Raw genomic sequence first — 103163 nt, 5'->3', positions numbered from 1 at the left:
ATCTGAAGGGGACTCCGGGCCCCGCAAAAACAACCCGTCCATCCGCTCGTGGGGGGGGTTGTTTCTTTTCCCCTCCTCCTTTCCCTCTCCTCCTGTGGTTTCGCCCCGGGCGGCGCACGACGGTCCGGATCAAGTCGCCGACCGCACAAGGGATAACGTACGTCGACATGGGCACGACTGCTGCAGTTGAGCGCCCCGCGCCCAGGGGCTCCTCGAAGGCCCGTCGGCGGCGGGTCGTGGGTTTGGGCACACTCGTGGCGCTCCTGGTGACCGCCACGGTGCTGTCGCTGGCCGTCGGCGCACGCGCGTTGAGTCCCACCGACGTGTGGCACGGGCTGTTCGCGGCCCCGGAGTCCGACCAGCGGCTCACCGAGATCCGGCTCATCGTGCAGACCGTGCGGGTGCCCCGGACGGTTCTCGGGGTCGTGGCGGGCATCGCCCTGGGGGTCGGCGGGGCGTTGATCCAGGGATACACGCGCAACCCGATCGCCGACACGGGCCTGCTGGGCGTGAACTCCGGAGCCTCGTTCGCCGTCGTGGTGGCGATCTCCGTGTTCGGGCTCGGCAACCCGTTCCAGTACGTCTGGTTCGCCTTCCTGGGGGCGGGGATCGCCGGTGTCGTCGTGTTCGGGCTGGCGAGCATCGGCCGGGGCGCCGGCAACCCGCTGACGCTCGCCCTGGCCGGACAAGGCGTCACGGTGTTCCTGGCGGCGATGACCACGGCGGTCGCGCTCTCGGACCAGCAGGCCCTGAACGCCCTGCGGTTCTGGAACTCGGGCTCCCTGAACGGGGTCGGATTCGACGTCATCTGGCCGGTCACCGCCTTCATCGCCGCCGGTCTCGTGCTGGCCCTGACCACGCTGCCTTCCCTCAACCTGCTGAACCTGGGCGATGACGTGGCGCGGGGACTGGGTGTGAACATCGCGCTGAGCCGGACCGTCGGCATCGCCGCCATCACCCTGCTGGCGGGCGCGGCGACGGCCGCCTGCGGGCCCATCGCGTTCCTCGGGCTCATGGTGGCCCATGTGGCCCGGTATCTGACCGGGCCGGACTACCGCTGGCTGGTGCCGTTCGCCGGTCTGCTCGGGGCCGTCGTCCTGCTGGTCTGCGACATCGTGGGCCGACTGGTGGTGCGGCCGGGTGAGTTGGACGCGGGCGTCCTCGTGGCGCTCCTCGGCGCCCCGTTCTTCGCGGTTCTGGTGTGGCGCGGAAAGTTCAGGAAAGCATGAACGTGACAGATGTGAAGCCGTCGGTGCTGCCGGGCGTGCGGCTCGGCCGGGTGTCGTTCCTCTGGCGGCCCTGGATCCTGTGCGTGACGTTGCTGCTGGCGACGGCGACGTTCCTGGTGTTCTGTCTGTCCGTCGGCGTCGGGGACTTCCCCATCAGCCTGTCGCGGGTGATCGCGACGATCCTCGGGCGGGGCGAGCAGGTCGACCAGTTCGTGATCATGGACCTGCGGATGCCGCGTGCCCTGGCCGGGCTCGTCGTGGGCATCGCGCTGGGCGTGTCCGGGGCGATCACGCAGTCCATCGCCCGCAATCCCCTGGCCAGCCCGGACGTTCTCGGCATCACCACGGGCGCCAGCGCGGTCGCGGTGTTCCTGGTGACCGTGTCGGGTGGCACCGCCGCCGCGATCGTCAGCTCCGTGGGCCTGTCCGCGGCGGCGCTCGCGGGCGGGCTCGGCACGGGCCTGCTGGTGTACTTCCTGGCCTGGCGGCGCGGGGTCGACGGCTTCCGGCTCATCCTCATCGGCATCTCCGTGAGCGCCGTGATGGAGGCGATCACGACCTGGCTGCTCGTCACCGCCGACATCCGGGACGTGGCCAAGGCCCAGGCGTGGCTGGTCGGTTCGCTGGAGGACCGCGCGTGGGGCGAGGTCTGGATCGCGCTGTGGTGCTCGCTCGTCCTCCTCGTCGTGGTGTCCTTCGTCGCGTTCCAGTTCAAGCCGATGCACTTCGGCGACGAGGTCGCCGCCGGCCTGGGCGTCCGGTACGCGGCGGTACGGGCGGTCCTGCTGCTGTGCGCCGTACTGCTGGCCGGTGTGGCGGTGAGCGCGGCGGGCCCGGTCCCCTTCGTCGCGCTGGTGGCGCCGCAGGTGGCGATGCGTCTGGCGAGGTGCCCGACACCGCCGATGGTGGCCTCGGGCCTCGTGGGCGCGTTGCTGCTGATCGGCTCGGACCTGGTCGCGCGCACGGCACTGCCGGTCTCGCTCCCGGTCGGTGTGGTCACCGCCGCGATCGGCGGCCCCTTCCTCGTCTATCTGCTGGTGCGGGCGAACCTCAGATAGGTGTACAAGAGTCAGGCATACCTAAGTAAGGGGGGCTTGTGGTCGCACAGTCCATCAACCGGACGAAGGCCGGGATCGGTGACACCTCGCGGCTGGCAGCCAAGGGTGTCACGGTCGGGTACGGCGGCCGGGTCGTCATCGATGAACTCGACGTGGCGATACCGCCAGGGGTGGTCACCACGATCATCGGCCCCAACGGCTGCGGCAAGTCGACCCTGTTGAAGACGCTGTCGCGGCTGCTCAAGCCGACCGGGGGAACCGTCGTCCTGGACGGCGAGGACATCGGCCGGCTCCGGACCCGGGACGTGGCGAAGAAGCTCGGCCTGCTGCCGCAGGCGCCGGTCGCGCCCGAGGGGCTGACGGTGGCCGACCTGGTCGCCAGGGGCCGCCATCCGCACCAGAGCTGGCTGCGGCAGTGGTCCTCGGACGACGCCGAGGTGGTGGAACGCGCGCTCGCGATGACGGGCGTGTCCGATCTGGCGGACCGCCCGGTCGACGCGCTGTCCGGCGGGCAGCGCCAGCGCGTCTGGATCTCGATGACGCTGGCTCAGGGCACCGATCTGCTGCTGCTGGACGAGCCGACGACCTATCTGGATCTGGCGCACGCGATCGACGTCCTGGATCTGGTGGACGACCTGCACGAGTCGGGCTGCACCGTCGTCATGGTGCTGCACGACCTCAACCTGGCCACGCGCTACAGCGACAACCTCGTGGTGATGAAGGACGGGTCGATCCTGGCGCAGGGCCACCCGCGCGACGTGATCACCGCCGAGCTGCTGCACGAGGCGTTCGGGCTGCGCGCGCAGGTCATCGACGACCCGGTGGGGGACCGGCCGCTCATCGTGCCGATCGGTCGCACGCACGTCCAGTTGGACACATCCTGATAAACGCGGAGAAGTAAGGCTAGGCTAACCTCACTCGGTCACGGTAAGGTTTGCCTGCCCTTAGGCGAGGGTGCAGTGAACTAGCGCGAAAGCAAGGGGTTTTGGATGCTCCTCCATCGAACGACGCTCAGAAGGCCCTTGCGGCGCATGGCGGCGATACTCACCGCCGCCACCCTCGGCGTCGGTCTCCTCGCGGGATGCGGTTCCGACTCGGCGGACAAGACGGACCAGCAGAACGACGGCACGCAGGCCGCGGCCGCCGGCGCCTTCCCGGTGACCGTGGAGCACGCCTTCGGATCCACGACGGTCGACAAGGCGCCCAAGCGGGTCGTCTCCGTCGGCTACACCGACGACCAGACCATCCTGGCGTTCGGCATCAAGCCCGTCGGCATGGTCGACCAGTACCCGAACCCCCCGGGCAAGAGTCCTGACATCAACACCCAGTGGCCCTGGGTGAAGGACAAGTGGGGCGACACCAAGCCCGAGGTCGTCATGAAGAACGGCGACACCGGCCCCAACTACGAGAAGATCGCCGCCCTGCGCCCGGACCTGATCGTCGCGGTCTACTCCGAGATCGACAAGGCCGCCTACGACAAGCTGTCCAGGATCGCCCCGACGGTGGCGCGCACCAAGGCCGAGAAGGAGCCCTTCAGCGCCCCCTGGCAGGACAACGCGCTCCACATCGCCAAGGCCCTCGGCAAGGCCGAGGAGGGCGAGAAGATGGTCCAGGACATCCAGGGCCAGCTCGACTCGGCCAAGAAGGCCCACCCCGAACTCGGGAAGGAAACCGCCGTCGCGCTGTCCTGGTACAAGGACTCGGTGGCGCCGTTCACCTCCACCGACGTGCGCGGACGACTCGTCACGGGCATCGGCTACAAGTACCAGACCGAGATCGACAAGATCGCGGGCGGCAGCTTCTACACCACGCTCTCTCCCGAGCGCGTCGACCTCGTCGACGTCGACCACATCTTCGTCATCAACGACAAGGCCGATACCGAGGCGCTGAAGAAGTTCAAGCTCTTCGCCAACCTGGACGCCGTGAAGAAGGGCAACGTGTCGTACCTGCTCGACAGTGAGGGACCCGCGGTCGGCGCGGCCATCTCCCAGGGCACCCTGCTGTCCATGCCGTACGCGATCGACGAGCTCGTCAAGTCGGTCGATCAGTAAGTGAGCACCACCGAAACGCATGCCGCCCCGGCGACCCTGCGCACGACGACCGGCCGCGAAGCCACCCGATGGGTCACGGCGCACTGCCGTGAGATGCCCTGGCTGACGGCCGCCACCGTGCTCACCACGGTCGCGGGGGCGGCGCTCCAGGTGCTCCCGGTGCTCCTGCTCGGCCGCGTGGTCGACGGGGTCGTCGGGGGTGAGGAACGATCGATCCTGGTCACGATCGGGGTGTTGATCGGTGCCGCCGCGCTGCTCGGCGCGGCGGCCACCGCGGTCTCGACCTACCTGATCGGGCGGCTGGGCGCGGATCTGCTCGCCCGGCTGCGCGAATGCGCCGTCCGGGCGGTGCTCGGGATGCCGAGCGCCCGGATCGAGCAGGTCGGCCGGGGAGACGTGCTCTCCCGGGTCGGTGACGACGTGGCCGTGCTGTCCAAGGGCATCCGCACGGCCGTGCCCACCGTGTTCTCGGCGGGCGTGCTGGTCGTCATCGCCACCCTCGGCATGTTCGGTCTTGACTGGCGGCTCGGCCTGGCCGGTGCCGGCGCACTGCCCGCGTACGCGCTGGCCCTGCGCTGGTATCTGCCCCGGTCCGCACCGCTCTACCGGAAACAGCGAGTGGCCCAGGCCGACCGGGCGCAGGCGTTCATCAGCGGTCTCAACGGCATCGACACGGTCCGGGCGTACCGACTCGAGAGCGCCTTCCGCGAGAAGGTCACCAGCGAGTCGTGGCGGGTGCGCGACCTCGGCATCGAGGTGTTCCGGTTCTTCGGCCGGTTCGTCGGCCGGGAGAACCGCGCCGAGTTCATCGGTCTCGTCCTGATCCTCGTCGTGGGGTACGCCCTGCTGGAGGCCGACGCCGCCAGCCTGGGCGAGGTGTCGGCGGCTCCGCTGCTGTTCCACCGGCTGTTCACCCCGCTGGGCGCCATCATGTTCACCTTCGACGAGGCGCAGAAGTCGGGCGCGAGCCTGACCCGTCTGGTCGGGGTGCTGGGGGAGGCGGCCGAGGAGCGCCTGGTGGGCGACGAGTCCGTCCCGGCGGCACAGGCCGGTTCGTACCCGGTGGCGGTGCGGGGGCTGACGTTCCGTTACCCCGGCTCGGAGGATCCGGTGCTGCGGGGTGTCGACCTGACCATTCCCGCCGGTGGTTCGCTCGCCCTGGTGGGGGCGACGGGCGCGGGCAAGACGACCCTGGCCGCGCTGATCGCCGGCATAGGGACCCCGGAAGCCGGGTCCGTGCGGGTCGGGCAGACCGATCTCGCCGACCTGGACGAGGCCGGAGCGCGGGCCCTGGTGAGCATCCTGACGCAGGAGACCCATGTGTTCTCCGGTCCGCTCGCCGAGGACCTGCGGCTGGCCGCGCCGGAGGCGACCGACGCCGAACTGACGGCCGCCCTGCGCACGGTCGGCGCCGACGGCTGGGTCGACGCGCTGCCCGAGGGGCTGAACACCCCGGTCGGCGAGGGCGGTGAGCGCCTGGACGTCACCAAGGTCGCCCAGATCGCCCTGGCCCGGCTGGTGCTGGGCCGGGCGCCGGTGGTGGTGCTCGACGAGTCGACCGCGGAGGCCGGCAGCGAGGGTGCCGCCGAGCTGGAGCGGGCCGTACTGGCCGCCTGCGCGGGCCGGACGACGCTGTTCGTGGCGCACCGGCTGACCCAGGCCATGGCCGCCGACCGGATCGCCGTGCTGGACGCGGGACGCGTCGTGGAACAGGGCACGCACGAGGAGCTGGTGGCTCTGGGCGGCCGGTACGCACGACTGTGGCGGGCCTGGCGAGAGGGTAGTTAGGCAACCCTTATTTAGGTTAGCCTAACTCCACATTCTGGAAGGGACGCTGAGTCTTCGATGATGGAACCGCGTGCTCGTGTCGCACTGCTTTCCCCCACTCGCCTGGCGGAAGTCCGCCGGCGCACAGGTGACTACCCGGACAGGACCATCGCCGAAGCGTGCGCCATCGGTCTGTCGTACTGGGCGACGGGGCAGAGCCCCGACGGTATCGACCTCGCGCCCGGCACGCTCTTCGCCGACGTCCTCGGATGGGTCGACAACGGCGGGACGGCACCCGGTGGTTGGGACGTGAGCCCGGACGGCCGGAGCATCACCGTTCCGGACGGCGTCGCGCCGGCCGACGCGCAGCTCGCGCTGGACGACCTGGCCGACTTCCCGGACCGGCCCCTCGGCACCATCGGCCCGTCCAGTGTGGCCGCCCGGCTGCGGACCCTGGCCGAGTGGAACGACAACGAGGCCGACCGGGTCCGCCCGACCATCGTCGAGATGTTCCGGGAGCAGGCGCTGGCCAGACCGGACGCCGTCGCCGTCGTCGACGAGCACCGTTCGCTGACCTACCGTCAGGCAGCCGAGCTCTCCAGCCAGCTGGCCCACCACCTCATCGCACGCGGACTGCGCCACGAACAGGTCGTCGGTATCTCCCTGGCCCGCTCCGCCGACATGGTGATCGGGCTGCTCGCCGCGCTCCAGGCCGGATGCGCGTTCGTGCCGCTCGACCCGCAGTGGCCCGCCGCGCGCCGGGCCGTCGTCATCGCGGACGCCCGGGTCGTCCTGCAGCTCAACGCCTCGGGCGAGCACGACCCGGCCGAACCTGAGGCCGTGGCCGTCGACCTCGGCGACTGGAAATACGCCTCCTGCCCCGCCGAGGGCACCGGCGTCACCGTCCTCGGCGACGCCCTGGCCTATGTCATCTTCACGTCCGGTTCCACCGGGCGGCCCAAGGGCGCGATGATCCGGCACGAGGCGATCAGCGAGCGCCTGCTGTGGCAGGTCAACGAGATCCTCGGCTTCGGCCATGACGACGCGTCGCTCTTCAAAGCTCCGCTGTCCTTCGACATATCCATCAACGAGATCTTCCTGCCCCTGGTCTCCGGCGGCAGGCTGGTGGTCCTGCGCACCGGCGGCGAGCGAGACCCGCACCATCTGCTGAGCGTCATCGCCGAGCAGCGCGTCACCTTCACGTACCTGGTGTCGTCCATGCTGGACGTGCTGCTGGAGATGACCGGCGACACCGGCCGCCTGGACAGCCTGCGCCACGTGTGGTGCGGCGGCGAGGTGCTCACCCCCGAGTTGTACGAGCGGTTCCGCACCAAGCTCGACATCCCCATGTACCACGGCTACGGCCCCGCCGAGACGACCATCGGCGTCTCGCACGTCATCTACCGGGGCGCCGCGGAACGCCTGTCGACGTCCATCGGCAAGGCCAACCCCAACACCCAGCTGTACGTCCTGGACGAGGAGCTGCGCCCGGTCCCCGTCGGCGTCGGCGGCGAACTCTACGTGGGCGGCTTCCTCCTGGGCCGCGGATACGTGGGCGCCCCCGGCCTGACCGCCTCCCGGTTCGTGGCCAACCCCTTCGCCGACGACGGCTCCCGCCTCTACCGGACCGGAGACCTCGCGCGCTTCGCCCCGGACGGATCCCTGGACTTCCTCGGCCGCGCCGACAACCAGATCAAGATCCGCGGCATGCGGCTGGAGATAGAGGACGTCGAGGCCGGCCTCGCCGAACACCCCCGGGTCCGGCACACCTGCGTCGTCGCGAAGAAGAACTCGGCCGGCGGCACCTACCTCGTCGGCTACGTCATCCCGGCCACCGGCGGCGAGGACCTGCGGGCGGACGAGGTCAAGGCGTGGGCCGGCGAGCACATGGTCGAGTACATGGTGCCGACCCACCTCGTCGTGATGGACGAGTTCCCGCTCACCGCCAACGGCAAGCTCGACCGCAACGCCCTGCCCGAGCCCACGATCGACACCGGCTCCCTCGTGAGGCCCACCACCGACGACGAGCGCGCCGTGTGCGCCGCGGTCGCGCAGGTGCTGCGGCTCGACGAGGTCGGCGTCGACCAGGACTTCTTCCAGCTCGGCGGAGACAGCATCCTGGCCATCTCCCTGCTGAGCGCCCTGCGCGACGAGGGCCTCCACGTCACGGCACGGCAGATCTTCACCCACAGCACCGTGGGCGCACTGGCGGCGGTCGCGAGCCGTGAGGACGTCTCCACCACGGACCACGCCGACGTCGCCACCGGAACCGTCGTGGGATCGCCCATCGTGCAGTGGCTCGGCGAGACCACGGACGCCGTCGACGGCTTCGTCCAGTCCGTCGTGCTCAACACCCCGGCGGACCTGACCGCCGACGCCCTCGACGCGACCCTCTCGGCCCTCGTCCGGCACCACGACATGCTGCGCGCCAAGCTGGTGCGCGGCGACGACTGGAGCTTCGACATCCCGGAGGCGGACGGGGCGTCTGTGACCTGGCAGGAGAGCGATCTGCCGGTCGAGGAGTGCGTCGCCCTCGCCACCGAGGGGCTGGACCCGGACGGCGGCGCGATGCTGCGTGCCGTCTGGCGCCGCGCGGAACGGCAACTGGTCCTGGTCGCCCACCACGTGGTGATCGACGGCGTGTCCTGGCGCGTCCTGATGGAGGACCTGGCCACCGCCTGGCGGCAGTTCACCTCGGACACGCCGATCGAGCTGCCCCCGGTGGGCACGTCGTTCCGGCGCTGGACCCAGCTGCTGGAACGGGCCGCGTTCGACGCGGACTCCTCTTACTACTGGCGCCCCCTGCCAGGGGAGGACCAACTGATCGGCAGGCGCGCCCTGTCCGAGGCCGACACCGTCGCGCACGAGCGGCTGCGGACCGTCTCGGTCGGCCCCGAGATCACGGCCGCCCTGCTCGGCGACATCCCCGCGAAGTTCCACGCGGGCGTCAACGACGTCCTGCTGACCGCGCTCTCCGTCGCCCTCGCCCGCTGGCGCCGCGACCTCGGCCAGGACCAGACGTTCGCCCACATCGAACTCGAAGGCCACGGCCGCGAAGGACAGTTCGTGGCGGACTCCGCCGGCTTCGAGCCGGAACTGTCCCGGACCGTCGGCTGGTTCACCACCCTCTTCCCGGTGACCGTCGACCCCGGCACGGCGGCCGACCTCACCAGCCCCGCGTATCTGAGCGCCGCCCTCAAGGCGGTCAAGGAAGACCTCGCCCGGGTGCCGGACAACGGCGTCTCCTACGGCGCCCTGCGCTACCTCACCGGCAGCGAGTTCGACGCCCCCGCTCCGCAGGTCCTCTTCAACTACCTGGGCCGCTTCGCCGCGGGCGCCCCCGGCGACTGGCAGCTCGCGGGCACCACCGGCCAGCTGGGCGAGAAGCGCGACCCGGAGATGCGCCTGCCGCGCGCCCTGGAGTTCAACGCGATCGCCGAACCCGCCGCCTCCACCGGCGACTACGAGCTGGTCACCACCATCTCCTGGCCCGACGGGATGTTCACCGACGCGGACATCACCGCCATCGGCGACTACTTCCGGGTGGCCCTGGCCTCCCTCGCCGCACTCGACGAGGGCGGCCACTCGCCCAGTGACTTCGCCCTGGTGCCGCTCACCCAGACCGACGTCGACGCCCTGGACGGCCCGGCGCTGCGCGACGTCCTGCCGCTGACCCCGCTGCAGGAGGGCCTGTATTTCCACTCGGTCTTCGACGACGACTCGGCGGGCGCCTACGTCGAGCAGCAACTCCTCACCCTCGACGGCGAGGTGGACGCCGACCGGCTCGCGACAGCGGCCTCCCGCCTGCTCACCCTCTTCCCGAACCTGGCCGCCCGGTTCACCGCCCTCGCCGACGGCCGCGTGGTCTCCGTGCTGGAGAGCGGCATCGAGGCCCCCTTCACCACACTCGACCGTCCTGGCATCACCGACGAGGAGATACGCGACCTCGCCGAGCGGGACCGCCGCGCCGGCTTCGACCTGGCCACCGGCCCGCTGATGCGGTACACACTCGTCCGCGCAGGATCCGGCCGGAACGTCCTGGTCCAGACCGTGCACCACATCATCGCCGACGGCTGGTCCGTGCCGCCGATGCTCCGCGCACTGCTGGCCGAGTACCACGCCCCGGGGACCGTCTACCCGATCGGCGGCTTCGCCGACTACGTGCACTGGCTCGCCGGACGCGACGACGACGAGAGCGACCGCGTCTGGCGCGCCGAACTCGCCGACCTGCCCGGCCCCTCACTGGTCGCCGAGGACCACACCCCCTCCGACCGCTTCGCCGACACCGCCGTGGAGCCCGAGGGCGACCTCGACGCCGCCGTCCGCGAGGCCGGCGTGCCGCTGAGCGTGGCCGTGCACAGCGCCTGGGCCGTGACGCTCGGCGGCATCCTGCACGGCAGCGACGTGGTGTTCGGCTCCACCGTCTCCGGCCGCGACGCCGATGTCCCCGGCATCGGGGACATGGTGGGCCTGTTCATCAACACCATCCCCGTACGCGCCCGTTGGGCCGATGACACCACCTCCGCCGACCTGCTCGCCTCGGTCCGGGAGCACCAGAGCGCGGTCCTGCCGCACCAGCACGTCTCCCTGGCGAGGATCGGCCGCCAGGCCGGCGCCGGCTCCCTGTTCGACACCCTCGTGGTCTTCGACGTGGCCACCGATGTCACCGCCCTGCGACGACCCGACGACACCCTGGTCGTCTCCGACCTCGTCAACGAGGGCGCCCCGCACTACCCGCTCACGCTGGTGGTCGAGCGCGCCCTCGACGGACGACCGCGCTTCAACCTGATCTACGACGGTGAACTGCTGCGGGAGACCACCGCGCAGTCGATCCTGCACACGTTCACCCACACCCTCACCGGCCTGCTGACCCGGCCGGACGCCTTGGTCGACGACCTGGCACCCGAGAGCGGGCGACGTCCCGCACCGATCACCCCGACGACGCTGGGCGGCCTGTTCGACGCCGCCGCGCGCCGCGAACCCGCCGCCACCGCCGTCACCCAGTGCGGCCTCGACGGCGGCACCCGTTCCCTGACCTACGGCGAACTGGCCGACACCAAGAACGAACTGGCCTCCGCCCTGCGCGCGGCCGGGGTCGGGCCGGGCAAACGGGTCGCCGTGGCCGTTCCGCGCTCCCTGGAGCAGGTCGTCGCCCTGGTCGCCATCGTCAGCGCGGGCGGCGCCTACGTCCCGCTGGACCTCGCCTACCCGGACGACCGGCTGGAGTACATCCTCGCCGACGCCGCACCCCAGGTCGTCCTGGTGGACCGCGAGCAGCGCGACCGCTTCACGGAGCTGCTGGCCAGGGCGGATGTGCCGGCCCGGGTGCTCGTGCAGGGTGACGAACTGCCGGTGGGGGACCCCACCGAGCCCGAGGTGAGCTGGCACAACCCCGCGTACGTCATCTACACCTCCGGATCGACCGGCAGGCCCAAGGGCGTGGCCGTCCCGCACTCCAGCGTGGTCACGCTCCTCGCCAACACCCAGCCCGACATGGACTTCGGCCCGCAGGACGTGTGGGTCCAGTTCCACTCCTTCTCCTTCGACTTCGCGGTCTGGGAGCTGTGGGGCGCGCTGGCGTACGGCGGTGAGCTGCTGGTGCCCGAGTACGGCCTGACGCGCTCCCCGGTCGACTTCCACCGGCTCGTCCGCGAGCGCGGGGTGACCGTGCTCAACCAGACCCCGTCGGCGTTCTACCAGTTCATCGAGGCCGACCGGCTCGCCGGCGAGCCGCTGCCCGCGCTGCGCCGGATCATCTTCGGCGGCGAGGCGCTGGACCTCGGGCGGCTGCGCGGCTGGGTCGAGCGGCACGGCACGGGCACGCCCGAGCTGGTCAACATGTACGGCATCACCGAGACGACCGTCCACGTCACCCACCGGGTGCTCACCGACGAGGACTTCGGCCCCGGCGACGAGGTCAGCCCGATCGGCGGCCCGATCCCCGGCCTCGTCACCCACCTCCTCGACGACCGGCTCCGCCCGGTGCCGCCCGGCAAGGTCGGTGCCATCTACGTCGCCGGCGACCAGGTGTCGCTCGGCTACCTCGGCAGGCCCGGCCTCACCGCCGGCCGCTTCGTGGCGAACCCGTTCGCGGACGACGGCTCCCGCATGTACCACACGGGCGACCTCGCCGTCCGCACCCTCGACGGCGAGCTGCAGTTCACCGGCCGCGCCGACGACCAGGTACAGCTCAAGGGCTTCCGCATCGAGCTGGGCGAGGTCGAGTCCGCCGTACGGGAACTCGACGGCGTGGTGGATGTGGCCGTCACGGTGGCGGAGAGCGGCGATCACCTGGTCGCGCACGTCGTGGGGCAGGTGCCGGGTGACTTCGCCGAGTTGCTGTCCACGAAGCTTCCCGTGCACATGGTCCCGGGCCGGGTCCTCACGATCGACGCCCTACCGCTCACGGTCAACGGCAAGCTGGATCGAAAGACCCTGACTGAACGTACCTTCGGGGGCGCGGGGAACCGCGCGACCAGCCACAACGCACCCGCAGACAAGAACTCAGCTGTCACCGCACTCATCGAGATCTTCACCCAGACGCTGCCCGGCTCGGACATAGACGCCGACACCGACTTCTTCCACGCCGGAGGCGACAGCATCGTCGCCATCACGGTCGTGAACAGGGCCCGGACACTCGGCCTTGCGATCTCGCCCCGGGACGTCTTCCTGCTCAAGACCCCCCGCGCACTCGCCGACCACCTGGCGACGAGCACACCGCGAGTCACCGCGCACACCCCCGCCCGTCGCGAGGACGGCCCCCTGACACCGACGCCGATCATCCTGCGTCAGCGCGAACTGGGCGGCTCACTCGCCCGGTTCGCCCAGGCCAGGGCCGTCGTCGCCCCCGAGGGCACCGGATTCGCCGACGCCCGGCGCGCCGCGAACGCCGTAGTGGCCGCACACCCGGTACTGCGGCTGCGGCTGCGTACCGAGCACGGCGTATGGACCCTTCGCACCGAACCCGCCCACGAGGCCACCGTCGTACGGCCGGACACCACCGACGCGACAGCCGTCGCGAACGAGGCCGCCGAACAGCTCGACCCCGAGTCCGGGGACGTGGTGGCGTTCGCGTGGCTGGAGGCGAGCCGGACCTTCGTGGTCACCGTGCACCACCTCGCCGTCGACTCGGTGTCCTGGCTGATCCTGCTGGACGACCTGGCCGCAGCCCTCCGCGGGGAGCCCCTGGCCCCGCCGACCACGTCGTACGCCGAGTACGCCGACGCACTCACACTCCACTCCACCCACGCACTCGACGACCTCGGTCACTGGACCACCACGCTCCAGGCGCCCGAACTGCTGCCCACGGTCGGCGGACTGCGCGAGACCACGGTCGTGCTGGCACGCGACGTGAGCGACCGCCTGACCCGCACCGCACCCGCCGCACTCGGCGTCGGGCTGACCGAGCTGCTGTGCGGTGCGCTGCGCACGGCGCTGACCCGCGTCCAGCCGTCGCCCACCGATCTCGCGATCGAGCTGGAGCGGCACGGCCGGGTCCCGGTCCTCGAACAGCACGACTACACCCGTACGGTCGGCTGGTTCACCGCCATCGCGCCCGTACGGCTCACCGCGCACACCGACCCGGTCGCCGCGGCCCGCGAGGTCGCCGAACGCCAGCCGGACGAGCGCGCCCACGTCGCCTACGGGCAGCTCAGGTACCTCGATCCGCAGACGGCCCCGCTGCTCACCGCCCGCCCGCAGGTGCTGTTCAACTATCTCGGCCGGGGCAGTGAGTCCCAGGCGCTGCACCTCACCGGCGGCGACCAGGGCAGCCCGTACGCCGTCGAGGTCAACGCCTGGACCGATGAGGCGACCGGCAGTCTGCTCGCCGAGTTCACCCTCGCCGAGGGCATACCCGACGAGATCACCGAGCACTGGCGCGGCGCGCTGGAGCGCATCGCGGACGCCGCCTCGACGGCCGAGCGCACCGCACCGGTCACCCCGCTCCAGCGCGGCCTGTTCTTCCAGGCCCAGATGGCGGGCACGGCCGGACACTACGTCGCGCAGAGCTGGTTCACCTTCGACCGGCGCCTGGACACCGACGCGCTGGCCGAGGCGATGGCGTATGTGATCGCCCGGCACCCGGTCGTGGGCGCCGGCTTCGGCACGGACGACGACGGGAATCCTGTCCAGGTCCTCAAGGCCGGCCGGCGGGTCGATGTCCGTACGGTCGCCCTGTCGACGGACGCGGAGGTCGACGCCCTGCGCGCCCGGGACCGCGACACGGGATTCGACCCGGGCGAGCCGCCGCTGATCCGGCTGACCGTCGTACGGCTGCCCGACGACCGCGACGGCCTGCTGTTCAGCTACCACCTGCTGCTGTGGGACGGCTGGTCCCGCGAGATCGTCCTGCGGGACCTGTTCGACGCCTACCGTGCCGTCCTCGCGGGCGAGCCGCTCGACCCGACGCCGGCCACGCCGAGCTTCGAGGAGTACGCCCGGGCGCTCGACGCCAGGGACCCCGCCGTATCGGAACGCTTCTGGGCGGAGCACCTGACGGGTCTTTCCGGCCCGACGCTGCTCGCCGGACCGGCGCCGGCGCTCTCGGACGAGCTGCCGAGCGCGCTCGTGCACACGCTGTCCGCCGAGCGGTCGGAGCTGCTGCGGGACGCGGCCAGGGTGCACGGCGTCACGCTGAACTCGGTACTGACCGGCGCGTTCGGCCTCCTGCTCGGCGCGCACACCGGCCGCGGCGACGCGGTGTTCGGCGTGACCGTCTCCGGCCGCGACGGCGAGGGACTGGACGGCATCGTCGGTGTGCTGCTCAACACCGTGCCCACGTGGACGCGGGCCAGGCCGGACGAGTCGGTCCGGGAGTACCTGTCGGCCGTACAGGCCGCACGGGTCGAGGCGATGGAGCACGAGCACCTGGGGCTCGGCGAGATCCAGCGGGCCAGCGGGCACGACACCCTGTTCGACAACCTGTTCGTGCTGCAGAACTTCCTGGACATGGACGCGTTCGCCGAGATGAACGCCCGGCACGGCATCACCTCGGTGAAGGCCGACGACTCCACGCACTACCCGTTCACCTGGGTCGTCACCCCCGGCGACCGGCTCACGGTCAAGCTGGAGTACCGCGACGGCGACGAGGGCAACGCCCGCCGCCTGCTCGACGACTACCTGAGCGTGCTCGAAGACCTGGCCCGGTCGACCGGGCCGGTGGGCGCGCTGCGAGGGCTCGGTCCGGAACCCGTGCGGGACGAGCGTACGGACGTCGGCACGGACACCGTCGTCGACCGGTTCGACCAGGCCGCGGACCGTGACCCGCAGCGGGTGGCGCTCGTCGCCCACGGCGCGACGATGACGTTCGCCGAGCTCCGGGACCGCAGCCGCGCGGTCGCGGGAGTGCTCGCGGCGCGCGGTATCGGGCCCGAGACGACCGTGGGTCTCGCGATCCCGCGCTCCCTCGACTGGATCGCGGCGCTGTTCGCCGTCCTGCGGGTCGGCGCCGCGTACGTACCGCTGGAGCTGGACCACCCGGACGAGCGGATCGCCGCGATCGTCGACGACGCCCGCCCGGACGTGATCCTCACCGTGAGCGCCGTCTCGCCCCGGCTGTCCGGCGACCTCATCGAACTGGACCGGCCCCTTCCCGAGGCCGAGCCGTACGTGACGTTCGCGCCGGACGACCCGGACCGGCTGCGGCACCCCGCGTACACGATCTACACCTCCGGGTCGACCGGAAAGCCCAAGGGCGTGGTGACCGAGTACGCCGGGCTCACCAACATGCTGATCAACCATCAGCGCCGGATCTTCGAGCCGGTACTGGCGGAGCACGGCCACCGGATCTTCCGGATCGCGCACACCGTGTCGTTCGCGTTCGACATGTCGTGGGAGGAACTGCTGTGGCTCGCCGACGGCCATGAAGTGCACATCTGCGACGAGGAGTTGCGCCGTGATGCGCCCGCGCTGGTGGAGTACTGCCTGGAGCACGGGATCGACGTCGTCAACGTGACCCCGACCTACGCGCAGCAGCTGGTGGCCGAGGGCCTGCTGGACAACCCGGACCGCCGGCCGGCGCTGGTGCTGCTGGGCGGCGAGGCCGTCACCCCGACGCTGTGGCAGCGGCTCGCCGAGACCGAGGGCACGGTCGGCTACAACCTGTACGGACCCACCGAGTACACCATCAACACCCTGGGCGTCGGCACCTTCGAGTGCGAGGACCCGGTGGTGGGTATCGCCATCGACAACACGGACGTGTACGTCCTGGACCCGTGGCTGCGGCCGCTGCCCGACGGGGTGCCCGGAGAGCTGTACGTGTCGGGCATCGGCATCGCGCGCGGCTATCTCGGGCAGCCCGCCCAGAGCGCGCACCGCTTCGTCGCCTGCCCGTTCGGCGAGCCCGGGGAGCGCATGTACCGCACCGGGGACCTGGTGGTCCGCCGGCCCGACGGCAACCTGATGTATCTGGGCCGCACCGACCAGCAGGTCAAGATCCGGGGCCACCGGGTGGAACTCGGCGAGGTCGAGGCCGTGTTCGCCGCGCACCCGGCGGTCCGGTTCGCCGCCGCCGTCGCCCAGCCCGACCCGCAGGTCGACGGCGCCTACCGGCTGGCCGCGTATCTCGTGCTGGACGGCGCCGACCTGGCGGCGGTCGCCGCCGACGTGGGCGCCGGACTGCCGGACTTCCTGCGCCCGACGCACTACGCCCAGGTCGACAGCATCCCGCTGACGGTCAACGGGAAGGCTGACACCAAGGCGCTGCCCGAGGCCAAACCGCTCGGCGCGCTGACCACGGTGGGGGAGCGGGGCCCGCGGACCGAGACCGAGACCGTGGTGTGCGAGTACTTCGCCGAGGCACTGGACCTGGACGACGACGAGGTGAGCGCGGTGAGCGACTTCGTGTCCCTCGGAGGACACTCCATGCTGGCGGTACGGCTGATCGGCCTGCTCCGCCGCGAGTACGGTCCAGTGATCACCATCCGAGACCTGTTCACCCTGCGAACCCCCGAAGCGATTGCCCGCCACCTCGATGACAACTGACACGCAGCGGCCCCGCCCCGGGGCCGCCATCCTCCGCACGGCCCTGCGCCGCAACCTCGGCGCCATGGCCTGGGGCACCGTCCTCATGGGCCTGTACCAGGCCGGCGAGACGGCCTTCCCCATCGCGCTCGGCATGATCGTCGAGCACACGATGCGGGACGGCCGGAGCCTCGGCGCGCTCGCCCTGTCGATCGCCGCGCTGGCCGTGATCATCACGACCGTGTCGCTGTCGTGGCGGTTCGGCATGCGGATCCTGCAGAAGGCCAACACGACCGAGGCACACCGCTGGCGGGTGAAGGTCGCGGCCTGCGGCCTGCAACCGGTGGCCAGGGACGTCGACCTCAAGTCCGGCGAGGTGCTGACCATCGCCACCGAGGACGCCGACCAGACCGCCGACATCATCGAAGTGGTGCCGCTGCTGATCAGCTCGCTGGTCGCGGTGCTGGTCGCGGCGGTCGCGCTGGGCCTCGCCGACATCCGGCTCGGCCTGCTGGTGATCGTGGGCACCGTCGCGATCCTGTCGATCCTCAGCGTGATGTCCCGCCGGATCGGCAGCAGCACCCAGGAACAGCAGGCCCGGGTGGCGCGGGCCGGAGCGAAGGTCGCCGACCTGATCACCGGCCTGCGCCCGCTGCACGGATTCGGCGGCAACCACGCGGCGTTCGGTTCCTACCGGAAGGTCAGCACCGAGGCGAGGCACCAGGCGGTCACCGTCGCCAAGGTGAACGGCGTGTACGCGGGCACCGCGCTGGCCCTCAACGCGGTCCTGGCCGGAGCCGTGACCCTGACGGCGGGCTGGCTCGCGTTCGACGGCCGGATCACCATCGGGGAACTCGTCATGGCCGTGGGCCTGGCGCAGTTCATCATGGAACCGCTCCGGCTGTTCTCGGAGATGCCCAAGTATGTGATGATCGCGCGGGCGTCGGCCGAGCGGATGGCGCTGGTGCTGTCGGCGCCGCCGGTCACGACCCCGGGGTCCGGGCGACCGGCCCCGGGCGCGGACCTGGAGATCGACTCGGTCCGCCATGGGTCCCTGAACAAGGTGCGTTTCCAGGTGGCGGCCGGCGAGTTCGTCGCCATCGCCGCCTACCAGCCGCGCGCCGCGGCCGACCTGGCGGCCGTCCTGGCCGTGAACGTCCCGCCCGGCACCTACGAGGGAGTCGTCCGGATCGGCGGGCAGGAGCTGGCGGACCTGTCGGTCGAGGCGGTCCGCGAGCACCTCCTCGTGAACCCGTACGACGGGGAGATCTTCGCGGGCACCCTGCGCACCAACATCGACCCCTCGGGCACCAGCCGCTCGGTCCCCGAGGCCGTCGAGGCGTCCATGCTGACCGACGTCGTCGCCCTGCACCGCGAAGGCCTCGACTACGCCGTCCGCGACCGGGGCGCGAACCTCTCCGGAGGCCAGCGCCAGCGCCTGTCCCTGGCCCGCGCGCTGGCGGCCGACACGGACGTCCTCGTCCTGCACGACCCGACGACGGCGGTCGACGCGGTCACCGAGCAACTCGTCGCCCGCAACGTGGCGAAGCTACGCCGAGGCCGCACCACGGTGGTGATCACCAGCAGCCCGGCGTTCCTGGACGCCGCCGACCGGGTGCTGGTCCTGGACGACGGCGTCATCACCGGCGAGGGCACCCATCGCAACCTCCTGGCCACGGACGAGGACTACTGTCTGGCGGTGGCCCGGTGACCCGCTGCAGCGGACGGCCGTCGCGGCCGACCGGGTCTCCGTGATCGCTTCTTGAGTACTTTTCGGCCATGCTCGCGGCGTGCGGAGCGCTGCTGTCCCGTGACGTTCCGTTGTCCCAGGTGGCAGTCACTTCGGTGGTGCGTATCGCGGAGGAGCCGGTCGGCGGCAAAAGTACAGACGGCGTAAGGGGTATGTGAAGCACTTGCGTGCAAACGGGTCCGTAACCCACACCGCAGTAGTTTAACCCTCACCGACCTTCGGTAGGCAGTGGCGCGATCTCGTTCCCGCCGGGTCTCTGTTACCGGCGGTACTTACGTGCGCGCTGAGCTCTCCGCCCGGCGGGCGAGAGGGGTTTCCCTGTGGGACACATGGACCACTTCAGCGCCGGATGGGTCACCCCCGTCCTCTCCTACGTCATGGCCTGTGTCGGCTCGGCGCTCGGCCTGCGGTGCACGGTCAGGGCCCTGGAGGCCGACGGCGCCTCGAAACGGAACTGGCTGGTGCTGGCCTCGTTCGCGATCGGCTCCGGCATCTGGACCATGCACTTCGTCGCGATGATGGGCTTCAGTGTCGAGGGCACCCCCATCCGCTACGACGTTCCGCTCACCGTGCTCAGCCTCGTCATGGCCATCGCCGTCGTCAGCGCCGGCGTCTTCACCGCCGGGTACGGGCGTTCGCGCATCACGTCGGTGGCGCTCGGCGGGCTCGGCACCGGACTGGGCGTCGCCGCCATGCACTACGCCGGCATGGCCGCGCTCAACCTGCACGGCAGCGTCGACTACGACCCGCTCCTCGTCTTCGCCTCCGTCGTGATCGCCGTCGTCGCCGCGACCGCCGCCCTCACCCTCACCCTCATCGTGCGCGGCCCCGCCCTCGCAGCCGTCGCCGCGCTCGTCATGGGGCTCGCGGTCAGCAGCATGCACTACACCGCCATGTACGCCGTCGACGTCAGCCTCGCGCCCAGCAGCGCGGAGCTGCCCGGGGCCACGGCCACCGAGTTCCTCTTCCCGCTCGCCGTCGTGCTCGGCTCGTTCCTCTTCCTCGCCTCCGCGTACGTCGCGCTCTCCCCGACCGGCAAGCGCGCCGAGTCCGTCGCCGCCGAACTGTTGCGTGAGGTCGAGCTCTCCACCGCGACCGCCGACACGCCCGCCCCCACCACCACTGCGACCACGACCGTCTGAGCCGTACGTCCGCAGAGCCGCACAGCACACACCCTCGAAGAGGTAATCCATGCCTGTCACCCGTGCAACGGAACGGCTGCGCCCCAGATCGGTCCGGGCCAAGATCGTCGCCCTGCTCATGCTGCCCATCGTGTCCCTCATGGCCCTGTGGGGCTTCGCCGCGGTGACCACGGCCTCCAGCATCGGCGACACCGAGCGGGTCAAGGACGTCAACGCCGAACTCCTCGCTCCGGTCGACAGGTTCGTCACCGCGTTGCAGGCCGAGCGGACCGCCGTCACCCGCCACGCCGCCGCGCCGGACTCGGCCGGTCTCGACACGATCGAGGAGGCCCGGAAGGCCACCGACGAGGCCGCCACCGCCTTCCGTAACGGCGCCGACGCCGCCGCCGCGGACGCCGAGCTCCTGGACGCGGGCCTGCCCGCCCGCATCGACCGCCTGGAAGCCGACACGCGCGGACTCACAGCGCTGCGCGCACGGACCGACACGAAGGGCGCCGCCCAGACGGCCTTCACGGGCTACTCGACCATCATCGAGGACGCCTTCGCCGTCACCGGCGCGCTCACCGGCGAGAACGGCACCCACGCCGCATCCGAGGCCCGGGTCGTCCTCGAACTCGCCCGCGCCCGCGAGGCGGTGGCCCAGGAGCAGTCCCTCCTCGCCGCGGGGAGCGGGGCAGGTAAGCTCACCAAGGAGCAGTACACGCTGTTCGTCGGGGCCGTCGCCACCCAGCGGGAGCTGCTGAAGCCCGCGGTCGCCGACCTGAAGCCGGCGCACCGGGCCGCGTACAACGCGGTACTGGACAGCGGGAGTTACGACGGGCTCGCGGCCGGTGAGGATCGGGTGCGCAGCGCCGGACCCGGCGCCCCGGTCGTCTCCGCGGGCTTCTTGAAGGGCTGGGACTCGGGCGCCGACGCCGTGCTCAAGGACCTCGCCGGGGCCCAGTCGGACGCCGGCACGGGCGCCACGGCCAAGGCGGACCCGTTCGGCTGGGACACGCTCGGCGCCTCCGGCATCGCCGTCATCCTCGGTCTGGTGGGTGTGCTGCTGTCGCTGCTGGTGTCCGTGGGCGTCGGCCGCGGACTCATCGTCGAACTGCTCGACCTGCGCAACTCCGCCCTGGAGGTCGCCGGGCGCCGGTTGCCGCAGGCCATGCGCAGACTGCACGCCGGGCACGGCGTGGACATCGACGCCGAGGCCCCGATGCGCCGCCTTGTCGGCGACGAACTCGCCCAGGTGGGCACCGCACTCACCGCCGTGCAGCGGGCCGCGCTCAAGGCCGCCTCCGAGCGCGCCGAACTGCGCAGCGGCATCTCCGGGGCGTACGTCAGCATCGCCCGCCGCGGCCAGGTGCTGCTGCACCGCCAGCTCGACCTGCTCCACCAACTGGAGCAGCGCCCGCGCGACCCGGCCGAGGTGCAGGAGCTGTACCAGGTCGACTACCTCGCCACCCGGATGCGCCGCCACTCCGAGAGCCTGCTCATCCTGTCCGGCATCGCACCCGGACGCGGCTGGCGCGACCCCATCCCGCTGGCGGACGTCCTGCGGTCCGCCGTCGCGGAGATCGAGCAGCCGGGACGGGTGCAGATCTGGCCCGTACCGCCCGTCTCCGTCAACGGCGGCTCCGTCGCCGACGTCATCCACCTGCTCGCGGAACTCGTCGAGAACGCGGCCTCGTTCTCACCGCCCAGTACCCAGGTCCGGCTGCGGGCCGCCCGGCTGCGCGACGGCCTCCTCATCGAGATCGAGGACAGCGGCTTCGGCATGGACGAGGAGGCGATGGCCGAGGCCAACCGCAAGATCCAGTCCGAGAACGTCGACCTGCTCGACGCCAAGCAGATCGGACTCTTCGTGGTCAACCGTATCGCCGCCCGGCAGGGCCTGAGAGTCGAACTGCGCCCCTCGGAGAGCGGCGGCGCCACCGCGGCCGTCCTCATCCGCGAGAACCTGATACGGGACGACACGCCGGTGCACGACGCGGCGTTCCCCGACGGCCAGGATGGCGGCCGGGAACTGGCCCCCGCGTCAGCGTTGGTCCCGCAGCAGCAGGGGTGACGAGGACCGTGGGCTGCGGGCGCACTGCCGAACTCGGCGTACCGCTCGCCGGCCCGCACGCCTCAAGCGAGCGTCCAGGCGACATCCCTGAGCAGGGCGTGACGCCAGCCCGCCCGGTCGTGGCCCGACGCTGACCGGGAGACCAGTACCGTGGCGCCGGCCCGTTCTGCCAGGGTCTCGGTCAGTTCGCAGTGGGGCAGCATGCGCGTCTCGTGTTCCCCCACGTCGAACGCGACCCGCAGACCGGACAGGTCCGGGCGCTCCCGCAGGCGCGCGGCGATGGTGCCGCCGACCGGGCCGCCCAAGGGGTCGGCCAGGCCCAGGGCGTCGGCCGTCCACCAGAACGACCCCGACTGGCAGGCGGCGCGGGTCACCAGGTCCGGGAATTCCAGTGCCGCGTACAGCGCGCTCAGCCCGCCGAGGCTCTGCCCGGCGACCACCAGCCGGTCCAGGTCGGCGGGCACACCGGACTCGGCCACCAGCGGCAGCAGTTCGTCCCGGACCGCCTCCCACAACTCGGGGCGGCACGTGAACTCCCCTGCCCGGTCCTTGGCCGGCAGGAAGACCAGCGTGACCGGGGGTATCTCGCCACTGGCCACGGCCGAGTCGAACGCGGTCATGGCCGGGTGCAGATACAGCCAGTCGTCCCCGTCGAGCAGCAGCACCACAGGCCCGCCGCCCCCCACCGGATGGACCCGCACGGTCCGCCGCCCCCCGAGCCGTTCACTGGCCCAGCGGATCCGCGTACGCGGCAGGGGCAGCACCTCGTCGGCGCCGACAACCGGCCAGTGCGGCTGCTCCGGCGCGTCCGGCGTCGCCGCGATGGACCGGTCACCGCCCGCACCGGCCGGGTTGAGCGGGTCGGCGTACGCCGCGTCGTCCACCAGGAACTGATAGGTCACCCGCAGCCGCTCGGGCATGCGCACCTCGGCGTACCAGCAGTCCGAGTCGGCCCAGCGCCGCAGGGGAACCGGCTCCGACCAGCTCTCGAAACCGACCCTCGCCTCCGACCCGCGCCACAGGAACAGGGTCACCCAACCACCGTCCTCGGCGGGTTTCGAGGCGGGCGCGCCCGCGGCCGCCCAGAACTCGTCGGTGCCGGGCGCGCCGGGCAGCCCGAACCCGGCGAAGGCGTCGGCGTCCTCCATGTCGGCCGCGACCAGGCGCATGACTGTCTCCTTGTGAGAGGGAAGGGACAAAGGCTAAGCTCCAATCAATTAGGCGAGCCTAACCTAATCTTGGCCCTCCAAGGAGGCATCGAGCATGAGCACCAACCCCTTCGACGACAACGAAGGCCGTTTCCTGGTCCTGGTGAACGACGAGGGCCAGCACTCACTCTGGCCGTCGTTCGCCGAGGTGCCCGGGGGATGGACGATCGCCTTCGCCGAGAACACCCGGGAAGCGTGCCTGGAGTACGTCGAGACCCACTGGACGGACCTGCGCCCCCGGTCCCTCGCCGCGACGACGGACGTCTGACCTCACCGATGCTGTGCACCAGGCTGACCAACGCCCGTTTCCTCACCATGGACCCGGACCATCCGGTCGCTCATGACGTGGGCATCTGGCAGGGCCGGATCGTGGGCCTCGACGAGGCCGTGACCTCCCTGCCCGCCCGCGAGGTGATCGACCTGCAGGGCGCCACCGTGTTGCCCGGGTTCGTCGACGCCCATGTGCACCTCGCCTGGACCGGGTTCAAGCAGAACACCCCGAGCATCGCCGGCCGCACCCGGATCGACGACGTACTCGCTGTCGTCGCGGAAGCCGTCACCCGCACCCGCGCGCCCGGCGACTGGGTGAGCATCGCCGGCTACGACCAGCGCGCCCTGGGCCGCCATCTGACCGCCGCCGACCTCGACAAGGTCAGTGACGGACGCAAGGTCTTCCTGATGCACGACTCCGGCCACGGATGCGTCGTCAACACCGCTGTCCTGGACCTGCTGTCCGCCGACATCCCGCATGAGAACGGCTTCCTCGCCGAACGGGCCATGGGGGCGGCCCGCGCACTGAGCCTTCCGCACTCTCAGGAGGATCTGGCCGAGGCGATCGGCCGGGCGTCCCGCACCTGCCTGGCCGAGGGGGTCACCGCCTGCGCCGAAGCGGGCATCGGCAGCACGCTCCTGGGACACAGCCCCGTCGAACTCGGCGCCTATCAACTTGCCCGGGACAAGGGGCTGCTCCCACTGCGCGTGCAGCTCATGGTGTCCGGGGACCGACTGCGCCCGGTCTCCGCGCACGAGTCCGACGGCATCCCGCGGGCCCTCGACCTCGGCCTGCGCACCGGGTTCGGCGACGACCGGCTCTCCGTGGGCGCGCTGAAGATCTACACCGACGGCGGCATGATGGCCCGCACGGCCGCGCTGAACAGCCCCTACGAAGGGCTCGACCACACCGGGCAGTTGCAGGACGACCCGGAGGCGCTCACGGACCTCATCGTGGACGGCCACCTCGCCGGCTGGCAGCTCGCCGTGCACGCGATCGGCGACCGCGCGGCCGACGTGGCCCTGGACGCCCTCGACCGTGCCCAGCGCCTGCGGCCCCGGCCCGGGGCACGCCACCGCATCGAACACGCCGGGCTGATCCGGCCCGACCAGCTCCCGCGCTTCGCGCGACTCGGCGTCAGCGCGGTCGTACAGCCCAACTTCCTGCGGTACTTCGGCGACGACTACGCGTCGATCATGGGCGTGGAACGCGCACCGTGGCTGTACCGGGGCAGGGCGTTCCTGGACCACGGCATTCCGCTGGTGGGCAGCTCCGACCGTCCCGTCGCCGACGGATCGCCCCTGCGGGCCGTCCAGTTCATGGTCGAGCGCGCCTCGACCTCGGGGCAGGTCATCGGCCCGGACGAGGGCATCACCGTCGACGAGGCCCTGCACGCGTACACCATCGCCGGCGCGCACGCCTGCCACTGGGAGGACAGCCTGGGGAGTCTCACCCCCGGCAAACGCGCCGACCTGGTCGTCCTCGGCGACGACCCCCGGAGCGTCGACCCCTCCCGCATAGGCGACATCGAGGTGGTCGAGACGTACGTCGACGGCCGCCCGAGCCGTCCGCGCGTTTGATCCCGGGCCCGGGCCCGGTACCGAGGAAGGAATCCCTTGACCACGGCTACGCCGCGCCCTGCCGCGCCGCCGCACGCTCTTCTCACGCCCTCGCCCTCGGTGCGCACCGCCCGCCCGGACGATGCCACCGCGCTCGCCGCCCTGTCCCTGCCCTTCGTACGCTCGGGTGCGCTGCGGGAACGCCCCGTCTCCCTCTACGCCGCCCATGCCGCGGACTTTCTGGTACTGGAGGCACCGGACGGCACCCTGGAAGGCTGCGTGGGCATGCGGGCGTATCCCGACGGCGGAGAAGGCGGCGGCCCCGCAGGCGTCGTCTACAACTTCTGCGTGGCGGAGCACCAGCAGGGGAGCGGAGCGGGAGCAGGGCTGCTGCGCGCGGTCCTGGCCATGGCCCGCGCCCGATCGCTCGACGCCCTGTTCACCGCGACCACCGGCGGTGGCGGACTGTTCCTCCGCTACGGCTTCACGCCCACGACCGCGCGCCTGGCACCGCGGGCCTGGGCGGAGTCCCTGGACCCGCGGCGCAACGCGCAGGTCCTGGTCAGGACGTGGTGACCGCGCCGGAAACCGAGTCAGAGACCGCGTCAGAGACCGCGTCAGAAACCGCGTCGGGAACCACGGTCGTGCCCGGGCTGGTCTCGGCGAGAACGCCGCGCAGCACCGCGTGCGGCACACGGCCGTCCAGTACGTGTGCCTTGCGCACACCGCCGCGGACGGCCCGCAGACAGCCCTCCATCTTCGGCAGCATCCCGCTCGCCAGCCCGGGCAACAGCCCGTCCAGCGCACCGGCCGTCAGCCGTCCGATCACCTCGGTGCTGCGCGGCCAGTCCGCGTACAGCCCCTCGACATCCGTGAGCATCACCAGCCGCTCGGCGTCGAGGGCGACGGCGAGGGCCGACGCCGCGAGATCGGCGTTGACGTTGTAGACCTGCCCGTCCGCGCCGCGTGCCACGGGGGAGACGACTGGGATGTGCCCCTGCTCCAGCAGGGCGCGCACCATCGCCGGGTTCACGTCCACGATGTCGCCGACGAGCCCGATGTCCACCGCCTTGCCGTCGACCAGGGCGGGTCGCCGCACGGCGGTCATCGTGTGCGCGTCCTCGCCGGTGAGGCCCACCGCGAAGGGCCCATGGGCGTTGATGTGGCCGACCAGTTCCCGCTGGACCCGGCCCGTCAGCACCATGCGCACCACGTCCATGGTCTCCGGGGTCGTGACCCTGAGGCCCGCCTCGAAACGGGTCTCCAGGCCCAGACGGTCCAGCATCGCGCTGATCTGCGGCCCGCCGCCGTGCACGACGACCGGGCGCAGCCCCGCGAGCCACAGCTCCACCATGTCCTGGGCGAAGGCCCGTTGCAGACTCGCGTCCACCATGGCGTTGCCGCCGAACTTGACGACGACCGCGCTGCCCAGGAGTTCTCCCGGGGGCTGGGGAAGGCGGGGAGAGCCTGTCGCGACCGGGTCGGCCTGGGTCACGCTCACGGAGTCACTCCAATTCAAGGATGTGTCGTCGAGGAAGGCACCGGTGCTCCGCGCCGCACGCGTCACGCGTTCCTCCGCTCCCGGTGCAGGAGTAGGGCGCGCAGCAGACCGTCCGTCGTACAGACCACGCCGGTGCGCGCGGCCCACCGGAGCGCCAGCGAGTGCTCCTCGGCGGAGAAGTCGGCGACCGCGTCGGCGACGACGAACGGCTGGATGTCGTTCATGAAGGCGTCCGCGGCGGTCAGCAGGACGCCGAGGTGCGCGTGCACCCCGCAGATGATCAGCTGGTCCCGGTTCTGCGAGCGCAGCAGCCTGCCGAGATGGCTGCGCAGGAAGGCGTTGTGGCGCACGTTCGCCAGCAGATGCTCGCCGGGCCGGGGGGTGAGGGGCGCGACGATCGCCGCGGCATCCGGCTCGTCCCCTATCCCCGGCCCCCACATGTCACCGACCAGCCCTCGCTGCGCGGGTGGTTGCCCGGCGGGCTCCGCGCTGAACACGACCGGCATGTCCAGGGTGTCGGCGAGTTCCCGGAGCGCGGCGATGTTGTCGACGAGTTCCACCACGGGGGCACGGCCGGTGGGAAAGGCCCGGACGAAGTGGTTCTGCATGTCGTGGACCAGGAGAGCGGCACGTGCCGGGTCGATCCGCCAGGAGACGTGCGACCGGGGGATCGCGGAGCGATCCGGCATGGGGTAGGAGCCGATGGCCGGCAAGCCCATGGTGATTCTCTCCCCCCGATCACGCGACGCGGTCCGGACCCACACGAGAAATTTAGCTTAGCCTAACCTAAATTGAGCTCTGTGGGGCTGGAGTTGCCGCAGAACTGACCGGTTGCGCGCGGCTGTGGCCTCCTCTGTGGCCGGCAGGCGCAGCCTCGGGAGAGGCGACGGGTGCCCTCAGATCCGTGCTCCGCGATGACGGTTTTTCTCGACTCTTCTTCGCGCTGTCAGTGATGGTCCGTACGCTCGACGGTGTGGAGGGGAAAGAAGGAAGTGCACCACCAGGGGAGAAAACCGGCGCGGAGACATGGCAGCGGCTGAGCGCCTACGCGTACCTCAGCGCACCCGAGCGCCTGGAGTACATCGCGGTGATGCGAGTGTTCTGCGGCACGCTGCTCGCCGATCTGTCCGTACCCGACGTCCTCGCCAAACTGGCTGAGAAGGACGGCCCGGGGGCGGCGCTGGACGCGGAAGCGCTCACACGCAGGCTCGGAGAGCTCGTGCGCTGGGGCAATCTGCTGCGCAGCACCCACACCGTCAAAGCGACGAGTATCGCCGAATACCAGCGCTCGCGGTCCCGTTACCAGTTGTCGAAGCTGGGAGAGCGCGTGCAACGGGACGCGGACGAGGTACTGGCAGGGGCGGACGCGGCTCGCGAGGTGAGCAGCGAGCTGCTGGCCCTCGTCGACCGCGGCCTGCTCGAGATCGCCGCCACGGCCGCAGCGCCCGGCGGTGCTGATCCGCAGCAGGCGTTGGAGCGGATCAGCACGCTCTTCGTGCAGTTCGCGGAATTCGCCGAGTCCGTCCGGGACTTCTACGCCTATCTCGGCCAGGTGCTGGCACGCTACGACCTTGACTCGTCCGAGTACCAGGGGTTCAAGGAGCTGCTGCTCGACTACGTGGAGGCCATTACCGAGGACGTCTCCTTCCGAGCCCCGCGCATCGCCGCGCACCTGGACGCCGTCTGGCCGCACCTCCCCGCGCTGCTCGCCCGTATCGACGCGCACGCGGCGGGAATCGGAGCGCTCGCCGACGGCCTGCCCGAAACACGGGTGCAGCGCAGCCGTGGACGGGACCTCGCGGACTGGGAGGGGCTGCGCGAATGGTTCATTACCACGGGAGCGCACCCCAGCCAGGTGGATCAGCTGCGTGATGCCACCCTCCGCGCCCTGCAGTCGCTGCTCGCCAACGCCAAGCGAATGCTGCGTTCGGCCTCCGGCGAGATGTCCCGTCGCAAGGATCTGCTGCGGCTCGCCGCCTGGTTCGATAACGCGGAGCCGCAAGAGGCCCATGACCTGGCGGTCGCCGCCTTCGGGCTCTACGGCGCACGCCATCTGGGGGTGGCACCGAACCCTGACCGGTCCGTGCCGGCGTACGTGAGCTGGTGGACCGGGCCTGTGGTGGACGTGCCGGTGGCACTGCGCGAGCGTGGCAGCAGGGCTCCGCGCGGACGGGCCGCAGCGGCCGAGGACCACTCCGAGCAGAAGCGCCGCCTCATGGAGCAGGCGCGGCAGCAGACCGAGGCCCGTCAGGCGGCAGCCGACGAACTGCGCAGCGCTTCGGGCAGGTTCGAGCAGGTGCGCCTCAGTGCCCCGGCCATGCGCCTGCTGCTTGAACTTCTCACCACCGCCCTCGGCAACGCCCAACTGCACAAGGAAGCAGGCGACTTCCTGCTCGACGGCGCGCAGGCGGACGACGCGGACCTCGGCATTTCGCTGACGGCGTGGCGTACGCCCGGCCGGTCCACGCTCCTGCGGTCCGTGGACGGCGACCTGACGGCCGACGATCTCACCTTGACCGTCGCCGGCGTGTCAGCGCCCGCAGTGGGGGAGGCCAGCGCCTGATGCCCCTGCCCTCCGCGCACGACGTCGCCCTCGCGGCCGAGCGCCGCACCGCCGCCCGGCTCCTGCTGGCCCACCCCCTGGTCACCAGCACCGGACCGCACAGCGACACCTTTCCACTGATCCGGCGCCACGCCGACTGGCTCGCCCAGCGCTTCCAGCAGGTGTTCGGATACCGCCTGCTGGTAGAGGCCTCCTACGCCCGGCTGTTCAAGGCGGGCCTCGGTCCCGGCTCGGGCCACCGCCTGGAACGGCCGTCGACCGGAACGCCGTTCAGCCCGCGGACGTACGCCTACCTGGCTCTCGCTCTGTCGGTCCTCGTCACCGCACCGGAACAGCTCCTGCTCTCCCAGCTCGTCGCCGATCTGCGGGCCGCGGCCGTCGACGCTGGTATCGAGATCACTGACACCGGGCGGCAGGCCGAGCGGCGGACCCTCGCTGCCGCGCTGCGGCAACTCGTAGACTGGGGCGTCCTGGTGGAGACCGAGGGACATGTCGCGGCAGTCGCGGAGGAACGGGCCGGGGAGGCGCTGCTCACGGTTGACCGCGATCTCGCGCGGGTCGTCGTCGCCGGTCCGCTCGCCCAGAGCCGCGACGGCGCGGACCTCGTGCGCCGTGCCGCCGACCCCGGTTTCGGCGGGCCACGTACCTACGTACGCAGGCGTCTCGTCGAGACCCCCGTCGTTCACCTCGACGACCTCACGGACGCCGAGCGTGAATGGCTGCGTACCCGGCAGCGGCGCGAGGCACAGGCATTCTCCGAACTGCTCGGCCTGGAGGCCGAGATCCGCGCCGAAGGCATCGCCCTGGTCGACGCCGAGGACGAACTCACCGACCTGCACCTGCCGGGCACGGGCACGGTGGCTCAAGCCGCGCTGCTCCTGGTGGAGCGGCTGGTCGCCCGACTGCGTCCCGAAGACCCGGGCCACCCGGCGATCGGCGGACGACTGGTCATCGGCGTACCCGTCCCGGACGGGCTGCTCCCCGACCTGCTCGACGAACTGATTGAGCAGTACGGCAGGCGCGCCAACTGGCAGCGCGGCCACCTGGAGGACCGGGACGGATTCCTCGCGGCCGTACTCGACCTGCTCGTCCGGATGGGTCTGATGGCTCCCGCCGGGCCCCTGCGCGCGGATGGCCATGGCCTGCCCGAGGGATACGAGGAGACGGCGGCCGACGGCCGCTCCGTCACCGATGTCTCTCGGGCGCGCGGACAGTGCCACACGGAGGGCGGGTGGATCCTGCTCGCCGCAGCAGCGCGGTACGCCACCACGGTGGCGGTCAAGCCCAGCACCGACCACCCCTCTGCGAACGAGGTCTCCAAGGAGTCGCCCCGATGAACCGCCCGCCGACCCCGCACCGCTACCGACTGCACCGCGCGGGCATCCGGAACGTCTGGCAGTACGACGAGCAGGAGTTCGCCTTCGGCGAAGGGCGCCTGCTGCTGCGCGGCAAGAACGGCGCCGGCAAGTCCAAGGCCCTGGAGATGCTGCTGCCCTACCTCCTCGACGGCGACGCCCGTGCGCTGGACGCCACGGGAACCGGGCGCACCACCCTGACCTGGCTGATGCTCGACGGCTTCGAGCAGACCAACCGCCTGGGCTACCTGTGGCTGGAGTTCGCGGGCACGGACGAAGAGGGGAACGACCACTTTCTGACCATCGGCGCGGCCATCCGCGCGTCCCAGTCGACGAAGACGGCGAAGCCGTTCTTCTTCACCACTCGGCTGCGCGTCGGCGAGGGACTCGATCTCGCCCCCGCCGGTCAGCCGCTCCCCGTCGACCAGCTCAAGTCGCTTGTCGGCCCGGAGAACGTCTCCGACCGCGCTGTCGAGCACCGGGCCAGGGTGGCCCGTGACCTGTTCGGCCTCACCGACCCGGCGCGTTACCGCAACCTGCTGCACCTGCTGCACCGGCTGCGCCGTCCCACCATCGGCGACCGCATCGACTCCGGCGGGCTGGTCTCCGTCCTCGCAGAGACCCTGCCCGCCCTAGACGACGAGGTCGTGGAGAAGGTGGCCCGCAGCCTGGACGACCTGGACTCCGTACGGGCCTACCTCGGGCGTCTCGAACGCACGGACCAGGCGCTGCGCACCTTCCTCACCGGTTACCGCGGCTATCTGCACGGGGCGCTGCGCCGCCGCACGGACCAGGTGACCGGTGAGTTGGACCAACTGACGGAGTACCGCAGGTCGGCGGGTGACGCGGCGCGCAGGGCGGAGGGACTCCGCGAACGCGAGCAGGAACTCGACGCCCGCGTCGAAACCTTCGAGAGCGAGTCGAGTGCCGCCGAGACAGACCTGGCCGCCCTGCACGCCAGCGCCGGATACCGCAGCCTGCAGGAGCTCGGGGAGAAACGCACCACGGTCACCGCCCTGCACAGCGCGGCCGCCACCGCCTTCAAGGCCGTCCGCCAGGCGCACGGCAACCAGGAGGAGGCAGGGCGGCGTCTCACCGCCGAAGCCCGACGACTCGGTGAAGGGCTCGTCGAGCTGGGCACCACGCACGGCGAGTTGGTGCGCGAAGCCGAGCGGTCCGGGATCGACCCCGTGCACCTGGGGGAGCCCGTGCCGACGCCCGTCGCACCGGTCACGCCCGCCACCACAGCCGAACTGACCGCGCCTGGTGGCGACTTCCACCTGGTACGACACAACGAGGTGCTGGCGGTCGACACCGAGACCTGCACGACCGCGCTGCAGGCCTGGGACGCCCGACTCGACGTCGCTCAGCCGGTGATCAGGAACCGCGTCAGGTTCGTCACGGAACTGGGCGCTCTCATCGAGCGGTCGAGTGAGGTTCAGAGGCAGGCGGACGAGGCCGACGCCGCCCGCGAACGTCTGGAGGAACAGGCGGATCACGCACGGGACCGCGCCGACGGCCGCCGACAGGAAACCGCGCGTGAGTCGGAGGCGTACGCCATCGAGGCCAGAGACTGGAGCGAGCGGCTGGGTACCTCCACCGGGCTGTCCCTGGACGCCGTCCACGCCCTTGTCGCGCAGGACCCGGCCGACGGTCCGCTGCCCGCGGGGACCCCGGACGAGGTGGCCGAAGCAGCCCGGTCGGCCGTCGACCCGTGGATGGCGGAACTGGGCGCGGAGCGCGACGACGCGGCCCTGGCCGTCCGTGAACTGGAGGCAGAACGGGACCGCCTCCGGCGCCGGCGCGAGGAATGGGAACGCCGCACAGACCCCGAGCCTCCGCCCCCGCCCCACCGCACGGCCCCCCGCGAGTCCGGCACCGGAGCGCCCCTGTACCGGCTGGTGGACTTCGCCCACGACCTGGAGCCGGACGCGCGGGCAGGCCTGGAGGCCGCACTGGAAGCGAGCGGCCTGCTCGACGCCTGGGTGCGTGCGGACGGCGCGGTCCTCGACCCGACCACCCATGACACCCTCCTGGTTCCGGGAGCACCCGTGGCCGGGCTGACGCTCGCTCGGGTGCTGCGGGCGGTTGCCGCCCCCGACAGTGGAGTGACGGCGAAGCAGATCGAGCGCGTGCTCGGGGCGGTGGCTCTGGCCGGGGCCGGGGCCGGGGCCGGGGTCCGCATCAGCGAGGCCGGGCCAGTGGACGAGGCGGCAGAGGCGGGGCCGCACACCGTGATCGGTACCGACGGCTCTTGGAGGCTCGGTATCGCCCGCGGCCGCCACACCAAGGAGGCCGCCGAGTACGTCGGCGCGGAGGTGCGTGCGGAGACCCGCCGCCGGGCGCTGGCGGAACTCGACCGAGGACTGGCCGAACTGGAAGGCGAGCTGACGGAACGTCGGAATGCCCTGCGGATCCTCACCGAGCACCGCGACCGGATCGGCGACACCCTGCGCCGGCCGCCCTCGGCACGTGGGCTGACGGATGCGTGGGCCCGTACGACCGAGGCCGAGCGCACCGCGGAATCCCTCGCCTCGCGGGCGTCCGCGGCCGCCCGCGAAGCGGAGCAGGAACGTGCCCGCGCGGTCGCCGCCCGGCGCGAGAGCGAGGCGACGGCGAGTGCCCAGGATCTCCCCGCGGACCCGGCCGCCCTGGAAACGGTCCGTCTGGCCCTGGACCGCCTCGGGCAGGGTACGCAGCGGCTCCGTCGGCGCGTGCGCACGGTCCTGTCCGCGGCCGACGGCCACCGGGGCGGCCGGACGGACTACGAGCGCGCCGAGTCCGCCCGCCGAGAGGCCGAGTCGGACTACGCCGAGCCGCTCGACCGTCTGGAGACAGCCCGCCGAACCGTCCAGGCCCTGGAAGAGGCCCTCGGAGCCACAGAGCAGGAGATCCTCGCCCGCGAGGCCGCTGCGACGCGCCGTCTGGAGGCGGTGGGACGCCAACTCCCGTACACACGAAGGGATCTGGCCCAGGTACACGACCTGCGCGTACGGGCGGAAGAGGACGAGAGGGCGCGGCGCGAGGCACTCGCCGGCCAGGAAGCCGAGGCGCTGGCCTGCGGCAGGAGACTGCGTACGGCCCTCTCGCTGCCGGGCGTGCCGAGAGGAGCGGGTCTCGACCCCGACGCGGACGACGGTGCCCTGAAGTCCCCGGACCCCGTCCACCACGACGTGGGCGAACGCATCGCAGCGCTGCGCCTGCTGGGAGACGCCGTGCGTCGCGGCCTGGACGCCGAACGCCTTGACATCTCGGACACCACCCTCCTCAACCGCCACACCGACCTGCGCGACCAGCTCTCCGGCGGCTACGACGCGACGATCGAGGAACACGACGGCATCAAGCTGTGCCGGCTCGTCGACGACCACGGCCCGCACGACATCGCCGTGGTCGGCGAGCGCATCGCGGCCGAGGCCGCCGAGGCACGTGACCGTCTGACGGAGCGCGAACGCGAGGTCTTCCAGCGCTTCCTGACGGGAGAACTGGGCGACCACCTGTCCTCCCAGGTGCTGGCCGCGAGCGCCCTGGTCGCCGCCCTCAACAGCACCCTCGCCACGGTTCGTACCTCGCACGGCCTGGGCGTCACCCTCGACTGGAAGCTGGCGGACGGTGTCGAAGCGGACGTCAAGGCGGCCGTCGACCTCCTGCGCAGCCCCTCCGGGCTGCGCACCCGTGAACAGTCCGAGCAACTCCGCGACGTCCTCCAGCGCCGTATCGAGGACGCCCGCCGCGCCGACCCGGCCGCCGGCTACGCGGCTCACCTGCGCACCGCCCTGGACTACCGCGGCTGGTTCGCCTTCACCCCCTGGGTGGTCAACGACGCGGCACCCGGCAGCCGCCGTAAGCTCTCCGGCCGCACCGGTCTGAGCCAAGGCGAACAGCGGGTCCTCTCCTACCTGGTCCTCTTCGCGGCGGCGGCAGCGCACTTCACCAGCCTCGCCGACGCCGCCCCGCACACACCGCGCCTGATCCTCCTCGACGACGCGTTCGCCAAGGTGGACGAGCCCACGCACGCCCGCCTCGGCCGCATCCTGGTCGACCTCGACCTCGACTTCGTCCTCACCAGCGAACGCCTGATCGGCAACTGGCCCGACGTACCGTCCCTCCACATCTACGAGTGCCTGCGGGACCCGCATGTGCGGGGCGTGGCCACGCTCCACTACACGTGGAACGGGCGGCAGCGGAGGCTGATGTCGGTATGACAGGACGGGAAAGAGCGGACGAACATCCTCCGGCCCCCGAAACCCTCACCTTCCTCACCCGGCCGGGCCTCACCCGTCTCTGGACGGCGGCACGGACCCGGCTCGAACGCAACGGCCTCCAACCGGCCGGAACCATCAGACTCGAGCACCTGGACGCACAGGAGCGCGAGGCCCTGTCCCTCCTCCTGGCTCGACCGGTCACCGGCTCCGCCACCACGATCCGCCTGCCGGACCTGGACACCCGCCTGCGCACCAGCGCGGTCGGACGGGGCCTGGCCTCGACTCTGGAGGAACTGGGGCCGTCCCTGACCGACCGCCGAGCGGCCCGCGACGCGGCGGCGGCCGAACGAGCCCGCCTGTGGTCAGCGGCTCAGACGGAGGTGGAAGCCACATCGCTGTCCGCCCAGCCATGGACCGGACAGTGGCTGGAGGAGATACGCCGCGGCGGCACACTCGCCCGCCAGGACCCGAAGACCGCGGCCACCGTCATCACCCAGGCCGTCCAGACCCTGGGGATGCTCTTCCCCGGCACGGCCCCGCGCTCCACCCCGGCCACCTGGGGCCGCGGCGAACTGGCCACCCGCGCCACCGGCTCGGCCCATGGCCTGGACGACGGCACGCTGCTGTCCCGGCTGGTCCTCCGCGGTATCGCGCTGGCGCACGGCGTCGAGCTCCCCGCAGATGCGCCCGCGCGCCGGGCCCTGTGGCGCACGGCCTCGGTCACCCCGGACGAGGTGTCCAGCACGGTGCTCACGTACGGCCTGCGCCCCACCGGCGGCACGTGGCGGGAGGCGGCCCTGCGTGAGCGAGCCGACCACCACATGGAAACTCATGTGACCCTGCGCGAGCTACGCACACTGAGACCGGAGATGCCGCCAGGCACCCACGTCCACGTCTGCGAAAACCCACGCGTGGTCGAGGCCGCGGCCGACACCGGCCGCCCGGCGCCCCTGGTCTGCACATCGGGCAGCGCCGCGACGGTCGTTCTCACCCTCTTGGACACGCTGGCGGCGTCCGGATGCACCTTCGCCTACCACGGGGACTTCGACTGGCCCGGCATCGCGCTGGCCAACCGGTTCATGCAGCGGTACCAAGCCGAGCCGTGGCGTATGCGAGCGGCCGACTACGAGTACCTAGCGACCCGCGCGCAGGCGCACGGCACACCGCAGATCACCCTCGTCGGACCGCCGGCCGAGGCCGTGTGGGACGCGGAACTGGCACCCGCCATGAACGCCCTGGGCATCGCCCTGCACGAGGAGGCGGCTCTCGATCTGCTCTTGGAGGACCTCGGGTGACGGCCCGATGGGCACGGCGGCTTGGCGCCGACCGGGCCGGAGGCGATCAGGTGGCCAGCCCGCCGGCCGCAAGCCGATCACTCATGTCGCTCACCAGCCCCTTGCCCGAGCTGTCAGCTGCGGTGAGCAGCGCCCCAGTCGGGGCTCGGCTCGCGTGTTCCCGACCTCGCGAATCGAGTGGCGTCCACCAGGAGGGCGTGCTGGCTCGGGGGAGCGGCCGCCGGCCCCTCCGGCGCCGCGCGGAGGACCCACAGCTGCAGTGACACGCTGTGCGGTTGTGCGCTGCCAGGGGGCAGGGACACGACCGCGCGGAGTGCTCCGGTGCGCAGAAGTGAGCCCCGGATACGGCGGCCCGCCTTGCGTGACGCGACGGCCGGCGGAAGGACGACCACGGCGGCCCCGCCCGGCTTGAGGCGCGAGAGCAGGTGCTGCACCCAGGCCAGCTCGGGCTCGGTACGAGGGGGCAGGCCGTGCGTCCAGCGCTGGTCGGTGGCGAGCTCCTCGTAGCCCCAGTCGCGTTCGTTGAAAGGGGGGTTGCACAGGGCGATGTCGGTGGCCGTTGCCGTGCCGGCGATGGCTGTGCTGTGTGCCTGGCTCGTGCGTCGGGCTTGGCGGCGTGCCTGGGACGATCTGGGCTGGCAGGCGTCCGGGTACGGCCGGGGGAGTGGGCAGGGGTACGGGGCGTGGCCGACGAGCAGCGGTACGGGTGCGGCCTCAGCGCCAGGAGGCGCTGGCACCGCGTCCAGCGATTCGTCCTGGTACGCCGCGGGTGACGCCTGCGACAGCTCGCCGTCCGGTTCTTCCTGCGGCGGTTCCTCCACCTGCTCCGGCAGCAGTTCGTCGTCCTGCGGCAGCTCGTCATCCTGTGGCAGTTCTTGTTGACGGCTGGGGTGTGCAGACGCTGGTGGGGGGGCAATCACGGTGGGGCGACCGACATCGCCACCGACAGCGGATACCGGAAGCGGACGGCAATGAAGTCGCCCCGCGGGAACCGATGGCCCCGGCGCCGGTGCGCCGGGGCCTGGGTGTGCGTCGTGTGTCAGCTGACCGCGCGGCTCACGCGGTGTGGATCTCCAAGGCGGCACGCACGGCGGACTCCACGGCTCCCTCGATCCACGCCGGCTTGACGGACGTGTGGTCCCCGGAGAAGTGCAACGGCCCTTCGCGCAGGGGGATGGCCGGCAGCAACTCCGTGTGCTGCCCAGGCAGGAGCACGGACGCCTCCCCGTAGGCATAAGGGTCGCGCAGCCAGCTCTGCGTGCGGCCCGCGCCGGTGTAGAAAACCTCGATGCGCTGGCCGTAGACCTGCTGGAGGCCGCACAGAGCGTGTGGGTACCGTGCCTCGTCGTCCAGGGAGTCCCAGCGCAGCGCGTCGTCCGCCCAGCTGTAGGAGGCCAGGACCACACCCCCTGCGCTGCCCGGAACCGGATGGGAGGGGTGGAACATGAACCGGTTGGCGTTGTCCGACACCGAGCCGCCACCCACGACGTCGACCGCCTCCGGCTGGTCGCGCGCGATCGCGCGGTTGGCGGCGTAGTGGGTGCGCTGACCCGCTGTGATGTGCCCGGCGGGCACGGAGGGGTGGGTGCCGAGCAGGCTGCCGTCCGCGGCGGCCCGGCCGGTGCGGTAGGCGTCGTACAGGCCCGGGTCGACGGCGTTCAGCTCGCGCTTCCAGTCGGCCTCGTCGAACTCCCACCAGCGGCGGCTGAACTCCAGCAGCACCTTGGTCGCGCTGTCGTAGTGCAGTTCGCAGACCGCGCGGCGCTTGCCGTACGACATGGGCGGGTCGATCTGTACGTGACGCAGTCCGGAGAACGGCACCGTGACCACGGCGACGTCCGCGGTGAACTGCTCGCGTACGACGGGACCGTCGCGGCCCTCGGACACGGTGTCCACCCATACGTGCGGGCCCTTGCCCCGGACGTGCTCGGCGTCCGGCGAAGGGCGGTCGGGGTGGTGGTACTCGATGCGCGTGACACGGCGGTCGAACCGCACGTCCTTGCGCACGCGTTCGAGGAGGGCGTCCGGCAGTACGGCCGTGCCGCCCTCCAACTCGTAGAAGGGCGTGTCGGGGCTGATGAGGGAGGAGCCGATGAAGCTGTGGATGAAGGCCAGAGGGAGGCGTGAAGTGAGGTTCTCCAGGGTGCCGATCAGATCGATGGTCCGCTCGTCGAGGCCGGCGTGCTCGGTCAGGAAGCGGAACATCGACCAGTCACCGAACCGCTGCACCACGCGGGCCCAGCCCCGCAGCCGCTCCGGGAGCGGCTTGTCGACCCGCTTGCCGTCGCGGTTGACGTAACTGAACTCGTCGCGCACCGGGTCCAGCACGGAGCGCAGGATGGCGGCGGCGGGGGTGTCCCAGTGGGCCTTGGGGACGCCGAAGGACCGGTTCACGCGCCGGGGCGCGCGGGCGTATTCGGCGCGCCGCATGCGGATACCGTTGACGTGGATCCAGGTGCGGTTGGCGGGACGTCCCTCGTTGTCGACGTCGACGTAGTGGAAACGCCGCTTCTTCAGGCCGAACTGGTCGATCAGCTCCATCACCAGGGGATGGCTGCCGGGGATGCGCATCGCGCCCGCCTCGGCGTACTGGCGGGGATCGGCGAAGGGCTGCTTGGCGTGTTCGTGGCCGCCGTTGCGGAAGGTCTTGACGCGTCCGCCCGCGCGGTTGCCGTTGGCCTCCAGCACCGTCACCCGGTGACCTGCCCTCTTCAACAGCCAGGCAGCCACCAGCCCGGCCGGACCGGCACCGATGACCAGGACGTTCTTCGGTCGTGTCCGCCGCTGAGCCGGCAGGCCCTTTTCGAGGACGCGCTGGTAGCGCGGGACGAGGGGGCGGTTGTCGGAGTCCAGTACGAGCAGCGCCCGAGCGACGGCCAGGCACCGGTCGAAGTCGGTGCCACGGCCGGCGCTGGGGGCGGCCGTGGCGGGCCGGGCCGCGGAGACACCGCCGGTCAGGGCCGTCGCAACCGTGGCCGTGCCGGCCACCGCCGCGAAGCTCCGCCGGGAGAAGCCGCCGTCTGAGTGCACCACCGCGTGATCTTCAGTCATGGCGGCCTTTGTACTGGCGGCCGTGACCAGGCGTCCGCCCTTCGCTCCGGCGTTGACTCGAAGGAGCGAAGACGGGGCGATAAACCCTGACGTCACAGCAGGTCCGCCGACGTGGACGGCTCGGGAAACCCGAAGGGATGAATGCCGAGCGAACTCCGTCTGCCGCCGTGATCGATCCCCGACACTGCCACATGCGTATTCACATCCGTGCTCTCGGCGGGCCTGCACGGCGCAGCGCGTACGCGGCGCTGCGCAGGCCCCATGAGAGTGCGGGGCGGCGGAGGGGGAAGGGTGGCGCAGCGGCGCACTCCGTTCGGTGACAGAGCCCGTTACTGGTTCGACAGCACGCTGGCCCGCGGTGCCCCCGCTCTCGTCGGCTGGATGGCGCTGTTGTGTCTGGCCATCGTCGTCCCGGCCAGTGCGGTGCTGGTGTGGACCGACCCCGACGCGCCGGTGCCCCTGGCGGACCGGCTGACGGAGGTATGGCGCCTCACCGGGGAGACACTGCGGCTGGGCGGTGCGACGGGGGCGCCGCTGCGAGTGACGATGTCGGTGCTGCTCGCACTGGTCGCTCTGCTGTACGTCTCGACGCTCGTCGGCCTGATCACGACGGCGCTCACGGAGCGGCTCACCGAGTTGCGACGGGGCCGTTCCACCGTGCTCGAACAAGGGCACGCGGTGGTCCTGGGGTGGTCGGAGCAGGTCTTCACAGTGGTGAGCGAGCTGGTGGCCGCCAACGCCAACCAGCGGCGGGCGGCGGTGGCCGTGCTGGCCGACCGGGACAAGACCGCCATGGAGGAGGCCCTGAGCACGAAGGTGGGTCCCGTCGGCCGTACGCGGCTGATCTGCCGCAGCGGCCCCACCACCGACCCGGCCGTGCTCACCCTGACCAGCCCGGCCACGGCCGGTGTCGTGCTGGTCCTGCCCCACGACGAGCCGGACGCCGACGCCGAGGTGGTCAAGACGCTGCTGGCGCTCAGGGCAGCCCTGGCCGGGGAGGGTTCCCGTCCGCCCATCGTCGCCGCGGTCCGGGACGACCGCTACCGCCTGGCTGCCTGCCTCGCCGCCGGACCGGGCGGCGTCGTCTTGGAGAGCGACACCGTCACCGCCCGGCTGATCGTCCAGGCCGCGCGGCGCCCCGGGCTCTCCCTCGTGCACCAGGAACTCCTCGACTTCGCCGGCGACGAGTTCTACCTGATCAGCGAGGCGGCCCTGGCCGGCCGCCCGTTCGCCGACGCGCTGCTGTCCTACCCGACGTCCAGCGTCGTCGGGATGGTGCGAGGAGACACCCCCCTGCTCAACCCGCCACCGCAGACGCCCATCGCTCCGGACGACCTGCTCATCGTCATCTCCCGTGACGACGACACGGCCTGGCTGGACGACTGCGCGGAGTTGGTCGAGAAGGCGGCGATGGCATCCGGTCCTTCGACGCCCGCGCGACCTGAGCGGGTTCTCCTGCTGGGCTGGAATCGCCGAGCGCCGCTCATAGTCGACCAGTTGCGCCGCCGCGCCCGGCCCGGATCAGCCGTCGACGTGGTGGCGGACGGTCGTGAAGTGACAGCCCGGCAGGTGAGCGAGGCCGACACGCAGAGCGGCACCGACCTGACTCTGACACTGCACCACGGGGACATCACCCGTCCCGAGACCCTGCGGCGTCTGGAAGTTCACTCCTACGACAGCGTGATCGTGCTCGGCCAGGACCCCGCTCCCGGGCAGCCGCAGGACGCCCCCGACAACCGCACGCTCGTCACCCTGCTGCTTCTGCGTCAACTGGAGGAAGCCACCGGGCGCGAACTGCCGGTTGTCACCGAACTGATCGACGACCGCAACCGGGCGCTGGCCCCCATCAGCCCCGGAGCCGACGTGATCATCAGTGGCAAGCTCATCGGCCTGCTCATGGCGCAGATCTCCCAGAACCGGCACTTGGCAGCGGTGTTCGAGGAACTGTTCTCCGCCGACGGCACCGGGGTTCGCCTGCGGCCGGCCACCGACTACGTGCTGCCAGGGTGTGAGACGTCCTTCGCCACAGTCGTGGCCGCGGCACGTCATCGCGGCGAATGCGCCATCGGCTACCGAAGTCACGACGACTCTTCGACGAGTCCGGGCTACGGCGTGCGGATCAACCCGCCCAAAGCCGAGCGGCGCCGCTGGACGGTCGAGGACGAAGTGGTCGTCGTCGGCAAGGACTGACGGAAGGCTTCGGCAGGACGCGGGGGGCGCTGTCCGGCGCCGGAATGCCGGAGGGCGTGTGTGCTGCCCCGCGCTACGGACGCGCCGGGTCTGTTCACGCGGCGAGGGCGCAGTGCGCGCCACTCGTCAGCGGCGGACCGAGGTGGGTCACCCCGGACTGCGACGACCCGACGTACAACCAACCTGTGATCGACAGCGAGAGGGATCTGACCCCACCGTTACCGGCGGTGCTGTCGTTGCGGGCGGTCTGGTAGCGGGGCCGTCCGTGTTCGGCGCCGAGTCCGCGGACGCCGCCGAGGCGCCACCCGGCAGGCGCGTCTCCCTGACCGTCAACGGCAAGCGGCACACCCTCACGGTCGACAACCGGACCTCGCTGCTGGACCTGCTGCGCGAGTGCCTGAACCTGACCGGCTCGAAGAAGGGCTGCAACGCTGGTGCCTGCGGCGCCTGCACCGTCCTGGTCGACGGCCGCCGGGTGAACTCCTGCCTGACCCTGGCGGCGGTCCGCCTGGAAGGCGCCGAGGTCCCCACCATCGAGGGCCTGGCCAAGGGAGAGCAAGTGCACCCTCTGCAGCAGGCGTTCATCGACCAGGACGCCTTCCAGTGCGGCTACCGCACCTCCGGCCAAATCATGTCCGGCGTCGGCTGCATCGACGAGGGACACACCGGCTCACCCAGTGAAATCCGGGAGTTCATGAGCGGCAACATCTGCCGCTGCGGCTGTTACGTGAAGATCGTGCGCGCGGTCGAGCAGACCGCCGCCGGCCGGAAGTGAGGCACGGATCCCATGCATCCCTTCTCCTGCACCAGGGCCGTCGGCACGCGGCAAGCCTTCGACGCGGGCCGCGCCGGCGGCCGTTACATCGCAGGCGGCACCACACTGGTCGACCTGATGCGCGAGACCGTCGAACGCCCTCGCACACCGGTGGACATCAGCGCCCTGCCCGCGTTTGCGCCCCTGACGTTGTTTCTTACGCCGCCTGCGTCGCGCAGGATGCCGATCAGCCGCCGTATCTCGGCTAGACAGCCCCGACGCCTCCGACTCCACGTTCTGACTCCGGACAGACCGGTTCCACCGGCGCCGGCCTGCCGCGGGTCGCCCGCACGCCCGTCAAACCCTGTGCTCCGGCTGAGCCGAAGCCGCGCGGCTGACCGTGCGGGGGCGCGGCCCGGGCTCGCCCTCCGGGCGAACACGGAAGTTCGACGACGGGACCTACGGAAACCGCCGATTCCCGTGGCCGAAGAAGGCATTGGCACTCCTCGGCCACAGGATTCCCTTGAGCCGATTTCCGCGCAGCGCTCACTCTGATCACTGGCTTCCGCTCACCAGCCGGAAGCGTTGTCAGCGTTCAGGGGAGGACGCCACCCATGCGAAGACTCCACGCCCTCTGGGCAGTGGCAGGAGCGGCAGGACTACTCACGGGCGCGATCACGCCCGCCACGGCCGGTTCCGGACCGCGGGTCACCGCACCGGACGCCCCGCCCGTGCGGAGCAGCGCCGAGACAGCGGCCACGAAGACGCAGACCGTCACCCTCATCACCGGCGACACCGTGTCGCTCAGCGTCGGCCCGGACGGCAAGCACGCCGTCGACGTGCGGCGCGGCAAGGGGCGCGAGGCCGCCACCTTTGTGTCGAGCGAGAAGGACGGCGAGGTCAGTGTCCTGCCGGCGGACGCGATCCCGCTGGTGAACGCGGGCCGTCTCGACCCGGCCCTGTTCAACGTCACCCAGCTCGTGCAGCAGGGGTACGCGGACGCGAAGACCGGCACCACCCCGGTGATCGCGACGTACACGAAGGGCAGCGCGACCCCCGACGGCGCGCGCCGGACGCTCGCGCTGCCCACGATCGACGGCGCCGCGCTGAGCGCGAAGAAGTCGCCCGCTTTCTGGGCCGACATCGCCCCCGCACTCGGCACCGAACCCACGGCGAAGGCCGCGAAGCGGCTCGGCGAGGGCATCGACAAGATCTGGCTCGACGGCAAGGTGGAGGCATCCCTCGATGCCAGCGTGCCGCAGATCGGCGCGCCCGAGGTGTGGAAGTCGGGCTACGACGGCAAGGGCGTCAAGGTCGCCGTCCTGGACACGGGCGTGGACGCCGGTCACCCGGATCTCGCCGGGAAGATCGGCGAGACGAAGAGCTTCGTGCCGGACCAGGCGGTGCGGGACGGCCACGGCCACGGTACCCATGTGGCGTCCACGATCGTCGGCTCGGGCGCTGCCTCGGAGGGCAAGCGCAAGGGTGTGGCGCCGGGCTCGGAGCTGCTGGTCGGCAAGGTGCTGGACAACACCGGTCGCGGCCAGGACTCCTGGATCATCGCGGGCATGGAGTGGGCGGCGCGCTCCGGCGCGAAGATCGTGTCGATGTCGTTGGGCGGCACGGCTTCGGGTCCCTCGGACGTGCTGAGTGAGACGGTCGACGAACTGTCAGCGTCCACCGGCACCCTCTTCGTGATCGCGGCGGGCAACTCCGGCCCGTCCGAGCAGACCGTGGGCACCCCGGGCATCGCCGACTCGGCGCTGACGGTGGGCGCCGTCGACAAGTCCGACAAGCTGGCCTCGTTCTCCAGCCGCGGCCCACGCCTCGGCGACTCCGGGGTCAAGCCGGAGATCACCGCACCGGGCGCGGCCATCACCGCGGCCCGCGCGGCCGGCACCACCATGGGCACACCGGTCGACGAGTACTACACGACGTCGAACGGTACGTCGATGGCGACCCCGCATGTCGCCGGCGCCGCCGCGCTGGTCGCCCAGGCCCACCCCGGCTGGACGGGCCAGCAGATCAAGCAGGCGCTGGCGACCACCGCGAGGACGAACACCGTCAACTCCGTGTACGAGCAGGGCGACGGCCGGGTGGACGCCGTACGGGCCGTCAACCAGGGTGTCTTCGCGACGCCGGCCCTGAGCTTCGGCAGGTACGAGGAGAGCGACACCGAGGCGGACAGCAAGGACATCACGTACACCAACACCACTGACAAAGCGGTGGAGTTGAAGGTCTCCTCCGCCCTCCCCGAGGCCGCGCTGAACGCGGACACCGTGACCGTGCCGCCGAAAGGCACCGGCACCGTCGCCGTCACGGTCGATCCGGCCGGGGAGGCGACGGGCCGGTACACGGGCCATATCACCGCGAGCGCCGACGGCGTCCAGGTCACCACCGCCATCGGCTTCGAGAAGCTGGCGAAGACCTACGACCTGAAGGTGTCGCTGGTGGGCCGCGACGGCAAGCCGTCCACCTCGGCTTCGATCTTCATGCTTCAGGAGCTGAACGGCGCGTATCCGGAGACGCACGGGTTCCTCGGCAGCGGCTACACGTTCAAGGTGCCGGCCGGTACGTACAGCATGGCGTCCTGGATCTCGCAGCGGGACGCGGCCGGACTGGAGGTCGCCACCTCGGTCGTCGGCGATCCGGAGATCAAGGTCGGCAAGAACACCGAGGTCGTCCTCGACGCCCGCACGGCGGTCGAGATCAAGCCGAAGACCAAGGAGGACTCCGAGTTCCAGGGCTTCAGCACCAACTGGCACCGGGAGGGCCCGGGCACCGCCTGGGGCCTGACCTACAGCCAGGGCTGGTGGACCGACCACATCTACGTGGCGCCCACCAAGAAGGTCACCGAGGGCATGTTCGAGTTCTCCTCGAAGTTCCGTCTGTACGCGAAGGAGCTGACGGCGAGCGTCACCAGCCCCGAGAAGTACGCGCTGCCCCTCGACTACGCGCAGACGTCCAGCGGCTTCCCGGTGAAGATCAGCGGTGACCGCACGGTCCGGGCGGTGGACGCGGGCAGCGGCACCGCGGCCGACTTCGACGGGCTCGACGTCAAGGGCAAGGTGGCGGTCGTCCGGGTGGGCGCCGGCGCCACGGCGGACGGGGCACTGGCCAACGCCACCGCGGCCGGGGCCGGTTACGTCCTCGCCTACCACGACACGCCCGGGTACTGGATCTCCTGGGTGAAGAGCGCGACCATCCCACTGATGACCGCCACCGGCGAGGACGGCGCGAAGCTCGGGGCCCTGCTCAAGAGCGGGAAGAAGGTCAACCTGAGGCTCAAGGGCACCGCGGTCAGCCCGTACGTGTACAACGTGATGTTCCCGCAGACGGACGCCGTCTCGGCCAACCAGACATACAACCTGAACAGCTCCAACACGGTGAAGCAGACGGTTCGCTACCACGCGGGCCGGGCCGGCCAGGTGGGCAAGGACGCCGTGTACCGGTTCCGTCCCTGGCAGGCCGCCGACATCGCGACCACCAACAACGTAGTACTCGGCACGGAGCGCACCGAGTACTACAACGTCTCCGACAGCCGGATCTGGCACGCCGTCTATCCCGACACGAACGCATCCAAGCCTCAGTGGAACTCCCTGCGGACCTTCGACAAGGCGGGCAAGCTGCCCGCCGAGGACTGGCTGCGCCAGGTCGTCCGCCCGGCGACCAGTCAGCAGTACGGCCTCTCCCAGCGCACCGGCGACAAACTCACCTTCGCGATCCCGGAGCTGAGCGACTCGGCGCCGGAGCACTACGGGTCGGTGGACAACGTCCAGGACACCGCGAAGGGCACGCTGTACAAGGACGGACAGCTGGTCGGCGACACCGCACTCGGCGGAATCGGCACCTTCGACGTCCCGGCGGCGAAAGCCTCGTACCGCCTCGTGCTCGACGCCCGGCGCACGGCCGGCTGGGCCGCGTACTCCACTGGCACCCACACCGAATGGTCCTTCACCTCGGCGCACACGGACCAGCGGACGGCGCTGCCACTGATCTCGGTCGACTACGGCGTGGACGGGCTCGACCTCCTCAACCGCGCCGACCGCAAGCACAAGTCGGCGCTCGGACTCGCCGTGCGCAGTCAGTCGGGCAGCGTCACGGCCGCTGACCTGAAGGCATGGGTCTCCTACGACGACGGCACGTCCTGGAAGGAGGTGAAGGTGAAACGCGGCGAGCTGGAACTCAAGCACCCGAAGGGCGCCGAGTTCGTGTCGCTGCGCGTGCGGGCCGCCGACCGGAACGGCAACGCGGTCGACCAGACCGTACTGCGGGCGTTCGGTCTGAAGTAGACGGCGCGAAGGAGATGACCTGAAGTGATCGGCCTGAAGCGGGCGGTGTCCCAGGCCTGTCAACAGCCTTAACAAAGGTCGCCTACCGTGTCGAGCCATGGTGGACACGGCATACGACACGGCAGGGCAGACCCCCGCCACGAGCCCCTGGGCCGCGGTGGGGGTCTCCGCGTTCGACGAGCTGCTGTACCGGGCGGTCCTCAACCAGCCCGACGCCGGCGCGGCCGGCTGGGCGTTGCTGACCGGCGCCTCCCCGGCCCGGGTCCGCGAGGCCTGCAACCGGCTGCTCACGCTCGGGCTGCTGCAACCGCCGGACTCCATGGGCGGGTTGCGGGCGGTCGACCCCCGGGTGGCGATCCGCGCGCTGATCCGGCGGCGCGAGACGGAGTCCGAGCTGCTGGCCGCCACCGCCGAGGAGATGGCGACCGCGTACGAGGCGGGGCTGCTGCGCGAAGAGCCGTCCCGGCTCGTCGAGGTGGCCTCCGGCGAGGGCGCCATCGCGGCCCGTCTGGAGGAGATGTACGCGCGCGCGGAGCGCGAGGTGTGCCTCTTCGACACGCCGCCGTATCTCGCCCCGGCCGCTCCGCAGGTGGATCTCCAGGCCGATCTGCTCAGCCGCGGGATCGTCTCTCGCGGGATCTACGCGGCGACCGGCCTGGAGGATCCGAAGGTGCTGTCCCGCGCCTTCAGGATGGTCGAACTCGGCGAGCAGGCCCGGGTGTTGCCATCCGTGCCGCTCAAGCTGCTGGTGGTCGACGGATGCCGGGCGCTGTTGCCGCTGACCGCCTCCGTGGCCGGCGGCTACTGTGCCGTCGTGGTGTGGCACTCGGCGGTGACCGAGGCCCTGCAGAAGCTTTTCGAGCTGGCCTGGCAACAGGCGACGCCTCTGGGCCAGGCGGCCGCCGAGGGTGAACTCTCCGAGAGCGAGAGGACGTTGACCCGGCTGCTGGCGGCCGGAATGAAGGACGAGGCGGTGGCCCGCCATCTGGGGGTGAGTCTGCGGACCCTGCGGCGGCGGGTGAGCGACCTGCAGGAGCGGCTGGGTGCGGCGAGCAGGTTCCAGCTGGGGATGCGGGCTTCCCAACGCGGCTGGGTGTAGGGGCGCAACAGCCCCTGGCGTCGGGGCCTCATCACCTGGGACGTGAACGTCGGCACCACCTTCTGCCGGGCCCACCGGCACTCGCCGGAGCGGCGACAGGGTCGGGCAAGGAGCTTGCTTCGCGCGGATCGCGCAGGTGAGAAGCATGCGCGCTGCGGCGCACGACGTTCCGGAAGCTCCTCGAGTCGAAGACATGCCGATGTACAGTGAAGGACGCCCCTGACCTGCAGAAAGCTAGCGGGGAGCAGTCTTCCAGGAGTCCAAGACGTCAACTCGCTCGTCCGCCATGAACGGCGCCGACGCCGTCATCACCACCGCCGCCGGCTACACCCGCGGCGGCAAGAACGCCAACGACATCGACACCATCGGCAACGCCAACCTCGCCGAGGCCACCCACCGCACCGGCATCCGGCGGTTCGTCCTGACCAGCATCCTCACCAGCGACCAGACGCCCGATGTCCCGCACTTCTGGCACAAGAAGCTCGCCGAGGACAAGCTCGAACAGCTCGGCGTCCCGCTCGTCGCCCTGCGCCCGGGCATTCCTCGACCAGGTCGCGAGCATGGCGGGCGACCCGGCCGACAAGGGCCGCATGGTGTGGATCGGCAAGGCCACCGTCCCGCTGACCTTCGTCCACACCTCCGATCTCGCGGCGTACCTGGCAGCCGCGGTCGATGTCGAGGCCGGTGAGCGGATCGACATCGGGTGGGACCGTCCGGTCAGCATGCGCGAGGTGGCCGACGTGATGGGCAGCCGGGCCGGAAAGAAGATCAAGGTGTGGGCCGTCCCGTCCGCCGTCGCCCGCGCCGCAGGAGCCGTCGCCGGCCGCTTCATGCCCCTGATCAAGGACATGGCCGCGATGTTCCGCTGGTTCGAGACCGGCCGCTACGTCGCCGACCCCCCCGCCAGGAGCAGCTGTTCGGCCCCGTCCCCACGGCCAATGCTGGGTTGTCGAGGCACCGCGATGATGAGGCCCTCGAAAGCAGAGGCATCCCGCCTACGGCTTGGGTGCAGATTGCTCCCCCGAGCCCCTGACGATCAGCCGGGTGGGAACGGTGATGGTGCGAGCCCGGGAGCGGTCGCCGTCGAGGCGGGCCAGGGCGGTGGCCGCGGCGGTGCGGCCGAGTTCTTCGGGGTCCTGGGCGACGACGGTAAGGGCCGGTTCGAGTGCCTCGGCGAGTGATACGTCGTCGAAGGCGACGACTGCTACGTCCTTGCGCTTGCTGCGGGCGAGTTCGGCGACTATGCCCAGCGCCATGATGTTGTTTCCGGCGAACAGGGCGGTGGGGGGATCGGCCAGTGCGAGGAGTTGGGCGGTCGCGGCCTCGGCGCCTGGCTGGTCGTGGCTGTTGGCGACGAGCGCGCGGTCGTAGGGGATGTCGGCTTCTTGCAGGGCCGCGCGGTATCCGGCGAGGCGTTCGCGGCGGGTGTAGAGCTTGGTGGGGAGGTCGCCGACGAATCCGATGCGGCGGTGCCCGTGGGCGATGAGGTGGGCGACGCCTTCTTGGGCTCCGGCACGGTTGGAGCTGACGATGCTGTCCGTGGGCAGGCCGGCTCCCGGGCGGTCGAGGAAGACGATGGGCAGCCCCGCCGTGCGGTGGGACTTGAGGTGGGAGTGGTCGGCGCCGACGGACGGCACGACGATGAGGATGCTGACGCGCCGGGCGAGGAACTTGTCCGTCAGGGCGCGTTCGCGGTCGGGCTCGTCCGCGGACGAGCCCATGAGGAGGGTCAGTCCGCGTTCGCGGACCGTGTCCTCGATGGCGCGGGCCACGGCTCCGAAGAAAGGGTTGGCTAGGTCGGGGATGACCAGTCCGATGGTGGTGTCCGGACCGCCGACGCGGATGTTGCGGGCCATGAGGTTCGGCTGGAAGCCCAACTTGGCCACCGCGGCGAGTACCTGTTCCCGCGTCTGCGCCGAGACGGGTCCGTCCTCGTTGAGGACACGGGAGACTGTCTTGGCGCTGACGCCGACTTCTCGTGCGACATCGGCAAGGGTGGGGCGGCGTCTCGCTGCCATGGGAGGAAACCGTCTCCTGAGTGCTCTCGGGTTCCGGCCGCGGCCTCGGCCGGAACATGCGAGAGCGGGGGTGAGCTGTCAGGTGGCCTGGACTCCGGCGGCTTTCGCCGCCGCGGAGTCCGCTACGACAGTATCTCCGGCCGCGTCGACGGTGAGGGCGCCGGTCATGATGGCGACGACCTCGGCCATGGAGTAGTCGGAGGGCTTGATCACGGCGGCGCGCCGGCCCAGCCGGTGGACGTGGATCCGGTCGGCGATCTCGAAGACATGGGGCATGTTGTGGCTGATCAGGACGACCGGCATGCCCTTGTCGCGGACGCGGCGGATGAGGTCGAGGACCTGTCCGGACTCCTTGACGCCGAGGGCGGCGGTGGGTTCATCCATGACGACGACGCTACGGGCCCAGGCGACGGCGCGGGCGACCGCGACGGCCTGCCGCTGTCCGCCGGAGAGGGTCTCGACCGCCTGGGTCAGCGAGCGCAGGCCGATCTTCAGGTCGGCCATGTGCTCGGCGGCCTCCTGGCGCATGCGCTTCTTGTCGAGCATGCGGAAGGCGCTGCCGAGGATGCCCGGGCGGCGCAGCTCGCGGCCCAGGAACATGTTCGAGGCGATGTCCATGGAAGCTGCCACGGCGAGGTCCTGATAGACCGTCTCGATGCCGTGAGCGCGTGCGCTCTGGGGGCCGGAGAAGTGGATCGGCTTGCCATTGAGGCGGATCTCGCCCTCGTCCGGTACCACCGCGCCGGTGAGGGCCTTGATGAGGCTGGTCTTGCCTGCGCCGTTGTCACCGATGACGGCGAGGACCTCGCCGGGCAGCAGGTCGAAGTCGGCGCCGTCGATGGCGGTGACGTGACCGTAGCGCTTGACCAGACCGCGGGCCTGCAGGACAGGAGTGGGGGAGGAGGTGGCGCTCATCAACGGGCCTTCTTCCGGGAGATCTGGTCGACGGTCACCGCGAGGATCACCAGGACTCCGGTGATGAGGGTCTGGTAGATGGAGGCGACGCCCATCAGCTGCAGGCCGTTGCGGAAGACTCCGACGATGAGGACGCCGATGAACGTGCCCAGGACCGATCCGCGTCCGCCGAAGAGGCTGGTGCCGCCGAGGACCACGGCGGTGATGCTGTCCAGGTTGTCGGTCTGCCCGGCCTGCGGGTCGCCGACGCCGGTGCGGGAGACGAGCAGCAGGGCGGCGATGCCGTAGAGGATGCCGGCCACGGTGTAGACGCCGATGGTCAGCCGGGAGGTCCGGATGCCGTTCAGCCGGGCCGCTTCCGGGCTGTTGCCCAGGGCGTAGACGTGCCGGCCCCAGCCGGTGCTGCTCAACGCGTAGGCGAGGAGGAGGAACAGGGCGATGGTGACCAGCGAGCCGTAGGTGATGTCGGTCTTGCCGAGCGGGAAGGTCTGCCCGAGAGCCGTCAGCGGGCCGGGCAGGTTGGTGACCGTCTGCTCCTCGGAGTAGATGTGCGTCAGCGCGAACGCCACGTTGAGCATGCCCAGGGTGACGATGAACGGCGGCAGCGGGATTTTCTGCACCAACGCGCCGTTGAGCATGCCGAAGCCGCCGCAGACGGCAAGGCCCAGCGCGATCGCGGCGAGCGGGGGCAGGGAGCCCTCGGCGGCCATCTTGGCGATCACGATGCTGCCGAACGCCATCACCGCTCCGCACGACAGGTCGATGCCCGCCGTGAGGATGATCAGGGTCTGGCCAATGGCGAGGGTGCCGACGACCATGACCTGCTGCACGATCAGCGAGAAGTTCCCGCCGGTGAGGAACTGGTCGCTCGAGACGGAGAAGAAGGCACAGGCCAGGAGGAGGGCGACCAGCGGGCCGGTGGTCGGTTGCGTGAGCAGTCTGCGGACCGGGGTCGGTGCCTTGAGTTCCGCGTACGGCGTGGACGTGGAGGGTGGCGTGGACGTGGCAGTCATGCGAGGTCCTTGTCGGAAGACACAAGTCCTTGTCAGGACTGGTCAGTCGTTGTCGGACGGCAGGAGGACGAGGGGGCGGCCGTCCTCGGTCGGGGAGGAAGGGCCGGCCGCCCCGCTGAGGGGTGTCGAACGGCGGCAGCTGGGGGCGGCGGCTCAGCCCCAGCAGTTCTCCAGGCCGTAGGCGGTGTCCTTGGACGTGACGCCGTCCTGCGCCTTGTCGGTGATCAAGGTGACGCCGGTGTCGGTGTAACCCGACGCCTTCTTGCCGTCCTTGGCGTAGGTCACGACGGCCTTGACGCCCTCGGCGGCCATCTTGAGCGGGTACTGCTGCGAGGTCGCGGCGATCTTGCCGTCCTTGACCGCCTGGGTGCCCGTGCAGCCGCCGTCGACGGAGACGATCAGCACGTCCTTTTCCCGGCCCTTGGCCTTCAGCGCGGTGTACGCGCCCAGCGCGGCCGGTTCGTTGATCGTGTAGACGACGTTGATGCCGGGTTCCTTCTGGAGGCAGTTCTCCATCGCGGTCTGGCCCTTGGACTGGTCGCCGCCGGTGTCCTGAGCACAGGCGACGTCCTTGTCGGTGGCGCCGAAGCCCTTGAGGAATCCGCTGTGCCGCTGGACGCCGACGGAGACGCCCGGCGCGAGGTCGAGGGCGGCTATCTTCGCGGTCTTGCCCTTCATCGCGGCCTTGGCGTACTCGCCGATCAGCTCGCCGGCCTTGACGTTGTCGGTGGCGAAGAGAGCGTCGACGGCGCTCTGCGGCTCGGTCGGGGTGTCGAGTGCGATGACCAGGACGCCCTTGGCGCGGGCCTTCTCGAGCGCGGGCACGATCGCCTTCGAGTCACTGGGGGTGATCAGAATGCCCTTGACGCCGGAGGCGACCATGTTCTCGATGGCGGTGACCTGACCGGCGTTGTCTCCGTCGAACTTGCCGGCCGCGGTCATGAGCTTGACGCCCTCGGCCTTCGCGGTCTTTTCCGCGCCTTCCTTCATCTTGACGAAGAACGGGTTGGTGTCCGTCTTGGTGATCAGGCCGACCTTGACCTCGCCCGAGCCGGTGCTCGCGCTGCCCGATCCCGATCCGGATCCACAGGCGGTCAGGGTGAGGGCCGCGATGCCCGTGCACGCGGCGGCTCTGAGCAAGGAGGAGGGCAGACGAGAGGTGCGTGACATGAACGACTCCAGCGGGATGTCGGGCGGGTGGCCGGCAGCGGGGCATGCCGTCCCGCGATGTCAACGATGACCTATGTCATCGTTGACACTGCCTGGCGAGGATGATGGACTCGGTTCCCCGGCAACGTCAATGCCTTGCACTCGTCACAAATCGGCAACGCCCCTCGGCGGTCGCCCGCCCGAGGCCGTTCGCCGGCATGCCCGGGTCATGCCCGTTTCCGCTCCGCGCGTTCCAAGAAGGCGCGTTCCAGGAGGAGAGCAGCTCATGAGCCCGCGCCAGATCACCGTCCTGGGAGAGTGCGTCGCCGACGCGTTCACCGAGCCCGCACCTGCCCCGAACGAACTCGCCCTGCGCGTCCTGCCGGGCGGCGGGCCCGCCAACACGGCGGTGGCCCTGGCCCGCCTGGGCACCCCGGCCCGCTTCCTCGCACGGCTGTCCGGTGACGTGTTCGGCCGCCTCTTCCGGGCCCACCTCGCGGCATCGGGCGTGGACCTCTCGCACGCCGTCGAGGCCGCCGAGCCCAGCACGTTCGCCTTGGCCGAGCTGGACGCCCATGGGCAGGCCACGTTCTCCTTCCACGCCCAGGCCACCGCCGACTGGCAGTGGACCAGCGCGGAACCGGCCGCGGTGGACCTGACGGACACCGCTTGCGTCCACACCGGGTCACTGGCCCTGGTCAAGGAACCCGGGGCAGGCGTGGTGGAGGACTTCCTGGCGGCGGCCGCCCCCCGGGCCACCATCAGCATCGACCCCAACGTCCGCCCCCTCCTGGTACGTCCCGAGGTCTACCGTGCCCGGCTGGCGCACTGGTGCGGCCTCGCCGATGTGCTGCGGCTGAGCGAGGACGACCTGGAACTCCTCCTGCCCGGAACGCCGCCCGAGCAGGCGTGCGACACCTGGCATGCGGCGGGCGCGCGGCTCGTCGTGATCACACGCGGCGCCGACGGCGCGCTGGCCTCACTCGACGGGGAACGGGTGCAGGTGCCGGCGGTGGCGGCACCGGTCGTCGACAGGGTCGGCGCGGGGGACTCCTTCACCGCCGGACTGCTGCACCACCTCGGCACCCGCGGACTCCTCGGCGGCAGGCTGACGGACCTGCGTCTCGGCGATGTCGAGGCAGCCTGCCTGTTCGCCACACAGGTCGCGGCCCTGACCTGCTCCGTCGCCGGCCCGAACCCGCCGTGGCACGACCAGACGGCGCCGTTCCCGACGGACAAGGCCGTCGTCCGGCACCTCGACTCCACCCACTGAGAGGACAGGAAACCATGACGAAAACCCTGCTCGCCGAGTTCACCGCCCGAGAGGGAGCAGAGGACGAGGTCACTCGTTTGATCCGGGACTACGCCCTGAAAGTGCGCGAAGAAGAAGGAAACCTGGCCTTCGACGTCTACACCAAGGCGACCGACCCGCGCGCCTACTGGATCTTCGAGGTCTACCGGGACGAGGACGCCTTCAAGGCACACCTGAACGCCCCGTACGGCGCCCCGTTCAACGCCGCCCTCATCCCACTGATCGAGGAGAACGCCTCTGTACTGACGTTCCTCGAGGAGATTGACCGCACATAAATCCACTCGCCCGCCCACGTGATCACCGCTAACGTGCGCAAGGTGATGACGGCCGACGATGTGTTGTCCATCCTTGCAGTGCTGCGGAACGCGGACGTCGACATCTGGATCGGCGGCGGCTGGGGCATCGACGCCCTGGTCGGCGAGCAAACCCGCCTGCACCGCGACCTGGACCTGATGCACCGAGAGGACCAGGAAGCTGACGTCGTGGCGGCTCTCGCGGACGCCGGCTTCGTCGAGACCCTCGACTGGCGCCCCGTACGGTTCGTCGTCACCGGTCCTCATGACCGGGAGATCGATCTTCACCCGCTGGTCTTTGCCGCGGACGGATCCGCCGTGCAGGCGTCACCCGACGCGGAGCACCCGTTCGCCTATCCCGCCTCGTGTTTCGTCACTGGCACGATCCTCGGGGCCACCGTCCCGTGCCTGTCGCCCGAGCAGCAGGTCTATTTCCACCAGGGATATGAACCTGCTGATCACGACCGTCACGACATGGCCCGGCTCCGGCAGACCTTCGGGATCACCACCCACTTCTGAGCCCGCGCGCCGGAAGCCGCTCCCGGCCGACCGGCGCACGGACCCCGGCTCGTCACCGCCAGACGGACCCCAGCTGCCACGCCAGCATGTGGTCGAGGGTGGCGGTGCCGCCCTCGGCGAAGACCTCGACGCCGGTGCTGGAAGGGTCGGGGAAGATCTGGTCGGTGATCACTGCCTCGCCGTTGCCGCCGAAGACCTCGACGGAGGACCAGTCGACGAGAATCCGCAGCTTGACCTTGCCGTTCTTGGCCTTCAGCGGTGCGGTCTGGACACCGGGGAAGGTGCTGCTGAAGTCCCCGGCTCCGGAGCGGGTGCGGTCGACGTACAACTCCTGCGTCGTGGTGTCGTAACCGATGACGGTCTCCTCGCCGCCCGCGCCGGTGCGCACCTTGAGGCCGAAGCGGTCGGCGTCCTTGAGGGAGAAGGTCGCCTCGATGTCGAGTGCCTTGCCCTTGGCCGTGTGGCCGATCAGGGGCTTGGCGGTGCTCTTGACGGTGATGCCGGACGCCGTCGCCGGGTGCTTCCCCCGGAGGGACTCCAGGCTGCCCACTGGCTTGCTGGCCAACCGGATGCGGCCGTCGACGGTGCGCAGGGCCATCTCCCGCGGAACGCTCTGCGCGCCGCGCCAGGGGGAGGTGGGGACGGACTGGCCGTAGTCCCAGTTGTTCATCCAGCCGATCATGTAGCGCTTGCCGCCCGGCGCGTTCTCCCAGGACACCGCCGCGTAGTAGTCCTTGCCGTAGTCGGCCCAGTCGGCGCGCTGTACGACGGACTTGGCGGGCTTGTCAGCGGCGGTGAACTGGTCGGCCATGACGTGGCCCCAGCCGGCGGTGTTCATGTCGACGACCTGGATCTGCGCCTTCTTGCCGGCGTACGGGCGCATGTCGAAGGAGGCCCAGTCCAGGGTCTCGCTGTCGGGGCCGGTCGTGCTGCGGACGACCTTGCCGTCGACGATCAGGTTGACGGACGTCTCCTGGGAGACGCGCTGGGCCTGGCTGTCGGACAGCATGATGTGGTCGACGTTGACGTGGCCCCAGCCGCCGGTGTTGTCGTCGACGATCCTGATCCGCGCCTGCTTGCCGGCGAGGTCGCTGACGTCCCAGGAGGCCCAGTTGAGTGCCTCGGCGTCCTTTCCGGTGGCGCTGCGGACGACCCGGCCGTCCACGAGGAGCTCGACGGCGGTCGGGTTGTCGGAGCCGGCCGGGTGATTGCCGCCGCCGATGAGGAAGTTGATGTGCTTCTTGTCGATGGTGAACTCGGCTGACGTGAGGGTGCCCGTGGTGGAGTCGCCGTTCCGGAAGGTGTTGACCAGCCCGTCTCCCCGGAAGCCGGATACCTGTCCCTGGTCGGGGAGGGTGCCGGTAGCCGGTGCGGTGCCGAAAGCGTCCCCGGTCGCCGTCCAGTCGCCGTACGTACCGCCTTCGAAGTCGGCGAGGACCGTGCCCTCGGGCGGAGTGCTGTCCATGACGGTCCCGGCCTCGTGCGGATGCCGCCCGCCACCGATCTTGAAGTTCAGGTAGGGGCTGTCGACGGTGAAGGAGGGGGAGCTGAGGATGCCGGTGGCGCCGTCACCGCCGTGGAAGCTGTTGGCGAGGCCCTTGCCGTCGAAGCCGTCGACGGTCCCCTGCCAGTCCACCGCACCGGCTGCCGGTCCCTGGCCGAACGCGGTGCCCGTGCTCGTCCACGTACCGAAGCCGGTGCCCTCGAAGTCCTGCACGACCTTCCCGGTGGGCGGGGTGTACGTGCCCTTGTCGTCCGCGGTGAACTTCTTGCCGTCGAAGTCGCCGATGAAGTACTGGGCGGCCGAACCTCCCGCGATACCACCGGGGTTGATGTTGACGACCAGGACCCACTTGATGTTCTTCCTGTCCCCGTCCACGGCGAGGGGGAACAGGTCGGGGCACTCCCACACGCCGCCCGTCGCACCGGCCGGTCCGAACTCGCTCTGCAACTCCCAGTCCTTGAGGTTCTTCGACGAGTAGAACCGCACCTTGTGCTCGGCGGACAGCGACACCGTCATCAGCCAGCTCTTGGTCGGCGCGTACCACTGGACCTTGGGATCGCGGAAGTTGTCGGAGCCGATGTCGATCACGGGATTGCCCTGGTACTTGGTCCAGGTGCGGCCGCGGTCGGTGCTGTAGGCGAGCGACTGGGCCTGCTTGCCGCCGTTCTTGTAGGCGCTGGTGTAGATCGCCACCATGGGCGGGTTCTTCTTCGTGCCGAAGCCGGTGGTGTTGTTCCAGTCGACGACCGCGCTGCCGGAGAACACCATCTCCTCGTCGTCGTGCGACAGGGCGAGCGGCAACTCCTTCCAGTGCACGAGGTCCTTGCTCACCGCGTGCCCCCAGGACATGTCGCCCCAGGTGTTGCCGTTGGGGTTGTACTGGTAGAAGAGGTGGTATTCGCCCTTGTAATAGACGAGCCCGTTGGGGTCGTTCATCCAGTTCTTCTGCGGAGTGAAGTGGAACTGGGGTCTGTAGGTCTCGGTGTAGGCCGGGGTGTCGGCGGCGACGGCCTGGGGGGCCAGCGGGGCTGCGGACAGGGCGCAGACGGTCGCGACCGCCGCCATCATCCGTATGCGGGCATGCCGGCATACGCGTGCAGAGCTCATGGTGTCTCCTAGTCCCGCGGCCGTCCACGCAGCGGTGACTGCGGCTTCTGCGCGACGGACCGAAAAGTGCACCCCAGGCCGATGCCGGCTTCCGTGCCGTCGGCCGAGGGTGTCATCGTTGACTTGTGTCATCGATGACAGCGAGTGCCCGATTATGAAGCCCAATCCGGCCTCCGCGTCAACGGTCCGGGCGCGATTGCTCCGGCATGACCGGCAGTTCATCGGCTGTCGTCGGTGGTCGCGAACCGCGCCGACCCGTTGGCAGCGGCGGTCTCGGGTTCGGTGACCGCCCAGGTCAGAGGGGCGTGGTGGGGGTCGCCCGGCAAGCTTCGGCCTCATCGTCGACGCCGAGACGGGCCGGTGAACGAGTTGTTTCCGGCCTGTTGACCGGTCGGGCCTTTCGGTGCTTCACTGCCGGAACCGCTACCGAAACCGGTTCCGGGACCGATTCCGGTACCGGTTCCACGGGGGCTCTGTACGATCGGCCCTTCGGTGCGGGAGGGAAGTCTTCCGCCTCTGCGGAAAGGGAGGGGAGGTGACATGGGAGTCACTATCGCCGACGTGGCCACGCGGGCCGGGGTCAGCAAGACGACGGTCTCGCGGGTGCTGAACGGCAAGGGTGAGATCAACGAGAACACCGTCCTGAAGGTCCGCAAGGCGATATCGGAACTCGGTTATGTGCCGAGCGCCGGGGCAGTGGGGCTCGCACGCGGCACGACACAGATGATCGGCATGCTGGTCCCTGACTTGGCCTGGGCCTGGGCCGGCATAGTGCAGGCGGTCGTTGAAACGCTGGAGGCCGAGGGCTTCGGGCTGCGGATCCTGACCTGGAACCGCGGTGAGGAGTCACTGCGCAGGCTGGGCCTGCAGGTCGCTGCCAAGTCGTTCGACGGGCTGCTGGTGATAGAGCCCGAGGGGGCCCTGGGATCCATCACGGAACTGCACGAGGCCGGACTGCCGGTGGTGCTGATCGACGACCGCTTCCAGCGGCCGGGATTCCCCTACGTGGCCACCACCAACAGGGAGGGCGGTGAGCAGGCGGCGCGCCACCTGCTGGACATCGGCCGCCGTCGCCCTCTGGTGGTGACCGGTCCTGATGAGTACGGGTGCACGCAGGAACGGCTGGGCGGCTTCGTCGACGCGTATGCGCAGGCCGGGATCGAACTCGACCCGCGCAGAATCATCTGCGGCGACTTCCTGTTCGACGACGGCCGGAGCGCGGTGGCGCAAGCTCTCGCGGACGGCGTGGAGTTCGACGCGGTCTTCGGGCACAACGACCCCTTGGCAGCCGGCGTGATCGCGGCCCTGCACGAGGCCGGCCTCGAGATTCCGCGGGATGTCGCCGTGGTGGGGTTCGACGACGTCGAGGTGGCGTCGTACACCTATCCGGCGCTGACCACCATCCGCCAGCCGATGCGGGAAATGGGTGAGGCGGCGGCTCGTCTGCTGCTCGACCACGTGCGCAGATCGCCGGAGGCCGCTCCCTCGCGCATCGTTCCCACCAGCCTCGTGGTCCGCGGCTCGACGTTAGAGCCGGGCTCGAACTGACGCGACGTCATCGCGATGAGCGAATGACGGCGCCTCGCGGGCCGGGCGGTGCGTTGCCGGTGACGCACCGCCCCCCGTCTCCTTGAAACATCGGCGAACCTCTTCGGGCCTCGCCTTCCTCACAACTTAGGGCGGCTGCGCCTGCGTTCACGCGGCACCGCCCACACGCACTTTCCGCCCGCGCGTTCCCGATCCGGGACACCGAAGGGGCGTCTGGCACACGCCGCCCGGCCACTACCCACTTCGCGTCGGACGCTCCCACCGCGACCCGCGAGGGACCGCCGCCGCTGTCACCGCGGACGCTGCCCACTCGTGGGCCGGCCCATCCGGGCGCCCGCCCCTTCCTACCCTTCGCCGCCCCCCGCGCCTGTCTCGCTCAACGGCAAGGAGCCGCATCATGCGTATCACCACCCGTCACGCTGTCAGAACCGTCCAGACCCTGTGCGTCACCCTCACGGCAGCCCTCGTGGCCACCGGCTGCGGCCGGAGCGAGGATTCCGGTCCCGGCAACGATGCCCCCGCCGAGATCGGCGCGGGCAAGGCCAAGGGGACGGTGGTCATGTGGTCCCTGGGTGACCCCGACGAAGACCTGAAGCAGCTGGCCAAGAAGTTCGAGCACGAAAACCCGGACGCAGACGTCAAGATCACCGCGGTCCCGTGGGACGGCGCCCACGACAAGCTGACCACCGCGATAGCCGGCGGCAACACACCGGACATGTCCATGGTGGGCAGCACGTGGATGGCCGAGATGGCCGCCTTGAACGGCTTCCAGGCCACCCCGACGTCGATCAAGTCCTCGGACTTCTACCCCGGCCAGTGGGACACCACCAAGTACAAGAACACCTCGTACGGCGTCCCGTTCATCGCCGACACGCAAGCGGTCTACTACCGGACCGATCTCACGGCGAAGGCCGGCATCAAGGGCGCCCCGGCCGGTGACTGGGACGGATACCTGAAGGACCTCAAGGCCATCCAGGCCACCGCCGGCAAGGAGAACCCCAAGCTGCGCCACGCCAGCGGGCTGGTGATGGGCTTCAACTCCTGGATCTTCTGGCTGCCGATGGTCTGGCAGCAGGGCAGTGACATCTACGACGCCAAGACCGGAAAGTTCACCTTCGGCACGCCCGAGGTCGCCAAGGCGCTCGAGAACTACGCAAGCGTTCCGAAGCAGGGCCTCGCGCCGACCGACAGGGCGGACAACGTGCAGAGCTTCCAGGACGGGCTGACCGCCGTCTACCAGGAGGGAGCGTGGGCCGGCGGTACCTTCCACAAGGACTCCCCGCAGCTGGACGGCAAGTGGAAGACCATGCCGATGCCGTACACCAAGCAGCCCGCAGGGTTCGCCGGCGGCACCGACCTGGCGGTGTTCAAGGAGGCCAAGAACCCCGACGCGGCATGGAAGTTCGCCCAGTTCCTCACCGAGCCCGCCAACCTCGCGACCTATTCCAAGGCCACCGGCAGCCTGCCTCCTTCGCCCCAGGCGTGGACCGAGGGGAAGCTGACCGAGGACGAGAACTTGAAGGCGTTCGCCGAGCAGCTCGAGGTCAGCAAGGCGCCGCCCGCCATCACGACCTGGCAGCAGATCGCCGACACCATCGACTCCGAACTGGAGAAACTGACCCTCGGCAAGGCCACCGTCGCCCAGGTGCAGAAGACGCTGCAGTCCAAGGCCACCAGCATCGGCACCGGCCGCTGAGCGCCGCCGCGTGCGTACCCCTCGTACGGACGGATGACATCCATGTCCACGAAAACGCTCCCCGAGCGGGGCGACACTCACGAGCAGGGCACCGCAGGGTCGGAACGGAGTGCCGATCGCCGGCACTCCGGGCTCCGGAGCACGGCGCGCGGCAGGCAGGCCCGGGCCGCCTGGGTCCTCGCCGCCCCGTTCCTCGCGCTGTTCTTGGCCTTCATGCTGCTGCCGGTGGTGTGGTCGCTGCTGATGGGCCTGACCGACACCAAGAGCGCGGACCTGCGCACACCGCTGAGCGTGTCGTTCGTCGGCTTCGACAACTACGTACGCCTCTTTGAGGACCCGCAGTTTTTCACGGCCCTGCGCAACACGGCCGTGTTCGTCCTGGTGGCCCTGCCCCTGACCCTGGCCGCCGGGCTCGCGGCGGCGGTTGCCCTCGACCGGGGCATCCGCCGCTTCCGGGCCGTCTTCCGGGTCGGCTTCTACCTGCCGGTGATCACCAGCATCGTGGCCGTCGCCGTGGTGTGGAAGACGCTCCTGGAACCTCGCGCGGGACTGGCGAACCTCGTCCTGGGCTGGTTCGGGATCGACGGTCCGGCCTGGCTGGCGGACACCCGCTTCGCCCTGCCCGTCATGATCGTGATGGCGGTGTGGCGCAACCTCGGCACGGTCATGATCATCATGCTGGCGGGTCTGCAGTCCGTACCCCAGTCCCTGATGGAAGCGGCCGAACTCGACGGCGCCGGGCCCTGGCAGCGTTTCTGGCGGGTCACCTTCCCGCTCCTGCGGCCGGCCCTGCTGCTGACCGCCGTGACCACCGGCATCGGCTATCTGCAGTTTTTCGACGAGCCGTTCGTGATGACCGATGGCGGACCGCTGGACTCCACCCTGTCGGCGACGTTGTACGCCTACAAACAGTTCGGCAACGGCAACTACGAGATGGCGTCGGCCGCCGGCTACGTCATCTTCGTCCTCATCGTCGCGCTGACCGTGCTGCAGTTCCGCGTGCTGCGAGACAAGGACTGATGCCTCATGAGCACCCTCTCCACTCTCCGAACGCCACAACCGGGCACGGACCGCGCCCTGAGGCGCCGCCGCATCCGCCAGAACTGGGGCCGGCCCTGGCTGTACATACCGCTCGCCGGCGCCCTGCTGCTGATGATCGCGCCGTTCCTGTGGATGCTGTCCGGGTCGTTCAAGCCCGAGGCCGACATCCGCAAGGTCCCGCCCGTCTTGATCCCCACGGTGCCCACGACCGCCAACTACGGCGAGCTGTTCGGCACGCTCGACTTCACGAGCATGTTCGCCAACTCCGTGATAGTGGCGCTCGCCGTGACCGCGGGCAACCTGCTCTTCTGCTCGATGCTCGGATACGCCCTGGCCAAGCTGGAGTTCCGCGGACAGCGCGCCGTTTTCCTGCTGGTCATGGGGACCCTCATGATCCCCGGCCTGGTCACCTTCGTCCCCCTGTACGTGCTGGTGGCCAACATGCAGCTGACCGGCTCCCTGCTCGGGCTGATCCTGCCGTTCCTGGCCACGCCCTTCGGGGTGTTCCTGATGCGGCAGTTCATCTCCACCCTGCCCGACGAACTGATCGACGCCGCCCGCGTCGACGGCTGCCGCGAACTGGCCATCTTCGCGAAGATCATCCTTCCGCTGACCAAGCCAGCCCTCGCCACCCTCGGGATCATCACCTTCCTCGGCTCCTGGAACAACTTCCTGTGGCCCCTGGTCGTCGCCCAGAACGAGAGCCAGTACACCCTTCCCGTCGGCCTCGCCCTGGCCAGCAGCGGACAGTCCTTCACCCGCTTCGGCATCCTGCTCGCCGGCGCCATGGTCGTCCTCCTGCCGGTGATGATCGTGTTCCTCCTCTTCCAGCGCCAGTTCGTGGCCGGCATCGCCACCACCGGCCTGAAGTGACACCCCGGCTCCCGCCACGCCGCCCCATGCCGTACCGGTCCCGCCCAGAGCGGCGGACGGACGGCACGCGAGCCCCGCCGCGCCGGGCGGCAAGGTTCGCGCGACGAAGCACTCACCGTCGCCCATCAACTCTCTGATCTGTGACGACTCATCTCTTGGAGAACACCGTGGGACAGCCGGTCCACTCTGCCGCATACCTGGATCCGGAAGCATCCGTGGAAGCGAGAACCGACGACTTGCTGTCCCGGATGACCCTGCCGGAGAAGGTCGGGCAGCTGCTGATGCTCGACGCGCAACACGGGGACCTGGCGGACATCGTGTCGGCCAAGCTGGCCGGGGCAGTCCTGCATGTGTCTCCCGACCTCATGCCGCAGGTCATGGAACTGGCCCGGCAGACACGGCTCGGCATACCGCTGCTGACAGCCGACGACGGCATCCACGGCCACTCGTTCTGGCCGGGCGCGACCATCTTCCCGACCCAGCTGGCCATGGCCTGCACCTGGGACCCCTCCCTGCTCCACCGAGTCGCCCGAGCGGCCGCGACCGAAATCGCGGCGACCGGAATCCACGGGACGTTCTCCCCGGTGCTGTGCATCACCCGGGACCTGCGCTGGGGCCGGATCAACGAGACGTTCGGCGAGGACCCGTTCCTGATCGGTGAACTCGGGGCGGCGATGGTACGCGGCTACCAGGGCGACGGCCTCAGCGACCCGACAGCCGTGCTGGCGTACGCAAAGCACTTCGCGGGCTACTCCGAAACCCTGGGCGGGCGCGACGCCAGCGAAGCCGATCTCAGCCCCCGCAAGCTGCGCTCGTGGTTCCTGCCCCCCTTCGAGCAGGCGGTACGGGCCGGCTGCCGCGGCTTCATGCTCGGCTACCAGTCCATCGACGGGGTGCCCATCACGGCGCATCAGTGGCTGATCAACGACGTGCTCAAGGGCGAGTGGGGCTTCACCGGGACGCTGGTGACCGACTGGGACAACGTCGGCCGGATGGTCTACGACCAGCGGACCTGCGCCGACTACTCCGAGGCGGCGGCGGTCGCCGTCAACTCCGGGAACGACCTCATCATGGCCACACCGCAGTTCTTCGAGGGCGCCCAGGAGGCGGTCGCCCGCGGCCTGATCGAAGAGAAGCAGATCGATGACGCGGTACGGCGGGTTCTGCGGCTGAAGTTCGAGCTCGGGCTCTTCGAGGACCCCCGCGCCCCCGACCCCGAGCGGCAGGCGCAGGTGATCGGCTGCAGCGCACACGCCGACCTCAACCTGGAGACCGCCCGCCGCTCCCTGGTGTTGCTGCGCAACGAGGGGATCCTGCCCCTCGAGGGCGGGCTGACCTCGGACGGAACGGGGCGCGCCGTGAGCCGGGACAGGCCGCGGACGATCGCGGTCATCGGCCCCAACGCCGACAGCACGCAAGCCATGCTCGGCGACTGGGCGGGCGCCACCGGCCAGGTCCCGTGGATGCCCGAAGGACATCCACGCGAGTCGGTGGAGACGGTGCTCGACGGCCTTCGCGCCGTCGCACCGGCCGACTGGACCATCACGTACGCCCGCGGTGCCGACATCGAAAGCCCCGCATCCCACTCCGAGTGGTCCCTCGGGCCCGACGGCCAACCGCAGCCATCCGTTTTCACCCCCGCCCCGGTCGACCAGGCACAGCTTCGGGCGGCCACCGCCGCCGCGGAGGCCGCCGACTACGCCGTCGTGGTCGTGGGGGACACCATCGCCCTCACCGGCGAAGTGCGCTCCACGGCCACGCTCGACCTCCAGGGAGGCCAGATCGCGCTGCTCGACGCGGTCGCCGCCACCGGCACACCGATGATCGTCGTACTGGCCCAGTCCAAGCCGAGCACCCTCCCGGAGTCGGCACTGAACGCGGCAGCCCTCATCGAGGCGTTCAACCCGGGCATGCGCGGTGGCCGCGCCGTCGCCGAACTGCTTCTCGGACTCGTCGAACCCAGCGGCCGGCTCCCGGTCTCCTTCGCACGCCACGTCGGACAGCAACCGGTCTTCTACAACCAGGTGCGAGGCCAGCACGGGAGCCGCTATGCGGATCTCACACAGGACCCCCTGTTCGCGTTCGGCGAGGGCCTCACCTACACCACGGTCACCTACTCCGACTTGGTCGTGCACGACCCGGAGGTCTCCGCCGACGGCACCGTCGACGCCACGGTGCGGCTCACCAACAGCGGCAGCCGCAGGGCCGTGGAAACGGTCCAGGCGTACGTCAGCGACCTGACCACCAGCGTCACCTGGGCCGAGCAGGAGCTGAAGGGTTTCACCCAGGTTGAAATACCTCCCGGCGAAAGCCTGGACGTCCGCATCGGCATCCCTGCCTCCCAGTGCTCACTCGTCACAGCCGACAACCGCCGAGTGGTCGAACCAGGCGAGTTCGCACTCCGCGTCGGCCCCAGCTCACGGCGGGAGCAGCAGCTGAGCGTGGAATTCCGCATCCGGACCTGAAGGCCGCACACAGTCTTGAAGACCACCGCCCCGTCGGCCCGCCGCCCCGCCAACCAGAGGGCCGGCGGGCGGTCCCCTGTCATACCGAAAGGCACGCGTGTGTCCACCCCACCCCGCGATCCACACTTCCCCTTCGCGCACCTGCGCCCGCCCCGCAACTGGATCAACGACCCCAACGGGCTGGTCTTCCACGACGGCCACTACCACGTGTGCTACCAGTACAACCCGCACGGAGCGACCCACGCCAACATGCACTGGGGCCACTTCCGCAGCCCCGACCTGCTGACCTGGGAGCCGCTGCCGATCGCCCTGTCCCCGACCCCCGGTGGCCTGGACGCCGACGGCTGCTTCTCCGGTAATGCCGTCTCCGACGGCGAACGGCTGGTCGCCTTCTACTCCGCGCACCGCGGGGACCGCTCGTTCCAGCACCAGCCGGTCACCCGCGCCGTCTCCCGAGACAGCGGCCGGACGTTCAGCCCGAGTGGTGAACTGGTCATCCCCGAGCTGCCCGAGGGCTGCACCATGTACCGCGACCCGTACGTCTGGCAGGACGGCGACGGCTGGCGGATGCTGGTCGGCGCCGCCCTCGCGGACGGCCGCGCCGCCGCCCTCCTCTACGACTCGCCCGACCTGGAGAACTGGGCCTACCGGGGGCCCTTCGCCACCCGCCATCCGGAGCCCATCGGTGGCACCGACCTGCTCACCGGGGAGGGCTGGGAATGCCCGCAATACCTCCCGGCAGCCGACGGACGTGGCGCCCTCCTCTTCAGCACCTGGACCGAACCCACCGGCCCGCAGAGCGTCGCGGCCCTGATCGGCGAAGAGCATGACGGCCACTTCAAGGCGGGCTCAGTGGTGCCCGTCGACCACGGCCCCGACTGCTACGCACCCGCCCTGTTGCGGGCACCGGGCGACCGGTGGCTGCTGTGGGGCTGGTCGTGGGAAGCCCGCGACGAAGCCTGGGCCGTCGCGGACGGATGGGCCGGGGTCCTCACCCTGCCCCGCGAGATCCACGTCCACGACGACGGCACACTGCGCCAGCAGCCCGCCACCGAACTGCTCGCCCTGCGCGGCCGGCACACCATCACCGCCACAGGCGCGACGCACGGCTCGCAGCCGGTGGACCTCGGCACCGTGGGCCGCGCCTTCGACCTGACGGCCCGTCTGGAGCCGACCGGAAACGCCGGCCTGCGGCTGCTCACCACCCGGGACGGCTCCGAGTACCTCGACATCCGTCTCGACGTAGACGCGGGCGAACTCGTCGTCGACCGTGACCACGCCTCACTGGACAGCCGGGGCCGCGGCGGTTCCCACCGGATGCCCTGCCCGCCAGACCGGCCCGTCGACCTGCGCGTCGTCGTCGACCACTCCATCGCCGAAATCTTCCTGATCACCACCGGCCAGGTCCTCACCCTGCGCTTCTACCCCACAGGGCAGAGCCCGTGGCGACTTCAGGCCCGCACCGCCCCGGGTACGCGCCTCGGCTTCGCGGTCGACGCGTGGGAACTGCACCCGCTCGTGATCAAGGAGCCGAGCACCGGCGCCGCAGAGCCGGCTCCGGCGTCGCCGTAGAACCGACTCCAATCGGTCGATCCCCCACATCGGCATTGTGTCCCACCCGCTCTCCCCAGTACTGAACAAGCAGGTCCGAAGGAGGATCTTCCATGAGGTCATACGGTCTCGGACGACGCCAGTTCCTGACCTCCGCCGTTGGTGTCGCTGCCGCCTGGACCCAGGTTTCCGGGAACGCCATCGCCGCCCCGCAGCTGAAGCAAGCCTCACGTGACAATTCCGTCCGTGTGTGGCTGACGGACGTATCGGCCGACAAGTGGGTCGTCGGCCGGGACGATGTGCTGTTCAAGGCGAGGAGAACGGCCAACCCGCTGACGATCAAGATCGACGACAGCGTCAAGTACCAGAAGGTCGAAGGCTTCGGCGCGGCCATGACCGACTCCTCCGCCTGGCTCATCGACAAGCTGTCCCCTGCCGAGCGGACCAAGCTGATGAAGAAGCTGTTCGATCCCTCGAAGGGAATCGGCCTCAGCCTGCTCCGCTCTCCGATGGGCGCCACGGATTTCAACGCGTCCGGGAACTACTCCTACAACGACCTGCCCGCGGGACAAACGGACCCGACGCTGTCCAACTTCTCCGTCCAGCATGACGTGCCGTACATCATTCCGGCCTTGCGGCAGGCCCTCTCACTCAACCCGTCCATCAAGATCATGGCCAACCCGTGGAGCCCGCCAGGCTGGATGAAGACCTCCGACTCCATGATCGGAGGCACCCTCAAGAGCGAGTACACCTCCGCGCTGGCCAACTACTTCGTCAAGTTCATCCACGCCTATGGCGGAGCCGGCGTGCCCATCTCCTACATTTCCCCGCAGAACGAACCCATGGGTACGCCCACCTGGCCCGGAATGTTCCTGTCCGCGTACCAGGAAGCTGATTTGATCCAGGAGATCGGCAAGGCGTTCGAAGCCAAGGGAATCTCCACGAAGATCCTGGCTTGGGACCACAACTGGGACGTGCCCTCGTATCCGGAGACGATCTTCAGCGACCCCGCAGCCTCCAAGTACACCGCGGGAACCGGATGGCACATCTACAGCGGCAACCCGAACTACCAGACAGTGGTCCACAACGACTACCCGAGCAAGGAAACCTTCATCACAGAAGCCACCGGAGGCGTTTGGCAGGACAGCGACCACACGGCGTTCAGCGAAGCACTGGGAACGTGGATCATCAACGGAACGCGCAACTGGGCAAACGGGGTGATGCTGTGGAACATCGCACTCGACCCCGATCGGGGCCCGCTCAACAGCGACACGGCCGGCATACCCATGCTTCGGGGCTTGCTCACGATCGACCCGGCCGACGGACGGGTGACCTACAACGTGGACTACCACGCCCTCGCTCACGCCAGCAGGTTCGTCAAGCCCGGAGCACGCCGGATCTACTCGAACACCTTCGGCGAAGGAAGCATAGAGAACGTCGCGTTCCAGAACCCGGACGGATCGAAGGTCCTGATCGCCCACAACTCGGGCAGCGCCGCGAAAACCTTCAGCGTCGCGGACGGGACACACTCGTTCGACTACACCCTGAACGCCGGCGACGCCGTCACCTTCACGTACTCCGGGCCTGCGCAGAGCGGCCGTACCCCCGCAGCGACCAAGGTCTCGGACCCGACACACGACTTCACGTTCACGTCGGCATCCGGCCCGGTCACCGTCACGTACGATCCGGCGCTGGTGCCCTACCAGAACGCCATCCGTACCGGAAACAAGCTGGTCACGTACTCCCTTCCGATCGGAGCTTCCGTCCAGACGACAGGAAGGGCACTGAGCCGTAGCAAGTGGACCGCCACGGCTTCCGCGCAGCCGGACTGGGGGGTGGCCGAGAACGCGATCGACGGCGACGTCAACACCAGGTGGAGTCTCGGGCACGGGACGACGAGCGGGGACTGGTTCCAGATCGACCTGGGGAACCCCACGAGCTTCAACAAAATCGTCCTCGACACCGGCGTGAACAATACGTTCGACTACGTCACCAGGTACCAGATATACGTTTCGAACGACGGAGTCGATTGGGGCAGCGCGATTGCGAGCGGCAGCGGGGGCATCGGCAAGATAGCCGTCACGTTGCCGACCCGAACGGCACAGTACATTCGCATCGTCAGTACCGCGGCATCGGGTTTCTGGTGGGCCATCGGCGACATCGAGGTGTACGGGTCTGCGCGTGGAACCGGCTCGATCACAGCTCCTACAGAGGTATCGAACGGCCTCCAGCTGAAGACCTGGACCAGTAAGGAAGGGTCGCAGGTAACCGTCGTATTCAACGGAACAGCCGACAGTAAGAGTTTCAAGATATCCACCGACGGCTCGCACGCCTATACACTGCCAAGCGGCACCTCGGCGATGTTCACCACCAAGAAGCTGTCAAGCTTCCCATCGCCGACCTTCAGCGAATTGAAGCCGGAACGAGGAATGCCGCGCTCCAAGTTCACGATTCGCGGTTCTGGTTTCGGCGACGCCCAAGGGCTGGGCACGGTGTACTTCGGATCAAGCTATGCCGAAATAGACACCTGGTCGGACTCGAGCATCAGCGCCTACGTTCCGAAGGGGCTTCCGGCAGGGAAGGTCACGGTTTCCGTGCAGGGAAGCAGCGGAGTGGATGCAGGTGGATCTTCGTTCGACGTCATAGATCTAGGTCCTGCGCTGCCGCGGACGGGCTGGACCGCAAAAGCTTCGGACGCAAGCCAGTGGGATGCGCCCGGAAACATGCTCGACGGCAATTCCGACACTCGCTACAGCTCCGGAACAGGGCAGTACGACGGCCTCTGGATCCAAGTGGACATGGAGCAAACGCAGACCTTCAACAAGGTTGTGTTGGATGTCGGCGGCAGTGTCAGCGACTATGCGCGAAGCACAGACGTATACGTATCCACGGATGGAACCGACTGGACCAAGGTCACGTCCGTAGCGGACGGCCAACGAGTCCACCTGATTTCCTTCCCCACGCAGACAGCTCGCTACATCAAGGTCGTCAATACCGGCAACGTCGCGCGTAGCTGGTGGTCAGTCGCAGAATTCAACGTCTACAACTGACCTCGGGCTTTGAGGGCCGGAGTGGCACGCCTCACCAAGGGTGCCGCTTCGGCCGTAGGCTGACGTTCGTGACGTGGGAGGCCAGCACCGGGGCTCGTGCGGGAGTCACCGGCCCCTTCGCCGTCAGTCCTCGCGCTCCACTTGTCTCGCCTCAGCCACATGGTGAAGGCGCCGAAGCTTCCCGTGATGGTGTCGGCAAGAGCGCCGCCGAGCACGACCAGCTTCACCTTGGCATCTCGCCGGCGACGAGCAGCCGCCCCTCCGCCCACGTCTATCCGTCATCTCCGCCTCCCCCGTCCCTGCGACGAAGCCTGGACAGCTCACGTCAAGCCGAGAAGAGCGCGAGTCGGCCATGGCCGACTCAGCTCGCGGGACCCGGCGCTACGAGATCGAGCAGTAACGCCAGGGCCTTCTTCGGAGCAGGCTGTGGCCGAAGTGGAAACGGCGGCGAGTGGCCCACCCTGGAGCAGCAGATGGCGACCTGAGTGCTGAGGGCCTGTCCGGCGGATCATGGACGGACCCACGCCGCGTCTCTGAGCTGCCGGTCGCTCGCTCCGGGGGCAAAGAGCTTCTCCTGGAAGGACTACCGCGACCTGATCCAGACCGCCCACCAGCAGCTCGGCAGCCCGATCGTGCTGGTCTGGGGCCATCTCAACACCCATCTCACCGTCGGCATGCGCCGCTACATCGGCGAACGCGACTGGCTCACCGTCTACCAACTCCCGCCCTACGCACCCGACCTGAACCCGGTCGAAGGTATCTGGTCGGTACTGCGACGCACCAACACGGCCAACCGCGCGTTCGCCGACCCGCAAGACCTGGTCAACGCCGTCCGGCGGGGCTTACGCCAGCTCCAGCACCGCCACGATGTCCTCGACGGCTGCCTCACCGGCACCGGCCTCCGACGCCAGCCATCATGACGACTTCGCGCATTGAAGGTCAGTAAGTCGGCATCTGATCAGCATCAGTCCCTGCAGATTCCGACACGGTTGTCTGAACAGGTGCCTTGGCGACGGCGTCGCAGCAGCCTGGTTCGCACGGAGACGCAGGCAGGACGCCTTCTCGCCAGAGTGAAGCGATGTTCCTCACAATCTTCGAGTTCGCGCCGGTTGTAAAGTGAAGGTCGCCCTTGACCTGCACAAAGCAGGCAGGGAGCCGTCTTCCAGGAGTCCAAAGTGCTGCGTACTCTGTTCAAGTCCAAGATCCACCGAGCCACCGTCACCCAGGCCGACCTGCACTACGTGGGATCGGTGACCATCGACGTCGACCTGCTCGACGCCGCCGATCTGCTGCCCGGCGAGCTCGTGCACATCGTGGACGTCACCAACGGCGCCCGGCTGGAGACGTACGTCATCGAGGGCGAGCGCGGATCCGGGGTGATCGGGATCAACGGGGCCGCCGCGCATCTCGTGCACCCCGGCGATCTCGTGATCATCATCAGCTACGCACAGGTGACGGACGCCGAGGCGCGGGCACTCACCCCCAGGGTCGTGCACGTGGACCGCGACAACCGGATCGTGGCACTGGGCGCCGACCCGTCCGAGCCGGTGCCGGGCTCGGACCAGCAGCGCAGCCCGCAGGCCGTCGGGGCCTGACCGGACGCACACGGGACAGGAGCATGTCCGTATGAAGGACCTGGAGATCCGCGACGACCGGACGGCGGGCCGCCTCGAGGCGCTGACCGGCGGTGAAGTCGTCGGCCGCGTCGAGTACTTCGTCCTCGAGAGCCCCGAGCGAGCGCTCGTGCCCGTGCACACGATCGTCGAACCGGCCCACGAGGGCCAGGGCATCGCGGGGTCGCTGGCACGCGAGCTGTACGCCGTCGCCGGCCGCGAGCACAGCGCGGTCGCCTCACTCTGCCCGTACGTCACCAAGTGGTCCGAGCGCCACCCCGACGAGTCCCGGCCGGCCGACCAGGGCCTCCTGACGGCGGCGAGGGAGTGGCTGGCGGCTCATCCCGGGCGCTTCTGACGGACGAGGCACACCGGGCTGGGCAGGGCCGCGTGCTCTCCGAGCCCCCCCGGGGCGCGTTTCCGCCGAACCCCCGGCATCGGTCACCCCGACCAGCCCGGCAGGGTCCCGCCCCGCCCAGCCCACTCGCCCGCACTACCCCCACCTGGACCCCTTCCCGTCCCGCGCCGGAGTGACTGGGGAAGCAGGTGCAGGGTAGGCGGGGGAGTAGTCCAGAGCCGGAGTCGATCGACTGGCTGGAGGGCCTCATGACGAATCCGTTTCCCGACCCCGTGCATCCGGGGCCGACACCGGGCCCGGATCCCCAGCACCCGGAGCCGCGCCCCGACCCGGTGCCGGATCCGCAGCCACCGCCTGGCCCGGAGCCGACCCCGCCGCCCCCGTCCCCGACCCCGCCCCCGGGGCCGGACCCCGTGCCGGGTCCCGACCCGTCACCTATCCCCCCGGGCCCGGAACCCGTACCGAACCCCGAGCCGGGCCCGCCGCTGTCCTGAACGACACCGGAACGAGAACGAGAAGGGGCCGGTGGACAGCCAATGCGGCCGTCCACCGGCCCCTCATCGTTCCCTCAGCGGCGAGCGCCTACGCCGAGACCTCCGACCGGTCCCCGCCCCACAGCGTGTGGAACGAACCGTCCCGGTCCACCCTGCGGTACGTGTGCGCACCGAAGTAGTCCCGCTGCCCCTGCGTCAGCGCCGCCGGCAGCCGCTCCGCGCGCAGGGCGTCGTAGTAGGCGAGGGCCGCGGCGAAGCCGGGGGTCGGCACGCCCTCGCGGGTCGCGGCGATCAGCACCTCGCGCCAGTCGTCCTGGGCGTCCGCGATCTCCTGCGCGAACGTCGCGTCCGACAGCAGGCTCGGCAGGTCCGGCCGGGTGTCGTAGGCGGAGCGGATCCGGTCGAGGAAGGCCGCGCGGATGATGCAGCCGCCACGCCACAGCGCGGAGACCGCACCGAGGTCGATGTCCCAGCCGTACTCGTCGCGGGCCGCGTCGATCTCGTGGAAGCCCTGCGTGTACGACACGATCTTCGACGCGTACAGCGCCTGCTCCACCCGGTCGGCGAAGGCCTGGGCCTCCGACTCGCTGAGTGCCTTGGCCTTCGGGCCGGCCAGCCCGCGCGAGGCCTCCCGCAGGGCCGCGTGGCCGGAGAGGGAGCGGGCGAAGACGGCCTCCGCGATGCCGGACACCGGAACGCCCAGGTCGAGGGCGATCTGGACCGTCCAGCGGCCGGTGCCCTTCTGCTCGGCCTGGTCCACCACCACGTCCACGAACGGCTTGCCCGTCTCCGCGTCGACGTGCGACAGCACCTCGGCCGTGATCTCGATCAGGTAGGAGTCGAGGCGGCCCTGGTTCCAGGTGCGGAAGATCTCCGCGATCTGCGCGGGGGAGTAGCCGGCGACATCGCGCAGCAGCTGGTACGCCTCGCCGATGAGCTGCATGTCCGCGTACTCGATGCCGTTGTGCACCATCTTCACGAAGTGCCCGGCACCGTCCGGACCGACGTGGGAGACGCACGGCGAACCGTCGGCCGCCTTCGCCGAGATCTTCTCCAGCATCGGGCCCAGCGAGTCGTACGACTCCTTGGGGCCGCCCGGCATGATGCTCGGCCCGTTGAGCGCGCCCTCCTCGCCGCCGGAGACGCCCATGCCGACGAAGTGGATGCCCTGCTCGCGCAGCTCGCGCTCCCGGCGCCGGGTGTCCGCGAAGTGCGCGTTGCCGCCGTCGATGATCATGTCGCCGGGCTCCAGCAGCGGGGCGAACTCCTGGATCACCGCGTCCGTCGGGTCACCGGCCTTCACCATCACGACCAGGCGCCGCGGCCGCTCCAGCGCCGCCACGAACTCCTTCGCACTCTCGCACGCGACGAAGTCCCCCTCGCCGCCGAACTCCTCCACCAGGGCGCGGGTGCGCGCGGGCGTCCGGTTGTGCACCGCCACCGCGTAGCCGTTGCGGGCGAAGTTGCGGGCGAGGTTGCGGCCCATGACCGCGAGACCCGTGACGCCGATCTGCGCTGTACTGCTCATTCGGTTGGCTCCTAAAGACCTCGGTATCGGTGCTGCGGGTGCTGTCCACCAGCATGCCCCCGTCGACCATCCTGACGTGCCGCTACTTCGTCCGCACGCGCGGGTCGTACGACGTCGCGCAGCGTGATACGCACGAAAGCCCCGTCGCGCTCAGTCGATGTACGCGTCCCCGCGCACGTCGCACACGCGCACCGGGTGGCGTACGCGATGCACCGCCGTGGCGCACGTCGCGCAACAAGGGCCTCATACCGGCCATTTGGGCGCCCGGGCGGCTGATAGCCGTCTTGTTCTGGCCGGTTCGCAGCGCTTACTTTTGCCCCTCCTGACGCATGTCTAGGGGGGCACCCGATGGCCGTACGCGGCCGGCACCGCCGGTATCAGCCGAACAGGATCAACCGCGCCTCACTCACCGTCACGGCGGGTGGCGCGGGCATGGCACTGCCGTTCATGGGCACGGGCGCCGCCCAGGCGGCGGACGTGGACACCTGGAACAAGGTCGCCGCCTGCGAGTCCACCAACAACTGGAGCATCAACACCGGCAACGGGTTCTACGGCGGTCTGCAGTTCACCCAGTCCACCTGGGAGGCCTACGGCGGCCGGACCTACGCGGTACGCGCGGACCTGGCCACCAAGGACCAGCAGATCGCCGTCGCCGAGAAGGTGCTCGACGGGCAGGGCCCGGGCGCCTGGCCGGTCTGCTCGGAACGGGCCGGACTGACCCGGGGCGGAGGCGAGCCCGACATCCGGCCGGCCTCCGGGAGCACGAAAAAGGACGGGAAGAAGGACGCCCGGAAGAAGCCCGGAACCTCAATCGAGGACGTGCGGCCGCAGTCCACGCCGCAGTCCCGGGCGGGCAACGCCGAGATGTACACCGTGGTCCGCGGCGACACCCTCTCCGGTATCGCGTCCGACCAGGAGGTCCGGGGCGGCTGGCGGGGTCTGTACGCCGCCAACCGCTCGGCCATAGGAGCCGACCCCGACCTGATCGTGCCCGGTCAGCGGCTCGCGCTGCAGGGTGAGGGCGCCACGAAGACGCGCCCCGCGGCCAAGCCGGCCCCGTCCGCAAAGCCGGCCCCGTCACCCAAGAAGCCGGACCGTGCGAAGGAGCACGCCAAGGAGCGAGCCAAGGACGAGAGCAAGGAACGTGCCGGACGGTCGACCGCCCGGCAGGGCCTCGTCGCCCCCGTCAGCGGCTCCCTGGGAACGCCCTACCGCAAGGCGGGCTCGTCCTGGTCGAAGGGCTACCACACCGGCGTCGACTTCCCCGTGCCCACGGGCACGTCCATCAGGTCGGTCGCGGCGGGCAGCGTCGTCAGCGCGGGCTGGGGCGGCTCCTTCGGCTATCAGGTCGTGGTCCGGCACGCCGACGGCCGCTACAGCCAGTACGCCCACCTGTCGGCGGTCTCCGTGCGGGACGGGCAGACGGTGACCGCCGGCCAGCGCATCGGCCGCTCCGGCTCCACCGGCAACAGCTCGGGCCCGCATCTGCACTTCGAGGTGCGGACGGGGCCCGGTTTCGGTACGGACGTCGACCCGGTGGCTTATCTCAGGGCCGGCGGCGTCACGATCTGACGCGCGTGCGGTGCCGGTCGACCGTGGGCAGCGGGACGTACGGGATGCCGTAGAAGGGCAGGTAGGAGAGCGGGCGGCGTTCGCCGGGGTCTGAGGACACCGGCGATTCCCCGCTCTCGTACGGGGGGATGTCCGGGGCGGCCTCGGGCTCCTCGGCGGCCAGGGGCCGGGGCACGGGCACCGGTTCTTCCCCGGACCGGCCGTGACCTGCCCCGCCACGGTCGCCCGTCCCCGCGCTCGCCGCTCCCACGCCGAGCGTCTCGGGGAGCACGCCCCTGGCTACGGGCAGCACCCCCACGGCTACGGGCGGCGCGCCCACGGTCTCGGGCAGGACGCCGATCCCGGGCGAGGAGCTCCGGGCCTCCGGCGAGGGGTTCACCGCCGCGACGCTCAGCGTCTCGGGCGGCACGCCCACGATCGCGGGCGGGGCGCTCATGGGCTCCGGCGAGGCGTTCACGGCCCCGGCCAAGCTGCCCACCGTGGCAGGCGACGCTGCCTCGGTCTCGGGCGCGATGCCGATCTCGGGGGGCTCCGGCGAGGCGTTCACCGCCCCGGCCAGGGTGCCAGCACCGACGGGCGACGCCCTCACCGCCTCGCGCAGCGCACTCCCGCTTCCCGGCCTGCTGCCGACCGTCCCAGCCGAATCACCCGTGCGCTGGGACGCGGACCCGGACGAGGATCCGGCACCCACCGGCTCCGGCCGGCCCCGTCCGCTCCCGGCGGGCTCGGGCACCGTCCCCGATGCCCCGAGGTCCGTGTCGACGGGAACCAGACCCGTACCGGCGACCTTCGGCCCCGTCCCCGCCGTGCTCTCCTCCGGCCGGCCCTGCGCGAGCCGCTCCGTCGTCAGCAGGATCAGACCGCCCGCCGCCACCACGCCACAGCTCAGGGCGAGCGCCGTGCCCGTCGTGCCGTAGCGGAAGGTTTCTCCGAACATCGTGATGCCGACCGCGGCCGCCACCACCGGGTTCACGACCGTCAGCGTGGCCAGCGGGGCCGTGAGGCCGGCGCCCCGGTACGCGGCCTGCGACAGCAGCATGCCGACCGTGGCGAGGACGCCGATCACGGCGAGCGAGGGCACGTCGGCCGCCGACACACCGCCGGTCCAGTCGACCGCCACGGTCTTGGTGAACACCGAGGACATTCCGAACGCGATACCGGAGGCCGTCGCCAGCAGCATGCTGCGGACCGTCGGGTGCCGGTGCGCGGCCCGGGCGGCGATCATCAGCGCCACGACCGCACCGGTGGTCACGACGGCCACGGCCACCCGCTGAGCCGTGTCCAGCGACCGCGCGTCGGACGCGGCGACCAGGGACAGCAGACCGGCGAGCCCCACCGTCGCCATGATCGCGCCCCGCCAGGCCGTGGCCCCCGCCTTGCGACCGACGAACAGCGCCGCCATCGGCAGGGCCACCACGATGGTCAGCGCGCCCAGCGGCTGCACCAGGCTCAGCGGCCCGAACGCCAGCGCCACAACGTGCAGCACCCCGCCGAGACCGTTGAGCCCGACCGCCGCCCACCAGCCCGGCCGGCGCAGCGGAGCGTACTGCTCGCCCGGCGACGACTCCGCCACCCGCTCCTGCACGATCGCCCCGCCCGCGTACGCGACGGCGGACACGAGGGAGAGCAGGACGGACAACGCGAGGGCGCTCATCGGCTGCTCCTCTGCGTCAGGCGGGGGCATTCAGCCCGGCGCGGCGAAAGGTCGGCTTTCATGACCAACACCCTGCCGTGTCCAGGTCTTCCCGTCGTCGTCCCTGAGCACTCATTGGGTCCTACTGCCGATGGAGTACGAGGGGAGCACCATCATCCCCAGGGTGGGCGACCACGGTCGGGGGCCACCGGGTCGCGTCCCCTAGGGGCCTTGGTACTACTGGTCTTCGTGGACCTCGACCCCGACCTCGCCGCACTCCGCCCGCTCGGCGGCTTCTTCGTGCTGCGCACGGAAAGAGCGGCGGCCAGGCCTCTTCCCACTCTCGCACAGGCCTACCGCGAAACGTCACCGGACGTGTGGGGAAATCCCCTGATTTTTCGCATCAGCAAGGTGGCCGACGCCCTCCACGCCCCGGAGTCGCGCATCGCCGCGTCCGTGGCCCACCTCGGCCTCGCGGCCCGCCTGTGGTCCGTCGCGCTCGGCTGCGCCGTCCTCTACGACAGCGTCCCCGACCTCGACGCACGGCGGCTGCACTGGGACGCCGACGGCAGCGCCCCCGACGACCTGTGGCTCATGGACGTACGGCCGCTCCCCGGGGACGCGGCGACCGTCGCGGACACCGTCCTGCACGGCCACCTCGAACCTCTCGCGGCGGCCCTGCGCGCCCACTACCGCCTCGCCCCCGGCCTGCTGCGCGGGAACGCCGCCTCCGCGCTGGCGGGCGCCGCCCGCGAACTCGACCGCTGGGCCCGGCGGCACGACCGTACGGACACCGCCGCCCGGGCCCGCTCCCTGGCCGCGGAACTCCTCGACCACCCCCTGCTCGCAGGCACCGGAACCCTCACCGGCACCGCCTTCCGGCGCCGCAGCTGCTGTCTGTACTACCGGGTGCCCGGCGGGGGCGTCTGCGGCGACTGTTGCTTCACACGGCCGCCTCGCTCTTCCCCACACGCCCCATCTGGGTGACCATGAAAGGGAACGGCCGCTGAGAGCAGGGAGTTGCGGGTGCGAGTGGGACTGCTGACCCGGGAGTACCCGCCGGATGTGTACGGCGGTGCGGGTGTCCATGTGGAGTTCCTCGCCCGGGAGCTCAGAGACCTGGTCGACCTGGACGTGCACTGCTGGGGCGAGGGCCGCGCCTACGGCGTGCGGCGCCACCGGCCCTGGTCCACGCTCGACGGCGCCAACGACGCGCTGCGCACCTTCTCCGTGGACCTGGCGATGGCCGCCGCCCTGGAGGGCCGCGAGCTGGTCCACTCCCACACCTGGTACGCCAATCTCGGCGGCCACCTGGCCAAGCTGCTGTACGGCATCCCGCACGTGATGACCGCCCACTCCCTGGAGCCGCTGCGCCCCTGGAAGGCCGAGCAGCTCGGCGGCGGCTACGAGCTGTCCAGCTGGGCCGAACGCACCGCGATCGAGGCCGCCGACGCGGTGATCGCCGTGTCCGGGGCCATGCGCGAGGACATCCTCGGCTGCTACCCGGCCCTGGACCCGGAGAAGGTCCATGTCGTGCACAACGGCATCGACACCAGCCTGTACCGGCCCGACCACGGCACGGACGCCCTGGACCGGATCGGACTCGACCGCTCCCGTCCGTATGTGCTGTTCGTCGGCCGTATCACCCGGCAGAAGGGCGTGCCCCACCTGCTGCGCGCGGTGCGGGACATCGACCCGGCCGCGCAGGTCGTGCTGTGCGCGGGAGCACCGGACACGCCGGAGATCGACCAGGAGTTCCGCGAGCTGTTCGGGGAGCTGAGCCGTGTCCGCGACGGCGTGTTCTGGATTCCGAGGATGCTGCCGCGCCCGGAGGTGATCCAGCTCCTCACGCACGCCGCCCTGTTCGTCTGCCCCTCGGTGTACGAGCCGCTCGGCATCGTGAACCTAGAGGCGATGGCCTGCGGCACGCCCGTGGTGGCCTCGGCGGTCGGCGGCATCCCCGAGGTGGTGGACGACGGCGGGACCGGTCTGCTCGTCCCGGCGGGCGACGACTTCGAGTCCGGTCTCGCCCGGGCCATGGACACTGTCCTGGGCGACCCGGAGGCCGCCCGGCGGATGGGCGAGGCCGGGCGGGAGCGGGCGGTCGGCGAATTCGGCTGGGACGCGGTGGCCCGCCGCACGGTCCGGCTCTACGAGGAGATCCTGAAACAGGCTTAGCCCGTCCCGCTCAGGGGCAGGCATCGGGAAATCGGCGTGAGGGGAGCGGCCATGCGTCGTGGTGGTCCTTCGGTCCTGGGAATCGTGCTGGCCGGCGGCGAGGGCAAACGCCTGATGCCCCTGACAGCGGACCGTGCCAAACCCGCGGTCACCTTCGGCGGCACCTACCGCCTGGTCGACTTCGTGCTGTCCAATCTCGTCAACGGCGACATCCTGCGCATCTGCGTCCTGACGCAGTACAAGTCGCACTCGCTGGACCGGCACATCACCACCACCTGGCGGATGTCCAACCTGCTCGGCAACTACGTCACACCCGTGCCCGCCCAGCAGCGCCTCGGCCCGCGCTGGTACCTGGGCAGCGCCGACGCGATCCTGCAGTCGCTGAACCTGATCTACGACGAGCGCCCCGAGTACGTCGCCGTCTTCGGCGCCGACCACGTGTACCGCATGGACCCCCGCCAGATGCTCGCCCAGCACATCGACAGCGGCGCGGGCGTGACGGTGGCCGGGATCCGGGTGCCGCGCACGGAGTCCTCGTCGTTCGGCGTGATCACGCCGGGCTCGGACGGCCAGACGGTGGAGCGCTTCCTGGAGAAGCCGACGGATCCGCCCGGTCTGCCGGACGACCCCGACATGGTCTTCGCCTCCATGGGCAACTACATCTTCACCACCAAGTCCCTCATCGAGGCGCTGCGGCGGGACGCGGAGGACGAGGCCTCCGTGCACGACATGGGCGGCTCGATCCTGCCCCAGCTCACCGACCGGGGCGAGGCCGCGCTGTACGACTTCAGCGCCAACCACGTGCCCGGCGAGACCACCCGCGACCAGGGCTACTGGCGGGACGTCGGCACGCTGGACGCCTACTACGAGGCCCATATGGACCTGATCGCCGAGCGCCCGGCGTTCAACCTGTACAACCGCAGCTGGCCCATCTACACGCACTCGTACCAGCTCTCGCCGGCCCGCTTCAACGCCGGCGGCATCGCCAGCGAGTCCATCATCAGCGCGGGCTGCCTCGTGCGCGGCCAGGTCACGCGGTCCGTGCTGTCGCCGGGTGTCGTGGTGGACCCGGGGGCCGTCGTGCAGGGCTCCGTGCTGCACGACAACGTGCACATCGGCCGGGGTGCGGTGGTGCGCGGCGCCGTCCTCGACAAGAACGTCGAGGTGCCGCCGGGCGCGACAATCGGCGTCAACCCGGAGCGGGACGCCGAGCTGTACACGGTGTCCAAGGGCGGCGTGATCGCCCTGGGGAAGGGCCAGTTGGTCACCTGACGGGTCCCCGCCCGGGGACTTTGTCCTGCCTCTGGACGAAGAGCGGAATCCGTGTTGTCATGCCTGCGCCCGCACATGACATCGTTGTAAACGGAGGTTCCGTGCGTACCGGACCCCTCAGAAACCGGCTCGCGTTACTGCTCGCCGCGTTCCTCGCCCTCACCGGCCTGACCGCGGCCCCCGCCCTGGCGGACGACCCCGCCGAGATCCACGGCCTCAAGGGCGAGTACTACACGCACTCCGCCCCCGGCGCCTTCGACTTCCACACCCTCAAGGCGACGACCTTCGACCAGGACCTCGACTTCGACAACCTGGAGCCGCGCCTGAACTTCACCACCGGCCGGTCGGACGACGTCAGCGTCCGCTGGACCGGAAAGATCGTCCCGGAGAAGACCGGCCCCCACACGTTCTCGGTCATCGGCGACAACGGCTTCCGCCTCTGGATCGACGGGAAGCCGGTCATCGACCACTGGGTGGACGACTGGGACCGCGAACAGACCGGCCGGCCCGTCGACCTGACCGCGGGCAAGGCCTACGACATCAAGGTCGAGTACTTCGAGCACTACGGCGGCTCCAACCTCCACCTCCGCTGGACCCCGCCCGGCGCCGGCAAGGAGCCCGTCCCGCAGTCGGCGTTCCGCCTCCCCGACGGCTTCGACTACGACGGAGCCCTCGCGACCACGGTCCAGGCCACCGGCCGCACGCTCAAGCTGGACTTCGCGCAGCCCCTGGCCGCACCCCCGGCGGGCTTCACCGGCCACCTCAAGGCGGTGATCGGCGGCGCCGAGTGGCCCCTGGGCGCGGCGCGACCGGACCCGTCCGACCCCACCTCCCTCCTGGTCGCCCTCGACGAGCCGGTCGTCGGCAACAAGACGGGCACGGCCCGCGGCACCGCCGACGTCCGCTACGACGGTCAGGGCGGTCTCTCCGGCATCGACGGCAACGTTGTCAAGGAGTTCTGGAGCAGCGGCCCCAACCGCTCGACGCACCAGCTCAGCACCCGCTGGGCCGACGAGGTCGGGCCCGGCAACGCCCACCCCGAGTACCCGCGCCCGCAGCTGACCCGGGACGCCTGGCAGGGCCTCAACGGCCGCTGGCAGTTCGCCGCCGCCGAGCCCGGCGAGCAGCCGCCCGTCGGCAAGAACCTGAAGGAGCGCATCCTCGTCCCGTACCCGGTGGAGTCCCGGCTCTCCGGCATCGAACGGCACGAGGACCGCATGTGGTACCGCCGCACCTTCACGGTCCCGCGCGACTGGGACATCGGCTCGGGCAAGCGGCTCAAGCTCAACTTCGGCGGCGTCGACTGGCGCTCGGAGGTGTACGTCAACGGCAAGAAGGTGGCCGAGCACGAAGGGGGCTACGACAAGTTCACCGCCGACATCACCGACGCGCTGAAGCCCGGCCGCACCCAGGAACTGATCGTCGGCGTCTACGACCCCACCGACGCGGCATCCGGCGAGAACCCGCCGCTCGGCAAGCAGCGCCTGGACCCCAGCGGCATCTGGTACACCCCCTCCTCCGGCATCTGGCAGACGGTCTGGATGGAGCCGGTGGCGCCCGACCACGCGGACTCCCTCAAGCTCACCCCGGACGTGGCCGGCGAGAAGCTGACCGTTCAGGCCCGGGGCGTCCGGGACGGCGTACCGATCAGCGCGACGGCGTACGACGGGAAGCGCGAGGTCGCCACGGCGAGCGGCCGCACCGGCAGCCCGCTGACCCTGACCCTGCGCGACCCGCACCTGTGGTCCCCTGACGACCCCTTCCTCTACAAGCTCAAGGTGAAGGTCGGCGCCGACCGGGTCGGCAGCTACTTCGGGATGCGCTCCATCGCCGTCGAGAAGGTGAACGGCGTCCCGCGCACGGTCCTCAACGGCGAGCCGGTCTTCATGATGGCCACCCTCGACCAGGGCTTCTGGCCCGACGGCCTGCACACCGCGCCCACCGACGAGGCCCTGGCCTACGACCTGAAGGCGCACAAGCGGCTCGGCTTCAACTCCGTCCGCAAGCACATCAAGGTCGAGCCGGACCGCTGGTTCTACTGGGCCGACCGGCTCGGGCTGCTGGTGTGGCAGGACATGCCCGCGATGACGGCCGGGGTGGACCCGAGCGGGTCCTCCCGCGCGCGGTACGAGCGCGAGATGAAGGAGATGATCGACGAGCACATCAGCAGCCCGTCGGTCGTCATGTGGGTGACCTTCAACGAGGGCTGGGGCCAGTACGACGTGGGCCGGGTCGCCGAGCAGGCCAGGGCCTGGGATCCCACCCGGCTGGTCAACGGCCAGTCCGGGCTGAACCTCGGCGCCGACGGCGCCACCGGCGACCTCATGGACGAGCACGGCTACCCCAGCCCGGCGCTGCCACCGCGCCCGGACGGCGAGCGTGCCCTGGTCAGCGGCGAGTACGGCGGCCTCGGACTGGCGGTACCCGGCCATGCCTGGTCGGTGCAGCAGTCGTACGTCGACGTCGACCCGGCCACCTACACCGAGGACTACCTGACCAAGCTCGACGAGGTCCGGGCGCTGGTCTGCCGGGGCAGCAACGGTGCCGTGTACACCCAGATCGCGGACGTCGAGGGTGAGCTGAACGGCTTCCTCACCTACGACCGGGCCGTCCTGAAACCGGACACGGCCCGGCTCAAGGCGGCGCACGAGGCGTTGATCCGTGACGCCTCCCGGGTGACTCCCACCGGGTGCCCGGCGCCGCGACCTGTGCTGAACTGACGGCAGATGCACCATAAGTCCCGCCCCTCTTCTCTGGGGCGGGACTTAATCTGCTGTTAACTGTACGTAGCCTGATCGTACTTGACCGTAATCGGCTGGGGGCGGTTGACTGCTGACCCACCCGTCGTCGACGCGAGGCAAGCCCTTGACTGCTGACCTGCTCGCTCCTCTCGACCTGGCGTTCTGGAACCTCGAGTCCGCCGAGCACCCGATGCACCTCGGGGCGCTCGGGATCTTCCCTGCCCACTCGCCGGCCGCGGGCGCCCACGCGGCGGACCTGCTCGCGGCCCGCGCCGCCGACGTCCCCGGACTGCGCATGCGCATCCGCGACGTGTGGCAGCCGCTGCCCTCGGCCCTGCGTCGGCCGCACGCCTTCGGCGGCGCGGCCCGGGAAGCGGACCCGGACTTCGACTCCCAGCACCATGTCCGGCTGCACGCCCCGACCGCCGACTTCCACGCGACGGCGGGCCGGCTCATGGGGCGTCCGCTGGAGCGCGGCCGGCCGCCCTGGGAGGCCCATGTGCTGCCCGGCGAGGACGGGGACTCCTTCGCCGTGCTGTTCAAGTTCCACCACGCCCTGGCCGACGGGCTCCGGGCACTCACCCTCGCCGCGGGCCTCATGGACCCGATGGACATGCCGGCGCCCCGGCCCCGCCCCGCCGCGCCCCCGCGCCCTCTGCTGCCGGACGTGCGCGACCTGCCGGGGCTGGTGCGCGGCGCCCTGTCCGACGTGTCCCGGGCCCTGGACATCGGCGCCTCCGTCGCCCGCTCCTCCCTCGATGTGCGCTCCACCCCCGCGCTCACCTGCGAGCCGAGCGGCACCCGTCGCACCGCCGGAGTGGTGCTCGACCTCGATGACGTGCACCGCGTCCGCAAGACCGTCGGCGGCACCGTCAACGACGTACTGATCGCCGTCGTCGCGGGCGCCCTGCGCCGCTGGCTCGACGAGCGCGGCGACGGCAGCGAGGGCGTGGCGCCCCGTGCCCTGATCCCTGTCTCCAAGCGCCGCCCGCGCACCGCCTACCCCCAGGGCAACCGGCTCTCCGGCTACTTGATACGGCTTCCGGTGGACGACCCGGACCCGCTGGCACGCCTCGCCTCGGTCCGTACGGCCATGGACCGCAACAAGGACGCCGGCCCCAACCGGGGGGCGGGCGCCGTCGCCCTGCTCGCCGACCACGTCCCCGCCCTCGCCCACCGGCTCGGCGGCCCGCTGGTCGGCCAGGCGGCACGGCTCTGGTTCGACATCCTGGTGACCAGCGTGCCCCTGCCCAGCCTCGGCCTGAAACTCGGCGGCCACCCGCTCACCGCCGTGTTCCCCTTCGCCCCGCTGCCCCCCGGCCACTCCCTGGCGGTGGCGGTCTCGACGTACCGGGGCAGCGTCCACTACGGGCTCGTCGCCGACGCCGAGGCCGTCCCCGACCTCGACCTGTTCGCGGTCGCCATCGCCGAGGAGGTGCGGACGCTGATCACGGCCTGCGAGTCCTGAGAGGCGCGAGTTTGGCGGTCCGGCCCGGCGCTCCGTAAAATTCGCCCTTCGAATGCGGGCGCGACCGGCGCGCCGCGACGGCAGAGCAGGGAACGACAGCGGCGATGACGGTGACAGAGGACGGCCCGCAGGCCATGGACGAGGCGAGCGGGCTCTCGTACGGACCCGGCATCGACCCGGAGCGGCTGGCCGTCTGCCTCAGCGTGCTCGAGGAACTCGACAAGCTGGAGGTCGACCACCCGGACGCCGTCGCCGTGCGCCGGGCCACCGCGGGCGTCTACCGCACGGTCAAGCAGCGTCGCCGCCAGGAGCGCCGGGCCGCCAAGACCGCCCACGACAAGGCGGTCACGGAGGCCACGGCGACCGGCTCCGCCCAGCGCATCGACGACGAGACCGAGGGTCTGCTGCCCTCCTCGAACACCGAGGAGGGCAGGATCGCGGGGATACTCCAGCGCCCGCGCTCCTGCTACACCTGCAAGGCCCGGTACGTGGAAGTCGACTACTTCTACCACCAGCTCTGTCCCGACTGCGCCCGCGTGAACCGCGAGAAGCGCGACGTCCGCGCCGACCTCACCGGCAAGCGCGCCCTGCTTACTGGCGGCCGCGCCAAGATCGGCATGTACATCGCGCTCCGGCTGCTGCGCGACGGCGCGCACACCACGATCACCACGCGCTTCCCGAAGGACGCCATCCGCCGCTTCAAGGCGATGGACGACTCCGCGGACTGGATGCACCGCCTGGAGGTCGTCGGCATCGATCTGCGCGACCCGGCGCAGGCCGTGGCCCTCGCCGACCAGGTCACCGACGCCGGCCCCCTCGACATCCTCGTCAACAACGCGACGCAGACCGTGCGCCGACTGCCCTCCGCCTACGCCGCCCTGGTCGACGGCGAGAGCGCCCCGCTGCCCGCCGGAGAACTGCCCGCCCACCACGTCATCGGAGCCTTCAACTCCGGCGCGGTCGACGGCCTCGCCGCGCTGCCGCTCGGTATCAGCGGCCTCGACGCGCAGAAGGTCGCCGACCTCGCCCTGGTCGCGGGCAACGCCAGCGTCGAGCGGCACCTCGACGGCACCGCGATCGACGCGGGCGGTCTGGTCCCCGACGTCGTCGACTCCAACACCTGGGTGCAGACGATCGACCAGATCTCCCCGGTGGAGCTGCTGGAGACCCAGCTCTGCAACTACACGTCGCCGTTCATCCTGATCAGCGCCTTGCGTCCCGCGATGGCCGAGGCCGCGAAGAAGGCGGCGAGCGGGCGGGCGTACGTCGTGAACGTCTCGGCGATGGAGGGGGTCTTCGGCCGCGGCTACAAGGGGGCGGGGCACCCGAACACGAACGCCGCCAAGGCCGCGATGAACATGGTGACGCGGACCAGTGCGCAGGAGATGTTCCAGGCCGACGGGATTCTGATGACCTCGGTCGACACGGGGTGGATCACGGACGAGCGGCCCCACTACGACAAGCTGCGGCTCGCGGAGGCAGGGTTCCACGCGCCGCTGGATCTGGTCGACGGAGCGGCGCGTGTGTATGACCCGATCGTGCGGGGCGAGGCGGGGGAGGATCTGTACGGGGTCTTTCTGAAGGACTACGCGCCGGGGAAGTGGTAGGGCCTTTGGCCGCGGGTTGAGCGGGGCTGGTCGCGCCCACGCGGCGGAGCCGCACATTCATACAGCCCCGCGCCCCTGAGGTAGGACGTGTGCTGCCCTTGCCCGGGTGCCGCCGTCCACCACCAGGTCCGCCCCGGTCACCCACTCCGCCGCGTCCGACGCCAGCCACGCCACCGCCCGGGCGACGTCCTCCGGCTCCCCGATCCGCCCCAGTGGGAGCCCGGCCGCCACCTCACGCTCGCCCGGTTCCCAGACGAACCGGGCCATCTCGGTGCGAACCAGGCCGGGGGAGACGGAGTTCACCCGTACCCGGGGCCCCAGCTCACCTGCCAGCTGCTGGGTCAGATGCAGCAATGCCGCCTTGCTCGTGCCGTACGCGCCCACGTTCGGGCCGACGTGTCCGGCGCCCTCCGTGCACACGTTGACCACCGTGCCGCCGTGTTCCGACATCCACGCCCGCCACGCGCACTGGACGAGCCGCAGCGGTGCCTCGACGTTGACGGCGAAGGCCTCGCTCCAGGATTCCGGGGCGACGTCCATGAGCGGCCCGTACGGCTGATTGGTCGCCGCGTTGTTGACCAGGATGTCGAGGCGGCCGAACTCGCGCAGGGCCAGCTCGGTCAGGCGCCGGGGATGGCCGGGGTCGGCGACACTGCCCGCGAGTCCGATGCCGCCCAGTTCCTCGGCGGTGCGCCGTACCTCGTCGGCCTCCCGCGCGGTCACGCACACCAGCGCCCCGGCGTTCACCAGGTGCCGGGCGACGGCCAGCCCGATCCCGCGCGTCGCCCCCGTGATCACGGCGGCTCTGCCCCTCAGCCCGTACGACGACGACACCATCGGCGTACGGTCTCATGACGCACCGTCAGTCGACAGCCCCGAGGCGGGAGTTGCGCGCCGCCAGGAGCTCCAGCACCGTGCGCCAGTCCTCCAGGACCCCGGCGTCGAACCCGGCCGTGCGGCCCTCCTCGGCCGCCTGGCGCAGGGTGAGGAGGTCGTCGTCGGCGACGGCGTCCCGGCGGGGGCACCGGCGTACGAGCCGGGAGACCCGCTCGCCGAGCAGGGCGCGCACCGCGTGGGCCGCGTGGTCGGCGCGCGCGGCCGGATCGCCGGGCCACAACAGCCCGCCGACGGGCTGCACCAGACCCGCCACTTGCAGCTCCTTGTCGGCCGGGCGGCCGCGGCGCAGCAGCGCGGCGGTCCGCAGCGCGTGGTCGTGGAGGTCGACCGGCGGGCGGTCGTGGTCCGGGGCGTCCCTGGTGCCCCGGCAGGTGTACAGCAGATCCATCAGCTCCTCGACGCTGCGCAGCTCCATGCGTCAGTCCTCCTGCGAGTCAGCCGTTGCCGTGCGGCAGCAGATCATGGCGAGCTTTCGACTCAGCCAACGTCACTTGAACTGCGCAACCGCGTCGAAAGCGTCTACGCCCTTGTACGCCGTTCGGGTGGTACTCGAATCGCCTGTAAGTGAACAAATCGGCGTCTAAACCCGAGTTGAACACCAGATGACGCGCGATTGTTACCGGTCGTTTTCAGCCCCATCGAGCGGGGGCCCGCTCATTTGGTTAATCTGGTCCGGACGGACAGCAGTACGGGGTCCTACCCACACCCACGGTCCGTCATGGGACACGCCGGTTCACCACCGCCTGCTCTCCCGTGAGTCGACCGGCGCCACCGCGTCCGAACTGCTTTTGACATGAGACCCATACGGGCGTCAGGCGCAGCAGGTCCGGCGCGTGCGTCCCGAGGGTGACCGACACATAAGGAGTGCGCGGTGACACCGGAGAAGACGAATCGAGATCAGCGCCCCAAGGAACGCGGCGAGCGCGCCGGCCGGCGGGCCGACGAGCTCGGCAGCCTTGACGTGTGGGCCCGGTCGGCCCCGATCCGCCTCGCGGGCTACGAGGACGACCTCGCGGAGCCCCACATCCTGCCCAGCGTCGACTGACCAAGGGCGCACCCCCTCCACGTTCGCCGAGCGCATGGGCGTGCCAGACTCACGCCCATGCTGATCAGGGAAGCAACGGCTGACGACTGGCCAGGCATCTGGCCGTTCTGGCGCCACATCGTCGCCGCGGGCGAGACCTACGCATGGGACCCGGGTACCTCCGAGGAGGAGGCCCGGGTCCTGTGGATGAATCCGGCGAAACGCGTCTATGTCGTCGAGGACGACCGCGGCAGTGTCGTCGCCTCCGCCTATCTCACCCCCAACTACGGTGGCCCCGCCGCCCGTATCGCCAACGCCGGCTTCATGGTCGACCCCGGCCAGGGCGGCCGTGGCTACGGCCGTGCCCTCGCCGAACACCTCCTGACCGAAGCCAGGGCCGCCGGTTACCGGGGCATGGTGTTCAACGCCGTCGTCGAGACCAACCCGGCGGTGAAGTTGTGGACCTCCCTCGGCTTCACGATCCTCGGCACGGTGCCGGAGGCGTTCGACCATCCCCGGGACGGCCGGGTGGGGCTGCACATCATGTACCGCGCGCTCTAGCCATACGCCGAGGGCATCGGCACCCCAGGGCGGCCGTCAGGGACGGACGTACGGCCGGGTCATGATCTCCATGTTGTGGCCGTCCGGGTCGGCGAAGTAGGCGCCGCGTCCGCCGAAGAGGTCGTTGACGCGGCCGGGTTCGGTGTGGCCGGGGTCGGCGTAGTAGGTGACCCCGAGCGCCTCCAGGCGGCCGATCATGGCGTCGAACCGCTCCTCGGGCACGAGGAACGCGTAGTGCTGGGACTGGATCGGCTCGTCGCGCTTCTCGTAGTAGTCGAGGGTCACGCCGTTGCCCAGGTCGACCGGCAGGAACGGCCCGAAGGGCGCACCGACCTCCAGGCCCAGGACGGCCGCCAGGAAGTCCGCCGACAGCTGGCGTCGCGAGGCGAACACGACGGTGTGATTGAGGTGGGCGACGGTGGTCGGCAGGTCGGGCGTGTGCTGTGCGTGGGACATGAGTGGGTTCGTCTCCGGGTTTCGGGATCCGTGGTGAAGCGCTCAGCGGCGCGGGGGACGGGGAAACGGAGACGAGAGGCGGGGCTCGTGCTCTCTCCGGCTCTCGGACGGGCCCGGGCGGGGTCACCCCCGCCGTGCTCACGTCGAGGCCGGGCGCCTCACTCGTGCATGGCCTACGGCCGACCCGGCAGTCACCCGGCCGACTTTAGTTCACCGGCGCCGTACGCCGCCACGGGATTCGCTCCTCCAACTGCTCGGCCAGGGCGAGGAGTCGGGATTCCGTGCCGGGGCGTCCCACCAGCTGCACGGCGCAGGGGGCACCGGAGGGGAGGGTTCCGCAGGGGACGGACAGGGCGGGCCAGCCGGTCAGGTTCCACGCGGGCGTCAGCGGCGAGTAGTTCGTGTTCGCCAGCACATTGCGCAGCCAGCCCCGCTCGTGCCAGGGCGCGGCCTTCGGGGAGCGGCGGGCGAGTGCGGGGGTGAGCAGCACGTCGTACTCGGCGAAGAAGGGCTCCAGCCGCCGGCGCAGTTGTTCCCGGCTCGCCCCGGAGTGTGCCGTGCCCACAAAGGATCGGCCGAGGGCGGCGTGGACCCGGGTGCGGCGTGTGAGCAGACTCCGGTCGAGGTGCTCGGCGTTCGCCGCCGTGCCCGCCGTCCAGTGGACCAGCGAGGTCACGGCGAGTGACATCGGATAGGGCGGGTCGGCGCGCCGGACCTGATGGCCCGCCTTCATCAGCACCTCGGCCGCCTTCCGGGCAGCCGTCGTGTACGGCCGGCTGATCGTCACCCCGGCCAGGGGGCTGCGCAGCGACACGGCGACCCGGAGGGCGCTCGGCTCGGACCTCGGCTCGGGCCCGGTGTCGGCGAGGACCGAGAGCATCAGACGGGCGTCCTCGACGGTCGTGGCGAGGGGTCCGTTCTCCGACAGGCCGAACCAGTCGCTGTCCCCGTCGCCCGCCGGGACCACTCCGTGTCCCGGCTTGATGGTGACGAGGCCGCAGTTGGCGGCCGGTATGCGCAGCGAGCCCATACCGTCGTTGCCGAGGGCGATCGGCACCATCCCGGCGGCGACCGCGGCGGCGCTGCCGCCCGACGAACCGCCCGCCGAGCGCGTCGGGTCCCAGGGGTTGCGGGAGGTGCCCAGCACGCCGTCCGTGGTGCCGAAGACGCACAGTTCGGGGACGTTCGTCAGCCCCACCACCACCGCGCCCGCCGCCCTCAGCCGGGCCACCGTCACATGGTCCTCGGCCGCGGGGGTGTCGGGGGTGGCGGCCGAGCCGACGCGCCGGGACTCGCCGCGCACCGTGAGGTTGTCCTTGACGGCCACCGGCACGCCGGCCAGGGGCAGACCGGCGAAGTCGCCGCGCGCGGCGACATCGTCGGCCTCGGCCAGGGCCGCCTCGGCACGCACCGTGCGGAACGCCCCGACACGGCCGTCGAACCGCTCGATCCGGTCGAGGTGCTCGGCGACCACCTCGCGAGGGGTGACCCGCTTCTCGCGGACGGCGGCGGATATCTCGGCGGCGGTGCGGCCGGCCCAACTGGTCACGAAGACTCCTCGGAGGGGATCGGAGGGGATCGGAGGGGAGACGAACGGGCTTACTGGCGAGTACGTAGGGAGAACTGTGCACCGGTAGGGGGCGCACGTCGAGGTCACCGGCCCAATAACGCCCCTTGGTACGCCCCATGCGCCCCCGGACATCCGATCAATGGCTCAACTTTCACGTCTGCACGCCCCATTGACAGCCGTCGGCGCCAGCTCAATGATCAGACGTCCGATGAATGGGGAGCCGTATGACGGAGCGCAGAAGACGGCGACAGTGGTGGCCCGGAGTCCTGGCGGCGCTTGCGCTGCTCGTCACGGCGGCACCGGCGACCCCCGCGGTCGCGCGCGAGGAGCCGCGGACACCGGTCACCGTGCCCGCACTCACCGACTGGTCCCCGGAACCCGGCAGTTACGCCTACGGCCGGGGCGCGCGCCTGGTCGCCGGCACCGGAGCCGAGCGCCGGGTCGCCGGCACCCTCGCCGCCGACCTCCGGGCGGCCGGCCACGGCACGGTCCCCGTCGTAGGGGGCGGAGCCCGCGCCGGTGACATCGTTATCGACATCCGGCCCGGCAGATCCTCGCTCGGCCCGGAGGGCTACGAACTCCACGCGGGCCGACGGCTGTCGGTGACCGGCGCGACCGAGACCGGCGCCTTCTACGGCACCCGGACCCTCCTCCAGCTCCTGGCCCAGGGCGACAGGGTCCCCGCCGGGCGCACCGTCGACGTGCCGCGCTACAAGGAACGGGGCGTCGGCGTCTGCGCCTGCTACGTCCATGTCTCGCTGCCCTGGCTGGAGAACCTGGTGCGCGAGATGGCGTACCACAAGCTCAACCAGCTGCTCCTCGAACTGAAGGTGAAGAGCGACGCCCACCCCGAGGCCAACACCTGGGGCTACTACACCAAGGACGAGATCCGCCGGCTGGTCGCGCTCGGCGAGAAGTACCACGTCGAGATCGTTCCCGAGATCAACTCCCCGGGTCATATGGACCCGTGGACAGAGAACCGCCCCGACCTCCAGCTCACCGACACGGACGGCACCAAGCAGCCGTCCCGGCTGGACATCACCCGGCCCGAGGCCTTCGCCTACTACACCAGCCTGATGGACGAGTACGCCGAGGTCTTCCCCGGGCGGGACTGGCACATGGGCGCCGACGAGTACATGCTCGGATCCGACTTCGCCAAGTACCCGCAGGTCCTCAAGTACGCGCGGGAGAGATACGGCCCGAACGCCACACCCCAGGACGCGTTCGTCGACTTCGTCAACCGCGTCCACGCCTACGCGGCCTCCCAGGGCAAGCGGCTGCGCATCTGGAACGACGGGCTCACCGGCGCCAACACCGTGCCGGTCACGGCCGGGACGACGGTCGAGCACTGGCTGAACGTCGCGGTCAAGCCGAGCGAACTCATCGCCGAGGGCTATCCGTTGATGAACGCGGCCTACGCGCTCTACCTCGTCCGCGGCGGCTTCCACACCGACACCGAGGCGCTGTACGACCAGAGCTGGGACCCGCGCGGCTTCGAGGGCGAGAAGCTCGCGTCCCGCGAAGGCATCACCGGCGCGAAGATCAGCCTCTGGCCCGACAACGGCCGTGGGGAGACCGAGAACGAGGTGGCCGTCGCCCTGTGGCCCGCGCTGCGGCACATCGCGCAGGCCACCTGGGGCGACCCGCATCCCGACGCCACGTACGACGGGTTCACCGCGCGCGGTACGGCAGTTGGCCACGCGCCCGGCTTCCGGGACCTGACCCGGGTGCCGGTCCCGGACGGGACGTACACCGTCCGGACGTCCGGCCGGTCGTTCACCGCCGCCGTCCGGCGCACGGCCGACGGCTACGTCACCCTGCGGACCCAGGACGGCTGTCTGGAGGTGCGGGGCGGGAAGCTCACGCTCAACGTGCCCCTCCAGCCGGGCGCCGAGGTGACGCCGCAGGCCTGCGATCCCGCCGCCACCCTCCAGCGCTGGGCGCTGGAGCCGGCCGGCGGAGGTGGCTACCGGCTCGTCAACGCCATCACCCGGATGACGGTGAGCGTGACGGGCGACGGCCGGCTCGCGCAGTACCCGCCCGATCAGCGCACCCCCGCCGTCTGGCATCTGACCTGAGGAGTCGTCGCCATGGCCGTGTCCCGACGCGTGTTCGTCGCATCAGCCGCCGTCCTCGCCGCGACCGCCGGTATGACGGCACCCGCACTGGCGGCTCCGCCGGACCCTCGTCGCAGCCGCATCCCCGTCGGCCCCGACGACAGCCCGGAGGACCTGGTCCGCAAGGCCTCCCAAGTACGCCCCACCGCAGGGCAGATCGCCTGGCAGCGCCTGGAGCGCACCGCCTTCCTGCACTTCGGCGTGAACACCTTCACCGGCCTGGAATGGGGCACCGGCGACGAGGACCCCGACGTCTTCCAGCCGGTCGGCCTCGACACCGACCAGTGGGCCCGCGCCCTGCGCGACGGCGGCTTCAAGCTGGCCATCCTCACCGTCAAGCACCACGACGGCTTCGTCCTCTACCCCTCCCGCTACACCGGCCACACGGTGGCGTCGAGTACTTGGCGCGACGGCCGGGGCGACGTCCTGCGCGACTTCGCCGACTCGATGCGGCGGCACGGCCTCAAGGTCGGCGTCTACATCTCGCCCGCCGACGAGAACCAGTACCTGCACGGCGTGTACGCCAACGGCAGCGCCCGCGCCGACCGCACCGTCCCCACCCTCGTCGACGGCGACGACCGCACCCCGCCCCGCTCGTACACGCTCCCCGCCACCGACTACGGCGCCCATATGCTCAACCAGCTCTACGAGGTGCTCACCGAGTACGGCCCGGTCGACGAGGTGTGGTTCGACGGGGCCCAGGGGCACATCCCGCCGGACAAGGTCGAGAAGTACGACTGGGACAGCTGGTACACCCTCGTACGGACCCTCGCCCCGGACGCCGTCGTCGCCGTGACCGGGCCGGACGTCCGCTGGGTCGGCAACGAGGGCGGGCTGGCCCGGGAGGACGAGTGGAGCGTCGTCCCCGTACAGGAGAAGGACTACGGGCGGACCGACTACGCCCTCGCCTACGACGCCCCCGACATGGGCAGCCGGGACGCGCTGGTCGCGGCCCGGCCGGTCGCCGACCACCTCCAGTGGTGGCCCGCCGAGTGCGACGTGTCGATCCGGGACGGCTGGTTCTACCACGCAGACCAGCGGCCCAAGAGTGTCGAGCAGTTGACGGACATCTACTTCCGCTCCGTCGGCCGGAACTCCGTACTGCTCCTCAACATCCCGCCGGACACCGACGGGTTGCTGCCCGCCGCCGATGTCACGCGTCTGCGGGAGTTCCGCGAGCGGGTCGACCGCGAACTGCCGGAGGACCTGGCGCGCGGTGCCCGGGCCAGCACCGCGCCGGGCCGGGTCAGCGTCGACCTCGGCCGGGAGCGGGAGGTGGACCGGGTCCGGCTGGCGGAGGACATCCGGTACGGCCAGCAGGTGGAGAGTTTCGTGGTGGAGGCGTACCGCGACGGCGGCTGGAGGGAGGTGGCCCGGGCGGGGGTCGTCGGAGCGAGCCGGATCCTGCTGCTGCCCGGCGCCGTGCGGGCTCGGCGGTGGCGGGTGCGGGTGACCGGGGCGCGAGGGACCGTACGGATCGCGGAGTTCGGGCTGTACCGGTCCCGGGTGTGACGGGGGCAGCGCAATTGGCGTTGGAAGAGGGCCTCGGTGACGTCCGTCTCGGCTGCCCACCGGTGCCCGAACGTGTGCCCCTCGTCGGCTACGGTGCGGAGCTCGACGTCCTTGCCGGCCTCCTCGAACGTGGCGGAGGCCTCCCGTGACCAGGCGAGGGGGCAGGTGTCGTCCGCGGTGCCGTGCTGGATCAGCAGGGGTTCGGTCACGCGGTCGGCGTAGGTGAGGGGCGAGACGCCGCGCCAGAAGTCCGGGTTCTCCTCGGGGGTGCCGTGCTTCTCCTCGATCGCGGCCACGAGCGGGTCGCCGTCGGGCCGCTGGAAGTGGTCGATGTTCTCCTGCGGGCGGGCGCTCACCGGCGCGTACGCCACGGCCGCGTCGAACAGACCGGGCGCCACGACCAGCGTGTTGTACACGACCCCGCCGCCGATCGACCGGCCGAAAAGGCCGAGGCGGTCGCCGTCGATCTCCGGGCGTCCCGAACTCCGCAGGGCCAGGGCGGCGCCGATGACGTCCTCGGTGTAGCCGAGGCGCAGGTTCACGTCGTTGTCGGGGTCCTTCAATGTGCCGGAGCGGCGGCTCACCGGTGCCGAAGAGGTGGCGCCGCTGGTGACGGCCGACCGGGACGCGGTGGTCGTCACGGCGGTGAAGCTCGCCGACGACGGCAGCGGGGACGTCGTCGTCCGGTTCCACGAGGCCTTCGGCGGCCGGACGCGCGCCACGCTCACGGCCGGGTTCGAGGTCGCGGGCGTCTCGGTCACGGACCTGCTGGAACGACCGCTGGCCGGCGCGACGGCACCGGAGGTCCGGGACGGGCGGATCGCGGTGCGGCTGCGCCCGTTCGAGCTGGTGACGCTGCGGCTGCGGCGCGGATAGCTGGTGACGCGGGTCACAACTGTCGATGTCACATCGTGGTGAGCCGCTGACTCATAGGGGTGTACGCAACGACAACGACAGAGGAGCTCACCATGAGCGCGCGTCTGGACGTCTTCGCCCTCCCCGGCGCCGGCAAGGTCATCAAGCAGTTCACCGCCCTGGGGCGGCTGGTCGTGGAATCACCGCTGCCGGCCGCCACCCGGGAACTGGTCTCGCTCCGCGTGAGCCAGATCAACGGGTGCGCGGTCTGCATCGACATGCACACCAAGGAGGCGACCGCCGCGGGCGAGAGCTCCGTACGGCTCCATCTGGTCGCTGCCTGGCGGGAGGCCACGGTGTTCACCGAGGCCGAGCGGGCCGCGCTGGAACTGGCGGAGCAGGGGACCCGTATCGCGGACGGGGCCGGCGGTGTCCCGGACGAGGTCTGGGAGCGGGCCGCCAAGCACTATGACGAGGAGCAGCTCGCCGCCCTCGTGACCCTGATCGGCTTCATGAACACCGCGAACCGGCTGAACGTCATGCTCGAGCAGCCGGCGGGCGGCTATCAGGCCGGCCAGTTCAAGTAGCGGCGGAGCACCGGGCCCTGGGACCGTCCTAGGGCCCGAGCTGCGCTCGCAGCCACTCCTCCACCTCGCCCACGTGCGCGGCCGCCGCCGCGCGGGCCGCCTCCGGGTCGTGGGCGGCCAGGGCGCGGTGGATCGCGGCGTGTTCGCGGCGGGTGCGTTCGAAGGCGCCCTCCTCCTGGTAGCCGCGCCAGACACGGGCGCGGAACGTCCGTGAGGACAGGCCCTCCAGGATCGCGGCCATGGTCTCGTTGCCCGCTGCCGCCGCGATCTCCCGGTGGAAGGCCAGGTCGTGGGCGAGGATCTCCTCCGGATCGTCCGTGGCGTTCATCGCCGCCAGGTGCTTCTCGACCTCGGCCAGCTGGTCGCCGGTGATCCGGGCGGCGGCCAGTGCGGTCGCCGTCGACTCCAGGATCCGCCGGATCTCCAGCAGCTCCACCAGACGCGGGCCGCGCGACAGGTCCGCCACGACACCGAACGTCTCCAGCAGGTCCCCGGCCTCCAGCTGGGTGACGTAGATGCCCGACCCGTGCCGGGCCTCCAGGACGCCCAGCACCGTGAGCGCGCGGATCGCCTCCCGCATCGAGCTGCGGGAGATGCCGAGCTGGGCGGCCAGGTCACGCTCGGTCGGCAGCCGCTGGCCCGGCTCCAGCCGGCCCTCGCCGATCATCGCCTTGATCCGCTCGATGGCGCGCTGCGTCACGGTGCCCTTCTGCGGGGCGGTCTCGTCGTCCACGCCGTTCCTCCGATCACAGGCTCCGGCGCAGTCTAACCAGCGAGGTGGTCGGACCACTATGAGCCCGGAGCGGGAAAATGTGCCGTCGCAGGGTGTTCCGGCGGGGGAGTGGTCTGATAAGTATGCGGGCATCTGCTCGAACCCCGGTCGATGGGAGCCCCCTGAGATGCCCGGAAGCACAGTGCGGAAGCGGAACAGGTCCCGGATCGTCGGCGCGGTGGCGCTGGCCGCCGGCGCCTCCCTGGTGCTCGCCGCGTGCGGCAGCACCAAGGACACCGGCGCCTCCGGTGCCGGTGCCGGTGGCGGCGACGGCAGCGGCAAGGTCGGGGTCGTCCTGCCCCTGCTGACCTCGCCGTTCTGGCAGTCGTACAACGACTACGTGCCCAGGATGGCGAAGTCCGAGGGCGTGGACGCGATGAAGACCGTCAACTCCAACAGCGACCCCTCGCAGCAGATCACCGACATCAACAACCAGCTCAACCAGGGCGTCGAGGGCCTGGTCGTCGCCCCGCTGGACAGCGCCGCCATCGAGGCGGGCCTCGACCAGGCCGAGCGCAAGGGCGTGCCGGTCGTCGCCGTGGACGTGGCGCCCGACAAGGGCAAGGTCGCGATGGTGGTCCGCGCGAACAACGTGGCGTACGGCGAGAAGGCCTGCCAGTACCTCGGCGAGCACATCACCTCCGGCAAGGTCGTGCAGATCATGGGCGACCTCGCCTCGGTCAACGGCCGCGACCGCTCCGAGGCGTTCCGCGCCTGCGTGAAGAAGAACTTCCCGAAGCTCAAGGTCCTGGAGATCCCCGCCAAGTGGGAGTCCGACGCGGCGGCCTCGAAGCTCGACACCCTCCTCAACGCCAACCCCGACATCAAGGGCATCTACATGCAGGCGGGCGGCGTCTACCTCGCGCCCACCCTCCAGACCCTCAAGTCCAAGGGAATGCTGAAGAAGGCCGGGCAGCCGGGCCACATCGCCATCGTCTCGAACGACGGCATCCCGCAGGAGTTCGACGCGATCCGCAAGGGCCAGATCGACGCGACCGTCTCCCAGCCCGCCGACGCCTACGCCAAGTACGGCATGTACTACATCAAGGCGGCGATGCAGGGGAAGACGTTCAAGCCCGGCCCGACCGACCACGACTCGACCATCGTCAAGCTGCCCAGCGGCATCCTGGAGGACCAGCTGCCCGCGCCGCTGGTCACGAAGGACAACGTCGACGACCCCAAGCTCTGGGGCAACACGGTCAAATGACGACGTCACTCGTTCAAGCGCGGGGCATCGTCAAGCGGTACGGCCCGACCACCGCCCTCGCCGACGGCAAGCTCTCCGTCCTGCCGGGTGAGTCCCACGCCCTCGTCGGACGCAACGGCGCCGGCAAGTCGACCCTGGTCAGGATCCTCACCGGCCTGGAAGCCCCCGACGAGGGCACCGTCCGCTTCGACGGCGACCCCGCGCCCCCGCTCACGGACCGGGACGCCTGGCGCCGCAAGGTCGCCTGCGTCTACCAGCACCCGACGGTCGTCCCCGAACTGACCGTCGCCGAGAACCTGTTCATCAACCGTCAGCCGCTCCGGCGCGGGTTCATCAGCTGGCGCCGCCTGAAGTCCGAGGCGGCCCGGCTCCTCGACACCTGGGACGTGCGCGTCGACCCGGAGGCGCGCACGGCCGATCTCAAGGTCGAGGACCGGCAGATGGTGGAGATCGCCCGGGCGCTGAGCTTCGGCGCCCGCTTCATCATCCTCGACGAACCCACCGCGCAGCTCGACAACCGGGAGATCGAGCGGCTGTTCACACGCATGCGGGCCCTGCAGGACTCGGGCGTCACCTTCCTGTTCATCTCGCACCACCTCCAGGAGGTGTACGAGGTCTGCCAGACCGTCACGGTCCTGCGCGACGCCCGCTGGATCACCACGGCACCGGTCGCCGACCTTCCCCGCCAGGCCCTGGTGGAGGCCATGGCGGGGGAGACGATCGCCGAACAGGCCGAGCGGCAAAGGGCCCAGGGAGCATCGGGCCCCGTCCTGCTCGACGTCCGCGGGCTCACCTCGGCCGCGTACGAGAACGTCGACCTCACCGTCCGGCGCGGCGAGGTCGTCGGACTCGCCGGATCGAGCGCCAGCGGCAAGATAGAGCTCGCCGAGTCGTTCACGGGACTGCACACCCCCGTGAACGGGACGGCCCGGCTGGACGGGCGGCCGCTGCCGTTCGGCGACGTCCGCAAGGCTCTGGAGGCCGGCGTCGGCTTCGTGCCCCGGGACCGGCACGAACAGGGCCTGGTCTTCGGCATGTCCATCGGCGACAACGCCACCCTCAGCGTCCTGGACCGGCTCGGCCGCTACGGCTTCGTCGGCACCGACCGCAGACGCGGTGTCGCCACCGCGCTGATCGAACGGCTCGACATCCACGCGGCCGGCCCCGAGCAGCCCGTCTCCGACCTGTCCGGCGGCAACGCGCAGAAGGTCGTCATGGCCCGGGCCCTCGCCTCAGACCCGCGGCTCCTGGTCCTGGTCAACCCGACCGCGGGTGTCGACGTGAAGTCCAAGGAGTCCCTGCTCGCCCGTGTCGACACCGCCCGCGAGGACGGCACCGCCGTACTCGTCGTCTCCGACGAACTCGACGACCTCAGGCGCTGCGACCGGGTCCTCGTCCTCTTCCACGGCCGTGTCGTCGCCGAGCACCCGGCGGGCTGGCGCGACCACGAGCTCATCGCCTCCATCGAAGGAGTGGACCATGGCTGACACCAAGGCGGCCCCGCCGCTCGCGCCCGCGCGAGCCACCGACCCGCGCGCAGCCAAGGCCGTCCTCCTCCGCCGGGCCCGCGAACTCGCCCTCGTCCCCGCCCTGTTGCTGCTCCTGGTGCTCGGCGCCGTCGTCAACGACTCGTTCCTCACCGAGCGCAACATCGTCTCCATCCTCGGCGCCTCCGCCGCCCTCGCGATGGTCGTGCTCGCCGAGTCGCTCGTGCTGATCACCGGCAAGTTCGACCTGTCCCTGGAATCGGTCGTCGGTATCGCGCCCGCCGTGGGCGCGCTGCTCGTCCTGCCCGCGGCCCAGTCCGGCTGGGGGACCGAACTCCCCGCCGCCCTGGCTCTGTTGGCGATCCTCGTCGCGGGCGCGGCCGTCGGCGCCTTCAACGGCGTCCTGGTCGTGAAGTTCAAGCTCAACGCGTTCATCGTGACGCTGGCGATGCTGATCGTGCTGCGCGGCCTGCTGGTCGGCGCGACCAAGGGCAAGACGCTGTTCGGGATGCCCGACAGCTTCTACTCGCTGGCGACCACCACCTTCCTCTCCGCCCCGCTGTCGGTGTGGCTCGCCGCGATCGCCTTCGCGGTCGCCGGGCTGATCCTGAAGTACCACCGGGTCGGGCGCGCCCTGTACGCCATCGGCGGCAACGCGGACGCGGCCCGGGCGGCGGGCATCCGGGTGGAGCGCGTCATGCTCGGCGTGTTCGTCGTCGCGGGTGTCCTCGCCGCGGTCGGCGGCATCATGCAGACCGGATACGTCGGCGCGATCAGCGCCAACCAGGGCCAGAACATGATCTTCACGGTGTTCGCGGCCGCGGTGATCGGCGGCATCGCCCTCGACGGCGGCAAGGGCACCATGTTCGGCGCCCTGACCGGCGTACTCCTTCTGGGGGTCGTACAGAACCTGCTCACCCTCGCGCAGGTGCCGTCGTTCTGGATCCAGGCCATCTACGGCGGGATCATCCTGGTCGCCCTCATGATCGCCCGGGTCACCACCGGCCGGGCCCAGGACTGACGCCCCCGCCCCCTGCAACCGAAAGGCCCTCCGTGTCCCCGACGCCCGCCCGCATCATCGCGGTCGACACCCACGACATCCGCTTCCCCACCTCGCGCGAGCTCGACGGCTCCGACGCGATGAACCCGGACCCCGACTACTCGGCGGCCTACGTCGTCCTGCGCACGGACGCGGCCGACGGCCACGAGGGGCACGGATTCGCCTTCACCATCGGGCGGGGCAACGAGGTGCAGGTCGCCGCGATCGACGCGCTGCGCGGACACCTGATCGGCCGCTCGGCCGACGACCTGTGCGCCGACCCCTCCACCCTGAACCGCGACCTGATCGGCGACAGCCAGCTGCGCTGGCTCGGGCCCGAGAAGGGCGTGATGCACATGGCGATCGGCGCGGTCGTCAACGCCGTGTGGGACCTGGCCGCCAAGCGCGCCGGCCTGCCGCTGTGGCGGCTGCTCGCCGAGGCCGAGCCCGCCTGGCTGGTGCGCCAGATCGACTTCCGCTACCTCACCGACGCCCTCACCCCCGAGGAGGCCCTGACCCTGCTGCGCCGGGGCCGGGAGGGCGCCGAGGAGCGCACGGCCCGGCTGCTGGAGCGCGGCTACCCCGCCTACACCACCTCACCGGGCTGGCTCGGCTACGACGACGAGAAGCTCACCCGGCTCGCGGCCCGGGCCGTCGCCGACGGCTTCCGGCAGATCAAGCTGAAGGTCGGCGCCGACCTCGAGGACGACATCCGCCGCTGCCGCGTCGCCCGTTCCGTCATCGGCCCGGACATCCGCATGGCCGTCGACGCCAACCAGCGCTGGGACGTCGACGAGGCGATCCGCTGGACCAAGGCCCTCGCCGAGTTCGACCCGTACTGGATCGAGGAGCCCACCAGCCCCGACGACATCCTCGGCCACGCGGCGGTCCGCAGGGCCGTCGCCCCCGTGAAGGTCGCCACCGGCGAGCACGTGCACAACCGGATCGTCTTCAAGCAGCTTCTCCAGGCCGGCGCGCTCGACGTCGTCCAGATCGACGCGGCCCGCGTCGGCGGCGTCCCCGAGAACCTCGCGATCCTGCTGCTCGCGGCCAAGTTCGGCGTGCCGGTCTGCCCGCACGCGGGCGGCGTCGGCCTGTGCGAACTCGTCCAGCACCTGTCGATGTTCGACTACGTGGCCCTGTCCGGCACCACCGAGGACCGCGTCATCGAATACGTCGACCATCTGCACGACCACTTCCTCGACCCGGTGGTGATCCGCCAGGCTCACTACACGGCACCCACAGCGCCGGGCTTCTCGGCCGCCATGCGGCCCGAGTCACTGGCGCGATTCACCTACCCGGGCGGCGAGTTCTGGGCCGCCGACCTCGACGAGCGGAAGAAGGGTCAGGCCGTATGAGCGACTTCGAGGGCATCAAAGCCCTGGTGACGGGCGGCGCCTCCGGCATCGGCCGGGCCACCGCCGACCTCCTGGCCGAGCGCGGCGCCCAGGTCGCCGTCCTCGACCTGGACCCGTCGCCGGTCGACAAGCCGCTGCTCGCCTACCGCGCGGACGTCACCGACGACGCGTCCGTGCGCCAGGCCGTTTCGGCGGCGGTCGCCGACCTCGGCGGGCTGGACGTCCTGGTCAACAACGCGGGCATCGGCGCCCAGGGCACCGTCGAGGACAACCCCGACGACGAGTGGCACCGCGTCCTGGACGTCAACGTCGTCGGCATGGTCCGCACCGCCCGCGCCTGCCTGCCCCACCTGCGCGCCTCCGCGCACGCCGCGATCGTCAACACCTGCTCCATCGCCGCCACCGCGGGCCTGCCGCAGCGCGCCCTGTACAGCGCCACCAAGGGCGCCGTGTACTCCCTCACCCTCGCCATGGCCGCCGACCACGTCCGCGAGGGCATCCGCGTCAACTGCGTCAACCCGGGCACGGTCGACACGCCCTGGGTCGGCCGCCTCCTCGACGCAGCGCCCGAACCGGCCGCCGAACGCGCCGCCCTGGAGGCCCGCCAGCCCACCGGCCGCCTGGTCTCCGCGGCCGAGGTCGCGGGCGCCATCGCCTACCTCGCCGGCCCCCTCTCCGGCGCCACCACGGGCACCGCCCTCGCCGTCGACGGCGGCATGCAGGGCCTGCGGCTGCGCCCGGTGGCCCGGTGAACCGGCTCGGCGGCAGCCGCGTCGAGGTCAGCGCCCTGTCCTTCGGCGCCGCCGCGATCGCCAACCTGTACTCCGAAGTCGGCGAGGCACAGGCGCACGACGCCGTGGAGGCCGCCTGGCAGCGGGGCATCCGCTACTTCGACACCGCCCCGCACTACGGCCTCGGCCTCTCCGAACGCCGCCTCGGCGCCGCCCTGCGCGACCGCCCCCGAGGCCAGTACACGATCTCCACCAAGGTGGGCCGCCGCCTGGAGCCCTCGGACGGCACCGGCGACGACCTGGCAAACGGGTTCGCCGTGCCCGCCACCCACCGCCGCGTGTGGGACTTCAGCGCCGACGGCGTACGACGCACCCTGGAGGCCAGCCTGGAACGGCTCGGCCTCGACCGCGTCGACGTCGTCTACCTCCACGACCCCGACGAGCACGCCGAAGAGGCCTTCCGGGAGGGCTATCCGGCCCTGGAGAAGCTCCGCGGCGAGGGCGTGGTCGGCGCGATCGGCGCCGGTATGAACCAGGCGGAGATGCTCACCCGCTTCGTCCGCGACACCGACGTGGACGTGGTGCTGTGCGCCGGCCGCTACACCCTGCTCGACCAGAGCGCCCTCACCGACCTGCTGCCCGCGGCCCGGGAACGCGGCACGTCCGTCGTCGTCGGCGGCGCCTTCAACTCCGGCCTGCTGGCGAACCCGCGGCCCGGCGCGACGTACAACTACACCGTCGCCCCCTCCGAGCTGGTCGAACGTGCCCTGCGGCTGAAGTCCGTCGCCGACCGCCACGGCACCACGCTGCGCGCCGCCGCCCTGGCCTTCTGCGCCGCCCATCCGGCCGTCGCCAGCGTCCTCGTCGGGGCCCGCTCGGCGCACGAGGTCCGCGACTGCGCCCACCAGTTCGCCGCGCGTGTGCCCGCCGCGTTCTGGCAGGACCTGCGCGCGGGGGGTCTGCTGCCCGCCGACGCCCCCGTCCCCGCCGAGGAGCCGTCATGAGAGTCGCCCTGCACACCAAGGTCCGCGCCGACCGCGTCGCCGCGTACGAGGCCGCCCACCGCGAGGTCCCGGAGGAACTCACCGACGCCATCCGCGCCGCCGGCGCCACCTCCTGG

At 70.7% G+C, this 103163-nt stretch carries 67 protein-coding genes and 6 pseudogenes (1 of these 73 cut by a window edge); 55 read left to right on the top strand and 18 right to left on the bottom strand.

Annotated features, from left to right (window positions below):
* Positions 1 to 167 precede the first annotated feature (167 nt).
* The 9 genes from ACZ58V_RS09190 (at position 168) to ACZ58V_RS09150 (ending at position 22012) form a co-directional block, all read left to right on the top strand.
* Positions 168 to 1229, top strand: a complete 1062-nt coding sequence (locus tag ACZ58V_RS09190) for a FecCD family ABC transporter permease (protein ID WP_468184766.1) — start codon at positions 168 to 170, stop codon at positions 1227 to 1229.
* Complete coding sequence (locus ACZ58V_RS09185; protein WP_468184769.1) at positions 1226 to 2287, top strand: FecCD family ABC transporter permease; 1062 nt, start codon at positions 1226 to 1228, stop codon at positions 2285 to 2287. Before ACZ58V_RS09190 ends, ACZ58V_RS09185 begins: the two co-directional genes overlap by 4 nt.
* Positions 2288 to 2325: 38 nt before the next feature.
* Complete coding sequence (locus ACZ58V_RS09180; protein WP_471289195.1) at positions 2326 to 3171, top strand: ABC transporter ATP-binding protein; 846 nt, start codon at positions 2326 to 2328, stop codon at positions 3169 to 3171.
* 105 nt (positions 3172 to 3276) lie between these two features.
* On the top strand, positions 3277 to 4338 hold the full coding sequence (locus tag ACZ58V_RS09175) for an iron-siderophore ABC transporter substrate-binding protein (RefSeq protein WP_468184774.1): 1062 nt from the start codon (positions 3277 to 3279) through the stop codon (positions 4336 to 4338).
* Positions 4339 to 6126: an ABC transporter ATP-binding protein gene (locus ACZ58V_RS09170; protein WP_471289192.1), complete on the top strand. Its 1788-nt coding sequence runs from the start codon at positions 4339 to 4341 to the stop codon at positions 6124 to 6126.
* Between the two features lie 57 nt (positions 6127 to 6183).
* Positions 6184 to 17088: a non-ribosomal peptide synthetase gene (locus ACZ58V_RS09165; protein WP_471289189.1), complete on the top strand. Its 10905-nt coding sequence runs from the start codon at positions 6184 to 6186 to the stop codon at positions 17086 to 17088.
* Entirely contained in the window at positions 17078 to 18778 is a 1701-nt protein-coding gene (locus ACZ58V_RS09160) for an ABC transporter ATP-binding protein (protein ID WP_468184781.1), read from the top strand. The genes ACZ58V_RS09165 and ACZ58V_RS09160 overlap by 11 nt, the downstream gene beginning before the upstream one ends.
* 359 nt (positions 18779 to 19137) lie before the next feature.
* Positions 19138 to 19959: an MHYT domain-containing protein gene (locus ACZ58V_RS09155; RefSeq protein ID WP_468184784.1), complete on the top strand. Its 822-nt coding sequence runs from the start codon at positions 19138 to 19140 to the stop codon at positions 19957 to 19959.
* Between the two features lie 49 nt (positions 19960 to 20008).
* Positions 20009 to 22012, top strand: a complete 2004-nt coding sequence (locus ACZ58V_RS09150) for a sensor histidine kinase (protein ID WP_471289185.1) — start codon at positions 20009 to 20011, stop codon at positions 22010 to 22012.
* Positions 22013 to 22074: 62 nt separating this feature from the next.
* Here the strand turns inward: ACZ58V_RS09150 and ACZ58V_RS09145 are convergent, their stop codons facing one another.
* Positions 22075 to 23181, bottom strand: a complete 1107-nt coding sequence (locus ACZ58V_RS09145) for an alpha/beta hydrolase-fold protein (RefSeq protein WP_471289183.1) — start codon at positions 23179 to 23181, stop codon at positions 22075 to 22077.
* 94 nt (positions 23182 to 23275) lie between these two features.
* Between ACZ58V_RS09145 and ACZ58V_RS09140 the strand changes: the two genes are divergently transcribed.
* Genes ACZ58V_RS09140 through ACZ58V_RS09130 form a run of 3 tightly spaced genes read left to right on the top strand, consistent with a single transcriptional unit; the run spans position 23276 to position 25626 of the window.
* Positions 23276 to 23488: an MbtH family protein gene (locus tag ACZ58V_RS09140; protein ID WP_468184792.1), complete on the top strand. Its 213-nt coding sequence runs from the start codon at positions 23276 to 23278 to the stop codon at positions 23486 to 23488.
* Between the two features lie 8 nt (positions 23489 to 23496).
* Positions 23497 to 25071: an amidohydrolase gene (locus ACZ58V_RS09135; RefSeq protein WP_471289180.1), complete on the top strand. Its 1575-nt coding sequence runs from the start codon at positions 23497 to 23499 to the stop codon at positions 25069 to 25071.
* Positions 25072 to 25107: 36 nt separating this feature from the next.
* Positions 25108 to 25626, top strand: a complete 519-nt coding sequence (locus ACZ58V_RS09130) for a GNAT family N-acetyltransferase (RefSeq protein WP_468184796.1) — start codon at positions 25108 to 25110, stop codon at positions 25624 to 25626.
* Here ACZ58V_RS09130 and argB read toward each other — a convergent pair.
* Complete coding sequence (gene argB / locus ACZ58V_RS09125; RefSeq protein ID WP_471289935.1) at positions 25613 to 26482, bottom strand: acetylglutamate kinase; 870 nt, start codon at positions 26480 to 26482, stop codon at positions 25613 to 25615. The two genes, ACZ58V_RS09130 and argB, sit on opposite strands and share 14 nt — an antisense overlap.
* A gap of 131 nt (positions 26483 to 26613) precedes the next feature.
* Complete coding sequence (locus ACZ58V_RS09120; protein ID WP_471289177.1) at positions 26614 to 27270, bottom strand: isochorismatase family protein; 657 nt, start codon at positions 27268 to 27270, stop codon at positions 26614 to 26616.
* Positions 27271 to 27455: 185 nt separating this feature from the next.
* On the opposite strand from ACZ58V_RS09120, the gene ACZ58V_RS09115 reads away from it, so the two are divergent.
* From ACZ58V_RS09115 to ACZ58V_RS09100, 4 genes are read left to right on the top strand one after another with little or no spacing between them, the layout of a single operon-like run.
* Entirely contained in the window at positions 27456 to 29114 is a 1659-nt protein-coding gene (locus ACZ58V_RS09115) for a TIGR02677 family protein (RefSeq protein WP_471289175.1), read from the top strand.
* The gene (locus ACZ58V_RS09110) at positions 29114 to 30451 is read left to right on the top strand and encodes a TIGR02678 family protein (protein WP_471289173.1); all 1338 of its coding nucleotides are present in this window, start codon (positions 29114 to 29116) and stop codon (positions 30449 to 30451) included. Before ACZ58V_RS09115 ends, ACZ58V_RS09110 begins: the two co-directional genes overlap by 1 nt.
* On the top strand, positions 30448 to 34671 hold the full coding sequence (locus ACZ58V_RS09105; RefSeq protein ID WP_471289171.1) for a TIGR02680 family protein: 4224 nt from the start codon (positions 30448 to 30450) through the stop codon (positions 34669 to 34671). The genes ACZ58V_RS09110 and ACZ58V_RS09105 overlap by 4 nt, the downstream gene beginning before the upstream one ends.
* Positions 34668 to 35966: a TIGR02679 family protein gene (locus tag ACZ58V_RS09100; RefSeq protein WP_471289169.1), complete on the top strand. Its 1299-nt coding sequence runs from the start codon at positions 34668 to 34670 to the stop codon at positions 35964 to 35966. The genes ACZ58V_RS09105 and ACZ58V_RS09100 overlap by 4 nt, the downstream gene beginning before the upstream one ends.
* Positions 35967 to 36094: 128 nt before the next feature.
* Here the strand turns inward: ACZ58V_RS09100 and ACZ58V_RS09095 are convergent.
* Both ACZ58V_RS09095 and ACZ58V_RS09090 read right to left on the bottom strand, forming a co-directional pair.
* Positions 36095 to 36517 (bottom strand): annotated as a pseudogene (locus ACZ58V_RS09095) (HsdM family class I SAM-dependent methyltransferase); the annotation flags it as partial.
* 505 nt (positions 36518 to 37022) lie between these two features.
* Positions 37023 to 39017, bottom strand: a complete 1995-nt coding sequence (locus ACZ58V_RS09090) for a flavin monoamine oxidase family protein (RefSeq protein ID WP_471289167.1) — start codon at positions 39015 to 39017, stop codon at positions 37023 to 37025.
* 291 nt (positions 39018 to 39308) lie between these two features.
* Here ACZ58V_RS09090 and ACZ58V_RS09085 point away from each other — a divergent pair, with 291 nt between their 5' ends.
* From ACZ58V_RS09085 to ACZ58V_RS09060, 6 genes and pseudogenes are all read left to right on the top strand, one after another.
* Positions 39309 to 41207 (top strand): CASTOR/POLLUX-related putative ion channel, encoded by a 1899-nt coding sequence (locus tag ACZ58V_RS09085; protein ID WP_471289165.1) that lies wholly within the window; start codon positions 39309 to 39311, stop codon positions 41205 to 41207.
* A 157-nt stretch (positions 41208 to 41364) separates the two neighbouring features.
* On the top strand, positions 41365 to 41982 hold the full coding sequence (locus tag ACZ58V_RS09080) for a (2Fe-2S)-binding protein (RefSeq protein ID WP_471289934.1): 618 nt from the start codon (positions 41365 to 41367) through the stop codon (positions 41980 to 41982).
* Positions 41983 to 41994: 12 nt separating this feature from the next.
* Positions 41995 to 42153 (top strand): annotated as a pseudogene (locus ACZ58V_RS09075) (FAD binding domain-containing protein); the annotation flags it as partial.
* Positions 42154 to 42575: 422 nt separating this feature from the next.
* Entirely contained in the window at positions 42576 to 46253 is a 3678-nt protein-coding gene (locus ACZ58V_RS09070) for a S8 family serine peptidase (RefSeq protein ID WP_471289163.1), read from the top strand.
* A gap of 97 nt (positions 46254 to 46350) precedes the next feature.
* Entirely contained in the window at positions 46351 to 47352 is a 1002-nt protein-coding gene (locus ACZ58V_RS09065; RefSeq protein ID WP_468184819.1) for a helix-turn-helix transcriptional regulator, read from the top strand.
* Positions 47353 to 47635: 283 nt separating this feature from the next.
* Positions 47636 to 48040, top strand: a pseudogene (locus tag ACZ58V_RS09060) (NAD(P)H-binding protein); the annotation flags it as partial.
* 307 nt (positions 48041 to 48347) lie between these two features.
* Here ACZ58V_RS09060 and ACZ58V_RS09055 read toward each other — a convergent pair.
* From ACZ58V_RS09055 to ACZ58V_RS09040, 4 genes are all read right to left on the bottom strand, one after another.
* Entirely contained in the window at positions 48348 to 49370 is a 1023-nt protein-coding gene (locus tag ACZ58V_RS09055; protein ID WP_468184822.1) for a LacI family DNA-binding transcriptional regulator, read from the bottom strand.
* Between the two features lie 78 nt (positions 49371 to 49448).
* Positions 49449 to 50285 (bottom strand): ATP-binding cassette domain-containing protein, encoded by an 837-nt coding sequence (locus tag ACZ58V_RS09050; RefSeq protein ID WP_471289159.1) that lies wholly within the window; start codon positions 50283 to 50285, stop codon positions 49449 to 49451.
* Complete coding sequence (locus ACZ58V_RS09045) at positions 50285 to 51298, bottom strand: ABC transporter permease (RefSeq protein ID WP_468184826.1); 1014 nt, start codon at positions 51296 to 51298, stop codon at positions 50285 to 50287. The genes ACZ58V_RS09050 and ACZ58V_RS09045 overlap by 1 nt, the downstream gene beginning before the upstream one ends.
* 153 nt (positions 51299 to 51451) lie before the next feature.
* A complete protein-coding gene (locus tag ACZ58V_RS09040) occupies positions 51452 to 52468 on the bottom strand; it encodes a substrate-binding domain-containing protein (RefSeq protein WP_468184828.1) in 1017 nt (338 codons plus the stop codon).
* A 265-nt stretch (positions 52469 to 52733) separates the two neighbouring features.
* On the opposite strand from ACZ58V_RS09040, the gene ACZ58V_RS09035 reads away from it, so the two are divergent.
* Genes ACZ58V_RS09035 through ACZ58V_RS09025 form a run of 3 tightly spaced genes read left to right on the top strand, consistent with a single transcriptional unit; the run spans position 52734 to position 54571 of the window.
* Complete coding sequence (locus ACZ58V_RS09035) at positions 52734 to 53720, top strand: carbohydrate kinase family protein (protein WP_471289156.1); 987 nt, start codon at positions 52734 to 52736, stop codon at positions 53718 to 53720.
* 14 nt (positions 53721 to 53734) lie between these two features.
* Positions 53735 to 54034, top strand: coding sequence for a putative quinol monooxygenase (locus ACZ58V_RS09030; RefSeq protein ID WP_468184834.1), 300 nt, complete (start codon positions 53735 to 53737; stop codon positions 54032 to 54034).
* 45 nt (positions 54035 to 54079) lie between these two features.
* Entirely contained in the window at positions 54080 to 54571 is a 492-nt protein-coding gene (locus tag ACZ58V_RS09025) for a nucleotidyltransferase domain-containing protein (protein WP_031135433.1), read from the top strand.
* A 52-nt stretch (positions 54572 to 54623) separates the two neighbouring features.
* On the opposite strand, the gene ACZ58V_RS09020 is transcribed toward ACZ58V_RS09025, so the two are convergent.
* On the bottom strand, positions 54624 to 57182 hold the full coding sequence (locus tag ACZ58V_RS09020; protein ID WP_471289153.1) for a GH32 C-terminal domain-containing protein: 2559 nt from the start codon (positions 57180 to 57182) through the stop codon (positions 54624 to 54626).
* Between the two features lie 540 nt (positions 57183 to 57722).
* On the opposite strand from ACZ58V_RS09020, the gene ACZ58V_RS09015 reads away from it, so the two are divergent.
* The 10 genes and pseudogenes from ACZ58V_RS09015 (at position 57723) to ACZ58V_RS08970 (ending at position 71377) form a co-directional block, all read left to right on the top strand.
* The gene (locus ACZ58V_RS09015; protein ID WP_468184840.1) at positions 57723 to 58730 is read left to right on the top strand and encodes a LacI family DNA-binding transcriptional regulator; all 1008 of its coding nucleotides are present in this window, start codon (positions 57723 to 57725) and stop codon (positions 58728 to 58730) included.
* Between the two features lie 397 nt (positions 58731 to 59127).
* Positions 59128 to 60426, top strand: a complete 1299-nt coding sequence (locus tag ACZ58V_RS09010; RefSeq protein WP_471289150.1) for an extracellular solute-binding protein — start codon at positions 59128 to 59130, stop codon at positions 60424 to 60426.
* A gap of 33 nt (positions 60427 to 60459) precedes the next feature.
* Complete coding sequence (locus ACZ58V_RS09005) at positions 60460 to 61446, top strand: carbohydrate ABC transporter permease (protein WP_189722532.1); 987 nt, start codon at positions 60460 to 60462, stop codon at positions 61444 to 61446.
* Positions 61447 to 61452: 6 nt separating this feature from the next.
* Positions 61453 to 62340, top strand: coding sequence for a carbohydrate ABC transporter permease (locus tag ACZ58V_RS09000; RefSeq protein ID WP_471289148.1), 888 nt, complete (start codon positions 61453 to 61455; stop codon positions 62338 to 62340).
* Between the two features lie 167 nt (positions 62341 to 62507).
* A complete protein-coding gene (locus ACZ58V_RS08995) occupies positions 62508 to 64805 on the top strand; it encodes a glycoside hydrolase family 3 N-terminal domain-containing protein (RefSeq protein WP_471289933.1) in 2298 nt (765 codons plus the stop codon).
* A gap of 99 nt (positions 64806 to 64904) precedes the next feature.
* Complete coding sequence (locus ACZ58V_RS08990) at positions 64905 to 66377, top strand: glycoside hydrolase family 32 protein (protein WP_471289145.1); 1473 nt, start codon at positions 64905 to 64907, stop codon at positions 66375 to 66377.
* 92 nt (positions 66378 to 66469) lie between these two features.
* Complete coding sequence (locus ACZ58V_RS08985) at positions 66470 to 69406, top strand: discoidin domain-containing protein (protein ID WP_471289142.1); 2937 nt, start codon at positions 66470 to 66472, stop codon at positions 69404 to 69406.
* Positions 69407 to 69963: 557 nt separating this feature from the next.
* Positions 69964 to 70326: pseudogene (locus ACZ58V_RS08980) on the top strand (transposase); the annotation flags it as partial.
* Between the two features lie 255 nt (positions 70327 to 70581).
* Complete coding sequence (gene panD / locus ACZ58V_RS08975) at positions 70582 to 71001, top strand: aspartate 1-decarboxylase (protein ID WP_471289139.1); 420 nt, start codon at positions 70582 to 70584, stop codon at positions 70999 to 71001.
* Between the two features lie 31 nt (positions 71002 to 71032).
* Positions 71033 to 71377, top strand: coding sequence for a GNAT family N-acetyltransferase (locus tag ACZ58V_RS08970; RefSeq protein ID WP_471289136.1), 345 nt, complete (start codon positions 71033 to 71035; stop codon positions 71375 to 71377).
* A 582-nt stretch (positions 71378 to 71959) separates the two neighbouring features.
* Here the strand turns inward: ACZ58V_RS08970 and gndA are convergent.
* The gene (gene gndA / locus ACZ58V_RS08965; RefSeq protein WP_468184854.1) at positions 71960 to 73399 is read right to left on the bottom strand and encodes an NADP-dependent phosphogluconate dehydrogenase; all 1440 of its coding nucleotides are present in this window, start codon (positions 73397 to 73399) and stop codon (positions 71960 to 71962) included.
* Positions 73400 to 73747: 348 nt separating this feature from the next.
* Here gndA and ACZ58V_RS08960 point away from each other — a divergent pair, with 348 nt between their 5' ends.
* Positions 73748 to 74971, top strand: coding sequence for a transglycosylase family protein (locus ACZ58V_RS08960; RefSeq protein ID WP_468184856.1), 1224 nt, complete (start codon positions 73748 to 73750; stop codon positions 74969 to 74971).
* Here ACZ58V_RS08960 and ACZ58V_RS08955 read toward each other — a convergent pair.
* Positions 74961 to 76625: a DMT family transporter gene (locus ACZ58V_RS08955; protein ID WP_471289132.1), complete on the bottom strand. Its 1665-nt coding sequence runs from the start codon at positions 76623 to 76625 to the stop codon at positions 74961 to 74963. The two genes, ACZ58V_RS08960 and ACZ58V_RS08955, sit on opposite strands and share 11 nt — an antisense overlap.
* 210 nt (positions 76626 to 76835) lie before the next feature.
* On the opposite strand from ACZ58V_RS08955, the gene ACZ58V_RS08950 reads away from it, so the two are divergent.
* From ACZ58V_RS08950 to ACZ58V_RS08925, 6 genes are all read left to right on the top strand, one after another.
* Complete coding sequence (locus tag ACZ58V_RS08950) at positions 76836 to 77591, top strand: (2Fe-2S)-binding protein (protein WP_468184861.1); 756 nt, start codon at positions 76836 to 76838, stop codon at positions 77589 to 77591.
* A gap of 39 nt (positions 77592 to 77630) precedes the next feature.
* Positions 77631 to 78782 (top strand): glycogen synthase, encoded by a 1152-nt coding sequence (gene glgA, locus ACZ58V_RS08945; protein WP_471289127.1) that lies wholly within the window; start codon positions 77631 to 77633, stop codon positions 78780 to 78782.
* Between the two features lie 51 nt (positions 78783 to 78833).
* Positions 78834 to 80054 carry a glucose-1-phosphate adenylyltransferase gene (gene glgC / locus ACZ58V_RS08940; RefSeq protein WP_382486064.1) on the top strand — a complete coding sequence of 407 codons (1221 nt, stop codon included), beginning with the start codon at positions 78834 to 78836 and terminating at the stop codon, positions 80052 to 80054.
* Positions 80055 to 80155: 101 nt separating this feature from the next.
* Positions 80156 to 82774, top strand: a complete 2619-nt coding sequence (locus ACZ58V_RS08935; protein ID WP_471289124.1) for a PA14 domain-containing protein — start codon at positions 80156 to 80158, stop codon at positions 82772 to 82774.
* A gap of 145 nt (positions 82775 to 82919) precedes the next feature.
* On the top strand, positions 82920 to 84263 hold the full coding sequence (locus ACZ58V_RS08930) for a wax ester/triacylglycerol synthase family O-acyltransferase (protein WP_468184869.1): 1344 nt from the start codon (positions 82920 to 82922) through the stop codon (positions 84261 to 84263).
* Positions 84264 to 84367: 104 nt separating this feature from the next.
* A complete protein-coding gene (locus ACZ58V_RS08925) occupies positions 84368 to 85870 on the top strand; it encodes an SDR family NAD(P)-dependent oxidoreductase (RefSeq protein WP_468184871.1) in 1503 nt (500 codons plus the stop codon).
* 57 nt (positions 85871 to 85927) lie between these two features.
* On the opposite strand, the gene ACZ58V_RS08920 is transcribed toward ACZ58V_RS08925, so the two are convergent.
* Both ACZ58V_RS08920 and ACZ58V_RS08915 read right to left on the bottom strand, forming a co-directional pair.
* On the bottom strand, positions 85928 to 86704 hold the full coding sequence (locus tag ACZ58V_RS08920) for an SDR family oxidoreductase (RefSeq protein WP_471289931.1): 777 nt from the start codon (positions 86702 to 86704) through the stop codon (positions 85928 to 85930).
* Between the two features lie 28 nt (positions 86705 to 86732).
* Entirely contained in the window at positions 86733 to 87182 is a 450-nt protein-coding gene (locus tag ACZ58V_RS08915) for a hypothetical protein (protein ID WP_468184873.1), read from the bottom strand.
* A 456-nt stretch (positions 87183 to 87638) separates the two neighbouring features.
* On the opposite strand from ACZ58V_RS08915, the gene ACZ58V_RS08910 reads away from it, so the two are divergent.
* Positions 87639 to 87812, top strand: a complete 174-nt coding sequence (locus tag ACZ58V_RS08910) for a hypothetical protein (protein ID WP_167526749.1) — start codon at positions 87639 to 87641, stop codon at positions 87810 to 87812.
* A gap of 57 nt (positions 87813 to 87869) precedes the next feature.
* Positions 87870 to 88352: a GNAT family N-acetyltransferase gene (locus ACZ58V_RS08905; RefSeq protein WP_471289121.1), complete on the top strand. Its 483-nt coding sequence runs from the start codon at positions 87870 to 87872 to the stop codon at positions 88350 to 88352.
* A 36-nt stretch (positions 88353 to 88388) separates the two neighbouring features.
* Here the strand turns inward: ACZ58V_RS08905 and ACZ58V_RS08900 are convergent, their stop codons facing one another.
* Together ACZ58V_RS08900 and ACZ58V_RS08895 are read right to left on the bottom strand one after the other, a co-directional pair.
* Positions 88389 to 88808, bottom strand: coding sequence for a VOC family protein (locus ACZ58V_RS08900; RefSeq protein WP_468184879.1), 420 nt, complete (start codon positions 88806 to 88808; stop codon positions 88389 to 88391).
* Positions 88809 to 89013: 205 nt separating this feature from the next.
* The gene (locus ACZ58V_RS08895; protein WP_468184882.1) at positions 89014 to 90357 is read right to left on the bottom strand and encodes an amidase; all 1344 of its coding nucleotides are present in this window, start codon (positions 90355 to 90357) and stop codon (positions 89014 to 89016) included.
* Positions 90358 to 90602: 245 nt separating this feature from the next.
* Here ACZ58V_RS08895 and ACZ58V_RS08890 point away from each other — a divergent pair, with 245 nt between their 5' ends.
* Positions 90603 to 92456, top strand: coding sequence for a family 20 glycosylhydrolase (locus ACZ58V_RS08890; protein WP_471289117.1), 1854 nt, complete (start codon positions 90603 to 90605; stop codon positions 92454 to 92456).
* 12 nt (positions 92457 to 92468) lie between these two features.
* Entirely contained in the window at positions 92469 to 94007 is a 1539-nt protein-coding gene (locus tag ACZ58V_RS08885) for an alpha-L-fucosidase (protein ID WP_471289115.1), read from the top strand.
* A gap of 119 nt (positions 94008 to 94126) precedes the next feature.
* Here ACZ58V_RS08885 and ACZ58V_RS08880 read toward each other — a convergent pair.
* Positions 94127 to 94549, bottom strand: a pseudogene (locus ACZ58V_RS08880) (alpha/beta hydrolase family protein); the annotation flags it as partial.
* 19 nt (positions 94550 to 94568) lie between these two features.
* Between ACZ58V_RS08880 and ACZ58V_RS08875 the strand changes: the two are divergent.
* A pseudogene (locus ACZ58V_RS08875) lies at positions 94569 to 94883 on the top strand (glycosyl hydrolase-related protein); the annotation flags it as partial.
* Positions 94884 to 94975: 92 nt separating this feature from the next.
* The gene (locus ACZ58V_RS08870) at positions 94976 to 95449 is read left to right on the top strand and encodes a carboxymuconolactone decarboxylase family protein (RefSeq protein WP_184587755.1); all 474 of its coding nucleotides are present in this window, start codon (positions 94976 to 94978) and stop codon (positions 95447 to 95449) included.
* A 28-nt stretch (positions 95450 to 95477) separates the two neighbouring features.
* On the opposite strand, the gene ACZ58V_RS08865 is transcribed toward ACZ58V_RS08870, so the two are convergent.
* Positions 95478 to 96182 (bottom strand): FadR/GntR family transcriptional regulator, encoded by a 705-nt coding sequence (locus tag ACZ58V_RS08865; protein WP_468184891.1) that lies wholly within the window; start codon positions 96180 to 96182, stop codon positions 95478 to 95480.
* 166 nt (positions 96183 to 96348) lie between these two features.
* On the opposite strand from ACZ58V_RS08865, the gene ACZ58V_RS08860 reads away from it, so the two are divergent.
* The 7 genes in view from ACZ58V_RS08860 to ACZ58V_RS08830 are tightly spaced (at most 32 nt apart) and all read left to right on the top strand, a layout consistent with a single transcriptional unit that may run on beyond the window.
* Positions 96349 to 97428, top strand: coding sequence for a sugar ABC transporter substrate-binding protein (locus ACZ58V_RS08860; RefSeq protein WP_471289111.1), 1080 nt, complete (start codon positions 96349 to 96351; stop codon positions 97426 to 97428).
* Positions 97425 to 98915 carry a sugar ABC transporter ATP-binding protein gene (locus ACZ58V_RS08855; RefSeq protein ID WP_468184896.1) on the top strand — a complete coding sequence of 497 codons (1491 nt, stop codon included), beginning with the start codon at positions 97425 to 97427 and terminating at the stop codon, positions 98913 to 98915. Before ACZ58V_RS08860 ends, ACZ58V_RS08855 begins: the two co-directional genes overlap by 4 nt.
* Entirely contained in the window at positions 98908 to 99936 is a 1029-nt protein-coding gene (locus ACZ58V_RS08850; RefSeq protein WP_468184899.1) for an ABC transporter permease, read from the top strand. The genes ACZ58V_RS08855 and ACZ58V_RS08850 overlap by 8 nt, the downstream gene beginning before the upstream one ends.
* A gap of 32 nt (positions 99937 to 99968) precedes the next feature.
* Positions 99969 to 101312: an L-fuconate dehydratase gene (locus tag ACZ58V_RS08845; RefSeq protein WP_468184901.1), complete on the top strand. Its 1344-nt coding sequence runs from the start codon at positions 99969 to 99971 to the stop codon at positions 101310 to 101312.
* Positions 101309 to 102064: an SDR family NAD(P)-dependent oxidoreductase gene (locus ACZ58V_RS08840; RefSeq protein WP_184587743.1), complete on the top strand. Its 756-nt coding sequence runs from the start codon at positions 101309 to 101311 to the stop codon at positions 102062 to 102064. The genes ACZ58V_RS08845 and ACZ58V_RS08840 overlap by 4 nt, the downstream gene beginning before the upstream one ends.
* Entirely contained in the window at positions 102061 to 103047 is a 987-nt protein-coding gene (locus ACZ58V_RS08835) for an aldo/keto reductase (protein WP_468184905.1), read from the top strand. Before ACZ58V_RS08840 ends, ACZ58V_RS08835 begins: the two co-directional genes overlap by 4 nt.
* Positions 103044 to 103163 carry the 5' portion of an L-rhamnose mutarotase gene (locus ACZ58V_RS08830; protein ID WP_215117085.1) on the top strand. It continues 198 nt past the right edge of the window, so 120 of the gene's 318 nt are visible here — the first part of the coding sequence; the start codon lies at positions 103044 to 103046; the stop codon falls past the right edge of the window. The genes ACZ58V_RS08835 and ACZ58V_RS08830 overlap by 4 nt, the downstream gene beginning before the upstream one ends.

Source organism: Streptomyces sp. NPDC040589 (assembly GCF_055594445.1).
This window is presented reverse-complemented; position numbering and strand designations above follow the sequence as displayed.

What these genes read in the sequence shown, in the direction of transcription:
- ACZ58V_RS09165 (WP_471289189.1), top strand. Translation starts at nt 6,184, where the DNA reads ATGATGGAACCGCGTGCTCGTGTCGCACTGCTTTCCCCCACTCGCCTG.
- ACZ58V_RS09015 (WP_468184840.1), top strand. Translation starts at nt 57,723, where the DNA reads ATGGGAGTCACTATCGCCGACGTGGCCACGCGGGCCGGGGTCAGCAAG.
- ACZ58V_RS08925 (WP_468184871.1), top strand. Translation starts at nt 84,368, where the DNA reads ATGACGGTGACAGAGGACGGCCCGCAGGCCATGGACGAGGCGAGCGGG.
- ACZ58V_RS08985 (WP_471289142.1), top strand. Translation starts at nt 66,470, where the DNA reads ATGAGGTCATACGGTCTCGGACGACGCCAGTTCCTGACCTCCGCCGTT.
- ACZ58V_RS09030 (WP_468184834.1), top strand. Translation starts at nt 53,735, where the DNA reads ATGACGAAAACCCTGCTCGCCGAGTTCACCGCCCGAGAGGGAGCAGAG.
- ACZ58V_RS09090 (WP_471289167.1), bottom strand. Translation starts at nt 39,017, where the DNA reads ATGACTGAAGATCACGCGGTGGTGCACTCAGACGGCGGCTTCTCCCGG.
- ACZ58V_RS08960 (WP_468184856.1), top strand. Translation starts at nt 73,748, where the DNA reads ATGGCCGTACGCGGCCGGCACCGCCGGTATCAGCCGAACAGGATCAAC.
- ACZ58V_RS09050 (WP_471289159.1), bottom strand. Translation starts at nt 50,285, where the DNA reads ATGAGCGCCACCTCCTCCCCCACTCCTGTCCTGCAGGCCCGCGGTCTG.
- ACZ58V_RS09150 (WP_471289185.1), top strand. Translation starts at nt 20,009, where the DNA reads ATGCCTGTCACCCGTGCAACGGAACGGCTGCGCCCCAGATCGGTCCGG.
- ACZ58V_RS08850 (WP_468184899.1), top strand. Translation starts at nt 98,908, where the DNA reads ATGGCTGACACCAAGGCGGCCCCGCCGCTCGCGCCCGCGCGAGCCACC.
- ACZ58V_RS08885 (WP_471289115.1), top strand. Translation starts at nt 92,469, where the DNA reads ATGGCCGTGTCCCGACGCGTGTTCGTCGCATCAGCCGCCGTCCTCGCC.
- ACZ58V_RS08890 (WP_471289117.1), top strand. Translation starts at nt 90,603, where the DNA reads ATGACGGAGCGCAGAAGACGGCGACAGTGGTGGCCCGGAGTCCTGGCG.
- ACZ58V_RS09025 (WP_031135433.1), top strand. Translation starts at nt 54,080, where the DNA reads ATGACGGCCGACGATGTGTTGTCCATCCTTGCAGTGCTGCGGAACGCG.
- ACZ58V_RS09160 (WP_468184781.1), top strand. Translation starts at nt 17,078, where the DNA reads ATGACAACTGACACGCAGCGGCCCCGCCCCGGGGCCGCCATCCTCCGC.
- ACZ58V_RS08900 (WP_468184879.1), bottom strand. Translation starts at nt 88,808, where the DNA reads ATGTCCCACGCACAGCACACGCCCGACCTGCCGACCACCGTCGCCCAC.
- ACZ58V_RS09145 (WP_471289183.1), bottom strand. Translation starts at nt 23,181, where the DNA reads ATGCGCCTGGTCGCGGCCGACATGGAGGACGCCGACGCCTTCGCCGGG.
- ACZ58V_RS09000 (WP_471289148.1), top strand. Translation starts at nt 61,453, where the DNA reads ATGAGCACCCTCTCCACTCTCCGAACGCCACAACCGGGCACGGACCGC.
- ACZ58V_RS08915 (WP_468184873.1), bottom strand. Translation starts at nt 87,182, where the DNA reads ATGGAGCTGCGCAGCGTCGAGGAGCTGATGGATCTGCTGTACACCTGC.
- ACZ58V_RS09190 (WP_468184766.1), top strand. Translation starts at nt 168, where the DNA reads ATGGGCACGACTGCTGCAGTTGAGCGCCCCGCGCCCAGGGGCTCCTCG.
- ACZ58V_RS09175 (WP_468184774.1), top strand. Translation starts at nt 3,277, where the DNA reads ATGCTCCTCCATCGAACGACGCTCAGAAGGCCCTTGCGGCGCATGGCG.
- ACZ58V_RS09035 (WP_471289156.1), top strand. Translation starts at nt 52,734, where the DNA reads ATGAGCCCGCGCCAGATCACCGTCCTGGGAGAGTGCGTCGCCGACGCG.
- ACZ58V_RS09100 (WP_471289169.1), top strand. Translation starts at nt 34,668, where the DNA reads ATGACAGGACGGGAAAGAGCGGACGAACATCCTCCGGCCCCCGAAACC.
- ACZ58V_RS08860 (WP_471289111.1), top strand. Translation starts at nt 96,349, where the DNA reads ATGCCCGGAAGCACAGTGCGGAAGCGGAACAGGTCCCGGATCGTCGGC.
- ACZ58V_RS09040 (WP_468184828.1), bottom strand. Translation starts at nt 52,468, where the DNA reads ATGTCACGCACCTCTCGTCTGCCCTCCTCCTTGCTCAGAGCCGCCGCG.
- ACZ58V_RS09140 (WP_468184792.1), top strand. Translation starts at nt 23,276, where the DNA reads ATGAGCACCAACCCCTTCGACGACAACGAAGGCCGTTTCCTGGTCCTG.
- ACZ58V_RS08870 (WP_184587755.1), top strand. Translation starts at nt 94,976, where the DNA reads ATGAGCGCGCGTCTGGACGTCTTCGCCCTCCCCGGCGCCGGCAAGGTC.
- ACZ58V_RS09120 (WP_471289177.1), bottom strand. Translation starts at nt 27,270, where the DNA reads ATGGGCTTGCCGGCCATCGGCTCCTACCCCATGCCGGATCGCTCCGCG.
- ACZ58V_RS09065 (WP_468184819.1), top strand. Translation starts at nt 46,351, where the DNA reads ATGGTGGACACGGCATACGACACGGCAGGGCAGACCCCCGCCACGAGC.
- ACZ58V_RS09005 (WP_189722532.1), top strand. Translation starts at nt 60,460, where the DNA reads ATGACATCCATGTCCACGAAAACGCTCCCCGAGCGGGGCGACACTCAC.
- ACZ58V_RS08905 (WP_471289121.1), top strand. Translation starts at nt 87,870, where the DNA reads ATGCTGATCAGGGAAGCAACGGCTGACGACTGGCCAGGCATCTGGCCG.
- ACZ58V_RS09185 (WP_468184769.1), top strand. Translation starts at nt 1,226, where the DNA reads ATGAACGTGACAGATGTGAAGCCGTCGGTGCTGCCGGGCGTGCGGCTC.
- ACZ58V_RS09045 (WP_468184826.1), bottom strand. Translation starts at nt 51,298, where the DNA reads ATGACTGCCACGTCCACGCCACCCTCCACGTCCACGCCGTACGCGGAA.
- ACZ58V_RS08840 (WP_184587743.1), top strand. Translation starts at nt 101,309, where the DNA reads ATGAGCGACTTCGAGGGCATCAAAGCCCTGGTGACGGGCGGCGCCTCC.
- gndA (WP_468184854.1), bottom strand. Translation starts at nt 73,399, where the DNA reads ATGAGCAGTACAGCGCAGATCGGCGTCACGGGTCTCGCGGTCATGGGC.
- ACZ58V_RS08955 (WP_471289132.1), bottom strand. Translation starts at nt 76,625, where the DNA reads ATGAGCGCCCTCGCGTTGTCCGTCCTGCTCTCCCTCGTGTCCGCCGTC.
- ACZ58V_RS09055 (WP_468184822.1), bottom strand. Translation starts at nt 49,370, where the DNA reads ATGGCAGCGAGACGCCGCCCCACCCTTGCCGATGTCGCACGAGAAGTC.
- glgC (WP_382486064.1), top strand. Translation starts at nt 78,834, where the DNA reads ATGCGTCGTGGTGGTCCTTCGGTCCTGGGAATCGTGCTGGCCGGCGGC.
- ACZ58V_RS08855 (WP_468184896.1), top strand. Translation starts at nt 97,425, where the DNA reads ATGACGACGTCACTCGTTCAAGCGCGGGGCATCGTCAAGCGGTACGGC.
- ACZ58V_RS09070 (WP_471289163.1), top strand. Translation starts at nt 42,576, where the DNA reads ATGCGAAGACTCCACGCCCTCTGGGCAGTGGCAGGAGCGGCAGGACTA.
- ACZ58V_RS09105 (WP_471289171.1), top strand. Translation starts at nt 30,448, where the DNA reads ATGAACCGCCCGCCGACCCCGCACCGCTACCGACTGCACCGCGCGGGC.
- ACZ58V_RS09010 (WP_471289150.1), top strand. Translation starts at nt 59,128, where the DNA reads ATGCGTATCACCACCCGTCACGCTGTCAGAACCGTCCAGACCCTGTGC.
- ACZ58V_RS09110 (WP_471289173.1), top strand. Translation starts at nt 29,114, where the DNA reads ATGCCCCTGCCCTCCGCGCACGACGTCGCCCTCGCGGCCGAGCGCCGC.
- ACZ58V_RS09020 (WP_471289153.1), bottom strand. Translation starts at nt 57,182, where the DNA reads ATGAGCTCTGCACGCGTATGCCGGCATGCCCGCATACGGATGATGGCG.
- ACZ58V_RS09135 (WP_471289180.1), top strand. Translation starts at nt 23,497, where the DNA reads ATGCTGTGCACCAGGCTGACCAACGCCCGTTTCCTCACCATGGACCCG.
- ACZ58V_RS08970 (WP_471289136.1), top strand. Translation starts at nt 71,033, where the DNA reads ATGAAGGACCTGGAGATCCGCGACGACCGGACGGCGGGCCGCCTCGAG.